104 protein-coding genes, 7 tRNA genes and 2 pseudogenes (1 of these 113 cut by a window edge) are annotated in these 114115 nt (G+C 63.9%); 37 read left to right on the top strand and 76 right to left on the bottom strand.

Features of this window, described 5'->3' with window-relative positions; genetic code table 11:
- From HNP71_RS03060 to HNP71_RS03050, 3 genes are all read left to right on the top strand, one after another.
- Positions 1–40, top strand: partial view of a metallophosphoesterase family protein gene (locus tag HNP71_RS03060; protein ID WP_246344045.1) — the final stretch only. The gene continues 605 nt to the left of window position 1, outside the view; 40 of the gene's 645 nt are visible here — the last part of the coding sequence; the start codon falls outside the window, past its left edge; its stop codon occupies positions 38–40.
- On the top strand, positions 37–1437 hold the full coding sequence (locus HNP71_RS03055; RefSeq protein WP_183265394.1) for a cryptochrome/photolyase family protein: 1401 nt from the start codon (positions 37–39) through the stop codon (positions 1435–1437). Before HNP71_RS03060 ends, HNP71_RS03055 begins: the two co-directional genes overlap by 4 nt.
- An 88-nt stretch (positions 1438–1525) precedes the next feature.
- Positions 1526–2197: a metallophosphoesterase gene (locus tag HNP71_RS03050; protein ID WP_183265392.1), complete on the top strand. Its 672-nt coding sequence runs from the start codon at positions 1526–1528 to the stop codon at positions 2195–2197.
- On the opposite strand, the gene HNP71_RS03045 is transcribed toward HNP71_RS03050, so the two are convergent.
- The 4 genes from HNP71_RS03045 to HNP71_RS03030 are packed head-to-tail and all read right to left on the bottom strand — an operon-like array spanning position 2194 to position 6810.
- Complete coding sequence (locus HNP71_RS03045) at positions 2194–2832, bottom strand: MBL fold metallo-hydrolase (RefSeq protein WP_183265391.1); 639 nt, start codon at positions 2830–2832, stop codon at positions 2194–2196. The two genes, HNP71_RS03050 and HNP71_RS03045, sit on opposite strands and share 4 nt — an antisense overlap.
- On the bottom strand, positions 2832–4763 hold the full coding sequence (gene thrS, locus HNP71_RS03040; protein ID WP_183265390.1) for a threonine--tRNA ligase: 1932 nt from the start codon (positions 4761–4763) through the stop codon (positions 2832–2834). Before thrS ends, HNP71_RS03045 begins: the two co-directional genes overlap by 1 nt.
- A 32-nt stretch (positions 4764–4795) precedes the next feature.
- Positions 4796–5677, bottom strand: coding sequence for a glycosyltransferase family 9 protein (locus HNP71_RS03035; RefSeq protein WP_183265388.1), 882 nt, complete (start codon positions 5675–5677; stop codon positions 4796–4798).
- A complete protein-coding gene (locus tag HNP71_RS03030; protein WP_183265387.1) occupies positions 5674–6810 on the bottom strand; it encodes a glycosyltransferase in 1137 nt (378 codons plus the stop codon). Before HNP71_RS03030 ends, HNP71_RS03035 begins: the two co-directional genes overlap by 4 nt.
- 36 nt (positions 6811–6846) lie before the next feature.
- On the opposite strand from HNP71_RS03030, the gene HNP71_RS03025 reads away from it, so the two are divergent.
- Positions 6847–7596 carry an alpha/beta hydrolase gene (locus tag HNP71_RS03025; RefSeq protein WP_183265386.1) on the top strand — a complete coding sequence of 250 codons (750 nt, stop codon included), beginning with the start codon at positions 6847–6849 and terminating at the stop codon, positions 7594–7596.
- Here HNP71_RS03025 and HNP71_RS03020 read toward each other — a convergent pair.
- The 5 genes from HNP71_RS03020 to HNP71_RS03000 all read right to left on the bottom strand — a co-directional run bounded on the left by HNP71_RS03020 (position 7543) and on the right by HNP71_RS03000 (position 16245).
- Positions 7543–8391 carry a Rossmann-fold NAD(P)-binding domain-containing protein gene (locus tag HNP71_RS03020; protein WP_183265384.1) on the bottom strand — a complete coding sequence of 283 codons (849 nt, stop codon included), beginning with the start codon at positions 8389–8391 and terminating at the stop codon, positions 7543–7545. The genes HNP71_RS03025 and HNP71_RS03020 overlap by 54 nt on opposite strands.
- Positions 8391–9059, bottom strand: coding sequence for a glutathione S-transferase family protein (locus tag HNP71_RS03015; RefSeq protein WP_183265383.1), 669 nt, complete (start codon positions 9057–9059; stop codon positions 8391–8393). Before HNP71_RS03015 ends, HNP71_RS03020 begins: the two co-directional genes overlap by 1 nt.
- Before the next feature lie 59 nt (positions 9060–9118).
- Positions 9119–13651 (bottom strand): glutamate synthase large subunit, encoded by a 4533-nt coding sequence (gltB, locus tag HNP71_RS03010; RefSeq protein WP_183265381.1) that lies wholly within the window; start codon positions 13649–13651, stop codon positions 9119–9121.
- A gap of 7 nt (positions 13652–13658) precedes the next feature.
- Positions 13659–15092: an NAD(P)-dependent oxidoreductase gene (locus HNP71_RS03005; protein ID WP_183265693.1), complete on the bottom strand. Its 1434-nt coding sequence runs from the start codon at positions 15090–15092 to the stop codon at positions 13659–13661.
- A gap of 202 nt (positions 15093–15294) precedes the next feature.
- Entirely contained in the window at positions 15295–16245 is a 951-nt protein-coding gene (locus HNP71_RS03000) for a complex I NDUFA9 subunit family protein (RefSeq protein ID WP_183265379.1), read from the bottom strand.
- A gap of 185 nt (positions 16246–16430) precedes the next feature.
- Here HNP71_RS03000 and HNP71_RS02995 point away from each other — a divergent pair.
- The 8 genes from HNP71_RS02995 (at position 16431) to hpf (ending at position 22751) form a co-directional block, all read left to right on the top strand.
- Positions 16431–16517: transfer RNA gene (locus tag HNP71_RS02995), tRNA-Leu, on the top strand.
- Positions 16518–16546: 29 nt separating this feature from the next.
- Positions 16547–17176: a ribonuclease D gene (locus HNP71_RS02990; RefSeq protein ID WP_183265378.1), complete on the top strand. Its 630-nt coding sequence runs from the start codon at positions 16547–16549 to the stop codon at positions 17174–17176.
- 37 nt (positions 17177–17213) lie between these two features.
- A complete protein-coding gene (locus HNP71_RS02985) occupies positions 17214–18194 on the top strand; it encodes a KpsF/GutQ family sugar-phosphate isomerase (RefSeq protein WP_246344044.1) in 981 nt (326 codons plus the stop codon).
- Positions 18191–18844, top strand: coding sequence for an LPS export ABC transporter periplasmic protein LptC (gene lptC / locus HNP71_RS02980; RefSeq protein ID WP_183265375.1), 654 nt, complete (start codon positions 18191–18193; stop codon positions 18842–18844). The genes HNP71_RS02985 and lptC overlap by 4 nt, the downstream gene beginning before the upstream one ends.
- A complete protein-coding gene (locus HNP71_RS02975) occupies positions 18841–19755 on the top strand; it encodes an LptA/OstA family protein (protein ID WP_183265373.1) in 915 nt (304 codons plus the stop codon). The genes lptC and HNP71_RS02975 overlap by 4 nt, the downstream gene beginning before the upstream one ends.
- Positions 19752–20501, top strand: coding sequence for an LPS export ABC transporter ATP-binding protein (lptB, locus tag HNP71_RS02970; protein WP_183265372.1), 750 nt, complete (start codon positions 19752–19754; stop codon positions 20499–20501). The genes HNP71_RS02975 and lptB overlap by 4 nt, the downstream gene beginning before the upstream one ends.
- Before the next feature lie 100 nt (positions 20502–20601).
- A complete protein-coding gene (rpoN, locus tag HNP71_RS02965) occupies positions 20602–22095 on the top strand; it encodes an RNA polymerase factor sigma-54 (protein WP_183265371.1) in 1494 nt (497 codons plus the stop codon).
- 53 nt (positions 22096–22148) lie between these two features.
- Entirely contained in the window at positions 22149–22751 is a 603-nt protein-coding gene (gene hpf / locus HNP71_RS02960; protein WP_183265370.1) for a ribosome hibernation-promoting factor, HPF/YfiA family, read from the top strand.
- 50 nt (positions 22752–22801) lie between these two features.
- Here the strand turns inward: hpf and map are convergent, their stop codons facing one another.
- The 5 genes from map to HNP71_RS14335 form a co-directional block, all read right to left on the bottom strand.
- The gene (gene map, locus HNP71_RS02955; RefSeq protein WP_183265692.1) at positions 22802–23602 is read right to left on the bottom strand and encodes a type I methionyl aminopeptidase; all 801 of its coding nucleotides are present in this window, start codon (positions 23600–23602) and stop codon (positions 22802–22804) included.
- Positions 23603–23672: 70 nt separating this feature from the next.
- Entirely contained in the window at positions 23673–25076 is a 1404-nt protein-coding gene (gene fumC / locus HNP71_RS02950; protein WP_183265369.1) for a class II fumarate hydratase, read from the bottom strand.
- Complete coding sequence (locus tag HNP71_RS02945) at positions 25076–25360, bottom strand: hypothetical protein (RefSeq protein WP_183265368.1); 285 nt, start codon at positions 25358–25360, stop codon at positions 25076–25078. The genes fumC and HNP71_RS02945 overlap by 1 nt, the downstream gene beginning before the upstream one ends.
- Before the next feature lie 48 nt (positions 25361–25408).
- The gene (locus HNP71_RS02940; protein ID WP_183265367.1) at positions 25409–26161 is read right to left on the bottom strand and encodes a WecB/TagA/CpsF family glycosyltransferase; all 753 of its coding nucleotides are present in this window, start codon (positions 26159–26161) and stop codon (positions 25409–25411) included.
- On the bottom strand, positions 26149–27351 hold the full coding sequence (locus HNP71_RS14335) for an outer membrane beta-barrel protein (protein ID WP_183265366.1): 1203 nt from the start codon (positions 27349–27351) through the stop codon (positions 26149–26151). The genes HNP71_RS02940 and HNP71_RS14335 overlap by 13 nt, the downstream gene beginning before the upstream one ends.
- Positions 27352–27415: 64 nt before the next feature.
- Between HNP71_RS14335 and HNP71_RS02930 the strand changes: the two genes are divergently transcribed.
- Together HNP71_RS02930 and HNP71_RS02925 are read left to right on the top strand one after the other, a co-directional pair.
- Positions 27416–28417 (top strand): acyltransferase family protein, encoded by a 1002-nt coding sequence (locus tag HNP71_RS02930; protein ID WP_183265365.1) that lies wholly within the window; start codon positions 27416–27418, stop codon positions 28415–28417.
- 9 nt (positions 28418–28426) lie between these two features.
- Complete coding sequence (locus tag HNP71_RS02925) at positions 28427–28639, top strand: hypothetical protein (protein WP_183265364.1); 213 nt, start codon at positions 28427–28429, stop codon at positions 28637–28639.
- On the opposite strand, the gene HNP71_RS02920 is transcribed toward HNP71_RS02925, so the two are convergent.
- Entirely contained in the window at positions 28636–30747 is a 2112-nt protein-coding gene (locus HNP71_RS02920; RefSeq protein WP_183265363.1) for a GumC family protein, read from the bottom strand. The two genes, HNP71_RS02925 and HNP71_RS02920, sit on opposite strands and share 4 nt — an antisense overlap.
- Positions 30748–30784: 37 nt before the next feature.
- On the bottom strand, positions 30785–32788 hold the full coding sequence (locus HNP71_RS02915; protein WP_183265362.1) for a ComEC/Rec2 family competence protein: 2004 nt from the start codon (positions 32786–32788) through the stop codon (positions 30785–30787).
- 79 nt (positions 32789–32867) lie between these two features.
- On the opposite strand from HNP71_RS02915, the gene gltX reads away from it, so the two are divergent.
- Positions 32868–34262 carry a glutamate--tRNA ligase gene (gene gltX, locus HNP71_RS02910; RefSeq protein ID WP_183265361.1) on the top strand — a complete coding sequence of 465 codons (1395 nt, stop codon included), beginning with the start codon at positions 32868–32870 and terminating at the stop codon, positions 34260–34262.
- 61 nt (positions 34263–34323) lie between these two features.
- Here gltX and HNP71_RS02905 read toward each other — a convergent pair whose 3' ends face one another.
- The 5 genes from HNP71_RS02905 to HNP71_RS02885 are packed head-to-tail and all read right to left on the bottom strand — an operon-like array spanning position 34324 to position 39669.
- Positions 34324–35694 (bottom strand): SPOR domain-containing protein, encoded by a 1371-nt coding sequence (locus HNP71_RS02905; RefSeq protein WP_183265360.1) that lies wholly within the window; start codon positions 35692–35694, stop codon positions 34324–34326.
- A gap of 9 nt (positions 35695–35703) precedes the next feature.
- Complete coding sequence (locus HNP71_RS02900) at positions 35704–36657, bottom strand: type II secretion system F family protein (RefSeq protein ID WP_183265359.1); 954 nt, start codon at positions 36655–36657, stop codon at positions 35704–35706.
- Complete coding sequence (locus HNP71_RS02895) at positions 36644–37633, bottom strand: type II secretion system F family protein (RefSeq protein WP_183265358.1); 990 nt, start codon at positions 37631–37633, stop codon at positions 36644–36646. The genes HNP71_RS02900 and HNP71_RS02895 overlap by 14 nt, the downstream gene beginning before the upstream one ends.
- Positions 37630–39036 (bottom strand): CpaF family protein, encoded by a 1407-nt coding sequence (locus HNP71_RS02890; protein ID WP_183265357.1) that lies wholly within the window; start codon positions 39034–39036, stop codon positions 37630–37632. The genes HNP71_RS02895 and HNP71_RS02890 overlap by 4 nt, the downstream gene beginning before the upstream one ends.
- A gap of 6 nt (positions 39037–39042) precedes the next feature.
- Positions 39043–39669, bottom strand: coding sequence for an AAA family ATPase (locus tag HNP71_RS02885; RefSeq protein WP_183265356.1), 627 nt, complete (start codon positions 39667–39669; stop codon positions 39043–39045).
- Positions 39670–39721: 52 nt separating this feature from the next.
- On the opposite strand from HNP71_RS02885, the gene HNP71_RS02880 reads away from it, so the two are divergent.
- The gene (locus HNP71_RS02880) at positions 39722–40363 is read left to right on the top strand and encodes a hypothetical protein (RefSeq protein ID WP_183265355.1); all 642 of its coding nucleotides are present in this window, start codon (positions 39722–39724) and stop codon (positions 40361–40363) included.
- On the opposite strand, the gene HNP71_RS02875 is transcribed toward HNP71_RS02880, so the two are convergent.
- The 6 genes from HNP71_RS02875 to HNP71_RS02850 form a co-directional block, all read right to left on the bottom strand.
- Complete coding sequence (locus tag HNP71_RS02875; protein WP_183265354.1) at positions 40347–40664, bottom strand: hypothetical protein; 318 nt, start codon at positions 40662–40664, stop codon at positions 40347–40349. The genes HNP71_RS02880 and HNP71_RS02875 overlap by 17 nt on opposite strands.
- Positions 40661–42115 carry a type II and III secretion system protein family protein gene (locus tag HNP71_RS02870; protein ID WP_183265353.1) on the bottom strand — a complete coding sequence of 485 codons (1455 nt, stop codon included), beginning with the start codon at positions 42113–42115 and terminating at the stop codon, positions 40661–40663. The genes HNP71_RS02875 and HNP71_RS02870 overlap by 4 nt, the downstream gene beginning before the upstream one ends.
- The gene (cpaB, locus tag HNP71_RS02865; protein WP_183265352.1) at positions 42115–42951 is read right to left on the bottom strand and encodes a Flp pilus assembly protein CpaB; all 837 of its coding nucleotides are present in this window, start codon (positions 42949–42951) and stop codon (positions 42115–42117) included. The genes HNP71_RS02870 and cpaB overlap by 1 nt, the downstream gene beginning before the upstream one ends.
- Before the next feature lie 7 nt (positions 42952–42958).
- Positions 42959–43465: a prepilin peptidase gene (locus HNP71_RS02860; protein WP_183265351.1), complete on the bottom strand. Its 507-nt coding sequence runs from the start codon at positions 43463–43465 to the stop codon at positions 42959–42961.
- Between the two features lie 753 nt (positions 43466–44218).
- A complete protein-coding gene (locus HNP71_RS02855; protein WP_183265350.1) occupies positions 44219–44416 on the bottom strand; it encodes a Flp family type IVb pilin in 198 nt (65 codons plus the stop codon).
- Positions 44417–44528: 112 nt separating this feature from the next.
- A tRNA-Leu gene (locus HNP71_RS02850) sits at positions 44529–44615 on the bottom strand.
- 97 nt (positions 44616–44712) lie between these two features.
- On the opposite strand from HNP71_RS02850, the gene HNP71_RS02845 reads away from it, so the two are divergent.
- A tRNA-Asn gene (locus HNP71_RS02845) sits at positions 44713–44788 on the top strand.
- 150 nt (positions 44789–44938) lie between these two features.
- On the opposite strand, the gene HNP71_RS02840 is transcribed toward HNP71_RS02845, so the two are convergent.
- The 26 genes from HNP71_RS02840 to HNP71_RS02715 all read right to left on the bottom strand — a co-directional run bounded on the left by HNP71_RS02840 (position 44939) and on the right by HNP71_RS02715 (position 68059).
- Entirely contained in the window at positions 44939–46147 is a 1209-nt protein-coding gene (locus HNP71_RS02840) for a sulfotransferase family protein (RefSeq protein ID WP_183265349.1), read from the bottom strand.
- A gap of 1 nt (position 46148) precedes the next feature.
- Complete coding sequence (gene gloA, locus HNP71_RS02835; protein ID WP_183265348.1) at positions 46149–46547, bottom strand: lactoylglutathione lyase; 399 nt, start codon at positions 46545–46547, stop codon at positions 46149–46151.
- A 27-nt stretch (positions 46548–46574) separates the two neighbouring features.
- Complete coding sequence (locus HNP71_RS02830; RefSeq protein ID WP_183265347.1) at positions 46575–47393, bottom strand: UDP-2,3-diacylglucosamine diphosphatase LpxI domain-containing protein; 819 nt, start codon at positions 47391–47393, stop codon at positions 46575–46577.
- Positions 47394–48209 (bottom strand): acyl-ACP--UDP-N-acetylglucosamine O-acyltransferase, encoded by an 816-nt coding sequence (lpxA, locus tag HNP71_RS02825; RefSeq protein ID WP_183265346.1) that lies wholly within the window; start codon positions 48207–48209, stop codon positions 47394–47396. It lies immediately after the preceding gene.
- A 121-nt stretch (positions 48210–48330) separates the two neighbouring features.
- Positions 48331–48822 carry a 3-hydroxyacyl-ACP dehydratase FabZ gene (gene fabZ / locus HNP71_RS02820; RefSeq protein ID WP_183265345.1) on the bottom strand — a complete coding sequence of 164 codons (492 nt, stop codon included), beginning with the start codon at positions 48820–48822 and terminating at the stop codon, positions 48331–48333.
- Positions 48822–49874: a UDP-3-O-(3-hydroxymyristoyl)glucosamine N-acyltransferase gene (gene lpxD / locus HNP71_RS02815; RefSeq protein WP_183265344.1), complete on the bottom strand. Its 1053-nt coding sequence runs from the start codon at positions 49872–49874 to the stop codon at positions 48822–48824. The genes fabZ and lpxD overlap by 1 nt, the downstream gene beginning before the upstream one ends.
- Positions 49875–49883: 9 nt before the next feature.
- Positions 49884–50654, bottom strand: a complete 771-nt coding sequence (locus HNP71_RS14170; RefSeq protein ID WP_183265343.1) for an OmpH family outer membrane protein — start codon at positions 50652–50654, stop codon at positions 49884–49886.
- A gap of 24 nt (positions 50655–50678) precedes the next feature.
- Positions 50679–53051: an outer membrane protein assembly factor BamA gene (gene bamA, locus HNP71_RS02805; protein ID WP_183265342.1), complete on the bottom strand. Its 2373-nt coding sequence runs from the start codon at positions 53049–53051 to the stop codon at positions 50679–50681.
- 115 nt (positions 53052–53166) lie between these two features.
- Positions 53167–54246 carry an RIP metalloprotease RseP gene (gene rseP, locus HNP71_RS02800; RefSeq protein ID WP_183265341.1) on the bottom strand — a complete coding sequence of 360 codons (1080 nt, stop codon included), beginning with the start codon at positions 54244–54246 and terminating at the stop codon, positions 53167–53169.
- A gap of 3 nt (positions 54247–54249) precedes the next feature.
- On the bottom strand, positions 54250–55413 hold the full coding sequence (locus tag HNP71_RS02795) for a 1-deoxy-D-xylulose-5-phosphate reductoisomerase (protein ID WP_183265340.1): 1164 nt from the start codon (positions 55411–55413) through the stop codon (positions 54250–54252).
- Complete coding sequence (locus HNP71_RS02790; RefSeq protein WP_343062193.1) at positions 55404–56219, bottom strand: phosphatidate cytidylyltransferase; 816 nt, start codon at positions 56217–56219, stop codon at positions 55404–55406. Before HNP71_RS02790 ends, HNP71_RS02795 begins: the two co-directional genes overlap by 10 nt.
- A complete protein-coding gene (uppS, locus tag HNP71_RS02785; protein ID WP_183265338.1) occupies positions 56203–56913 on the bottom strand; it encodes a polyprenyl diphosphate synthase in 711 nt (236 codons plus the stop codon). Before uppS ends, HNP71_RS02790 begins: the two co-directional genes overlap by 17 nt.
- Positions 56913–57476: a ribosome recycling factor gene (frr, locus tag HNP71_RS02780; protein ID WP_183265337.1), complete on the bottom strand. Its 564-nt coding sequence runs from the start codon at positions 57474–57476 to the stop codon at positions 56913–56915. The genes uppS and frr overlap by 1 nt, the downstream gene beginning before the upstream one ends.
- 12 nt (positions 57477–57488) lie before the next feature.
- Positions 57489–58217, bottom strand: a complete 729-nt coding sequence (gene pyrH, locus HNP71_RS02775) for a UMP kinase (protein ID WP_183265336.1) — start codon at positions 58215–58217, stop codon at positions 57489–57491.
- Positions 58218–58358: 141 nt separating this feature from the next.
- Entirely contained in the window at positions 58359–59246 is an 888-nt protein-coding gene (gene tsf / locus HNP71_RS02770) for a translation elongation factor Ts (protein ID WP_183265335.1), read from the bottom strand.
- A 96-nt stretch (positions 59247–59342) separates the two neighbouring features.
- Positions 59343–60110: a 30S ribosomal protein S2 gene (gene rpsB / locus HNP71_RS02765; protein ID WP_183265334.1), complete on the bottom strand. Its 768-nt coding sequence runs from the start codon at positions 60108–60110 to the stop codon at positions 59343–59345.
- A gap of 224 nt (positions 60111–60334) precedes the next feature.
- On the bottom strand, positions 60335–61039 hold the full coding sequence (locus HNP71_RS02760) for an OmpW/AlkL family protein (RefSeq protein WP_183265333.1): 705 nt from the start codon (positions 61037–61039) through the stop codon (positions 60335–60337).
- Between the two features lie 198 nt (positions 61040–61237).
- The gene (gene tolB / locus HNP71_RS02755; protein WP_183265332.1) at positions 61238–62638 is read right to left on the bottom strand and encodes a Tol-Pal system beta propeller repeat protein TolB; all 1401 of its coding nucleotides are present in this window, start codon (positions 62636–62638) and stop codon (positions 61238–61240) included.
- Positions 62639–62649: 11 nt separating this feature from the next.
- Positions 62650–63603, bottom strand: a complete 954-nt coding sequence (locus tag HNP71_RS14305; protein WP_183265331.1) for a hypothetical protein — start codon at positions 63601–63603, stop codon at positions 62650–62652.
- Between the two features lie 22 nt (positions 63604–63625).
- On the bottom strand, positions 63626–64060 hold the full coding sequence (tolR, locus tag HNP71_RS02745; RefSeq protein ID WP_183265330.1) for a protein TolR: 435 nt from the start codon (positions 64058–64060) through the stop codon (positions 63626–63628).
- Positions 64061–64753: a protein TolQ gene (gene tolQ, locus HNP71_RS02740; protein WP_183265329.1), complete on the bottom strand. Its 693-nt coding sequence runs from the start codon at positions 64751–64753 to the stop codon at positions 64061–64063.
- Positions 64754–64793: 40 nt separating this feature from the next.
- Positions 64794–65189: a YbgC/FadM family acyl-CoA thioesterase gene (locus HNP71_RS02735; protein ID WP_183265328.1), complete on the bottom strand. Its 396-nt coding sequence runs from the start codon at positions 65187–65189 to the stop codon at positions 64794–64796.
- Complete coding sequence (gene ruvB / locus HNP71_RS02730; protein WP_183265327.1) at positions 65186–66223, bottom strand: Holliday junction branch migration DNA helicase RuvB; 1038 nt, start codon at positions 66221–66223, stop codon at positions 65186–65188. The genes HNP71_RS02735 and ruvB overlap by 4 nt, the downstream gene beginning before the upstream one ends.
- On the bottom strand, positions 66220–66819 hold the full coding sequence (gene ruvA / locus HNP71_RS02725; RefSeq protein ID WP_183265326.1) for a Holliday junction branch migration protein RuvA: 600 nt from the start codon (positions 66817–66819) through the stop codon (positions 66220–66222). Before ruvA ends, ruvB begins: the two co-directional genes overlap by 4 nt.
- Positions 66816–67313, bottom strand: coding sequence for a crossover junction endodeoxyribonuclease RuvC (gene ruvC / locus HNP71_RS02720; RefSeq protein ID WP_183265691.1), 498 nt, complete (start codon positions 67311–67313; stop codon positions 66816–66818). Before ruvC ends, ruvA begins: the two co-directional genes overlap by 4 nt.
- Positions 67310–68059, bottom strand: coding sequence for a YebC/PmpR family DNA-binding transcriptional regulator (locus tag HNP71_RS02715; RefSeq protein ID WP_183265325.1), 750 nt, complete (start codon positions 68057–68059; stop codon positions 67310–67312). The genes ruvC and HNP71_RS02715 overlap by 4 nt, the downstream gene beginning before the upstream one ends.
- 93 nt (positions 68060–68152) lie before the next feature.
- Between HNP71_RS02715 and HNP71_RS02710 the strand changes: the two genes are divergently transcribed.
- Together HNP71_RS02710 and HNP71_RS02705 are read left to right on the top strand one after the other, a co-directional pair.
- A tRNA-Val gene (locus tag HNP71_RS02710) sits at positions 68153–68227 on the top strand.
- Positions 68228–68248: 21 nt separating this feature from the next.
- Positions 68249–68323, top strand: a tRNA-Val gene (locus HNP71_RS02705).
- Between the two features lie 28 nt (positions 68324–68351).
- Here HNP71_RS02705 and HNP71_RS02700 read toward each other — a convergent pair.
- The gene (locus HNP71_RS02700; protein ID WP_183265324.1) at positions 68352–68879 is read right to left on the bottom strand and encodes a CBS domain-containing protein; all 528 of its coding nucleotides are present in this window, start codon (positions 68877–68879) and stop codon (positions 68352–68354) included.
- A 212-nt stretch (positions 68880–69091) separates the two neighbouring features.
- Positions 69092–71782 carry an aconitate hydratase AcnA gene (gene acnA / locus HNP71_RS02695; protein WP_183265323.1) on the bottom strand — a complete coding sequence of 897 codons (2691 nt, stop codon included), beginning with the start codon at positions 71780–71782 and terminating at the stop codon, positions 69092–69094.
- A 140-nt stretch (positions 71783–71922) separates the two neighbouring features.
- Between acnA and ccmA the strand changes: the two genes are divergently transcribed.
- Positions 71923–72438, top strand: a complete 516-nt coding sequence (ccmA, locus tag HNP71_RS02690) for a heme ABC exporter ATP-binding protein CcmA (RefSeq protein WP_343062191.1) — start codon at positions 71923–71925, stop codon at positions 72436–72438.
- Positions 72435–73079 carry a heme exporter protein CcmB gene (gene ccmB, locus HNP71_RS02685; protein WP_183265322.1) on the top strand — a complete coding sequence of 215 codons (645 nt, stop codon included), beginning with the start codon at positions 72435–72437 and terminating at the stop codon, positions 73077–73079. The genes ccmA and ccmB overlap by 4 nt, the downstream gene beginning before the upstream one ends.
- A 304-nt stretch (positions 73080–73383) precedes the next feature.
- Here the strand turns inward: ccmB and HNP71_RS02680 are convergent, their stop codons facing one another.
- From HNP71_RS02680 to HNP71_RS02660, 5 genes are all read right to left on the bottom strand, one after another.
- On the bottom strand, positions 73384–74088 hold the full coding sequence (locus HNP71_RS02680) for a CBS domain-containing protein (protein ID WP_183265321.1): 705 nt from the start codon (positions 74086–74088) through the stop codon (positions 73384–73386).
- 65 nt (positions 74089–74153) lie between these two features.
- Complete coding sequence (locus HNP71_RS02675; RefSeq protein ID WP_183265320.1) at positions 74154–74927, bottom strand: Crp/Fnr family transcriptional regulator; 774 nt, start codon at positions 74925–74927, stop codon at positions 74154–74156.
- A 63-nt stretch (positions 74928–74990) separates the two neighbouring features.
- Entirely contained in the window at positions 74991–75890 is a 900-nt protein-coding gene (locus HNP71_RS02670) for a CPBP family intramembrane glutamic endopeptidase (protein ID WP_183265319.1), read from the bottom strand.
- A 4-nt stretch (positions 75891–75894) separates the two neighbouring features.
- Positions 75895–77118 carry an MFS transporter gene (locus HNP71_RS02665; RefSeq protein WP_183265318.1) on the bottom strand — a complete coding sequence of 408 codons (1224 nt, stop codon included), beginning with the start codon at positions 77116–77118 and terminating at the stop codon, positions 75895–75897.
- Positions 77119–77218: 100 nt separating this feature from the next.
- Positions 77219–77296, bottom strand: a tRNA-Pro gene (locus HNP71_RS02660).
- Between the two features lie 178 nt (positions 77297–77474).
- Here HNP71_RS02660 and HNP71_RS02655 point away from each other — a divergent pair.
- The 5 genes from HNP71_RS02655 (at position 77475) to HNP71_RS02635 (ending at position 84314) form a co-directional block, all read left to right on the top strand.
- Positions 77475–78239, top strand: a complete 765-nt coding sequence (locus HNP71_RS02655) for an N-acetylmuramoyl-L-alanine amidase family protein (protein ID WP_183265317.1) — start codon at positions 77475–77477, stop codon at positions 78237–78239.
- Between the two features lie 96 nt (positions 78240–78335).
- Positions 78336–80900, top strand: coding sequence for a penicillin-binding protein 1A (locus HNP71_RS02650; RefSeq protein ID WP_183265316.1), 2565 nt, complete (start codon positions 78336–78338; stop codon positions 80898–80900).
- Positions 80901–81036: 136 nt separating this feature from the next.
- A complete protein-coding gene (locus tag HNP71_RS02645; RefSeq protein ID WP_183265315.1) occupies positions 81037–81276 on the top strand; it encodes a hypothetical protein in 240 nt (79 codons plus the stop codon).
- 114 nt (positions 81277–81390) lie between these two features.
- Positions 81391–82522 (top strand): peptide chain release factor 2 gene (gene prfB / locus HNP71_RS02640; RefSeq protein ID WP_183265314.1). Its coding sequence is split into 2 segments (ribosomal slippage): positions 81391–81459 and positions 81461–82522, totalling 1131 coding nucleotides; the frame shifts between segments, so codons are not numbered across the junction.
- 334 nt (positions 82523–82856) lie between these two features.
- Positions 82857–84314, top strand: a complete 1458-nt coding sequence (locus HNP71_RS02635) for a glycosyltransferase family 39 protein (protein WP_246344043.1) — start codon at positions 82857–82859, stop codon at positions 84312–84314.
- 29 nt (positions 84315–84343) lie between these two features.
- On the opposite strand, the gene HNP71_RS02630 is transcribed toward HNP71_RS02635, so the two are convergent.
- The 3 genes from HNP71_RS02630 to cydD form a co-directional block, all read right to left on the bottom strand.
- A complete protein-coding gene (locus tag HNP71_RS02630) occupies positions 84344–84790 on the bottom strand; it encodes an Hsp20 family protein (RefSeq protein WP_183265312.1) in 447 nt (148 codons plus the stop codon).
- A gap of 166 nt (positions 84791–84956) precedes the next feature.
- Complete coding sequence (gene cydC, locus HNP71_RS02625; protein ID WP_183265311.1) at positions 84957–86585, bottom strand: thiol reductant ABC exporter subunit CydC; 1629 nt, start codon at positions 86583–86585, stop codon at positions 84957–84959.
- Complete coding sequence (gene cydD, locus HNP71_RS02620; RefSeq protein WP_183265310.1) at positions 86582–88270, bottom strand: thiol reductant ABC exporter subunit CydD; 1689 nt, start codon at positions 88268–88270, stop codon at positions 86582–86584. Before cydD ends, cydC begins: the two co-directional genes overlap by 4 nt.
- A gap of 57 nt (positions 88271–88327) precedes the next feature.
- On the opposite strand from cydD, the gene panC reads away from it, so the two are divergent.
- On the top strand, positions 88328–89173 hold the full coding sequence (gene panC, locus HNP71_RS02615; RefSeq protein WP_343062190.1) for a pantoate--beta-alanine ligase: 846 nt from the start codon (positions 88328–88330) through the stop codon (positions 89171–89173).
- On the opposite strand, the gene HNP71_RS02610 is transcribed toward panC, so the two are convergent.
- The 5 genes from HNP71_RS02610 to HNP71_RS02590 form a co-directional block, all read right to left on the bottom strand.
- Positions 89170–90612 (bottom strand): hypothetical protein, encoded by a 1443-nt coding sequence (locus HNP71_RS02610; protein WP_183265309.1) that lies wholly within the window; start codon positions 90610–90612, stop codon positions 89170–89172. The two genes, panC and HNP71_RS02610, sit on opposite strands and share 4 nt — an antisense overlap.
- A complete protein-coding gene (locus HNP71_RS02605; protein ID WP_246344042.1) occupies positions 90609–91355 on the bottom strand; it encodes an ABC transporter ATP-binding protein in 747 nt (248 codons plus the stop codon). The genes HNP71_RS02610 and HNP71_RS02605 overlap by 4 nt, the downstream gene beginning before the upstream one ends.
- Before the next feature lie 353 nt (positions 91356–91708).
- On the bottom strand, positions 91709–93205 hold the full coding sequence (guaB, locus tag HNP71_RS02600) for an IMP dehydrogenase (protein WP_183265308.1): 1497 nt from the start codon (positions 93203–93205) through the stop codon (positions 91709–91711).
- Positions 93206–93276: 71 nt separating this feature from the next.
- The gene (locus tag HNP71_RS02595; protein WP_183265307.1) at positions 93277–93948 is read right to left on the bottom strand and encodes an RlmE family RNA methyltransferase; all 672 of its coding nucleotides are present in this window, start codon (positions 93946–93948) and stop codon (positions 93277–93279) included.
- Complete coding sequence (locus tag HNP71_RS02590) at positions 93945–95006, bottom strand: Ppx/GppA phosphatase family protein (RefSeq protein WP_183265306.1); 1062 nt, start codon at positions 95004–95006, stop codon at positions 93945–93947. Before HNP71_RS02590 ends, HNP71_RS02595 begins: the two co-directional genes overlap by 4 nt.
- Before the next feature lie 165 nt (positions 95007–95171).
- Here HNP71_RS02590 and HNP71_RS02585 point away from each other — a divergent pair.
- The 3 genes and pseudogenes from HNP71_RS02585 (at position 95172) to HNP71_RS02580 (ending at position 97051) form a co-directional block, all read left to right on the top strand.
- A tRNA-Gln gene (locus tag HNP71_RS02585) sits at positions 95172–95245 on the top strand.
- Between the two features lie 66 nt (positions 95246–95311).
- Positions 95312–95488 (top strand): annotated as a pseudogene (locus HNP71_RS14405) (DUF6538 domain-containing protein); the annotation flags it as partial.
- 21 nt (positions 95489–95509) lie between these two features.
- Positions 95510–97051: a site-specific integrase gene (locus HNP71_RS02580; protein WP_183265305.1), complete on the top strand. Its 1542-nt coding sequence runs from the start codon at positions 95510–95512 to the stop codon at positions 97049–97051.
- Between the two features lie 12 nt (positions 97052–97063).
- Here the strand turns inward: HNP71_RS02580 and HNP71_RS02575 are convergent, their stop codons facing one another.
- Entirely contained in the window at positions 97064–97516 is a 453-nt protein-coding gene (locus tag HNP71_RS02575) for a DUF4145 domain-containing protein (RefSeq protein ID WP_183265304.1), read from the bottom strand.
- 274 nt (positions 97517–97790) lie between these two features.
- Between HNP71_RS02575 and HNP71_RS14330 the strand changes: the two genes are divergently transcribed.
- The gene (locus HNP71_RS14330) at positions 97791–98741 is read left to right on the top strand and encodes a BRO family protein (RefSeq protein ID WP_343062189.1); all 951 of its coding nucleotides are present in this window, start codon (positions 97791–97793) and stop codon (positions 98739–98741) included.
- Here HNP71_RS14330 and HNP71_RS02565 read toward each other — a convergent pair.
- The 3 genes and pseudogenes from HNP71_RS02565 to HNP71_RS02555 form a co-directional block, all read right to left on the bottom strand.
- Positions 98726–98914, bottom strand: a pseudogene (locus tag HNP71_RS02565) (BRO-N domain-containing protein); the annotation flags it as partial. The gene HNP71_RS14330 and the pseudogene HNP71_RS02565 overlap by 16 nt on opposite strands.
- Positions 98915–98948: 34 nt before the next feature.
- Positions 98949–99410, bottom strand: a complete 462-nt coding sequence (locus tag HNP71_RS02560; protein ID WP_183265302.1) for a hypothetical protein — start codon at positions 99408–99410, stop codon at positions 98949–98951.
- Positions 99411–99514: 104 nt separating this feature from the next.
- Positions 99515–99736 (bottom strand): hypothetical protein, encoded by a 222-nt coding sequence (locus HNP71_RS02555; protein ID WP_183265301.1) that lies wholly within the window; start codon positions 99734–99736, stop codon positions 99515–99517.
- A gap of 485 nt (positions 99737–100221) precedes the next feature.
- Between HNP71_RS02555 and HNP71_RS02550 the strand changes: the two genes are divergently transcribed.
- The 4 genes from HNP71_RS02550 to HNP71_RS02535 all read left to right on the top strand — a co-directional run bounded on the left by HNP71_RS02550 (position 100222) and on the right by HNP71_RS02535 (position 108394).
- Positions 100222–100992: a phage regulatory protein/antirepressor Ant gene (locus tag HNP71_RS02550; RefSeq protein ID WP_183265300.1), complete on the top strand. Its 771-nt coding sequence runs from the start codon at positions 100222–100224 to the stop codon at positions 100990–100992.
- A 145-nt stretch (positions 100993–101137) separates the two neighbouring features.
- Positions 101138–104215: a hypothetical protein gene (locus HNP71_RS02545; RefSeq protein WP_183265299.1), complete on the top strand. Its 3078-nt coding sequence runs from the start codon at positions 101138–101140 to the stop codon at positions 104213–104215.
- Between the two features lie 178 nt (positions 104216–104393).
- A complete protein-coding gene (locus HNP71_RS02540) occupies positions 104394–106289 on the top strand; it encodes a lysozyme family protein (RefSeq protein WP_183265298.1) in 1896 nt (631 codons plus the stop codon).
- A gap of 227 nt (positions 106290–106516) precedes the next feature.
- Positions 106517–108394 carry a hypothetical protein gene (locus tag HNP71_RS02535; RefSeq protein WP_183265297.1) on the top strand — a complete coding sequence of 626 codons (1878 nt, stop codon included), beginning with the start codon at positions 106517–106519 and terminating at the stop codon, positions 108392–108394.
- Positions 108395–109361: 967 nt separating this feature from the next.
- Here HNP71_RS02535 and HNP71_RS02530 read toward each other — a convergent pair.
- The 4 genes from HNP71_RS02530 to HNP71_RS02515 form a co-directional block, all read right to left on the bottom strand.
- Complete coding sequence (locus HNP71_RS02530) at positions 109362–109841, bottom strand: hypothetical protein (RefSeq protein WP_183265296.1); 480 nt, start codon at positions 109839–109841, stop codon at positions 109362–109364.
- A complete protein-coding gene (locus tag HNP71_RS02525) occupies positions 109834–110145 on the bottom strand; it encodes a hypothetical protein (protein WP_183265295.1) in 312 nt (103 codons plus the stop codon). The genes HNP71_RS02530 and HNP71_RS02525 overlap by 8 nt, the downstream gene beginning before the upstream one ends.
- A gap of 352 nt (positions 110146–110497) precedes the next feature.
- Positions 110498–111022 (bottom strand): hypothetical protein, encoded by a 525-nt coding sequence (locus HNP71_RS02520; protein ID WP_183265294.1) that lies wholly within the window; start codon positions 111020–111022, stop codon positions 110498–110500.
- Between the two features lie 649 nt (positions 111023–111671).
- Positions 111672–112361 (bottom strand): recombinase family protein, encoded by a 690-nt coding sequence (locus HNP71_RS02515; RefSeq protein WP_183265293.1) that lies wholly within the window; start codon positions 112359–112361, stop codon positions 111672–111674.
- 170 nt (positions 112362–112531) lie between these two features.
- On the opposite strand from HNP71_RS02515, the gene HNP71_RS02510 reads away from it, so the two are divergent.
- Both HNP71_RS02510 and HNP71_RS02505 read left to right on the top strand, forming a co-directional pair.
- Entirely contained in the window at positions 112532–112879 is a 348-nt protein-coding gene (locus HNP71_RS02510) for a hypothetical protein (protein WP_183265292.1), read from the top strand.
- A 334-nt stretch (positions 112880–113213) separates the two neighbouring features.
- On the top strand, positions 113214–113735 hold the full coding sequence (locus HNP71_RS02505) for an MltR family transcriptional regulator (RefSeq protein ID WP_221246598.1): 522 nt from the start codon (positions 113214–113216) through the stop codon (positions 113733–113735).
- The last annotated feature ends 380 nt before the right edge of the window (positions 113736–114115 follow it).

Genomic DNA, 114115 nt, shown 5'->3' with positions numbered 1-114115 from the left:
CGCCCTGGAGCAGCTTGGCCGCATGGCCGAGGTGGCATGAACGCCACCCTCGTCTGGTTCCGCAACGACCTGCGGCTTGCGGACAACCCCGCTTTGCATGCGGCTTGCGCGGCAGGCGGCAAGGTGGCCCTGCTCTATATCCTGGACGAGCGCGCCGGGGCCGCCAGCCGCTGGTGGCTGCACCACTCCCTGGCGGCGCTAGGGCGGGAGATCGCAGCCCGGGGCGGGCATCTTCTGCTACGCCGGGGCGATCCGGTCGAGATCATCCCGAAGCTTGCCGCCGAACTTGGCGTGAGCGAGGTGCATGCCGCCCGCGCCTATGAGCCCTTCTGGCGCTCCACCGACCGCGCCCTGGATACCGCGCTGAAAGCCCACGGTATTGCGCTGCACCGGCATCTTTCCGCCTCGCTCTTTCCCCCTGAGCGCATCACCACTAAAACCGGCGGGTTGTACGGAGTATTCACGCCTTTCTCCAAAGCCTGCTTCGCCGCCGGGGTGCCGGATATCTTCCTGCGCGCGCCTGAGCGGATCAACGGCCTTGCCGCCCCCTCCGACGCGCTGAAGGACTGGCGCCTGCTGCCCACCAAACCCGACTGGACAGGAGGGATGCGCGCGGCATGGACACCAGGCGAGGCTGGGGCGAACGCCCGGCTGAAAGAGTTCCTGGACGGCCCTATCCAGCGTTACGCCGAGGCACGGGACATTCCCGCTCATCCAGGTACGGCCAAGCTCTCCCCGCATGCCCACTTTGGCGAGATCTCGCCTCGTTACGTGTGGCACCGCGCCGCCGCCTGCGGCGAGGGAAAGGGTGTGCAAACCTTCCTCAAGGAGCTGCTTTGGCGGGAGTTTTCCATCAATCTACTCTGGCAGCACCCGGATATCCGCACCGCGCCCATCCGCCCCGAATTTGCCGCCTTCCCCTGGGCCGAGGCCCCGCAAGCCTTGCGCGTCTGGCAGCTTGGGCAGACGGGCATTCCCATCGTGGATGCCGGGATGCGCGAGCTGTGGCAGACGGGCTGGATGCATAACCGCGTGCGGATGATTTGCGCCTCCTTCCTGGTGAAGCACCTGCTCATCCCCTGGCAAGCGGGCGAGGCTTGGTTCTGGGACACGCTGGTGGACGCCGACGAAGCCGCCAATGGCGCCTCCTGGCAATGGGTGGCGGGCTGCGGGGCCGATGCAGCGCCCTATTTCCGCATCTTCAACCCCGTGCTCCAGGGCCAGAAATTCGATCCCGATGGCGCTTACGTCCGCCGCTACGTGCCGGAGCTGGCGAAGCTGCCAGCCGCCTGCATCCACGCACCGTGGGAGGCCGATCCGGCCATTCTCGCACATGCCGGGGTGCGGCTGGGGCAGAGTTATCCTCGCCCGGTTATCGGGCTGACTGAGGGGCGCGAGCGCGCCCTGGCTGCCTATGGCGCCATTAAAGCCGGATAATATTACGCAAACACCTTGTCATTCCCGCCAGGGGTGACAAAGTAACAGTTGTAATGCACTTATTTTCAACAACTTCCGGCAGTTTTCGATGATCCCGCCGGGCACCAGACTGCGCGTCGTGGGCGATGTCCACGGCGACTCAAAGGCCTTTGCCGCCGCCGCCGAGACGGATCGTTTCGTCATTCAGCTCGGAGATCTAGTGGATGACGGACCTGACACCCCCGGCGCCCTGCGCATCATGTTCCGGCTGCTGGAGGAAAACCGCGGCCTGTTCATCCTCGGCAATCACGACTTCAAGCTGGCCCGCGCCTTGCGTGGCGACAATGTGCGTGGTGCGCCTCTGTCCCGCACCCTGGCCGAGCTACCGCTGAACCTGCGCGAGCGCACGCGCGACACGATCATGGCCGCTCCCGCCTGGGCGATGCTCGGACCGAAGTTCTTTGTGCACGGCTCCTTCCACCCCGGCATGCTGGACGAGCCGCCCCCGGCCTTTCCGCCGGGGCGCGCCAACCCGCTGCTCGCCCGCGCACTATACGGCCAAACCAGCGGGCGGGTGACCGGCTCGGGCAAGCCCGAGCGCCTGCTGCACTGGGTGGAAGATATCCCGTGCGGCATGACTGTGTATGCCGGGCATGATCAGCGCAGCACCGATGGCCGCCCCTATATCCGCACCGCCCGCCATGGCGGCACGGCGGTGTTTCTGGATACCGGCGCGGGTAAAGGCGGGCATCTCTCCTGGGTGGATATCGACCCGGATTAACCCTGCAAAAACGGGTTACTCCGCCGCTCGGCCCCGATGGTCGAGCTGGGGCCATGGCCGCAGGTGAACTGGAAATCATCCGGTAGCGTAAGAAGCTTGTCGCGGATGCTAGCGATGAGCTGCTCATGGTTCCCGTAATCGCCCAGGTCGGTACGCCCAACCGAACCACGGAACAGCACATCGCCAAAAATGCCGAATTGCTGCGCGTGGTTGATGAACACCACATGCCCGGGCGTATGACCGGGACAGTGGCGCACCTCGAATTCCGCGCCGCCAAGGGTGACAACGTCTCCCTCCTTCACCCAGGCATCTGGCGTGCAGTTACGGCTGATGAGGCCAAAGCGCGCCCCGGCCTCCTGCATGTGTTCCAGCAAGAATTTATCGGCAATATCCGGCCCGGTAACCGGCACGCCGGTCTTTTCCGAAAGCTCCGCCGCCCCGCCCGCATGGTCCATATGGCCGTGGGTGATGAAGATGCCGGTCAGAGTCACCCCGGCCTTGGCCAGCAGGTCGAGCAGATCCGGCACATCCCCGCCCGGGTCCACGATGCTCCCCAGCATCGTCTCGTCATCCCACAGGATTGTGCAATTCTGCTCGAAGGCGGTGACGGAGACGACGCCGATCTTCAGTGCCATTACACGGCACCCCGCAGGTCCGGCGCGGTGGCCTCGTCCTTGAGTTGGGCGATGGCCTCATCAAGCGGCAGAATCTCCTGCGCGGCACCGCCCAGGCGGCGCAGGGCGACTTTCCGCTCCTCAGCCTCCTTGCGGCCCACCACCAGAATATTCGGCACATAGTGCAGCGAATGATCCCGGATCTTGGCCTGGATTTTCTGGTTGGAAACATCCAGCTCCACCGCCAGCCCGGCCTTGGTCAGCGCCGCCGCCACCTCGGCCGCGTAGTCATCGGCGTCGGAGACGATGGTCGCCACCACGGCCTGGGTGGGAGCAAGCCAGAGCGGGAAGCGCCCTGCATATTGCTCAATGAGGATACCGAGGAAACGCTCGAACGAACCGATGATCGCGCGGTGCAGCATCACCGGGCGGGCGCGGCCGCTCTCTGAGGTGACGTACTCGGCATCCAACCGCTCGGGCAGCACGAAATCCACCTGGATGGTGCCGCACTGCCAGTCGCGCCCGATGGCGTCGCGCAGCACGAATTCCAGCTTCGGCCCGTAAAATGCGCCTTCGCCAGGGTTGAGCGTGTACTGCACGCCAGCCTTTTCGCAAGCATCCTTCAGCGCGCCCTCGGCACGGTCCCACACCTCGTCCGAGCCGGCACGGGTCTCCGGACGGTCGGAGAACTTCACGCTGAAGCTCTCGAACCCGAAATCCTTGTAAACGCTCTCCAGCAACTCGACGAACTTCACCGTCTCATCTGCGATCTGGTCCTCGGTGCAGAAGATATGCGCATCATCCTGCGTGAAGGCGCGCACGCGCATGATGCCGTGCAGCGCGCCCGAGGGTTCGTAGCGGTGGCAGGCGCCGAACTCGGCCATGCGGATGGGCAACTGGCGGTAGGAGCGCAGGCCTTGCTTGAAAATCTGCACATGGCAGGGGCAGTTCATCGGCTTCAGGGCGAGGGTGGACTCTTCCTCCACCACCTCGGCAATGAACATGTTCTTGCGGTATTTGTCCCAGTGGCCGGAATTCTCCCACAGCTTGCGATCCACAAGCTGCGGGGTGCGCACTTCCTCGTAGCCGTTCTGCTCCAGGCGGCGGCGGATATAGGCTTCCACCGTGCGATAGAGCTTCCAGCCCTTCTGGTGCCAGAAGATGCTGCCCACGGCCTCCTCCTGGATGTGGAACAGGTCCATCTCGCGCCCGATCTTGCGGTGGTCGCGGCGCTCGGCTTCCTCAAGCTGATGCAGATAGGCGTCCAGCTCCTTCTGGTCGCGCCAGGCGGTGCCGTAGATGCGGCTCAGCATCGGGTTCTTGGAATCGCCGCGCCAATAGGCCCCCGCCGTCTTCATCAGCTTGAAGGCGGTACCGACATCCGAGGTGGAGCGCAGATGCGGGCCACGGCAGAGGTCCAGCCACTCGCCCTGGCGGTAGATGGTGATGGTCTGGTCGGCGGGCAGATCGCGGATCAGCTCGGCCTTGAAGCGCTCACCCTTGGCCTCGAAGAATTCGATGGCCTCGTCACGGCTCCACACCTCGCGCACGAATTTCTCGTTGCGCGCCACGATCTCGCGCATCTTCGCCTCGATGGCCGGGAGATCATCCGGCTTGAACGGCTCGTTGCGGTAGAAATCGTAATAGAACCCGTTCTCGATGGAGGGGCCGATGGTGACCTGCGTGCCGGGGAACAGCTCCTGCACCGCCTCGGCCAGCACATGCGCGGCGTCGTGGCGGATCAGCTCCAGGGCGGCTTCATCCTTGCGGGTGACGAACTTGACCGCCGAATCCTCGACGATCTCGCGGGACATATCCATCTCCACGCCGTTCACCACCATGACCAGGGCGGCGCGGGCGAGGCCGGGCCCGATCGCCTCGGCGATGGTAGTGCCCGTCACCGCGCCCTCGAACGAGCGAACGGAACCATCGGGCAGTGTGATTGCAGGCATGTCTCTCTCTTTGGTTCAAAAATACCGGGGCGTTATGGCAGGGCGGCAAGCACCTGTGCAACCGGGAGGTCTTGCAGATTTGCCGCACGCAAAATTGTCGGCCAGCCGCCATCCGGGGTTCGGGGTGCTGTGAGCGCCGGGTCGGAGGCCGCCGAGAACAGGGAAATGCAGTGCGCCCCGACGGCGGCGGCGAGATGCATCGGCCCCGTATCATTGCCGATGGCCAGTTTCGCGCCGCGCAGCACCGAGGCGAGCTGGAAGAAATCCGTGCGTCCGGTGAGGTCGATGCCACCGATGATGCGGGCCAAATCGCCCTCCCCCGCCGTGCCGACGACCACCACGGGCAAGCCTAGCCCCGCCGCCACCTCGCGGAATTTCTCCGCCGGAAAGCGCTTCTCGGGCCGGTGCGGCGCTGCACCCGGCACCAGCACCGCATAGTCGAGCGGCAGGTTGAAGCCGGAGGTATCGCCCGCCAGCCATGAAAGGTCCGGCACCGGCAATGTCTCAATCCCAGCATCGCGCAGCTGCCCGGCAAGGCGCTCGCGCGTGTGGATATGATCGCGGTTCGGGTCGCGGTGCGGCAGAGCGCAGCCTTTGGCGATGCCCGACCATTCCGGCCGCCCCGCCAGGGCGAAATAGCGCGAGGAGCGGCCGGAGGTTTGCAGGTCGTACACACGGTCGAGCCCGCGCAGCTGGCGGCGCAGGCGCAGCAGGCCCGGCAGGTTCCAGGCTTCCGGCTTGGTGTCGACCTCAATCCGGTCGAACCACGGGCTTTTGCCCAGCAATCCGGCATAGGGTTTGGTCGTCAGCAGCGTGATCCGCGCCTTGGGATGCGCCGCGCGGATGGCGGCGAAGGCGGGGAAGGCCAGCACGATATCGCCAAAGGCGCCGTGCTTGATGACCAGGATTTTCACCCCAGCAGCTCCGCATACACGTTCAGCAGCCTCGTCTGCATCACCGGCAGGGAGAAGTTACGGGCAATATGCGCCCGCGCCTGCCGCCCGAATTCGATCCGCGTTTCGGTGGGCATGTCGAGAATCGCATCCAGCACCGCCGCCAGCGCCGCCGCGTTGCCGGGCGGGATGAGGAAGCCGCTCTGGCCGTCCAGCACCGTCTCGCGCGCGCCGCCATGGTCGGCGGCGACGACAACGCGCCCCATGGCCTGCGCCTCGACGATGGTGCGCCCGAACGCCTCGGGCTTGGTCGAGCAGTTTACCACCACATCGGCCAGCATCATCGCCGCGGGCACATCGTCCACATGCCCGGCGATGCGCAGCCTTGCCCCCACGCCCAGCTTCTCGGCCAGTGTGACAAGGCTCTTGGTATAGGCCGCGCGCCCTTGGTCGGAGCCCACCAGAATGCCCAGCGCGTCCTTGTTCTGCATCCTGGCCAGCGCCTCGACGAACAGCTTCTGCCCTTTCCAGCTCGTCAGCCGGCCGGGGAGCATGATCGTGGGCTGCCCCGCATCGGCGCGCCAGGCGCGGGCGAGGCGCACCGAGCGGTCGCCCAGCACAGTGGCGGGGTCGAAGATGCCCACATCCACGCCGCCATGCACCGCGCGCACCCGCTCCGCCCCCACGCCGTAGCGCTGCTGAATTAGCTCCGCCACGTAATTGCTCACCGCGATCACTCGGTCGCCTTGCGCCATAACCCGGTTATAGCGGCGCTTGATCCCGTTCTCCTCGCCGTACACACCATGATAGGTCGTCACGAACGGGATTTTCCGCCTCTGGGCCGCGTAATAAGCCGACCATGCAGGCGCGCGGGAATGGGCGTGGATTAGATCGACCTCGTTCTCCTCGATCACCTCTTCCAACCGGCGGATGTTGCCCCAGATCCCCAGCGGGTTCTTGGTGTCGAGCGGCACGCGCACCAGCTCCGCCCCGGCGCGTGTGGCCAGCGCCGCCAGCGGCCCGGCCCCGGCGGCGATCAGCGCGCGGTGGCCGCTAAGATGCACGGCCTCAGCCCCTTCCACCGCCACGCGCTCCGCGCCGCCCATGCCAAGTTTTGGCAGCACCTGGAGAATCGTTAGGCGTCGATTATTCATGGGCGCCGCGCTAACATGGATCGGGGGTGATTGCTAATGCCGAATATCTGCCGCGAACCGGGTATCGAACTGGCCTATGAGTACCTACCCGGCGCCGGGCCGGTAGTGGTGTTCTGCCCTGGCTATGCCTCGGACATGAGCGGCACCAAGGCCACCGCGCTGCTGGAAATCTGCGAACATGAGCGCCTGGCCATGCTGCGCTTCGACTATTCCGGCCATGGGCGCTCGGGCGGTGAGTTCATCGACGGCACGATCGGCAGCTGGGCGGAGGATGCCGCCTTCATCATCAGCCAGATTGTGCCGCAGCAGGAGCTGCTGATCGTCGGTTCCTCGATGGGCGGGTGGATCGCCCTTCTGCTGGCCCTGCGCTTCAAGGCGCGGCTGAGCGGGTTGCTGCTTATCGCTCCCGCGCCGGACTTCACCGAGAGGCTGGTCCGCCCGGAGCTGACGCCGGAGCAGTTGGAGACACTGGAGAAGGAGGGCGTGCTGTACCAGCCCTCGGAATACGGCAATCCGCTGCCCTTGGCCAAAAAGCTGCTGGATGACGGGAAGGATCATCTGCTGCTGGACGCGCCGATCCCCCTCGACTGCCCGGTGCGTATTCTCCACGGCATGCGGGATGCTGACGTGCCCTGGAAGCTGAGCCTGACTCTCGCTGAACAGCTGGAAACCCCGGATGTGCGCCTCACCTTCGTAAAGGATGGCGACCACCGGCTCTCCCGCCCGCACGATTTAGGGCTGCTGGAGGGGGCGCTGCGCGCGCTCCTCGCGCAGAATGGCGGCTAACCCGGCCCGGTAATCCGGGTATTTCCAGGCAATGCCGAGCGTCGCCTTGGTCTTGGCTGCGCTCACCTTGCGGTTCTCGGCCCAGAAGCTGCGCGCCATGGGAGACATGGTTTTCACCGCTTCCTCGTACGCCACAGGCGGCGGCGGCTCCACACCCAGCAGGCGCCCGGCCTCCACCACCACATCGGCGCTGGCGGCGGGTTCGTCGTCGGCGAAGTTAAAGATGCCGGTGGCATTGCGCGCCATGGCGGCGAGCACGCCCTGGGCGATGTCGTCGCGATGGATGCGCCCGAACACATGGTCGGGCTTGACCACATGCCGCCCCTGCCCCGCGCGCAGATCGTCGAACATGGAGCGGCCAGGGCCGTAAATGCCCGCGAGGCGGAAAATGGCGAGCGGGAGGCCCAAAGCCACCCAGGCGCGCTCGGCCTCCACCCGGCGGCGGCTACGCTCGGAACCAGGGTTTACCGGCGTGTCCTCATCCACCCAGCCGCCCCCGGCATCGCCATACACGCCGGTGGTGGAGAGATAGCCGCTCCAGCGCAGATGCGGCGCGGCGAGGATGGTCTCGCGATAGCGAGCCAGCGCCGGGTCGCCATGCTCATCGGGTGCGGCTGTGGCGATGATATGCGTGGCGGCGGCAATGGCGGTTTCCGCCGCATCGAAGGGAATGAGCGAGACGCCCGGCTCGGGCGCCGCATTGCCACGCGTGGTGGCTGTCACGGTGTACCCCGCGGCAATGGCGGCCTTGGCGATGGCCCGGCCCGAATAGCCGAGACCGAAGATCAGCAGCATCAGAAATCGAGATCCGCGTAATGCGGCGGCGGGGCGATACCGTTTACCTTGTCCACCAGCACGGCGCGGAAGGCGGGGCGGCACTTGATGCGCGCGTACCAATCCTTGGCCGCGGCGGAGGCCGACCAGTCCACATCGCCCAGGTAATCCAGCGCCGAAAGCTGCGCGGCGGCGGCGAAATCGGCCAGCGACAGATTGGCCCCGGCCAGCCAGCGCCGGTGCTCGGCCAGCCAGCCGATATAGATGAGATGCTGCTTGAGGTTCGCATAGCCCGCGCGCAGGGCGTTGGCGTCCGGCGGGCCGAGCTTGAGCGCCTGCTTCATGGTCTTTTCCCACAGCAGATGGCGCGTGACCTCGGAGAAGAACTTCTCATCAAACCAGGCGACGAGGCGGCGGGTTTCCACCCGCTCCCCCATGGCATGGCTGAGGAGTTGCACGTCCGGGTAGGCTTCCTCGAGATATTCGCAGATGACCCGCGAATCGGCGATGACCAGACCGTTATCCTCGACCAGCGTGGGCACGGTGCAAGCCGGGTTGAGTTCCAGATAAGCGGGCTGGCGCTCCCACACCTTCTCCGCCCGCAACTCGAAGGGCAGGCGTTTTTCCGCCATCACCAGCCGCACTTTGCGCGAATAGGGGGAGAGCGGGAGATGATACAGGATTCGCATGACTGGTATTTATGCCACCGGTGCCGCCCGACTGAAAGGCGGCACCGGCGGATTCGTGTTTAAGCGCGCTCGGCCTGGGCCGTATCGTCCAGCGGTGCCGCCAGGTACTTAATGTACTCCTTGGGCACCACCTGCCAGAAATGCTCGAACTCGCGGTCCCAGTCATTCAGCAGGGTGGCGGCGTAGCGGCTTTCGGTCTCGGCCACATGGCGCTCGACCAGCCCCTTCAGCACCCCGGCCCAATGGGCGGAGGCAACGCGCTGCCAATGCAGGGTCTCCGGGTTCACGCGCAGCTCGAACTTCTTCTCGCGGTCGTAGATGAAGGCCATGCCGCCAGTGAAGCCGGCGCCGAAATTGTCGCCAACTTCGCCCAGCACCACCACGGTGCCGCCGGTCATGTACTCGCAGCCATTGCAGCCAATGCCCTCGACCACCGTGGTCGCCCCCGAGTTACGCACGGCGAAGCGCTCGCCCGCGCGCCCGGCGGCGAACAGCGCGCCGGAGGTCGCGCCGTAAAGCACGGTGTTGCCGATGATCGTGTTCTCGTTGGTCTTGAGCTTGGAGGACGGGCTGGTGCGCACCACGATAGTACCGCCCGAGAGGCCCTTGCCCACATAGTCATTGGCGTCGCCAAAGACTTCCAGCTTAAGCCCGTGCACCGCGAAAGCGCCGAGAGACTGCCCGGCCGAGCCGCGCAGGCGCACCGTCACATGGTCCGGCTGCAGCTTGGCCTTGCGGTACTTGGCCACGATCTGCGAGCTGAACTTGGTGCCGATGGCGCGATGCGTGTTGCGGATGCCGTATTGCAACTGCATCTTCTCGCCGCTCTGGAAGAACGGCTCGGCATCCGTGATCATCTGGGCGTCCAGGGTCTCCGGCACCTCGTTGCGGCCCTCGCGCGTGCAGTAGCGGGCATGGGGGCCCGGGTCGGCCTGTGCGAGGATCGGGTTGAGGTCGAGATCGTCCAGGTAATCCGCACCACGGGAGACCTGATGCAGCAGGTCTGCGCGGCCGATGATCTCCTTGAGCGACTTGAAGCCCAGCGAGGCCAGGATCTCGCGCACTTCCTCGGCCACGAAGGAGAACAGGTTGATGACCTTCTCCGGCGTACCCTCGAACTTCTTGCGCAGGGTCTCGTCCTGCACGCACACGCCCACCGGGCAGGTGTTGGAGTGGCACTGGCGGACCATGATGCAGCCCATGGCCACGAGCGAGGCCGTGCCGATGCCGAATTCCTCGGCGCCCAGCATGGCGGCGATCACCACGTCACGCCCGGTCTTGATGCCGCCATCGGTACGCAGCACCACCTGATGACGCAGGCGGTTGAGCATGAGCACCTGATGGGTCTCGGAAAGGCCCATCTCCCACGGCATGCCCGCATACTTCACCGAAGACTGCGGCGAAGCGCCAGTGCCGCCGACATGGCCGGAGACAAGAATGGCATCCGCCTTCGCCTTTGCCACACCAGCCGCGATGGTGCCGATGCCCGAACGCGAGACCAGCTTCACGCACACCGTGGCGCGCGGGTTGATCTGCTTGAGATCGTAGATCAGCTGCGCCAGATCCTCGATCGAGTAGATGTCGTGATGCGGCGGCGGGGAGATCAGCGTCACGCCGGGAGTGGAGTGGCGCAGGCGGGCGATCAACTCGGTCACCTTGAAGCCGGGCAACTGCCCGCCCTCGCCGGGCTTGGCGCCCTGGGCGACCTTGATCTCGATCTCCTTACAATCGTTCAGGTATTCGGCGGTAACGCCGAAACGGCCCGAGGCGATCTGCTTGATGGCCGAGGAGGCGTTGTCGCCATTCGGGCGCGGCTCGGCGCGGGACGGATCCTCGCCGCCCTCACCGGAGTCAGACCGCGCGCCAATGCGGTTCATGGCGATGGAGAGCGTCTCATGCGCCTCGGGGCTCAGCGCGCCGAGGGAGATGCCAGGCGCCAGCAGGCGCTTGCGGATCTCGGTGATGCTCTCGACCTCGTCCACCGAGATCGGGGTCAGCCCGTCGCGGCGGAAGTCCAGCAGGTCGCGCAGCGCGATCGGCTTCTGCCGGCGCACGCTGTCGCTGTACTTCTTGAACATCTTGTACGAGCCGGTGCCCACGGCCGTTTGCAACAGATGCACGGCGTTGTTGTCGAAGGCATGGGTCTCGCCGGTGCGGCGCAGGCGGTACTGGCCGCCCACGTCCAGCGGCACGACATTGCCGCTCCATGCCGCCTTGTGCAGTTCCAGCACCTCATGCGCGATACCGGGCAGGCCGATGCCGGAAATACGCGATGGCATGCCGGGGAAGAACTCGCCCACCAGCGCGCGGGAGAGACCAATGGCCTCGAAGTTGTAGCCGCCGCGATAGGAGGAGATGACCGAGATGCCGAGCTTGGACATCACCTTCAGCAGGCCCTTATCCACCGCCTTCTTGTAGCGGTACACGGCCTCCTTCAGCGAGATGTTGCCAAATAGGCCGCGGGCATGGCGGTCGGCGATGCATTCCTGCGCGAGGTACGCGTTCACCGTAGTGGCCCCCACGCCAACCAGCACCGCGAAGTAATGCACGTCCAGGCACTCAGCAGCGCGCACGTTGAGCGAGGTGAAGGTACGCAGCGACTGGCGGACCAGATGCGTATGCACCGCGCCCGTGGCCAAGATCATCGGGATCGGGGCGCGCTCGGGGCCCATGGCCTCATCGGTGAGGATGACATGGGTGCAACCGGCGCGCACGCCTTCCTCGGCCTCGCGGCGGATACGCTCGATGGCGCGGCGCAGGCCGCCCTCACCATTGGCGACCTTGAAGGTGCAATCCACCACGCAAGCGGAAGCGCCCATGGTCTTGCGCATGGCCTCGAACTCGACGGTGGAGAGCACCGGGCTGTCGAGCTGGAGCAGGTCGCACTGGGTCTCATCCTCTTCCAGCACGTTGCCCAAATTGCCCAGGCGCGTCTTCAGCGTCATCACGCGGGTTTCGCGCAAGCTGTCGATGGCCGGGTTGGTCACTTGGCTGAAGCTCTGGCGGAAATAGGCGTGCAGGCCACGATATTTCTCGGAGAGCACGGCGAGCGGGGCGTCGTCGCCCATTGAGCCGATAGCCTCCTGCGAATCCTCCACCATCGGGTGCAGGATCAATTCCATCTCCTCCAGGGTGAAGCCCACGGCGAGCTGGCGGCGGCGCAGCCCCTCGGCGTCGAGACGCACCGGCTCCGGCGCATCGGTCTTCACGATGTGGTCAATGACGGTGATGCGCTTGGTCCAGGCGCTGAAATCCTGGCGCGCGGCCAGCACATCCTTCAGCTCCAGATCGTGGTAGAAGCGTGCCTCGTTGAGATCGACGGCGATGGTCTGGCCAGGGCCAACCGCGCCCTTCTCGATGATGTCCTCCTCATCCAGCTTCACCATGCCGGTCTCGGAGCCCACGATCAGCATCTTGTGGCGGGTCTTGGAGTAGCGCAGCGGGCGCAGGCCGTTACGGTCCAGCCCGGCGATGACGAAGCGGCCATCGGTGGCGCACACGGCGGCCGGGCCGTCCCACGGTTCCATCACCGCGTTGCAGTAGGAGAACAGGTCGCGATGCGCCTGGGGCATGGTCGCGTCAGCGCCGGTCGCGGGCGGGATCATCAGGGCCTTGGCCATCGGCGCGTCGCGCCCGGCGCGCACCAGCAGCTCGAACACATTGTCCAGCGCCGCCGTGTCGGAGCCGCCGTCCTGCACCACGGGCTTCACGTAATCCAGGAACTCGTCCAGACCTTCGGCGCCCAGGCGGGTCTCGTGGCTCTTCATCCAGTTGATGTTGCCGGCGACGGTGTTGATCTCGCCGTTATGCGCCAACATGCGGAAGGGCTGGGCCAGCTTCCAGGTGGGGAAGGTATTGGTGGAATAGCGCTGATGGTAGATGGCGAAGCGCGAGACAAAGCGCTCGTCCAGCAGATCCGGGTAGAACACGGTCAGGCTCTCGGCCAGGAACATGCCCTTATAGACGATGCTGCGGCAGGACAGCGAACAGATGTAAAAATCCGCGATCTGCGCCTCGATCACCGCCTTTTCGATCTTGCGGCGGATGATGTAGAGCTCGCGCTCGAACTCGTCCTCGGAGATGCCGCGCGCGTTCCAGAGCATGATCTGTTCGATCTCGGGCCGGGTGGCATTGGCCTTCTCGCCGATGCAGCTCACATCGATGGGCACCTGGCGCCAGCCATAGATACGGTAGCCGAAGCTCAGGATCTCGGTTTCCACGATCTGACGGCAGCGCTCCTGCGCGCCGAGATCAGTCTTGGGCAGGAACACCATGCCGACCGCAATCGGGCCTTCGCGCAAGCGGTCGCCGCCGCGCTTCACCGCATCTGCAAAGAAATCCTGCGGGATTTCGATATGGATGCCAGCGCCGTCGCCGGTCTTGCCGTCGGCATCCACGGCGCCGCGGTGCCACACGGCCTTCAGCGCGTCGATGCCCGCCTGCACGATGTCGCGGCGCTTCTTGCCATCGAGTGCCGCCACGAGGCCGACGCCGCAGGCGTCATGCTCCATCGAGGGGGTATAGGTCTCGCGCAGGATCTGCTTGTTCTTCTCCCAGGCGGCGAGGAATTCAGGGGCGGTTTCGTGGTTCATCTTTATCTTACTCCGCGGCTTCCGCCTGGGTGGCGGCAGTGAAATGCTTGTGGATGGCGGCGGCGGCATCGCGCCCGTCACGGATGGCCCACACGACGAGCGAGGCACCGCGCACGATATCGCCAGCGGCGAACACGCCCGGCAGGCTGGTTTCGAAGGTGCGGGGGTTGGTTTTCAGCGTGCCCCAGTTGGTGAGGGCGAGCTGCGGCTCGTTGAACGCGTTGGGCAGGTCCTCGGGGTCGAAGCCGAGCGCCTTGATGACCAGATCTGCCTTCACCGTGAAGGCAGAGCCCTCGATCGGCTCCACCGACTGGCGGCCGGAGGCGTCGGGCAGACCCAGATGCATCTTCACGGCACGCACGCCGGTTACGTGGTCGTCACCCAGGAAGGCCTCGGGGGCCGCGAGCCAGGTGAAGGTCACGCCCTCTTCCTCGGCGTTCTTCACCTCACGCAGCGAGCCCGGCATATTCTGCTTGTCGCGGCGATAGAGGCAGGTCACGGATTTCGCTTCCTGGCGGATGGCGGTGCGCACGCAGTCCATCGCGGTGTCGCCACCGCCGATCACCACCACATCCTTGTCCTTGGCGTTGTACAGGCCGGAATCGAATTCCGGCACGGAATCGCCAAGGCTCTTGCGGTTGGAAGTGATCAGGAAGTCCAGCGCGCGGACAATGCCCGGAAGCCCGGCACCCGGCCCGCCAATCTCGCGCGCCTTGTATACGCCGGTGGCGATCAGCACGGCGTCATGCTTCTGGCGCAGTTCGGCGAAGGGCATGGCCCCGCCGATATCGGCCTTGAGCACGAACTTCACCCCGCCCTCTTCCAGCCACTTCCAGCGGCGGAGCACGATGTCCTTCTCCAGCTTAAAGCCGGGGATACCGTAGATCAGCAGCCCGCCGACGCGGTCATGGCGATCATACACCGTTACCTGATAGCCACGCGTGCGCAGCGCCTCGGCGGCGGCGAGGCCAGCGGGGCCAGCGCCGACGATGGCGACGTGCTCCGGCCGTTCGGTTGCCGGGCGGATCGGCTTGACCCAATTATTCTCGAAGGCGGTATCGGTAATATAACGCTCGACCGCGCCGATCGTGACCGATTCGAAGCCTTTTTCGATCACGCAATTACCTTCGCACAGACGGTCCTGCGGGCAGATGCGGCCACAAATCTCGGGAAATGTGTTGGTTGCGGAGGAAAGCTCATACGCCTCCTCAAGCCGCCCCTCGGCGGTGAGCTTCAACCAGTCGGGAATGTTGTTGCCGAGCGGGCAGTTCACCGAGCAGAACGGAATACCGCACTGGCTGCAACGGCTGGCCTGAGAGGCAGCGGCGGCGGGCGCGAACTCCTCGTAGATTTCATCGAAATCCGTCTTGCGGTCGGCAGCCGCGCGTTTCTCGGGCGTCTGCTGCGGCAGGTTGATGAATTTCAGCATGCGCTCGGCCATGGACTCCGCCTCGTCAAAAACGGGACGGCGCAAATCGGCGCCGCCCTCCGGGTTGAATGCAAGTTGCTATTACCCACGATGTTGGCGGATTACCAGCATTTTTTTCACATTAGGTCACGATACGATACCTATTTTCCAAAAGACACTGAAATATGCCGGGTTTTCTTATGCCGCCCTGTCGATAATAGGTCCGAATTTTGTACTATTCCTGAAAAGCGGCTTCCCGCCCCTTCCCGCCCTCGCGGTAGCGGGCAAGATAGCTGGGTAGAATCATGTCCATCCGCGTGGGGGCGATGCCCAGACTCTCCAGCCCCGGCGCGCCGGTTGCCACCACATTGTCACGTGCCAGCATACTGATCTGGTCATTGGTCAGCAGCTTGCCAGGCAGATGCTCCAGGATGCTCGCCTGCAGCCGAGCCAATCCCACCGGCATGTCCCATATCGCGCGGGAGCGCCCGATCATCTCCAACATCATCCTCAGCAGCTCGATGAAGCTTCTCACCTCCGGCCCGCCAAGCTCGAAAGTCTGCCCGGCATGGCCGTCGATGGTGGCGATTGCGGCATCCGCGACATCGCCCACATAGACCGGCTGGAATTTTGTCTCCCCGTGAACGATGGGCAACACCGGAAGGATGCCCGCCATCGCGGCGAAGCGGTTGAAGAAATTATCCTCGGGACCGAACATAATAGAGGGGCGCAGGATCACCGCCCTGGGAAAGGCGCCGCGCACCGCAGCCTCGCCCTGCGCCTTGCTCTGCCCGTACTGGCTGGCGCTCGCCGCATCCGCGCCGATGGCGGATATGTAAATAAGCTGCGCTGCCCCCGCCATGCGCGCGAGACGGGCGATTCGCCCCGCGCCATCCACATGGGTGCGGAAAAATTCGCCCTTACGGCGCTCCGCCAGAATGCCCGTGAGGTTGATGACAAGCTCCGCATCCTCGACCGCGCGGGTTACGGCAGCCTCATCCGTCACCGGGGCGCCGAGCGGCACGATCTGCCCGACATCACCCATCGGCTGAAGAATTTTCGCCGATTCCGGGTCCCGGACACCGATTCGAACACTGTACCCCCGTTCCGCGAGGCGCTGCACAACATAGCGGCCCAAAAATCCTGAGCCGCCGAAAACAGTTGCGATTTTACGGTTGGAAGCCATGCAAAACCTCGCTTTTTATGGTGTTTAGGTTCTCGTTTTTTCGCCTGTTCGTTGTAGGCCCGGACGCAATATGTCTCAAGCGTGGGTTGACGTCGTTCTCAAGGACATTTAAACGCCGGTCCCACGATGCTTCGGCATCGCCGCTCCGAACCGGTTAGCAGCCGGGCGGCGCGAAAAATGGTAAAGCCCAGGTGGCGGAATTGGTAGACGCACTAGCTTCAGGTGCTAGCGCTCGCAAGGGCGTGGAGGTTCGAGTCCTCTCCTGGGCACCATTTTTTCTCAGAAAATCCAAGGTGAAAATATGAACGGGATCCAGCTGCACAAGCACGATCTGCAGGCTGGTCTTGATCTTGGCCCGATTGTGGCCATCGATACCGAGACAATGGGCCTGGACCCGCGGCGAGACCGGCTTTGCCTCGTGCAGCTCTCCAGCGGCGACGGCACGGCGCATCTGGTGCAGATCATCCCTCCTTCCCTCGGCGGGCGCGGCGCTGATTGCCCGAACCTCAGAGCCCTGCTCACCAATCCCAACGTCACTAAGCTCTTCCATTTCGCGCGGTTCGATATCGCGGCGCTGGAAAACGGCCTCGGCGTGGTCACCGCCCCGGTGATCTGCACGAAAATCGCCTCCAAGCTGGTGCGTACCTATACCGACCGCCACGGGCTGAAAGAGCTGTGCCGGGACCTCGCGGGCGTGGATATTTCCAAGCAGCAGCAGAGCAGCGATTGGGGGGCCGCCGACCTCACACCCGAGCAGCTCGCCTATGCGGCGTCGGATGTGCTGTACCTGCATGCCATCTGGGCGCGATTGAAGGCGCTGCTGATCCGCGAGAATCGCCTCGCCATCGCCCAGGCGGCGTATGACTTCCTGCCCACCCGCGCCAAGCTCGACCTGCTCGGCTACCAGGACCCTGACCTGTTCGCTCATTAAAGGTGCCATGGTTGACCTTGGCGGTGGCGCTGTTCATATGCCGCTCATGAGTCACGGTGAGACCACCCTGCATATTGCCCGGGACGTGCTGGCCACCGAGGCCGCCGCCCTTACCGCGCTCGCGGACTCGCTGGGCGGGAAATTCCTCGCGGCTATCGACACGCTGCTCGCCGTCACTGGTCGCGTCGTCGTTACCGGCATGGGCAAATCCGGCCATGTGGCGCGCAAAATCGCCGCAACCATGGCCTCCACCGGCACCCCTGCTTTGTTCGTGCATCCGGCCGAGGCCGCGCATGGCGATCTCGGCATGATCGTGCCCGGGGACACGGTGATCGCCCTTTCCAATTCCGGCGAGGCGCAGGAGCTGGCGGCGATTGTCGGCCACGCCAAACGCATCGGCCTGCCGCTGATCGGCATTACCTCGGTGGCGGAAAGCACACTCGGCCAGGCCGCCGATATTCCGCTGCTGCTCCCCCCGGCGCCCGAGGCCGGGCCGATCGGCCTCGCCCCCACCACCAGCACCACCATGCAGATGGCCCTCGGCGATGCCATCGCCGTGGCGCTGCTTGACCGGCGCGGCTTCTCGGCCAAGGATTTCCGCGACTTCCACCCCGGCGGCAAGCTCGGCGCGCGGCTCAAGCGCGTGCGTGAGCTGATGCACCAGGACGAGGAACTGCCTCTGGTGCTTCCCGGCACCACCATGGACAGGGCGCTGATCACCATGACCGCCAAGCGCTTCGGCCTGCTCGGCGTGGTGGATGAGGCGCGGCGCCTGCTCGGCGTGGTGACGGATGGCGACCTCCGCCGCGCCATGAGCCCGACGCTCCTCTCCCGCCCGGTGGATGAAATCATGAACCGCAGCCCAAAGAGCATCGCCCCCGAGGCGCTGGCGGAGGACGCGCTGCACCAGATGAATGCGCCCGCCCGCCCTGTTACCGCCTTATTTGTGGTAGATGACGGCAACATGGTGCGCGGTATCCTGCATATTCACGACCTGCTGCGGGCGGGCTTCGTATGAGTCCGCCGAGCCGGCAGAACTTGATCGAGAATATCCGGCGGCGCGATGCCGAAAATCCGGCCAAGCTCACGCGCCACCATTCCCGTGTCTCACTGCTAAAAAAGCTACTCCCCGCCGCCGCCGCACTGCTGCTGGTGGCGCTCGCCCTGGCGCCCTATTGGCGCTCCGGCCCGGATGCCGACCGCGTCTCTTATCATGTGCAGGCCAATGGGGGATCCACCCCGGCCTCTCGCCTGCTGGGGGCCAAGTATCACGGCACCGACCAGAACGGGCAGCCCTTTACCGTGACCGCCGACACCGCCGTGGAGCAGGACGGCGATAACGTGGCGCTGACCAATCCAGCGGGCGATATCACACTGAAATCGGGCGCCTGGCTGATGCTGAAAGCCGATACCGGGCTGTACCAGCAACAGGCCGACACGCTGGCCCTTTCCGGCAATGTCACGCTCTACCGCAACGACGGCACGACCATGACTGCCCCGCACGCGGTGATCGATTTACGCGCGGGCAGTGCCAGCTCCTCCGACCCCGTACAGGTGCAGGGGCCATTCGGCACCCTCAATGCCGCCAATGGTTTTTCCCTCACCGGGAATGGCGCGCAGGTCACCTTTATCGGCCCCGCCACGCTGACCCTGATGCAGGCGCAATGAAATTTTTCCTCTTCCCCCTCGCGGTGCTTCTTGCCGCCCCCGCCGCCGCGCAAAATCTGGACCTCGGCGGCCCGCCCGGTGCCGCGCCGCAGCCGGTAAACATCTCGGCGGCCCAGGGCATCACCTGGTCGCAGGATAGCCAGACCATCACCGCCACCGGCGGCGCCAAGGCGGTGCGCGGCAACGTCACCGTGGTGGCGGATGAACTGGTGGCACACTACCGTAAGAAGCAGGGGACTGCGGCACCAGCCAGCACCACTCCGCCCGCCGGCGGCAACGCGGCGGCACCCGCCGCCTCCGAGCTGGAACAGGGCGGCGGCGAGCTGTACGAGCTGGAAGCCGTCGGCCATGTGCATATCTACACCGCCACCGACAACGCCTGGGGCGACCGCGCCGTTTACAGCATGGACAGCCAGGTGCTGGTGCTCACCGGCGGGGCGCTGAAGCTGACCACGCCGCAAGACACCATCACCGCCAAGGAATCGGTGGAATACTATTCCGGCAAGCACATGGCGGTGGCGCGTGGCGATGCGCTGATCGTCACGAATGACGGTCGCTCCATCGCCGCCGATGTCATTACCGGCTATCTCAGCGCCACCCCGCAAGCCCCGGCCACCGGCACCTCCCCCGATATGAGCAATACCGGCCAATTGCAAAAGGTTGAGGCCGTCGGCCATGTCGTCATCAAGACCCAGACCGACACCACCACCGGCGATTCCGGCGTATATCTGCCCCCCACCCAACAGGCTCGGCTTGGCGGCAATGTGCATATCATCCACGGGCCAAATGAGCTGGCCGGCGCCGACGCGCTAGTGAATATGAAGACCGGCGTGGCGACGCTGCTCGCCGCACCGGGTGGGCAGGTTTCCGGCGTTATTGTTCCCAATTCCGGCGGCGGAGCCAGCCAATGAGCGTTACATCCCCAGCGGCCAACCATGACGGGCTCGTCGCCACCGGGCTCGGCAAGCGCTATAAAAAGCGCCCCGTGGTGCGCAATGTCTCGCTCTCGGTAAAGCGCGGCGAGGCCGTGGGCCTGCTCGGCCCCAACGGTGCGGGCAAAACCACCACCTTTTATATGATCGTCGGGCTGATCGCCCCCGATAGCGGCACCATCTCACTCGACGGCGCGGAAATCTCCAGCCTGCCGATGTACCGTCGAGCGCGGCTTGGCATCGGCTATCTGCCGCAGGAGGCCAGCGTGTTCCGCGGCCTGAATGTCGAACAGAACATCATGGCCGTGCTGGAAGTGGTGGAGCCAGACCGCGACAAGCGCGAGGATATCCTCGGCGCGCTGCTGGCGGAGTTCAGCATCTCACATCTGCGCCGCACACCTGCGCTGGCTCTCTCGGGCGGTGAGCGCCGCCGCGTGGAAATCGCGCGTGCCTTGGCCACCGGGCCGAATTACATCCTGCTCGACGAGCCGCTGGCGGGCATCGACCCCATCGCCGTGGGCGAGATCCGCGACCTTGTCTCGCATCTCAAGCATCGCGGCCTTGGCGTGCTGATCACCGACCATAACGTACGCGAGACGCTGGAGATCATCGACCGCGCTTACATCCTGTATGACGGTCAAGTGCTGATGGAAGGCAACCCCGAGCAGGTGGTGGCGCACGAAGATGTGCGCCGCGTGTATCTGGGCGAGAAATTCAGCCTGTAGAGCCGGTTTGCGCGCGGGTTTTGTGCACCTGCGTTGCTACCTATGCAGTTTCCGGGCCAAGCCTCTTGGAAAGCGGCTGAAAACGCACTAGCCTTTTGGCATGGCTCTTGCTCCATCCTTCGGGCCGCGCCTCGACCTGCGGCAATCGCAATCGCTGGTGATGACCCCGCAATTGCGGCAGGCCATCCAGTTGCTGCAATTCTCGAACCTCGAGGCGAGCGCCTTTATCGAGGAGGAGTTACTTAAAAATCCGCTACTTGAGCGAGATAATGATAGTGCCAGCATAACCACGATGGAAACTCCGGCTCCTGTTCCGACGGAACCGGAAATGCCGGATGCCGCCAGCTTCGCCAGCAGCGGGATGATGCCCGATGCCGACAAGGCACCGCTCGATATCGATGTCAGCAATGTGTATGACGCAGGCACCGGCGCCGATGGCTACGGTGGCGGCATGGCTGGCGGGGATGACGACTGGAACCCCGTGGACGCGCTCGGCGCGGAAAAGCCTAATCTGCGCGAGCATCTGGAGCAGCAGGTACGGCTTACCTTTTCCACCCGCGCGGAGCTGGCCATCGCGGCGGCGCTGATCGCCTCGCTGGACGCCGCCGGTCGGCTGGCCGACGCCCCCGAGGCCATCGCGTCGGTTCTCGGTGTAAGCCTGGAGCAGTTGGAGGCCGTGCGGGCGAAGATGATGCGCCTCGATCCGGCCGGGCTGTTCGCGGTCAATCTCTCGGAATGTCTGGCGGCCCAGCTCGCCGAGAAAAACCGGCTCGACCCGGCGATGCAAGCCCTGCTGAACAATCTGGAAATGCTGGCGCGGCGTGAAATGCGGGCTTTGCTGGAGGTCTGCGGCGTGGATGCCGAGGATCTGGCCGACATGGTGGCAGAACTGAAGCGCCTCGACCCGAAGCCCGGCACCGGGTTCGACACCGAACCCCTGCGCCCGCTGATCCCCGACGTGCTGATGCGCCCTGCCCCCGTCACCGAGGAAGGTCAAAGCGACTGGCTGCTGGAGATCAACCCCGAGACCATGCCGCGTTTGCTCATCCGGCGCGGCTTCCATGCTCGGATGTTGGCCTCCGCCTCGCGTGATACCCGCGGCTTCCTCTCCGAGCAGATGCAGAATGCCACCTGGCTGGTGAAGGCGCTCGAATCCCGCGCGCAAACCATCTTACGAGTCTCTGCCGAGATCGTCCGCCGCCAGGATGGCTTCTTCCGCCACGGCATCTCGCACTTACGCCCGCTCACCCTGCGCGACATCGCCGCCGAGGTGGAACTGCACGAGAGCACGGTCAGCCGCGTGACCTCCAACAAATCCATCGCCACGCCGCGCGGGATTTTCGAGCTGAAATTTTTCTTCACCACCGCCCTTGCCGGGGCGAACGGCGAGATGCACTCCGCCGAGACGGTGCGCTACCGAGTGGGGCAGATCATCGCCGGAGAGGAACCAAAAAATATTTTGTCAGACGATGCCATCGCAGCACTATTGCAAAAAGAAGGCATAGACATAGCACGGAGGACCGTGGCCAAATACCGGGAAGCGTTGCGTATACCAGGCTCGGCGCAACGAAAGCGGGAGAAGCAGCCCGCGTAACGGGGGCTTAAGGAGGCCCTTATAAAACGAGCCACTCTAGTCGGGAGAAGACCATGCAATTAAAGGTCTCAGGCAAACAAGTCGAATTGTCGGATGCACTGCGCGTTCATGTGAACAAGGCGCTGGACACCATCACGAACAAGTATTTCGACCAGGCGCTGGAAGCGCAGGTTACGTTCAGCAAAGCCCGTAGCTTCTTCACGTGCGACATCAACCTCCATGCCGGGCGCGGGATTACCGTGCGCGGCGAGGGTGAGGCCGCCGACGCGCACGGCGCCTTCGACGATGCCGCCGAGCATATTGCCACCCGACTGCGCCGCTACCGCCGCCGCGTTTCCCAGCATGCTCGCGACAACGGCACCCGCGCCAAGCCCGAGTCCGGCACGCAATACGTGCTGAAGCACGAGGCCGAGCCCGAGCATGAACACGAGGCCGAGGCCGCACCGGTGGTCCATGACGAGGCGCTGCACGCCGCGGTCATCGCCGAGTCCGCTACCGCGATCGAGACGCTCTCGGTCCGCGACGCGGTGATGAAGATGGATCTGGCGTTCCAGCCGGTGCTGATGTTCCGCAACGCCAAGAACGGCCAGCTCAACGTGGTGTATCGCCGGGCCGATGGGCATGTCGGCTGGATCGACCCCGGCACCGGGGCCTGAAACGAAAAACCGGCGGGGCCAAACCCCGCCGGTTTTTTTGTGCGCCTTTTTTAAACGTAAGGCGGAACCGTGTAGCCCTTGGGCGAGAGGGTGAAGATTTCCACCCCGGTTTCCGTCACTCCCACCATGTGCTCGAACTGCGCCGAGAGCGTGCGGTCGCGGGTCACGGCTGTCCAGCCATCGTCCAGCACCTTCACCTCGGGACGGCCCACATTCACCATCGGCTCGATGGTGAAGAACATGCCGGGCTTGAGCACCGCCCCCTCGCCCTTGCGGCCGAAATGCAGCACGTTCGGCGGGGCGTGGAAGGTGCGGCCAATGCCGTGGCCGCAGAAATCCCGCACCACGGAGAAACGCTGCGCCTCGACATAACTCTGGATGGCATAGCCGATATCGCCAAAGGTATTGCCCGGCTTCACCTGGGCGATGCCGCGCATCATCGACTCATACGTCACCTCGATGAGCCGCTTCGCACGGGTATTCACCGTGCCCGCCACGTACATGCGGCTGGAATCACCGTACCAGCCGTCCAGGATCACCGTGACGTCGATATTCACGATGTCACCGTCCAGCAGTTTCTTCTCGCCGGGAATGCCGTGGCAGACCACATGATTGATCGAGGTGCAGATCGACTTCGGGAAGCCGCGATAGTTCAGCGGCGCCGGGATGGCGTTATGGGCAATGATGAAGTCGTGGCAGATCTGGTTCAGCTCCTCGGTGGTCACACCGGGGACGACATGCTCGCCGATCATGTCCAAGGTCTCGGCGGCCAAGCGGCCCGCCGCGCGCATCGGAGCGAAATCCTCCGGCTTATGAAGTACAATCCGCCTGGATTCGGCGCCGCCATCCATCATCAAAACATCCTAGTCTGTCGTATTGCTCCGCTCTACCACATGCGCGTGGCGCATGCCAAAACAAGGCTCAGCAGGGCAGAGGCTTCGTCATCGCCTCGGGGTTGACCCAGGTCTCGAACTGCTCCGGCGTGACCACGCCCAGCGCCAGCGCCGCCTGGCGCAATGTCAGGCCCTCGTGATGCGCCTTAAGCGCCACCTTCGCCGCTTTCTCATAACCAATATGCGGGTTCAGCGCCGTCACCAGCATCAGGTTATTCTCCAGATGCTCGGTGATTTTGGCCCGCGCGGGCTCGATGCCCTCGGCGCAATGGGTGATGAAGCTCTCCAGCGCCTCGGCCAGCAGGGTGGAGGCGTCGAGGAAATCGTGCAGCATCACGGGCTTGAACACGTTGAGCTGAAAATTGCCCTGGCTGCCGGCAAAGGCGATGGCATGGTCCAGCCCGAACACCTGCACCGCCACCTGGGTCAGCGCCTCGCACTGGGTGGGGTTGATCTTGCCGGGCATGATCGATGAGCCGGGCTCATTCTCCGGGATCAGCAGCTCGCCTATGCCGGTGCGCGGGCCGGAGGCGTACCAGCGAACATCGTTGGCGATCTTCATCGCCGCCCCGGCCAGCACGCGCACCGCGCCCGAGGCCGAAACCAGCGCGTCATGCGCCGAGAGGGCGGCGAATTTATTCGGCGCGGTGCGGAAGGGGTGCCCCGTTTCCCGTGCCACGAATTCCGCCACCTTGCTCCCGAAATCGGGGTGCGCGTTCAGCCCCGTACCCACAGCCGTGCCGCCGATGGCAAGTTCATACAAGCCGGGCAGCGTCGCCTCGATCCCCTCCAGCGCCGCCACCAGCTGCGCCTGCCAGCCGGAAATTACCTGCCCGAGCGTGATGGGGGTGGCATCCTGCAAATGCGTCCGCCCGGTCATCACCACCCCGGCATAATCCGCCGCCTTGGCCGCCAGCACACCGGCCAGACGCCGCACCGCCGGGAACAGCGCCCCATGCAGCGCCTCCACCGCCGCGATATGCATGACGGTGGGAAAAGTATCATTGGAGGACTGGCCGCGATTGACATCGTCATTCGGGTTGATGGGCGTCTTGCTGCCCAGCACGCCGCCAGCCATCTGGATGGCGCGGTTGGCGATCACCTCATTGGCATTCATGTTGCTCTGGGTGCCCGAGCCGGTCTGGAACACGACGAGCGGGAACTCACCATCCCATTTGCCGTCGATCACCTCCTGCGCGGCGGCGATGATGAGGCTGGTCGTGGCCTCAGGCAACTGGCCGAGGGCGAGATTGGCCTGTGCGGTGGCTTTCTTGAGGATGCCGAAAGCGCGGATGACCGCCCTGCCCCACACGTAATTGCGCCGCCCGATGACGAAATTCTCCAGGCTGCGCTGGGTTTGCGCGCCCCAGAGCCGCTCGGCGGAAACCGCCACCTCGCCCAGCGCGTCATGCTCGATGCGTGTATTGCCCATCACAAATTCCCATTCAGAAATCCAAGCGCTGGCAGCGGTTTCCAGCGCCGAGGCAGGTCCGCGCGGCGGATCGGCCTTACGGTGTAGCGCGGGATAAGCTGCCCGCTGCGCTCCAGAAACCCGGCATAGGCACGCACCTCTGCCTCACGCCACGCCTGATCGTGCAGCGCCGCGTTTCGGTTGGGAAAAACTTCGGCGATGCGGATGACGCGGCCGATAACCGCGACGACTGCCCAGAGCGAATCGTCGCTGTTCTTGCGTTTCTCCGGGGCGAATTCCACCATCCCACCTCCAAGTGCGCCTTGGCATGGTAGCCCCGCCCGCCGAAAAAATCAGCGCTTTTTTTCCCGGATCGCCGAGACCGCCATGGCCAGCAGCGCCTTGGGGTCGGAGATGAGGTAGCGCCCGGCCAAACGCAGCGGGTCCTGCGTCAGGCGGTGAAGCCATTCCAGCCCGCTATGGCGCATCCAGACCGGGGCGCGGCGAAGCGAGCCCGAGGCAAAGCGCAGGGCCGAGCCGATACACAATCCCACCCCCACGGAATCGGACCGGCTGGCTGTGGCATAGGCCAGCAACTCCTGCACCGGCGAGCCGACCGCGAAAAACGTGAACGGCGCGCCGGTGGCGCAGACGAAATCGACCGCGTCGTGAAATGCCTGGTTATTGTGGAGCAGACCCATCGGCGGCTGGTGATGCACGAACACGATGCCCGGAAATCGCGCCGCGAGCAGCGCAAAATCAGCCTCCTGCATGCCCACGACGGCGACCTTCAGCCCCTCAAGCCTGGGCAGCAACGCTTCCGTGAGGTCGGCCCCGGAAACGACCCTGGATGTCGGAAGCCCCAGGAGCTTCGCCGCGAACGCAATGACATGGGAGTCCAACAGGCACAGCATGGCGCGCTGATACACGCCGCGCAGCCGGGGAATACGCAGCAGCCGCTCGATATGGTCGGCGTTGGGGGTGACGACATAGGCAAAACGCGCCTGCTGCGGCCGGGCGAGCAGGCGGGTCAGGATAGCATCCAACGGGATATTGCTGAAATCAATATCCAGCAGGGAAACGACGGGAGGGTTCAGGGCATCCATTCCAACCCCATGGTCACAACGTGCTCACTGGCGGCCGAGACGTAATTGGCCTGCCGGTTGTTGAACTCGTAAGAGCCATTCAAGGCTAGGTTCGGCGTTAGATACCATCCCATCTCCAGACTCGCGGCGACCAGCGTCTCCCGAGAATTTCCTTTCATATACGCTACGTTTGAAACTTTCGCGACGCCGTTGACAATAACGTTTTCGAGAAGGCTGTGCTCCAGGCTGAGCTTTGCCTCGGTGAGCCGGTAGGGGGTGGCGCTGATCTCGTCGGGGTCGTCGATTTCCCGCAGCACGGCGAGTTGAACCTTGTCGCGCTGTGTGGGCAGCCAGTCGAGCCGCGCCTCCAACACCGGCGCCGCGACGCTGATATCGCGCGAGTGTCGCTGCGCCGCACCGGCAAGCAGAGAGAGCGTCCATAGCCCATCCGCCTTGTCCTCCACCCCGGCGAGGATCTCATTGGTGCGGGCAGTCAGATAATTCGCTTTGTAGTCGGATTGCGTTGCATGCAGACGCATCACGTATCGCAGCGGCCCATCCGGCGCGTAGGAGAGCGTCAGCGCCTCGTGCATGTCCCGCCGGTTGAGTTCCGGCATGTCGGGGAAACTGTAGAAGCCCGCATCGATTTCCGGCTTGAGGGTGAACATGCCGGAGGAGATCTCATCACTGGCGCGTAGGTCGGTCAGCGTGAACACCAGAGGATGCGTGAGGACTGGTGTATCGACATTGAAGCCCGTTTCCGCGCCGCGCAAATAGGCGGCGGCGATGGTGATGACCTCGCGCGGCAACTCTATCCGCTCGCCGCCCGCCAGCGCGGCGGTAACGGTGTTTTGCGACACATCCTGCGGGTAGCGGGAGGTGTTGACCTCGGCATAGGCGCCGAACCCGGCCACGGGGTCGGACACCAGCAGGCTGGGCGAGGCGTTGAACAGGGTCGAGCCCGCCGCACCGTTGGGGGCGGAGTCGTAGCCGGTGGCGATACCGAGTTGAGGGGCCAGGGTTACCCCGTTCCATTCCCAGCCCGTGGCGCCGGGGGCGAGGTTCCGGTGTTCGGCGATGACGGAGAATTTCCGCCCATAGCCGGGCACGCTGTCGTCCGGCAGAAGCAGGTCGAGCTGCTGCGCCTTGGCCGGGGCGGCCAGGGCCAGACAGGCCGTAAGCGCGGTCGCGAGGTGCTTCTCTGCGGTCACCCCCCGTCTTTTGCATTAACGTCTTGCAACGTATAGTCGCAAAAACAACCGCAGGTTAATTTCTTTGCAGGAACGGCGCTGGGATATCGACGCAGCGAAGGGGCTGGCGATCCTGTTCGTGGTGTTCGGGCATCTGGTGGCCAGGGCCGACCCGCGCAATGTGGGCTGGTACGAGCCGCTGCGCCAAGCCGTGTATGCGTTCCATATGCCGTTCTTCCTGTATTTGAGCGGGCTGGTGGCGGTGGAATCCGGCATGCTGCTCACGCCCCGCACCCGATGGGCATACGTGCTGGCGGCACGGGCCAGGCGGCTGCTGCTGCCGTTCTTTGGGCTGGGTTGGCTGATCGTCTGCGGCAAGCTGGCGCTGGAGCGGGTGATGAGCGTGGACAATCCCCCCGCCGGATTGCTGGCCGGGGTGGAGGACATGGTCTGGCACACAGCCGCCAGCCCGGCGTTGAGTATCTGGTATCTGTTCGTGCTGTTCGTGGTCAGCATCGCCAGCATGGCGGCACTTGATGGCCGCCATGCCCGCTTGCCCTGGCTGTTGGGCGTAGGACTTGCGCTGTATGTCGTGCCGCTGCCCGCTTATGCCTATGCCGACCGTGTGGGCGGCTATGCCATCTTCTTCCTGCTCGGGGCCTGGGCCGGATTTGCCGGGGAGCGCTGGCTCAGCTTCACGGCCCGCATCTGGCGCCCCGCCCTGGCAGTGCTTCTGGCGGCCCTCACCGCCATTGTTCTGTTCGGCAGGCATTGGCCGGAAACGCCCGTAATGCTCTTCGTCGGCGCGCTTTCCTTCCCAGCGCTTCATGGTTTCTTAAGGGCATTGCCCGACACTCCGCTCAAGGCAGTTTTCCTGTTTCTAGGGCGGTATAGTTTCATGATCTACCTGTTCAACACGCTGTTCATCGGATTGACCAAAGGCGCTTTGCTGCGCTGGTTCCCGTGGGACGGGGCGAATTTCTACGCCTTCGCCTTGGTGCTGATGGCTTCCGGCGTGCTCGGCCCGGTGGCGCTGAAACGCTGCGTGTTCGCGCGTATCCCTGCTCTGGACAGGCTGACGAACTAGCCCCGTGCCATGGAGCGCAACCCGGATATGCTGCGCTTCCTGGCCCAGCTGGAACCCTCGCTCGCCACGAGTTTCACCAGGGCTCAACTGGAGGCGATCGAACTGCACTTCGCCATGCGCAGCCGCGTCGGCCATGCCATCGACTGGCGGCGGCGGATCAGGCTACTTGGTCTGCGCGCTTATGTCGTGGTGCTGGCCGGGCGCGAGCGCGCAACGGATTAGTGCGGGAAATAGCCGCCATAGCGCGGCTGATACACCTCGGCATCGGCGAAGCCGGATTTCTCATGCTGCGCCACGTTCACGCGCGTCAACGCCGCACCCGCCAGCACCACCCCGGCCTCCTGCAGCAGCGTGATGGCCGCGCGCACCACGCGGCGCGGCGTATGGCCCCAGCGGATGCACAGCAGCGCGGAATCCGCGAGCCGCGCCAGCACCCGGCCTTCGGCCAAGGCAAAGGCAGGCGGCGCGTCGATCAGGATGACCTCGAACTGCTCGCGCAACATGAACAGGGATTGCCGCAATGCAGGAGACAGGAACAGCGAAAGCGCGGCCTTGGCCTGTGTTCCAGCGGGGAGAATCTGCAACGGCGTCAGACTGTCCTGCCGGATCACCTCATCCACCCCTGCCAGCCCAGCCAGATGGTCGGTAAGCCCCGGCGCCCCGGCGCAGTTGAACACCGGGTCGAAGCTCGGCTGACGGATATCGCCATCCACGGCCAGCACACGCAAGCCCGCCGCAGCCAGGGAACGCCCCAGCGCGATGGTCAGGGTTGTCTTGCCCTCGCCGGGCCGGGCGGCGGTAATGGCGATAATCCGGCACTGCCCCTCGTTCAGCCCTAGCCCGGTGCGCAGCGAACGCAGTTGCTCGGCATAGAGCGAGAACGGCGCCTGCAAGGCAGCTACCTTTGGCGCCGCGTTCTCGGGCAACAGCGCAAAGCAGGACAGGCCGAATTGGGCGCGAATGTCCACGCCGGAACGCAGCGACGTATCCAGTGCATCGCGCAAACCCGCCAGCAGCACACCCAGGCAGAACCCTAGCCCCAGCGCGGCCCCCAGGATTAGTCCCCGATGCGGCGCGCTGGGCTGGGTGGGCACGGCGGCGGTGGAGAGGATGCGGGCATCCGGCTTGGTCAACGAGGCATCCTGCGCCAACTGCCCGGCTTGCTGCGTCATGGCGCGCAGCATGTCCTGCCCGGCCTCGGCGCGCTGCTCCATGGCACGGATCGGCCCGGATTCCGCGTCCTCCGTCTGGCTTTGCGTGCGAGCCGCCGCCAGGGCGGATTGCAGCGTGGCGATTTGCGCCTTGTCGGCCGCCACCTGGGCGCGGGCGGCGTCCAGCTCGCGCCCGGTCTCGGCGCCGATCTCAGCGGTGATGGCCGCAAGCTGCGTGCGGGCGGAGACGAGATCCGGGTAATCCGGCCCGTATTGCGCCGAGAGGGATTGCACCTGCGCGGTGAGGTCCGCCTGCTCCTTGCGCAAGGGCAGCAGATTCGGCGCAATGGCCGCACTTGCCGCCGCGGCATCCCCCCCGCTGGCGGCGCTTAGCCGGGCCTGGGACATAGCAAGATCCGCCTGCGCTTCCACCAGAGATGCCGCGAGGCGGCTCGCCGTCTCGGTCGTGAGTGTGGATTGCGCCCCTTGCACCACCCCGGCGGAAGCCCGCGCCTGGGCGAGTTCGGCCTCAGTGGCGTCGAGTTGCGCCTGCACATCGGCGGCGTGCTTCTCCAGCCAGGCTTGCGCGTCGTTCAGCGCGGCGAAGGAGACATCCCGCTCATGGTCCAGATAGATCTGCATGGCGAGGTTGGCGGCATTGGCGGCCAGCTCCGGCGAGGTGCTGGTGAAGGAGACGCTCAGCACGCGGGAACCGGGCAGCACCTGCACATCCAGGGCGCGACGCGTGACCTCGGCCAACTCGTCCGGCGTGGGCGCCTTTGGAACAGGCAACAGCGAGAACGGAAAATGCCTGTGTGCGATGGCCGGGTTGAACTCGGGCGAGGATGCCAGATCCAGCCGGGACGCGATCTGCCCCGCCGCGGGCAGGCTGGCGATCACCTCGCCCTGGCTGGCTACCACGGCGTCCTCGTCGGCGGCGTCCTCAGGCACGTTATTGTTATCCCCCGGCACCGCGGCGCTCTCGGGGTCATAAAGCACGATGCCCGTGGCCGTGTAGGTAAGCGGCGTGCGGAGTACGCCCACCAGGGTAAGGCCAGGCACCAGCACTGTGCTGGCCAGGATGATTCGCCAGCGCCGGCGCAGGCTGAGCAACTGCTCGGCTAGGCCTGGCGTGACGTGCGGATGATGTGAGGCAACGCTGGGGAGGGTCAAACTCATGCCAGAGATGCTAACGGACCATTAACAATTTGACAATTTATAGTTGTTGATACTTCACAACCCAAGGGCGAAATCCTTGGATTTGCCGGTCCGTCCGCAGCGTGACCTTGCTGCCATTCACCCAGGCGGCTGTGGCACCGTTGCGGTACACGAAGCCCCTGTCGATGACCTGAACGCCGCCACAGCCGGTAAAGGGCACGGGCGAAACCACCAGCGCCGCGCTGGTACAGCCTGTTTGTGACACGGCGGCGAACAGCACCTGCCCCACTTGGCAGGCATTGGCACTGCAGTGTGCCGGGGTGAGCGGCGTCTGCCCCCAGACAGGCGCCCATTGCTCCAGGGTAAAGCGGTCGGGCTTATGCTGCATTGTCAGCAGCACCCTGGTGCCAGAGCGAATGGCGATGAGCTTGGCATCGGGCGAGACCAACACATCGGGCGGGCGAGCCAGCAGCGCCAGCAGCGCGCCCAGCGCCATCACTGGAATTCCGGCCAGACGCGGGGCGGAACGCCAGATGCACAGCCAGATCAGCCCCGCCGCGATAACCAGAATCGAGGCTGGCGGCATCGGCTGGATGCGCATCAGGGCATCGGGCCATTGCGCGATGTGCGCCGTGATCCAGACGATTACCCCGATCCCCCATCCCATCGGGACGAGCGCCACCGCCGCCGCGTGCAACGGCATCAGGGCCAGGGCGAGCAGCCCGAGCGGCATGATCCAGAACGCCGTGAGGGGCACGGCCAGGATGTTGGCGGGGATCCAGTAAGGCTGGATCTGCTGGAACTGATACGCCGCGAACGGCATGGAGGCCCCGCCCGCCAGCAGGCTGGTATAGGCAAGACCGATGACGTGCATGACCACATTGCCCAGCCGCGAAGAACTCGCATGGAACCGGCTAAATATATGCTGTACGGCGGCATAGCCCGAAATAAGCGCCAGCACGGCGGAAAAGCTCATCTGGAAGCTGGTGCCCATTACCGTCTCCGGCGTGGCCAGCATCAGCACCAATGCCGCCACCGCCAGCCCGCGCAGCGAGACCGCCCGACGCCCCACGAACACGCCCAACGTGGCGAGGCTGGCCATGGCGAGGCTGCGCAGGATAGGCAGATGCGAGCCGGTAAGCGCCGCGTACCCCGCCCCCGCCAGCAGCGCCAGTGTGGTGGCGATGGACTTGGTGGGCCAGCGCAGGGCCATGCGCTCATTCCGCGTGAGCAGATAGCGCGAAGCCGTGAAGGCTAGCCCCATGATGATGCCCACATGCAGCCCCGCCACGGCAAGGATATGCGCCAGCCCAGCCTCAATGAAATTCTGCCGTTCCTGTGGCGGGATAGCCTGCTCATCGCCGGTGAGCAGCGTGACCGCGATGGCCCCCGTCTCCACCGGCAGAACCGCCATGATGGTGGCGGCGATATCCGCGCGCAGGTTTTGCAACGCATCGGCGAGATGGTTGGGCGGCGCGGTGTTGAGCATTGCGAGATGGTTGAGTGCGAAGCCATAGGCGTTGAGACCGGAGAAGAAATCGTCCCGCCCCTGGTCCCACCCGCCCGGATAGGCCGGCCGGTCCGGACCGAACAGCATGGCGTAGCACTGCACGGTATCGCCGGCTTGCAGCGGGACGGGGTCGTCCGCGCGCAACTTGATCCGCACCGCACGGGGCAGCGGCGCGCCGCCATCCAGGCTGGGGGCGGATAGCGTGATCCGCTTGCCCGTGGGTAGCAATTCTATGCGCGCAATATTCCCCGAGAGCTTGATGACGCCCGTGGAGATAAAAGCGAGGGGTGGCTCGTGCGCGGTGCGCCATTCGGCGCGGGTAAAGCCAAGCGAGGCCGCCACGGCCAGCGCCATCAGAAAGCGCAGATAAAGGTGCCTCCAACTCGCCGCCAGCGCCGCCACACTCAGCCCGAGCGCAGCGAAACCCAGCCACAAGGGCGGCTCGGCGGGCAGCGCGAAATACAGCAGGATCGCCGCCCCCATGGCGATGGGTAGCAGGAGCATGAAGCGGCCATGCTCGGCCTCCACCCAGCGTGCAAAAGCGTCGAACACAAACAATCTCCGGTTGCATTCCGACGTTAACCATTTGCCCGCGCTGGCACAATGCGGTGCAAACGGGTAAGGCGGAGCCATGACGATCCGTACCCGTTTTGCCCCCTCCCCGACCGGGCTGCTGCATATCGGCGGCGCCCGCACCGCGCTTTTCAACTATCTCTTCGCCCGGCACCATGGCGGCGAGTTCGTGCTCCGCATCGAGGACACGGACCGCGCCCGCTCCACCCAGGAAGCCGTGCAGGTGATCCTGGACGGGCTGGACTGGCTCGGCCTGCATTCGGACGCCCCGCCCGTGTACCAGACCACCCGCGAGGCCCGGCATGTGGAAGTGGCGATGCAGCTGCTGGAGCAGGGCAAGGCCTATAAATGCTACTGCACGCCGGAGGAGCTGACCGCGATGCGCGAGCTGGCGCTCGCCGAGAAACGCGCCCCGCGCTACGATGGCCGCTGGCGCGACCGCGATCCCTCCGAGGCTCCGGCGGGCGTGCGCCCAGCCATCCGCCTGAAAGCCCCGCGCGAGGGCGAGGTGGTGCTGCAAGACCTCGTGCAGGGCGAAGTGCGCGTGAAGAACGCCGAGATGGATGACATGATCATCCTTCGCTCGGACGGCACGCCGACCTATCTCCACGCCGTGGTGGTGGACGACCATGACATGGCGATCACCCATGTCATCCGTGGCGACGACCACCTGACCAACACCTTCCGCCAGATCCAGATCTACGACGCCATGGGCTGGGAGAAGCCTGCCTTCGCGCATATCCCGCTGATCCACGGGGCCGACGGCGCCAAGCTCTCCAAGCGCCACGGCGCGGTGAGCATTCTTGAATTCCGCGAGCAGGGCTTCCTGCCCGAGGCGCTGTGCAACTATCTGCTGCGTCTGGGCTGGGGCCATGGCGATGCCGAGTTCCTCAGCCGCGACGAGCAGATCCAGCTCTTCACGCTGGAAGGTGTCGGCCGCGCCGCCAGCCGCATGGATTACGCCAAGCTGACGCACCTCAACGGCATGTGGCTGCGCCAGGCCGACGATTCCCGCCTGCGCGAGGAGGTGGTGGAGCGTCTGGTGAAATCCGGCCTGACCGTGGACGCTCCGGCGATGGAGCGCCTGCTCGCCCTGATGCCGGGGCTGAAGGAACGCGCCAAGACGCTGGAGGATCTGGCCGCCTCCGCCGCCTTCCTGGCGCGGGAAGTGCCCCTGCCCTTCGAGCCCAAGGCCGAGGCGCTGCTGACGCTGGAAACCCGCGAGATGCTGGCCCGCCTGCTGCTGGTGCTGCGCGACACGGCGTTTGAGACTGCGGCCATCGACGCCGCCCTGCGCGGCTTTGCCGAGGCCGAGGGCCGCAAGCTTGGCCAAGTGGCCCAACCGCTGCGCGCCGCGCTGACCGGTAGCACGATGAGCCCGGGCATCGACGCCACGCTGATCGCGCTGGGCAAGGAGGAAAGCCTCAAGCGGATCGGCGCCCTTACCGCCTGAGCCAATCTGCAGCCAACAAAAAACCGCCCGTTCTCACGGGCGGTTTTTTTATGCCCCAGTTTTAGAAGTTGGCGACGGTGCAGGCGCTACCGGCGGCGGAGAGTTCGGCACAGAACTTTGCCGCGGCCAGCTTGCTATCAAAACCGGTAACGCGCAGCCGGTAATAGGTCTTCCCATGCACGACGGCCTGGCTGATGTCCGGTGATTTGCCGTTGAACAGCACAGGTTCGGCGTTGGAGATCTTGTTCCACTGACGCTGTGCCGCCACCTGCGAGTTGAGCGAGGCAATCTGCACGGCCGCATTGCCGCCACCGGTGGCCGGTACGGAAACCGGCGCCGGAGCGGGCGTGGCAACCGGGGCAGCGGCCGCGGTTTCTGCCCCACCCGAGGAAGAGGACACCGCGCCAGGAATCGGCGACGGACCGACATAGGCGGCATTGGCATTCGCCGGTGCTGTGCTGACAGGCGCGGCGGTCGCGACAGGTGCCGGATCGGCGCTTGCTGCCGGGGTAAGCGGTGTCGGAGCCGTGCTGACTGGGGCTGCCGGGGTGATCGGCGCCGCGGCAACCGGGGCTGTCTGCACCTGGGAGACCGTCGGAGCGGGCGGCGGCGGGGGCGGAGGGTTTTGGATGGAAGCGGAAATCAGCGACGAAAACCCTTCCATCGCCTGGTTCACCTGATCCGGCGGCAGGTCCACGGAGAGCACCTGCCGCGCCTCGGCATCGCGCCCGGAGGCGACCAGCGCGGCTGCATAATCCTCGCGTATCTTGGCCGTGGCCCCCTGTCCCGTGGCCAGCGGACCGAGATATTGCAACGCCTCCGGCCCGTGGCCGGACAGCGCCAGCGACATGCCGAGATTGACCTCCGCCGCGGTGAGCGACGGGTTGTTCTGCAGCGCCTGCTGGTACGGATCGACCGCTCCAGCGAAATTGCCCTGCAGGTCACGCGCAATGCCCAGATCGTTATATGCGTTGGCATTGCCGGGATCGTCCTGCACCGCGGCCATGAAGGCCTGCTCGGCGGCATGCGGATCGGTCCTCAGCAGGCAGCGGCCAAGCCCAAGCTCTGCCAGGGAGGCATGCGCATCTCTCTTCAGCGCCCGCTGGAAGGACGCCATTGCCGCCGGACAGCGATCCAGCGCGTAATAAGCGTCACCCTCATGCACCAGGGCATCCACGTTATTGGGGTCATTAGCCAGGACGGACTGCGACACCGAGAGCGCCATGTTCGGATTACCGCCAGCAATCGCGGCATCGGCAACGTTCAGCGTACTCGTGCCGATCTGGCCATTCGGCACAGCGGTATTCGCCTGCTGGCCCCGGTTATGGGCGCAGGCGGAGAGCGACAAAACCGCGGCCAGCGACGCCATGGCCAAGCCAACTTTGTTGCGCGGGCGAAAAACGGCAGCTTCAGCCAGGTGCATTTTGCTCATGAAACCTTCTTAATGTCCGTGCATTGTTGCCATGACGTTGATGATGGCCGGCCCCGCGACGATAAGGAACACGCAGGGCAGGATGAACAAGATCATCGGCATGGTCATTAGCGTTGGCAGGCGGCCGGCACGTTCCTCGAACTTGACCAGAGCCTCGGCGCGCAGTTCGGCGGAAAGGGAGCGCAGCGCCTGGGTAAGCGGCGTACCGTATTGCAGCGATTGCGCCAGCGTGGTGGCCAGGCGTTTCAGCGTCTCCAGCCCGGTGCGTTCGCCCAAATTATCCATGGCATGGCGCATATCGGCGCCAATCTGCAACTCGTGCGAAGTTTGCTGCAACTCCGACGCCAGCGCGGGATTGAGCGTCGAAATCTCCTGCGCCACACGGGCGATGCCAGCTTCCAGCGCCAACCCGGCGTCGGCGCAGATCACCAGCATGTCGAGCGCGTCCGGCACTCCGGCGGCCACCTTCTCCAGATGCTTGGTGCGGATATTGGTGGCGATGGTCTCGGGCAACAGCATGCCGCCCACAGCCCCGCCGGCCGTGGCGATAATCAACCACATCCCCGAAAGATGCATGGCGTGCTGCGCCACGACGAAGGTGATAATCGGGCTGACCAGCACCAGCAGGATCTTGGAGCCAATGAACAGGCCAAGGCCCTTGCCGCCCTTGAAGCCCACGCCTTCCAGCGTCGCCGTCATTTCTGCGAGCGTCTTGCGCGAGAGCAAGCCACTGCGGGCCACTCCCATGCCGAAAGCGGAGATGACCCGCAACAGCATTGTGCCGGGCGGCCTGCCTTGTTCCGGCAGCTCTTCCTCGCCACCGTTGACGACAATGTTCAGCCGCCTCTCCAGCTTGACGTTACGGCCAAGCTCATGCGCCAGCATGAAACCGACCCCCGCCAGCAGCGCGAAAAACAGCACGACCAGAAGCAGCAGGGCGAAGATGGTGTTATTTGAGTACATTGCTGATCATGAACTGAATGATGCCCATGCCGATGCACATCAGCAGGATGGCGGCGCCAAGCACCGACTGACCGCCTGAGGTGGTAAACAGCAACATGATATACGAGCGCTGCATCACGAAGATCGCACCACCCGCCACGAAAGGCAGGACAGAGAGAATCATCGCGCTGGTGCGGGCCTCGGCGGTGAGCGCGTAGCCGCGGGCCTTCAGCCCCACACGCTTGCGGATCACCTCGGAGAGGGTTTCCAGCGTCTGCGTGATACCGCCGCCGGAGCGCGCCTGCAGCGTGATCGCCGTAGCAAAAAACTGGTATTCCGTGAGCTTCACGCGGTCCCCCAATTCGCGCAGCGCGATATCGAGCGGAATGCCGATTGATACCTTGTCGGCCAGAATGGAGAATTCGAGCTTGGTGGGCTCCATGGCGTCCTTCGCCACGGTGCGTAAGGCCTCCGCCATGGGAATACCCACACGCACGCAGCGTACGATGGTGTTCAGTGCGTCAGGGAACTGCTCAACCAGCTTCGCGTTACGCCGGTTGGTGAACCAGTTGAAGGCAAAGCCGGTAAGCATCCACCAGGTAACCGGTGTGCCGGCGTATTTCACAATAATCCACAAGGCAAGGTGATGCCCCAGCGGATGCGAGGCAATGAACATGATGAACCATGTCAGCCCCGCCGTGATAAACGGCACCAGCCACCATTTGATCGGGTAGGTTTCGGCCTGCTTAAGGTCTACACCGATTATGCCCGCGGCCTTCAACTTTAGCTGCTCGACGCGCGAGACGGTACGCACCAGGGAGAAATCCTCCTCCACCTGGCTCGTGGGCTTGGCTGAAGGCGCCACCGTTTCCTGCAGACGCGTCTTCAGTTTCTCGACGCGCTCGTTCTCTTTCACGATCATCAGCGCCGTCGCGCCGATCGCGACCAGAAGAACGACGCCGACTGTGAGGAGGAAAAGGAGATCCGAGGATGTCATGCTTCGTCCAGCGCGTTCATCCAGGCGCGGTCGAGACCGTAATATTGCAGCCGCTCCTGGAAGGTTGAGCGGATGCGGCTGACCTCGTAGCGCCCGGTCAGGCGACCGTTGGCTGTCTCGCCCGTGATCTCGAGCTTGAAGATATCGTTCATCAACGTCGTTTCGCCTTCCATGCCGGCAATCTCGGTCACCTGCGTGACACGGCGGCCACCGTCGCGTTGGCGCTCAACCTGGACGATGAGGTTCACGGCGGAGCAGAGCTGCATCTTGATGGCGCGCGAGGTCAGGCCCATCGACGACATCTGCACCATGTTCTCGATACGGGCGAGCGCGTCGCGCGTGTTATTGGCGTGAATCGTGGACATCGAGCCGTCATGGCCCGTGTTCATCGCCTGCAGCATGTCGAAAGCTTCGGCACCACGGGTTTCGCCGATGATCACACGGTCCGGACGCATACGCAGCGCGTTACGCACAAGGTCGCGCGCGGTCACCTCGCCCTTGCCTTCCAGGCTTGGCGGACGGGTTTCCAGGCGCACCACATGCGGCTGTTGCAATTGCAACTCCGCCGCGTCCTCGATGGTGACGATACGCTCGGCGGGGTCGATGAAACGCGAAAGCGCATTCATCATGGTGGTCTTGCCCGAACCGGTACCGCCCGAGACGATGATATTGAGGCGGGTGCGCGCCGCGATTTCCAGTACGCGGGCGATGGGCGGTGTCATGGCGCCAAACTGGATCAGTTTTTCGAAGTCGATCGGCTTCTTGGAGAATTTACGGATCGAGATGGCCGGGCCGTCGATGGAGAGCGGCGGGAGAATGATATTGACGCGCGAACCATCCTTGAGGCGTGCGTCGCACATCGGACTGGCTTCGTCCACGCGGCGGCCGACGGAGGCGGCGATGCGCTGGCAGATATTGGTCAGATGCGTCCAGTCGCGGAAGCGCACCGGCACCTGGACCAGCTTGCCGCCGCGTTCCACGAAGGTGTGGTCTGGACCGTTGACCATGATGTCGTTGATGCTTTCATCGAGCAGCAACGGCTCCAGCGGGCCGAGCCCGAGCATGTCGTCCACCAGCTCGGTGGCGAGGCTACGCTGCTCACGCCCGTTCAGCTGCATGCGCTTTTCTGTGGCGAGGTCGGCGATCAGCCGCTCGACCTCGATCAGCAGCCTGTCAGGATGCAGCGACGCTACCGCCGTCGCATCCATTCGCGCGAGGCACAGATTGCGCAGCTCGGTGATTTCAGCGCGGACAGCAATGGGACCGGCCGCGGGCGGAGCGCTTACCTGGGCCAGACCCGGAGCCGGACTAGGCGCCGGAGTCCTGACAACGCCTCCAGCGTTGGTCGGCTCTGGTGTCTCGGTACGCCGGCGGCCAAATACGGGTAGGCTGCCATCGGACATGCGGCGTTATCCCTTGCTAAAGCCGAGCATCTTGAAGATGCCGCCAACAGAAGTGAGCTGGGCGGAGCCCTCGATGACCGCGTCCTCGCGCGCGGCGACGAAGCCGATCTCGCGGGACAGGTCGATGATCGCCTGACGGAACGGGCCGCGAGTCGCGATCGCCGGCTCGCCGAAGCTGGCCGATTCATTCAGCTGCTTCGGAATATCCGGGATCACGATGTCGATCTTGACCTTCAACGCCTCCTCGATCTGCTTACGCGTTAGGCCGCCGGGGCGCCCCTGACGGTTGAGCACGATGGTGGGGCTTTGCGGCTGCCAGGGGCCATTCGGCAGGCTGAGCAGGCGCAGTGTGTCACGTACCGAGGCCAAAGACGGGTCCATGACGATGACGCGGTGATGCGCGAACTCGATCATCTCCCGGTTACAAGGCATCGGCAGGAACGGCACGTCCATGATGATGAAGTTGTAGCGCACACGCAGCGCCTCTATCAGGCGCCGTGCGGCCCCCGGAGCGTAATGCAGCGGGTCGGTGAGTTTCTCCTCCGAAGCCAGCACCTGCAGACGCTCCGCCACCGGCTGCGCCGCGCGCTCGACGAAGAGGGGGTCGATACGGTCCGGGGTTTCCAGCGCCATGCGCAAGCCAGGGCCGGTCTTGGCGCCGAGCAGCAGTGCTGCCGGAGCCCATATGGATATCCGATTCCACGAACACAGTATGGCGCTTGGCCATTACACCAAGCAGCCAGGCGAGGTTGCCGGCGATGGTGGTGCCCCCCACTCCTCCACGTGCGCCCATGACAGCGACGACACGCCCGCCGCGCGTGGCGTCCTGCCCCATGGTCTTGCGCGTAATGAGCGGCGCGAAATGCCGGGCCACGGCCTCGCGCGTGATGGGCTTGAACAGATACTCCATCACGCCCATGCCGCGCGTGATGTGCCGGTAGAAATCGACGTCGTCGTTATCGCCAATGACGAGCACGCGCACGCCGGGCTCCACCACATCGGAGAGTTCGCCGAGTGCGTGCAGAGGCTGCTCCTCGCCCGCAATATCGACGATCAGCACCTCGGGGGTTTGCATCTTGGCCATGGCGGCAACAGCCGTGCGAACAGTGCCGCGGCGGATGTCGATACCATTGGCGACAAGATCGCCCAGGCCGTCGCGCAGCACCTGCTCGGTGGCGGGATCCCCCAGGAAGGCAAGAACGGTCAGGCGATCCGGCCGACCGACCAGATCGCCATCCCCCTGCACGTTACGAGCACCTTGCTGGCTCATAAATCCTCCTATCCTCTACACCGAGAATGCGGGTTGCTGCTCATTGGCCGACATTAATGCTGGCCGCCGAGGATGTCGGGGCTAAAGTTGTTTGCAGGCCTGTCGCGGTGCCGTTGGTCATAGCCTTTTCCACTCCGGCAACCGCGGCAACGCCGTTACTGCCCGGCTCGGACTTGCCATAGAGCAGATCTGACTTATCGGCCACCTGCTGCGCGATTGTCTCGTTCGATGCGCCAGTCGCCGACCAATTGCCCGGACGTTGAAACGGATCGAATGCACCGGTGCAGCCGCTAAGCGTCAGCACCATGACACAGAAGGAAAAGAACAGGGCGGAGCGCATGCGCATCGTCTCCATCATTGGACCATGAAGCCGGCATCGCCAGGGATCTTGGCAGCCACCGTGTTTGTGCCGTTATCACGCAGTTCCAAGACACGCTGCAAATCATTCGGCGGCGTCCAGCCATCGTCGGGCGAAGCGATGGTCGAAGGCGTATTTACGGGGTTCACGAGATACGGCGTCACGGTAATTACCAGCTCCTGCTGCACGCGCTGGAATGCATCACCACGGAACAGAGCGCCGAGCAGCGGCATTTCGCTTAAGCCAGGCACGCCATTATCGACTTGGTTCGTGGTGTCCTCCAACAAACCGGCGATCGCCATGCCTTGACCACTACCCAGAATTACGGTGCTGGATGCAGAGGTCATGGTAAGAGACGGGACGTTGAAAGTTTCACTCTGGCCACTCGAGCTTGTTCCACCCGTACTGACGCTCGAAGAGTTGGCAGCGTTGATTTCGCTAAACTGCGGAGCAACCTGCAATGCAATGCGGCCATCGGACAAAACGGTCGGAATGAAGCTCAGCAACACACCGTAATTCTTGTAGCTCACCGTCACAGTGCCATTGCTCCCCGAGGCTGTTGGAATCGGGAACTGCCCACCAACCTGGAAATTAGCCTGCGTGCCGGACAATGTGGTTAGCGTTGGCTCCGCCAACACATGAGCGAGGTTATCCGTGGCCAGCGCATCGATCACACCTTCAAAGGTGCCGCCGGGCCAAGTGAGGCCAACCCCGCCCTGGGTGAGAGATGACAGGGACTGCGCCGCGGAAGCGGTTCCGCCCGTCAGAGAAAATTTGCCGATTTTAATGGCACTGCTACCGACACTACTCCAGTCGATGCCCAACTCACGTGTGACGTTGCGCTGCATCGAGGCGATACGGACCTTCAGTTCGACCTGGACAGGCTCGTTTACCGTCAGGTCGTTGGTGACATTGCCACCCGAAATCACCTTGGCCTGGTTGATGACATTGTCGGCCTCCTCCGGCGTGTTCACCGTGCCGCGAACCACCATGCCGCCTGGCTCGCTCTCGGCGGTCACGCCATTGCCAGGTGCGATTGCCTGGGATTGCGATTGCAGCCGCTGCCCCTGGTAATTCGACGGGTTCACCGTGACCGAATACTGGGCGATGCGGTTGCCATCTTGATCAGTCGCCACCACGTCGGTGGTCCCAGGCGCCTTGCCGAACACAAACATCACCCCCGGGCTAGCCGGCCGCACCGAGGCAATGGAATCATCGGCCACGAACAGATTAGCAACCGCGCGCGGCAGTTTCACCAACCTGCCCTTACCTTTATCGAGTGCGATTGCCCCGTAATAGGCCGGCGGAACTGGCACCTGAGTGCTGGCGGGAGCAACTGCCGCACCGCTCGTATCGGCAGGCTGGCTCTGGGCGAACGCGAAGGAAGCGGAACCACCAAGCCCCGCAGCGACAGCGAGCCACGCACCCGCGAAATGCTTCAAGCTGCGCATCAGAACTTAAACTCCCCTGTCGCGCCGGAGGAAATAACGTTAACAGTCGAGACCGCAGGCACTTGCGGCTGCGTGGCGGCCAAAGCCGGCGACACATCGCCCGCCCAGACCGGCTGCTGCGGCGCGGATTGCGCCTGCTCCGCTCCGGCTGGCGCCGTTTCTGCGGAATGTACGATCAGGGACAACTTGCCTAGATTGATCGCCACGAGGCAGCGCGAAGCCTGCTCCGGAGTAACTTCCAGCGTCACTGTTTGTACGGAATTATTGGCTGTGCTGGCATCTTTCACCACCTGCGCCCCCGAGGCAATGACACGGACATTACTCAACACCACTTCGGCGGCGATGCTCTTGGCATCCGACACACCAGAGACGGATTGGGTCAGCAGCACATCGACGTTGTCACCCGGCCAGATTAGACCGTTTGCCCCCGTGACATTATCCACAGCCACCGTGACAGCCCGCATTCCCGGAGCCAGCACCGCAGCAAGGAAGCCGTGATCGCCGGGATGGATGACCTGACTATTCAGAAGCGGCGCACCTTGGGATAGCGCGGTACGGACCATAGAGCCGGTGAGGCTCGCTCGGTTCTGTGGCGTGTCGATCAACACGTCAGACGGTGCACCGGTAACCGGTATCGTGGCAGAGGCAACCTGGGAAGGTTGCAGCAGACTCCCCGCCGGCAACGGCTGTGCAGCGACGAGGATCTGTTCCGTCTGCGGCACCGGTACGGCTTGCTCCACTTGATGTTTCGACTGATTGAGAAGCGAATAAGCGAATACCATTACCGCGATCAACGCGGCGATGAGAACACCAAAAATGCCAAGACGGAAAACCATTCTCTACCTAAGGCTGTAACTGGTGGGGCAGGATTGCAACAATGGCGCCACCGGCGATGGCGCAGGCATACGGTAAGGGTGCGCGGCGGCCTATCCGCCACATCTCGGCGCGGAGGAAACGCCGCAGCCGCCCGCCGGTACGCAAGCCTTTGGGTTTCGGCACCACGAACGACAAGGCGAGGTAAATCAGGGCCAGGGCGCCGCCAAAGAGGAGGATGTCGAGAAAAAACGAAAGTTCAGTGGCTACCGCTGGCGGGATAAGCAACACCGTGGCCGCCCAGAGTTTGACGTCCCCGCCTCCCATCACACCGGCAACCCAGATGACGAACAGAAATACGAAGGCAACAGCAGCCACACAAAAAGCCGCCAGAAGGGAATGGTCTAACAGGCGAGCGCAAACGCCTAATGCCAGCAGGGCAACAGGCAGCCAATTCGGCACCGTTCTCACCGCCAGGTCATGTAAAGCCGCATAAACCAACAACAAGAGCGCTGGAATGACCAACCCTGCGCTCACGCCAACCCCCGCCAAACAAGCCGACGCATGATTATTTTAAGTCTCCCTGCCGCCAGACGAAGTGACGGAAGTATTGCAATGTCAACACAATAGCGCACCGAAGCTTTAAAGTCTTGCAATCTTTTGCCTCAAACCGCGCCAAAACGCCCTTTTTAACAAAAAACCAACAACAAGGCACACAGTCCAAACGTTGCCGCCTAACACGGCACCGCTTTCAGCCAACAACAAGCCGCCGCCACTCCCCGATAGCCACCTTTCGGCAACCACGGATATGGCAGCGCCCTCCTTATAGTCCTGATGCTACGCTATTGAAGCTACTGGAGTCTTTGAAGCCGGGCAAGGCGACCCCGCTGCTGATCATCGCGGCAACCAGCGCCTCACCCAGGGCGCATGCAATCGCCGCGATAGCACGGCCGTCACTGGCGAACTCTTGAACCAGAACAGCGCGAACAAGGTTAGAAAACCACGGCAAGTTCCTAACAAAACACGCCAAAAGAATGCGACAGGGAATCTGCCCTCTACAAATTGATGAAATTAAATTAACATTTTTACTTATATTGTTCCGGAGAGCAACCCGCCAACCGCCCGGATATTTTCACCGAAAATTTCAGCAATCCATTGTTTTATCAAAAAATTATGCGCCCCGACACGCCCCGGGACAGCAACCGGATTTCCCTAAAAGTAATTAAATATAGCCGACTTGGCCGTCATTCAGCGTCGCCGAGCATACCTCTCCGGGCAACGGGGGCGGCCTTAAAGTTCCGACGAAACTTGGTTGAATGTGACCGCGAGGTTGCCGCCAATGATGGATAATCCTCCCAGCATCGCGACCACGATAATAACCGCAATTAGAGCATACTCTATCGCGGTCACTGCGCGCCGGTCCTTGCGAAATTTTCCAAGACTCCATCCCCCCGAGGCGAAGGTCCGGCAAACATTCGACACGAGCATAATCCCCCCTGACGTTTGCCCTTTGCACATGTGGACAACTCTAAATGTAACGCTCTACGGCAATCGTGCTACTGCCGAAAGACTGTTCACAGAAAGTTGTGCAGGAAGATCTTGGTGCGGGCGGTCGGAATCGAACCGACACTCTGTTGCCAGAACCGGATTTTGAGTCCGGCGCGTCTACCAGTTCCACCACGCCCGCTGACGGTTTCAGTGTGTAAGGGAGCTGCGCAGCGAAATCAACTGGGGTGGGGTTGACGCGGTTCATCATCATTATGTATAGCGCGTCCACCAACCGTTCCCGAATAGCTCAGTTGGTAGAGCAAGCGACTGTTAATCGCTCGGTCGTAGGTTCGAGTCCTACTTCGGGAGCCACTTTCCTTAAAAATTATGACTTTAACCAGAACACTCCACCTTGCGGGAGAGTAACTGTGTTAGTGCCATGCACGCACTCCACGCGGCCATATGCCGTGTTCGAGACAAGTCTGTTTTTGGAGTGACGCCGCCCTTGGGCGGCGCCGTTCACTACCGCGGCGCTTGGCAGTATTGCTGCACATAGGGCGCAAAAGCAGCCTGCAACGCCGGCCTATTGAGCTTGAAATTCTCCAGCCGGTACGGGGCATGCTTGCCATAGCCGCCGCGTGGGCGTGCCTCACATTGCCGAGACATGGCCGCCAAAGCCTCGCCGCCTAGGGGCATGTCGAAATGCGCGTAAATTCGCGTAATGGCCGCCAGCGGAGCCGCCACCAGTTCCTCATAGTGCAGATGGAACTTCCGCTCGGGCGGCACATCGGCACGCTGGTCGAAGGCCAGCAGCAGATTCGCCCCCTGGGTCCAGCGGGCCGCCACCTGCGCGCCGATCTCACCAGCGTCGATATTATTCAGGAAGGGCCGGCGCAGCACCTCGGTGAGATGCGCGACTGAGCCGAGCACGGCGATCGGGTCACGATGCACGATGACGAATCGGGCGTCCGGATAAATCTTCAGGATCGAATCGAGGGTGAAGGTATGATCCGGGCATTTCAGCACCCAGCGCCCCGGCATGCCATTCTGCAGGAATTGCAGGAATTGCTTGTGGAAGCGGAAGGCATCGTCATGTCCGTGCGCCTCCAGCCAATTAAAATAGGAAGGCACCCGGTGCGTCGAATCGAAGCGCAGGCTCTGGAACACATGCGAAGTGATCTCGCTGCACTCCTGCGGGCTGTCGGCGGTGATCGGGTGCATTTCCCGGAACCCCGGCGCCAGACCGGCAAAAAGCTGCAACTGCCGGTTCACTGCGCGCACGCGCTTATCCCTGGCAGGGTCGAACCCGGCCGGGCGCGGCGCCGGGAACATGGTCTGCCAGTTGCGCGGCACCAAGATCTGCCCGTCCTCGGCCATTAGGCTGTGCAGGAAGGTTGTGCCGGAGCGCGGCAGGCCCAGGATGAACAGCGGCGCCTTGACTGGTGCAGCACCCAGCGCCGGATTCGTGCGGTGGGCATCCTCGATCATCTGCGCGTTCTTGAGCAAGCGGATCATATCCCAGCGGAGCGAGAGTTTGCCGAACAGGCAGAGATCCGATTCCCCCCCGATCGAGGCCATCAACTGCTTCAGCCCTTCGCGGGAGGCCGGGGAAGGATTGGCACGCGCAGCGGCGATCAGCGTCTCAGGTTCGGTAGAGGGCAGGCAAGATGAGGGAACGACCTTATCGGCAAAGTGGATCGTCTTGGCCAGGAGCTGGGCGAATGAGAGCATTTTATGCGGGCCTACGTTCGATCAGCTCAATCTTGTAGCCATCCGGATCCTCGATGAAAGCAATGACAGTGGTCCCGAATTTCATCGGGCCGGGCTCGCGGGTGATCTTGGCGCCTGAGGCGCGCAGCTTCTCGCAGGTGGCGTAAATATCCGGCACGCCCAGAGCCAGATGCCCGAAGGCCGTGCCCTGCTCGTAATGCTCGACACCATAATTGTAGGTGAGTTCCAGCACGGTGTGGGTGTCCTCGCCGCCATAGCCAAGGAAAACAAGCGTGAACTTGCCGTCCGGGAAATCAGCGCGGCGCAGTTCCTTCATCCCAAGCAGCTTCGTGTAGAAGGCAATGCTCCGCTCCAGGTTTCCGACCCGAAGCATGGTATGCAGATAAGAAAAATCGCTCATATATCAGCCTCCTTGTCCTATCCCCATTTAAGGATGAACGCCGAGAAGAAAAAACCCCTCTTGCTCCGCCAACGCAATCGTTAACATTTTATCAGCCAGAATCGTACCGCCCGCTTCGAAGGCAATACCGCACAGCCCTGCTTGCCGTGCATGACGAATCGTGGCGGGACCAATGGTTGGCAGGTCTGCCCGGCGCTCTTGCCCTGGCTTGGCGAGCTTTACCAACACCCCGGCCGGACCCGGCCGTGTCACGGCTGGTATGCGGGAAAGCATGGCATCCGTGCCCTCCACGGTCTCCACCGCGAGCACAATGCCCTGCTGCACCACGCAGGCCTGACCGACATCGGCAGCGCCGATGAGCTTCAGCACCGATACGCCGCGGGCAATGTCCGCCATGGCGGACGCATCTGGCGCGGCTTTGGTCAGCTGCCCCTCAGGCGCCAAAACGTCGGTCATGATTTCGTGCGCGCCGAGCACGCGAAACCCCTCATCCGAGAGCACGCGGACAATGGCGGCGAGCAGCCCATCATCGCCCAAGAATGCCGCCTTGCCAACGCGCGCAAGCAGCCGCGCTCCCTCGGCATCCGGGCGTAGGGAGAGGAAGGAAGGACGTTTCACCGGCCCGATCATCACCAGATCGGTGCAGCCCTTCTCACGGAAGGCGCGAATCATGGCGCCGATGGCGCCCAAACGAAAGAATTTATGCGCGAAGGGCCGCAGCACATCCTGCTCGGCATAGCCTTCAATACCAGCAATGAACACAGATCGCCCGGCCGCCTGCGCCGCCTCGGCCACCTGCCCCGGCAGCGGCCCGCCGCCCGCGATGATCCCGAGCGGCGTGCTCACTCAGCCCTCATCATCGCCCGCACCGGCCACATTGGTAAGAATACCGTGCTTCGAGGGGGTGGCGATGAAGGCGAGAATCTCCTGCACATAAGGCTGGTCGGCAAAAGCCTCGCGGGCCTGGGCCACGCGCTCGGCGAACACACCGGGGCCGGTGAACAGGAATTTATAGGCGGCGTTGATGGCCTGCACCTGGGCCTTGTCCAGCCCCCGGCGGCGCAGTCCGATCAGGTTCAGCCCCAGCAGTTCGGCGCGGGTACCAAACACGCGGGCATAAGGGATGATATCGCGAGTGACCCCAGTCAGCCCGCCGATCATCGCCCCCGCGCCGATACGCACGAATTGCAGCGCCGCCGCATTGCCGCCGATCACGGCGCGGTCGCCGATCTCGACATGCCCGCCCAGCGCCACGTTGTTGGAGATGATAACACCATCGCCCAGCACGCAATCATGCGCCACATGGACAGTCGCCATCAGCAGGCAGTCCGCGCCAATCTTGGTAACGCCGGTGCCGGTGACGGTGCCACGATGGATGGAGGCGTGCTCGCGGATCTGCGTGCGCGGGCCGATCACCGTCTCGGTGTCCTCGCCCTTGTATTTCAGGTCCTGCGGCTCCAGTCCCACGGTGCAGAAGGGGAACAGCTTAACCCCCGCCCCCAGCCGCGTGCGACCATCGACGGCGACATGCGAGACCAGGGTAACGCCGTCCTCCAGCACCACATGGGGGCCGATGGTGCAGAATGGGCCGATCTTCACTCCCTGCCCCAACTCCGCCCCGGGCGAGATAACGGCGGTGGGGTGGATTTCAGTCTGCGCCATATTGTCCATTGTCTCTGCCGGCCCTGCTTATTCGTCTGCCTCCGCTCTACGCGGCGGGGGCAGCGCGGCCAAGTCAATCATTGTTACCGGATATTTCTCCGGAAGCCTTTGATTGTAAACCTTAAACTGGCTTCACCTGGTCCATGATCATGGCCGTTATGGAAGCTTCCGCCACCACCACGCCATCGACGCGGGCAACACCGCTGAAACGCCAAACCTGGCCACGGCGGCGGTCCTTGGTGAGGGTAAGGTGCAGCACATCGCCCGGCGTGACCGGTTTGCGGAACTTCGCGTTCTCGATGGACATGAAATACACCACCGGGATCCCGGCCTCGGGCCCAAGGGTGGAAATCACCAGCACGGCGGCGGTCTGCGCCATGCTCTCCACGATCAGCACGCCCGGCATCACCGGATGGCCGGGGAAATGGCCCTGAAAGAACGGCTCGTTCATCGACACGTTCTTCACACCGGTGGCGGAGTGATCCTTGCGCACGTCGATCACCCGGTCCACCAGCAGGAACGGGTAGCGGTGCGGGATCATCGTCAGGATCTGCTTGGTCTCGATCAGCGGCACATCCACCGCCGGAAGCTGGTCCTGGGTCTCGTTAGTCATCATTCAGTTCCTGTCTTGGGTCCTTTGCGCGCATTCTGCGCCAGTTTACGCAAGGTCAGCACCTCGCGGAAAAATGCCTTCGCGTTCTGGGCCGGTGCGCCGAGCACCTCCTCGCCCGCCGGCACGTCCTGCATCACGCCCGACTGCGCGCCGATGCGCGCCCCGGCACCAATGGTCAGATGCCCGGTCAGTCCCGCCTGAGCCGCGATCATCACCCCCGGGCCGATCTGCGTGGAGCCGGAGACGCCGGCCTGCGCCACGATCACCGAATTCGCGCCAACATTCACGTTATGGCCAAGCTGCACGAGGTTATCGACATGCACGCCCGGACCGATCACCGTATCCTGGGCGGAGCCGCGGTCGATGGTGGAATTGGCCCCGATTTCGGCTCCATCGCCAATAATCACGCGGCCCAGCTGCGGCACAGGCGTGAAGCCAGTCTTCGAAATGGCGAAACCGAACCCATCCTGCCCGATGCGCGCTCCCGGATACAGCACCACGCGGTCGCCCAGAATGGCGTGAGAAATGGTAACCTGCGGGTGGATACGGCAATTCCTGCCCACCACCACGCCCGGCCCGACATAAGCCAGCGCGCCAATGCTGCTCCCCGCGCCAACCTCCGCCCCGGCCGAAATCACAGCTCCAGGGCCGATCTCGGCAGTGGGGTCGATAATTGCTGAAGGATCGACGATCGCGGAGGGATGCTGCCCGGGCGTAGCCTCCGGGAACGGGAAAAACAGCGCCGAGACTTTGGCCCAGCCGACATAAGGCTCGGGCGTGATGAGCGCGACGCAGCCCTGGGGCACCTTATCCGCGAAATCGGGATGCAGGATCACCGCCCCCGCCTTGGTAGCGGCAAGCAGCCCGGCATAGCGGCGGTTATCGAGGAAGCTGACATCCTCGGGCCCCGCGCTTTGCAGCGGGGCCACGCCGTGGATCAACCGCTCCGGCTCGGCGGCTTGCACGCCGAGCAGTTCCGCGATCCTGCCAAGGCTGTGCGGCCCGGTGCGCCGGAAGAAGCGGGCGTCACCGGGTTTGGCGCTCTCCTGCATCTATCCGCCTTACTGGCCGAAGCCTTGCCCGTCGGGGCCCTGGTCCGGCGGGTTCACGGCCATGCCGGGGGTCACGACGGAGGGCGGCACCTTCACGCTGGGCAGCAGCTTGTTCAGCTCGGCGGCGGCCTCGCCGGTGATGTCGAAGGCGGCGACGTTCAGCGCCACCTGCTCACGATGCAAGATCAGGTTCATGCCATGAGCCTGAGCCTCCTGGCGAATGATGGCGATCAGCTCAGCCTCAACCTGCCCCAGCGCCTGCTGGCCGGAGTTCTGGATGGCTTGGTTCTTCTGCTGGAACTTGGTCTGCGTGGCAGCGATCTCATCACGCAGCGCCTGCTCCTTGGCTTCGAGCTGAGCGTCGGAAACCTTGCCGCGCTGCGCCAGAATGGCCTGCTGCTCGGCTTCGATCTTGGTGCGGGCCGCCTGGGCTTCCTTGCCGAGCTCGGCCTGACGCTTCTGGATTTCGGCCTGCACGCCCTGGGCGGCGGTGGATTTCTGCATCACTTCCGGCACGGAGAGCACGCCGATCACGGCCGTCGGCGGCGCGGGCTCGGGCGGCAGGGCCGGCAGGTTGGGCACTTGCGGCTGCTGCGGCTGGGGCTGCGCGGCCTGGACCTGCGGCGCAGGGGCGGGCTTCGGCGCGGGCGCAGCCGGAGCGCTCTGCTGCTGGGCGCTGGGCGGGATGAAATAGCCCGAGGACGACTGCGCATGCGCCGCCGGGGCGATGCCGAAGGTCAAGAACGGCAGAACGATGGAGTAGCGGGAAAAACGTGACACGGAGAAACCTCGTAGCAAAAAGAATTAGAACTGCGTTCCGAAGGAAATGCGGAATTGCTGGGTCTGGTCACCCGGCTTCTTGATAAACGGGTCCGCCAAAGAGAGGTTGATCAGGCCGAACGGGGTGTTCCAGGACACACCGACACCCGCGGAGACACGCGGTCCCGAATAATCGAGCAGCGGATAACCCTGGACCGCGCGCGCGCCCCAGAGCGAACCGGCATCGACAAACGCGAAGCCGGAGACGCCGAGATCGGGCGAAACGGGCAGCGGGAAATGCATTTCCGCCGACGCCGTCCACATATATCGGCCGCCGATCTGGCCGCCGTAGCTCTTCTGCACGCCGCCCACCGTGACTGGCTCGGCATAGGGGCCGACGCCGCCATCGGCGAAGCCGCGCAGATTGTCGCCACCAAGGAAGAAGTTGTCCTGGATTTTGGTCTTGTAGCCCTCTATCTCCGCGAGATAACCGGCCGTACCGGAGAGCTTCATCACCCAGGCCTTGTTGCCGAACACATGTTCGAGCGGGATGTAATAGGCGACATCCGGGCTGAAGCGGACGTACTTGGCCGACCCGCCCGCACCGGCGAAATCAGTGGTGAGACGCAGCAGCAGGCCGGAGGTGGGGTGCTGGTCGTCATCCACGTAATCGAAGCTTAGCGTCTGGCTGAGCTGCGACAAGGTGGTCACGCCCTGCTCGTTCTGCAGGTAGATGTTGGCGCTGCTCGTCGTCGGGATATTGTAAAGATCGCGGCGGCTGAACGTATAGGTAAAGTTCTGGCTCACGTAATCGTTGAAGCGGTAACCAAGGCGGACATCGGCGCCCATGCTGCTTTCGGCATAGGAGTAGGACTGCCCGGTACCAGTGTAGGAGTCCGTGACCGTACGGAAGATGTCCACGCCCGCGATCAAGTTGCGGTCGAGGAAATACGGGTCGGTGACACCAAGGTTAATCTGCGTGCCACGCTGGGCGATCATCGCGTTGACGGAGGCGTTGACGCCGGTGCCGATGAAGTTGTTCTGGCTGAGGCCGGTATTGAGCAGCGCCCCAAGGCTGGAGGAGTAACCGCCGCCCAGCGAGAACTGGCCGGTGGCCTGCTCGGTAACCTGGGTGTTGAGCACAACCTGCTGCTGCGTGGTGCCGGGGCTCGTGGAGAACTTTTCGTCCTTGAAGAACCCGAGATTCTTCAGGTGGCGGGTGGAGTCGTCGATCTTGCTCTGGTTGTAGGCATCGCCCTCGGCCACGGTCAGCTCGCGGCGGATGACCTTATCCTCGGTACGGGTGTTGCCGGTGATGTCGATGCGCTGGATGTAAACATGCGGCCCATTGACCACGTTGAGGGTGATATCGATCTTCTTGGTCGTGGGATCGGTATGCACCTGCGGGTTCACCTGGGCGAAGGCGTAGCCAAGGTCGAGGGCGCGTTTGTTCAGCGCGTCGACGCCTTCCTGCAGCGCGTCGCCGTCGAACCAATCCCCAGCCGAGAGCGGCACCAGCCCGCGCAGCTCCTTGCTGGTGAGCGTGCGGATGTTGGAGGTGACGGTAACGGAACCCACCTTGTAACGCGGCCCCTCGGAGACGATGTAGGTCAGATAGAACGACTTGCGGTCCGGGCTCAGATTTGCATTGGCGCTGAGGATCTGGAAGTCCGCGTACCCCTTGTGCAGGTAGAACTTGTGCAGCAGGTACTCGTCGTACTGGATACGTTCGGCACTGTACTCATCCGAGCTGGAGAAGAACCGCCACCAAGCGGATTCGCGCGTGGAGACGACATCCTTCAGGGTGCCCTGGCTGAAGCTGTTATTGCCGATGAAGGTGATTTGGCTGACGGTGGTCTCGCTGCCGTCGGTGCAGTTGAACACCACGTTCACGCGGTTATCCGGCAGCTCGATGATCTTCGGCGTGACGGTGGCGTTGTAATGCCCCTTCTTGGCATACAGGCCCAGGATCGCCTGCCGGTCCGCCTCCACCGCCTGAAGCGTGAACACCGAGCGCGGCTTCAGGCTGATCGCGGCCTTGGCGTCCTTGTCCTCCACGGTCTTGTTGCCGGCGAACAGCACTTGGTTGACCGTCGGGTTCTCAACCACGTTCACGTTCAGGGTGCTGCCGTCGCGCGTGATGTTCACCGTTTTGAACAGCCCGGTGGCGTACAGGGTCTTCAGCGACTCATTGATGCGCTGAGGGTCGAACCGATCGCCCACCTGCACCACCATGTAGGATGTGATGGTCGAGCTATCGATACGGTGGTTACCGGAGACATCGATGGCCTGGATCACCCCGCCAGCCGGCACTGCGGCGGGCGCCACCTGCGCCCTCGCGACACAGTTCGGGCTCGGCGCCAGCAAAGCCGGCAGCAGGCAGACGGATGCCAGAAGGACGGAGCGCGGCTTAAGCAATCGATATCTCCCAAACCAATCAAAGCCCGGCGCGCCGGGGGAATCTTCTGTCTCGGGCGTTTGGCATGCGAAACGCCTCCGGGCAAGGTGCGCAAGGCCCGCCCCTCGCGTTTCCCTAAAGTAAATGCGAGAACCAGGCGACCGTTCCCAGCCGCGTTAAATCGTTAAACGTCACGAACAGGATCAGCAGGAGCAGAATGGCGGCGCCAAAGCGCATCGCCCCTTCCCGCACTGCCGCCGAGAGCGGGCGGCGCAGCACGGCCTCCACCACGTAGGAGAGCAAATGCCCGCCATCGAGCACCGGAATCGGGATCAGGTTCACCAGACCGAGATTGATGGAAATGATGGCGACGAGATTAACGAAGGTAACGAAGCCCAGCGCCGCCGCCTCGCCGGTGATCTGGATGATGCCCAGCGGCCCGGCCAGATCCTTCAGCCCCTGGTGATGCACCGCCAGTTGCCCGAGCATGGAGAACCAGCCACGAATCTGCGAAACTGTCTCCTGCCCGCCCGCGACGATGGCGGCAGGCGGGCTATAGCGCTGCAACTGCGACTGCTTGCCGATGACGCCAAGCCGCCCGGCGGTTTCGCCCTCCGCCGAGACGGAGCCGAGTTGCACAGGTTCAGTGAACTGCGTGTCGCCACGCGCGATGGTGAAATCCAGCACCGTGTCTGGGTGTTCCGCCACGATCTGCTGGAGCTGGCTGAAATCGGAGATGGCGGTGCCGCCGATATCCAGCACCCTGTCGCCCGGCTGTAGATTCGCCGCCGCCGCGGGGGAGTTGGGCTGGATCTCGGAGAGCACCGGCTGGGTGACGACCCGCCCGACGGCCATATACAGCCCGGAGAACAACACGAAGGCCAGCAGCAAATTGGCCAGCGGCCCAGCCGCGACAATGAACGCGCGCGAGGCCAGCGAGGCACCGGCGAAGGAGCCGGGCGTCTTGAGTGCGGTATCCTCCGATTCGCCCCAGCCCTGCATCTTCACATAGCCGCCGAGCGGCAGGGCGCAGACCTGCCACACCGTGCCGGAGCGCGCCGTCCATTTGGCCATGGCCGGGCCGAAGCCGATGGAGAAGACCTCCACCGTCACCCCCTGGCTGCGGGCGGCGAGATAATGCCCCAGCTCATGTACGAAGATCAGCACGCCGATATCGACAGCGAAGGCCAGGCCGGTTCGCAGCGTGTCCCACATGGGCTAGGCGGCCCTTGCGCCGGCGAGCGCCGTGGCGGCGGCCCGGGCGGCTTCGTCCAGCAGCAGCACGGCGGCAAGGTCATCCGTCGGCGGTGCGCCGAACTTGGTCATCACCGTCTCGACGATTCGGGCGATGTCCAGGAACCCGATCCGGTTCTCCAGGAACGCCGCCACGGCGATCTCGTTGGCCGCGTTCAGCACCGTCGGCGCGCCGTGGCCCGCCGTCAACGCCTCGCGCGCCAGACGCAACGCCGGGAAACGCACCTCGTCCGGGGCCTGGAATTCCAGCTTCGCCGCCGCCACGAGGTCGAGCCTCGGCGACTGGGTGGCGATGCGCGAGGGCCAAGCCAGAGCATGGGCGATGGGCACGCGCATATCGGGCGAGCCGAGTTGCGCCAGGACCGAGCCATCGGCGTAATAAACCATACCGTGGACGATCGACTGCGGATGCACCAGCACCTCGATCTGCTCCGAGGGTAGTTCAAAAAGTCTTGCGGCCTCAATCACTTCGAGGCCTTTATTGAACATCGTCGCACTGTCGATGGAGATCTTCGCGCCCATCGACCACACTGGATGTCGCAACGCCGCCTCGCGGGTGATGCCGCGCATCTCCTCCAGCGTGTGGCTGCGGAACGGCCCGCCCGAGGCGGTGAGCACAATCTTGTCGATGGCCTTGGTATTGCCGTCGGCCATCGCCTGAAAAATGGCGTTATGCTCGGAATCAACCGGCAACAGCGTGGCGTCCGCCGCCTTCACGGCGCGGAGAAAAATATCTCCCGCCGAGACCAGCGCCTCTTTATTGGCAAACGCGATGGTGCCGCCATGCTTCACCGCCGCCAGCGTCGGCTCCAGACCCGCCACGCCGGTAATGGCCGCCATGGTCCAGTCCACGGGGCGGCCAGCGGCTTCCAGCACCGCCTCGCGCCCGGCGGCACAGGCCAGACCGGTGCCGGACAGGGCGTCGCGCAACTCGCCAAGTAGCGATTCGTCGGAGATGACGGTGACCTCAGGCCGGAACTGCTTCGCCTGCTCCGCCAGCAGCGTCACGTTACGCCCGCCAATCAGGGCACAGACGGCATAAGCCTCTGGATTTTCCGCCACCAGATCAAGCGTCTGTGTCCCGACGCTGCCAGTGGACCCGAGGATTGTTAGCCGCTTTACCCCCATAATGGCACGCCTCCATGTACGCAGAATGCCAGCAGTGCCGCCACCGGCCCCGCCGCAAGAAATCCATCCAGCCGGTCGAACAGCCCCCCGTGACCGGGGATCGTACGGCCGGAATCCTTAACGCCCAGTCTGCGCTTGATCGCGCTTTCCAGCAAATCCCCGGCCTGGGCACACAGGCTCAGCACCAACCCGGCGGCAAAGGCCTGCGCGGGTGCTTCCCGCAACCACAGGGCCAGCATCGCGCCAGCACCGGCACCGATCAGCAACCCGCCGGCCGAGCCGCTCCAAGTTTTGCCGGGCGAAATTTTTGGCGCCAGCTTCGGCCCGCCAAGCAGCCGCCCGACGGCATAGGCACCGATATCGGTGCCCCAGACCACCAGCACGAGAAACGCCGTATCCGCCAACCCAGCCTCGGGGCGCAGCCGCAGCCACAGCAGGCACAACCCGCCAATGGCCGCATAAGGCACGCCGAGGCCCGCGAACCGGCTTTTATACAAATACCAGATCAGCCCGGTAACCCAGATGACATTCAACAGCGCACCGCCGAGACCGAACAGCATGCCATAGGCCCAGAGCACGGCCATCAGCGCGGTGAGCGCCACCGGCTTGGCGACGCCCGCCAGCTGCCCCCACTCCCAGCCCAGCCCGGCCATGGCGACGAGGATCAGCCCCGCCCAGGCCACCCCGCCATGCCAGACGCAAAACAGTGCCACCGGCCCCAGCACCAGCGCCGAGGCGGCGCGGACTGAAAGGTCGGACCAACGGTTGTTTGCCGCCTTGCGCGGCACGTCAGACAGGGCGTGCACCAAAGCGCCGCTCCCTCTTGGCATATTCACTCAACGCCTCTGCAAAGTCCTTGGGGCCAAAATCGGGCCACAACACAGGAGTAAAAACCAGCTCGGCATAGGCAAGCTGCCAGAGCAGGAAGTTGGAGATACGCTCCTCGCCCGAGGTGCGGATCAGCAGATCGGGATCCGGGATACCGGCGGTAGAGAGGAAGCCGGCGAATACCTGCTCGGTTAGCTCCTCCGGCTGCACCCCGGCCTGCATTGCCCGGCGGGCAGCGGCCACGATATCCGCTCGTCCGCCATAGGAGAGCGCCATCACCAGCGTCAGCTTGGTATTGGCTGCGGTTTTCGTCTCGGCCGTCTCCAACTCACCGGCCAGATTGGGGCCGAAGCGCTCCCGCTCGCCGATCACCTTCAGCTGCACGCCCTGCTCATGCATCTCGTTCAGTTCGCCGCGCAGGTAATGCTTCAGCAGAAAGGTGAGATCGGTCACCTCCTCGGCCGGCCGCCGCCAGTTCTCCGAGGAGAAGGCGAAGAGCGTGAGATAGCTCACCCCAAGGTCGATCGCCGCCTCGATGATGCGGCGCACGGCCTTGGCACCTTCCCGGTGCCCGGCGACGCGCGGCAAGCCCCGGGCAGCCGCCCAGCGGCCATTGCCGTCCATAATAACGGCGACATGGCGCGGGATGGGATGAGATGCGGAGCCAGACATCAGACTTGGCGGATGTCCTTTTCCTTCTCGGCGAAGGCGTCGTCGATGCGCTTGATGTAGCCGTCGGTGAGCTTCTGCACCTCGTCGGCGTGGTTGCGCTCCTCGTCTTCCGAGATCTCGGACTTCTTCAGCAGCGCCTTAAGTTGCTCCATGCCGTCGCGGCGCACGCCGCGCACGGCGATGCGCGCACCCTCGGCGTATTTATTTGCGGCCTTCACCAGCTCGATACGGCGCTCCTCGGTGAGCACCGGCAGCGGCACGCGGATGAGCTGGCCATCGGGCTGCGGGTTCAGCCCCAGCCCGCAATCACGCACGGCGGCGACCACGGAATTGATCATGGAGCGGTCCCACACCTGGACGGTGATCATGCGGGCTTCCGGCACCGCGATGGTGGCAACCTGGTTGATCGGCATCAGCGAGCCGTAGCACTCGACCTTCACCGGCTCCAGCAGGGCCGGAGAAGCGCGGCCCGTGCGCAGGCCGCCGAACTCGCGCTTCAGCGCGTCCAGCGCGCCATCCATGCGGCGGGTGAGATCGGATTTGATGTCAGCGAAATCAGCCATTCTTGGTATTCCTTAAGCCTGCGGTTCCGTGATCCGGGTGAAGCGGCCCTCGCCGCGCATGACGGCGGCGAACGCCCCCGGCGCATGGATGTTGAAAACGATGATCGGCAGGTGGTTCTCGCGTGAGAGCGAGATGGCGGAGGCATCCATCACGTTCAGGTCGCGCGCCAGTACGTCTAGATAGGTCAGTTCCTCGTAGCGCTCGGCATTGCTCACCTTGCGCGGGTCGGCGGAGTACACGCCGTCCACCTGGGTGCCCTTGAGCATTGCGTCGCAGTTCATCTCGGCGGCGCGGAGGGCGGCAGCGGTGTCTGTGGTGAAGAACGGGTTGCCGGTGCCGGCGGCGAAGATCACCACCCTGCCCTTTTCCATGTGCCGCATGGCGCGGCGGCGAATATAGGGCTCGCAGACCGACTCCATGGGGATGGCGGACTGCACCCGAGTCGGCACATTCTTCTTCTCCAGCGCGCTCTGCATGCCCAGCGCGTTCATCACGGTGGCGAGCATGCCCATGTAGTCGGCCTGGGCACGATCCATGCCCGCCGCCGCTCCGGCCACGCCACGGAAGATATTGCCGCCGCCGATGACCAGGCAGACTTCCACGCCCATGGCCACCACATCGCGCACATCAGAGGCGATGGCATTCACGGTATCGGTATCTAACCCGTAATCGCGATTGCCCATCAGGGCCTCGCCGGAAACCTTCAGCAGCACACGCTTATAGATGGGAATCGGGTTCATGGCCTCGCTCATACAGTTCTTGGTGGGCGATTCACAGTCCAGGCCACCCCGAATCGGGTCTGGCGCGGAATGATCGCACACAAAGGGCGGTTCCAGCAAAATGCCCGAACCGCCCCTGGTTTAGTCTAGTTGAAGGACGGGTTAAACCCCGGCCGCAGCCGCCACTTCGGCCGCGAAGTCCGTGACTTCCTTCTCAATGCCCTCGCCCAAGGTGAAGCGCACGAAGCGGGTCAGCTCGGCGCCAGCCTTCTTCACAACGTCCTTCACCTTGCTCTCGCCGTCATGCACCCAGACCTGCTCGAGCAGCACCACGTCCTCGTAGTACTTCTTCACGCGGCCTTCGACCATCTTCTCGATGATGGCTTCCGGCTTGCCGGAGGCGCGGGCCTGATCCATCAGCACGTTCTTCTCGCGCTCCAGAGCGGCGGGGTCCACCTCGGCGACGGACAGCGCGTCCGGGCGGGTGGCGGCCACATGCATGCCAATTTGGCGGGCCAGCTGCTCGTCAGCGCCGGTCAGGCCGACAATCACGCCGATCTTGCCCAGGCCCGGCTTCAGCGCGCCGTGGATGTAGGTGCCAACAACCGGGGCGGAAATGACGGCGACGCGGCGCACATTCATGTTCTCGCCGATGGTGGCGACCAGGTTCACGGCCTCTTCGGCCACGGTGCGGCCGGTGCCGGGATAGGCGGCGGCCTTCAGGGCCTCCACGTCCTCGCCCACTTCGAGCGCGACCTTGGCGACGGTCTCGACATAGTTCTGGAAGGCCTCGTTACGAGCGACGAAGTCGGTCTCGGAGTTCACCTCGACCATGGCGACCTTGCCAGCGCCCAGGGCGACACCCACCAGCCCCTCGGCAGCCACGCGGCCGGACTTCTTTGCGGCGGCGGCCAGGCCCTTCTTGCGCAGCCAGTCGATGGCGGCTTCCTTGTCGCCATTGGTCTCGGTCAGCGCCTTCTTGCAATCCATCATGCCCGCGCCAGTCGTGTCGCGCAGTTCCTTCACCAGGGCGGCGGTAATCTCAGCCATGTGTCTGCTCCTTTGATGCGTTTACGCGCGAGGGCTCACCACCCCCGCGCGCGATATTCGGTTTTGGCCGGGCACCGCATGGGCGCCCGGATAAAATCAGGCCTGCGCCTCGGTTTCCGGCGCGGCGTCGAGGATCGGCTCAGCCGCCTCGCCCAGGTCGATCCCGGCGGAGCCCAGCTCGGCGGAGATGCCGTCCAGTACAGCGCCGGCGACCAGGTCGCAATACAGGGTGATGGCGCGGATCGCGTCGTCATTGCCCGGCACCGGATAGGTCACGCCAGCGGGGTCGGAGTTGGAGTCGAGGATGGCGATGACCGGGATGCCCAGCTTGTTGGCTTCCTCGACCGCCAGCTTCTCCTTGTTGGTGTCGATGATGAACAGGACGTCCGGCAGGCCGCCCATGTCCTTGATGCCACCCAGAGCGCGCTCCAGCTTCTCGCGGTCGCGCGTCATGTTCAGGACTTCCTTCTTGGAATAGCCCTGGGTCTCGCCGGCGAGCAGCTCGTCCATCTGGCGCAGGCGCTTGATGGAGCCGGTGATGGTCTTCCAGTTGGTCAGCATGCCGCCGAGCCAACGGTGGTTCACGTAGTACTGGCCGCAACGCTGCGCGGCTTCGGCCACGTAGTCAGCAGCGGCGCGCTTGGTGCCCACGAACAGCACGCGGCCACCGGCGGCGGTCACGTCACGCACCTGCTTCAGGGCGCGCTCCAGCAGGGGAACGGTCTGCTGCAGGTCGATGATGTGGACCTGGTTGCGCACGCCGAACAAATACGGCGCCATGCGCGGGTTCCAGCGGCGGGTGTTGTGGCCGAAATGCACGCCGGCTTCGAGCAGCTGGCGCAGGGAAACGTCGGGAAGTGCCATTGGCAGTTCTCTTTCCTATATATGATCCGGTTATATCCTCCGCGGGGGAAGTACCTTACGGCACCGGACCTTTTGGGCTTCCCCAGGAAAGGCCCCCGCGTGTGAATTTGCCCACACCATGCGAGCGGGGCGGCATATGGCGCAAAACGCGGCAAAAGACAAGGCGCAAACGAAAAAAGGCGGCCTCTGGGGCCGCCCTTTCCCATCGCTCAAGCCTGAAAGGCTTAGAACTTGTAACCAACACCGAAGCCGACGACGGTCGGGTCCAGGCCATCGTTCGCACGGACGGCACCATGGTTGATGCGCGCGGAAACCGGCAGGAACATCTGCTTCACGTCCACGTTCGCGGTCCAGTTGCCGGAGAGCGGAATGTCGAAGCCAATATCGGCAGCCGGGCCGACAGCGGTGCGCAGGCCGAGCGCGTCGCCGTTCTTCGGGCTGATGCCGTAGAAGAACGCCACGGTGATACCAGCGCCAATGTAGGGACGGATGATGCCGATCTGCGGGAAGTGCCACTGCGCGGTCAGCGTGGGCGGCAGCACCCAGGCGGAACCCAGGGTCTGAGCCACGCCACCATTGTTGATCGACAGGGTATGGCGGCTGGTGGCCGCGATCAGCTGCAGAGACAGGTTCTTGGTGATGAAGTAGGAGGCATCCAGCTCAGGGGAGATGCCGTCGCTGGCATGAACGTTGTAGCCCGAGAGCGTGGGGCCGTTATGCACATTGACATGGCTGCTAACGTCTTCCGGGAGCACGCCGATAACGCTCAGATGGACCAGGATATTGCCAGCCTCGTAGCCGGTGGGGCCATTGAGGATGTCGTAGTGGCTGGGGTCGACATAGCCCGGAGCGCTCTGAGCAAGGGCGGGGGTAAAAGCGGTGCCGGCCAGCAGGGCAGCGGCGGCAACCGTACGGAACGTGGTCTTCATAACATTAGGCTCCCGTAATTGGTGAACAAGCCCCGGATAGGCGCCCCCCCAGGCCTACTCTTTGATCTGGAACAAATTTCCTAGATGCCGCAAAGCCTGTTGCAATTATGCAACAAAAGTTGCATTTTCGATGAACCTTAAAAGGCATTAAAAAACCGGGCTCAAAGGCCCGGTTTTGCATCGTCTTAGTAGGCTTTCTCAGGCCAGCAGCGGGCCCCACGAAGGGTCAGAGGCATAGGTCGGGGTATCGACCACCTGCTCGTTGAACCCGTCGATGCCAATGGAGACCAAGCGGGAATCATGGCCGCTGCCGGTTGGATTCTGCCTGTCGAACATGATAACGCGGCCATTGGGGCAGAACGTCGAGTTCTCGACCAGGAAGCCTTGGGTGAGGATTCGCTCGCCCGTGCCATCCGGCGCCATCACACCGATGGAGAAGCCACCCGAACCCCAGAAGGTGTACGAGATAAGATCCCCCCGCGGCGACCAGGACGGCTCGGCATAACGGCCAGGGCCGTAGGAGATGCGCTTGGCGCCCGAACCATCGGCATTCATCACGAAGAGCTGCTGATTGCCGTCGCGGTCGGAGTTGAAGGCGATCTGCGAACCATCCGGCGAGAAGCAGGGCGTCACGTTGATCGACGAGTAATCGGTCAGCTCCTGCATTCCGCCACCGCCCAGGCCAACCTTGACAATGGCAGCCCCACCGTTACGCGAGACCGACATCAGCAGCGAGTTGCCGTCCGGCGAGAAGCGCGGGCCGATGGTCATGTCGCCATAAGCGCCGATCAGGCGGGTGGTGCCGCTCTGCAGGTCAAACAGATAAACGCGCGGATTGTTGTGCTGAAAGCTCACGAATGCGAGCTGCTGGCGCACCGGGTTGTATTGCGGCGAGATCGCCATGGAGGAACCGTCGGTGAGGAACTGGTTGTTCGCACCGTCGTAATCCATGATGGCGAGGCGGCGGATCGGGCTCGTGGTGGTGCCGCTCTCGGAGATGTAGGCGACGCGCGAGTCGAAATAACCCTTCTCGCCGATCATCTGCTGGTACACCGAGTCGGCGATGATATGCGCGATACGGCGCCAGTTGTCGCCGGTGGTGGTGTAGGCCGTGCCCTGGAGCTGCTGCTGCTGCTGCACATTCCACAGGCGGAACTCCACGCGCAGCTGGCCTCCCCCCGCATCGGTGACGGAGCCGGTGACCAGCCCCTGCGCGCCGAGAATGGACCAGTTCTGCCACACCGGGGTGCCGTTACTCACGGAGTTGGGCACGAAACTGGATGGGTCCAACGCCCGGAACAGCCCGGAATGGGTGAGGTCGCTGCCGATCACGTTGGTGATCTGCGCGCCCGTGCTGGAGCCTCCGTCGAACGGCGCAATGGCGATGGGAATCGGCTGGTTCTGCGCGCCGCTCACGTTAATGGCGGCACCACCGCCGGAGGAACCGCCGCCGCTGGACGCGGCGGGCGCCGACGCCGGGGCGGGGGTAGCGTCGCCGCCGAGCATGCTCTGCGCGAAGGCGGACGGACCGATCAATGTCGCGGCCCCGGTGCCGAGCATCCGGCGGCGGGAGAAGGGCGGCAGTATCAAACGTGTCATCACAAAACCTCTTACGGCGTGAAGTGGAACAGGAAGGTCTGGTTCTGACCCAGCATGTAGGACGGCAGCGGCAAGGTGGCGCACTGGTAGTTCATTACCGCGTTGATGGCGCGGTTTGCATAAGCGTTGAAATACGGATCGCTCATCTTGCCCTGATCCTGCGGCGCCACCTGCGCCTGGCGCACCGTTCCCGAGGGGTCGGTCGTCACCAGCAGCATGACGCTGAAGGTCGAGAGACCCGGCGCGCCGGCATCCACGCTCCAGCAGGGGCGCACATGGTTGCCGATGGCATCGCGGTCAGCGCCGGAAAGCCCGGAATTGGCCGTGCTGTTAGGGCTTCCACCGCCATTGGGCGCACCGCCCGCATCGGGGTTGTACACATGCGTCGGCGGTTGCGTCTGCTTCTGCAGGGCTTGCAGCTTCATCAGCGTGTTCAGCACATTCTGGCTCAGCGGCGCCGGGGTCTTCACCACGTGCTGCTGATGCGTCGGACTCTTGGCGGGCGCAGGCGGCTGCTTCTCGGGTGGCTGCTTCTGCGGCGGCTGCTGCACCGTGCTCGTCTGCTTCTGCGGCGGGCGGGGCGGCGGAGGCGGCATGGGAATGGACTGCTCGCTCGGCGTCGGCGGCGGAGGCGGCGGGGCTGGCGCCGGGGGCGTGGGGCTCGGCTTCTGCTCCGGCGCCGGGGGCGGTGGTGGTGGTGGTGGTGGCGGCGCCTCGATGGGCTGCGGCTTCGGCTGCGTCACCGCCAGTGGCCCCTGGTGCGGCACGGGCAGGTTCGAGGGGGCCGGCACCTTTCCGGTGTTCAGCGCCTCCTGCGGCGCGGTGGGGCCAACGAGGTCCACATCCACGTCCTGGTCGGCGCTTGTGTCCAGCGGCTGCAGCGGCAGCGTCACGATCGCCGCGATGATGATCGCGGCGTGGACAAACGAGGATATGATTGCGCTGCGGCGCAGATCCCGGTCCAAATTACTTACTCCCCTCGCCGGCTTACTTGCCGGCGCCGGACGGTTGGGCCAGCAGCGCCACTTTCGTGAAGCCGCCCTGGGTGATCGTCGCCATCACCTGCAACATGTCGCCGTAAGAGACATCCTTGTCACCGCGCACAAAGATGCGCTGATCCGGGTTGTTCTGCGCGGCCTGCTGCAACGTCGCGACCAGATTGCTCAACTCCACCTGCGTGTTCTGCAGGAAGATCTGGTCCTGGGCGTTGACGGTGATGGTGATGGGCTTGGCATCGGCCTGGGCCGGCTTGGCGTTGGCCTGGGGCAGGTTCACGTTCACCGAGGACGTGATCATCGGCGCCGTGACCATGAAGATGATCAGCAGCACCAGCATCACGTCCACCAGTGGGGTGACGTTGATCTCCGCCATCGGGCGGTAGCGTTTCTTGCCGTTACCCGGCCCCATCAGCCCGCCGGCCATTTACTTATGCTCCTCGGACTGGCGCGAGAGAATGGCCGAGAACTCGGCGCCGAAGCCTTCGAGCCGCGACGCGAAGCGGGCGAGATCGTTGGAGATCTTGTTATAGGCCAGCACCGAGGGGATGGCGGCGACAAGGCCGATGGCGGTGGCGAACAACGCTTCCGCAATGCCCGGAGCGACGACTGAGAGGTCGGTGTTGTGCATGGCGGCGATGGCCGAGAACGAGTGCATGATGCCCCACACCGTGCCGAACAGGCCGATGAACGGCGCCGTGGAGCCAACGGAGGCGAGGAAGATCATGAAGCGCTCCAGGCGGTCCATCTCACGCATGATGGTAACACCCATCGCGCGGTCCACCCGCTCCTTCACGCTGGTCTTGCCGATCTCGGAGCCGGCGATGCGCGCGGTGCGCTTCCACTCGCTCATCGCGGCGCCGAACACGGCGGCCATCGGGTTGCTGGGGTCGGCGCCCTCGCGCTCATACAGCGTATCCAGGCTGCCGCCGGACCAAAACTCGTCCTCGAACACGCTCGCCTCGCGGTTCACGCGGCGCAGGGTCATCACCTTCTCGATGATGATCGTCCACACCCACACGCTGGCGAAGAGCAGGATCAGCATCACAAGTTTCACAACGACGTCGGCCTGGAGGAACAGGCCGAGGAGCGACAGATTCGCCGCGGAGGGCGCGGCCATCGCCGCCTGAGTAACCGTTTGGTCCAATGTATTTCCCCAATTAAACTTTCAGCCGCCGCGCCCAGTCGCGCGGAATGCGCGTGGCCCGGCCATCAGAGACGCGCGCACAACCGAGGCCGAGGTCAAGCACAGCCAACGAGTCGCTGTCTCGGAAGAATTTTTGACGAAGCGTGACAGACGCCCCGCCAATCTCCACAAACTCGGTTTCCACGCGTACCACCTCATCGATCCTCGCGGGCCGCTGATAGTGCAAATTGACGCGATGCACCACAAACATCACGCCATATTCGGCTACCATTTCCGCATGCGGCGCGCCCATTTCGCGCAGGGCCTCGGTGCGGGCGCGCTCGGCGATGGCCAAATAATTGGCATGATACACAATCCCGCCCGCGTCGGTGTCCTGATAATAAATCCGGGTTTCGTAGCTGTAGATCATTCGGGCAGCAGTAAATCCAGCTGATCCGGGCGATTCTGTGGCGGGACGTAGCCAAGATGCTTCCAGCCAGCGTCGCCCAGCATGCGCCCGCGCGAGGTCCGCAGCAGCAGCCCCTCTTGGATCAGATACGGCTCCACCACATCCTCCAGCGTGTCGCGCGCCTCGGCCAGGGCGGCGGCGAGCGTCTCCACCCCCACCGGGCCACCGCCATGGTGCTCAGCCAAGCGCTTGAGATAGCGGATATCCATCGCATCCAGCCCGCGCTGGTCCACGTCCAGCCGCGTCAACGCGGCATCGGCCATCTCGCGGCTGATGGTGCCCCCCCCAGCCACAGCGGCGAAATCGCGCACACGGCGGGTCAGCCTTCCAGCCACGCGCGGGGTGCCACGCGAGCGCTTGGCGATCTCGTAGGCGCCCTCATAGGAGAGATCCATGCCCAGCTTCTGGGCAAGACGGATAACGATGCCCGCCAGTTCATCGGGCGTGTAAAACACCAAGCGCAGGGGAATGCCGAAACGGTCCCGCAGCGGCGTGGCAAGCAGCCCGGCGCGGGTGGTGGCCCCCACCAGGGTGAAGGGCGGCAGGTCGATGCGCACGGTGCGTGCCCCCGGCCCCTCGCCGATAATGAGGTCGAGCTGGAAATCCTCCATCGCCGGATAGAGGATTTCCTCGATGGCCGGTTGCAGGCGGTGGATTTCGTCGATGAACAGCACGTCGCGCGGCTGCAAATTCGTCAGGATCGCGGCGAGGTCACCGGACTTCTGGATCACCGGGCCGGAAGTGGCGCGGAACCCCACCCCCAGCTCGCGCGAGACGATCTGCGCCAGGGTGGTCTTACCCAGCCCTGGCGGGCCATGAAGAAGCACATGATCAAGGGCTTCCCCACGCGCCTTGGCGGCCTGGATGAAGATCTTCAGATTCTCGCGACTGGCCTGCTGGCCGGTGAAATCGTCCAGCGTTTGCGGACGCAGCGCGGCCTCGGCGGCGTCATCGGGCAGATGCTCGCCCGAGGTGATGCGGTCCTCGTTGCTCATTTCGCCAGCGCCTTCAGCCCGGCGCGGATCAGCGTCTCAAGTGGCGCGTCCTCGCCATGGGCCTCGATGCCCTTACGCAGCGCCGCCTCGGCCTCGGCACGGCGATAGCCGAGATTTTCCAGCGCCGAGAGCGCATCGGCCACATGGTGGCGCAGCCCCGTGGCGGGGGGCAACGCCGCCGCCCCACCGCCGGGCATGGCCCCAGCCTTCTCGCGCAGCTCGGTCACCAGACGCGTCGCCAGCCTCGGCCCCACGCCGGGCGCACGGCTGAGGGCGGCTTTGTCGGAACTGGAAATGGCGGCGATGAGCTGGTCCGGCGAAAGTGCGGAAAGCACCCCCAGCGCCACCTTTGCCCCCACGCCCTGCACGGTAGTAAGCAGGCGGAACCAGTCGCGCTCCGCGGCACTGCCGAAGCCGTAGAGGGTGATGGCGTCCTCGCGCACCTGCATCTCGGTGAGCATGCTCACCGCCGCCCCCAGATCCAGCGCCGCCAACGTGCGCGCGGAGCAGAACACCAGATACCCCACCCCGTTCACGTCGATCACGCAGCTCGAGTCGCCAACGCTTTCGAGAATTCCCCTGAGCCGCGCGATCATGCCGGACGCTTCCATACATTCAGCGAGGCGCGGTGATGCGCGTGGCAGATCGCCACCGCCAGCGCGTCCGCCGCGTCGGCGCGCTTTTGCGCGGCGCCGGGCAGCAGACGGCGCACCATCTGCCCCACCTGGTCCTTATCTGCCGCGCCCGTGCCCACAACCGCCATCTTCACCGTCTTGGCTCCGTATTCAAACACCGGGATCCCCGCCCGCGCCGGGGCCAGCAGCGCCACGCCGCGGGCATAGCCCAGCTTGAGCGTAGCGGTGGCGTTGCGGTTCACGTAGGTCTCTTCCACCGCCGCCTCGGCGGGGGCGTAGCGGGCGAGAATTTCCGCCAGGGCATCGTCCAGCATCTTCAGGCGGGAGGGTACGTCATCCGTCGATTCGGTCGCGATCACCCCATCCGCCACATGGCGCAGACGGTTGCCCTCGGCCTCCAGCACGCCCCAGCCGGTAAAGCGCAGGCCGGGGTCAATGCCTAGCAGCCGCATCAGGCGGAGAGCTTCGCCATAACCTCGTCGGGAACCTCGAAATTGGCGTAAACGTTCTGGACGTCGTCATCGTCTTCCAGCACGTCGAGCAATTTCAGCACCGAGGAGGCTTTTTCCTCGTCCAGCATCACGGTCATGTTGGGGCGCCATTCAATCTGCGCCTCGGTGGGCTCGCCGAATTTCTGCACCAGCGCGTCACGCACAGCGAAGAAGCCATCGATGCCCACCAGCACCTCATGGCCGTTCTCGTCGCTCACCACGTCATCCGCCCCGGCCTCGATGGCGGCTTCCAGCATGGTGTCGGCATCGGCGGTATCGGCGGGGTAGCGCACCACGCCCAAGCGGTTGAACATGAAGGCAACCGAGTTGATTTCGCCCATGGTGCCGCCATGCTTGTTGAAGGCGGAGCGAATCACCGAGGCGGTGCGGTTGCGGTTATCGGTCAGCGCCTCAACGATAACGGCCACACCAGCCGGGCCATAGCCCTCGTAGCGCACCGATTCGTAGTTCTCCGTCGCCCCTGCCCCGGTCGCCTTCTTGATCGCGCGGTCGATGGCGTCGCGCGTCATGTTGGCCTTCAGCGCCGCGCCGATGCCGGCACGCAGGCGCGGGTTGAAATTCGGGTCGGGCAGCCCCTCTTTCGCGGCCACGGTGATCTCGCGAATGAGCTTGGCGTAAATACGTGCCCGCTTGGCGTCCTGCGCGCCTTTGCGGTGCATGATGTTTTTTGCGTGTGAATGTCCAGCCATAGGCGGGCTGTAGCATTTTTGCCCTACGCGCGGGAAGGTGCCGGAAGGGAGATTGACATCCCCGCCGCCCCCCCTTAAGCAGCGCCCCACACCGGGCGCGTAGCTCAGCGGTAGAGCATTCGCTTCACACGCGAAGGGTCACAGGTTCAATCCCTGTCGCGCCCACCATTTTCTCTCCGGTGTCATATCGGGCGCGTAGCTCAGCGGTAGAGCATTCGCTTCACACGCGAAGGGTCACAGGTTCAATCCCTGTCGCGCCCACCACCTTTTCCAAAATCGCTCAAAGACTGCTTCAAGCGACCCGCCCGCCGAGAATGCCCTTGATGCGCTCGATGAGCACGCCCTTGGAGGACAACGCATCCTCCAGCAGGTTGGCTTGCGCGATCATCAGCGTATGCATCTCCAGCAGCCCGATCGACGTGCCCGTATGCACGAGAATCGGCTCGAATCGCAGTTCCTCGTCACGGCGCATGGACTGCTTGAGCGCATCGGCAATGAGCGTGCTGCCTTTCAGCGTCAGGGGGAGTGTGTCCATCTTGTGCGCCAGCTCCTGCAGCGGGCGCTTGATGAACACCTCGCGCCCGAAGGGCTGAGAGATGGCCGTGAGCAGCATGCGGCGCGAGAGTACGCCGAAGATCTGCCGTTCGGCATGCACGATGAAGCCCGGCAGCGCCGGGTCGTTCAGAAATTCCTGTTCGACATCGCCGGTGCGGACATCCAGCCCGACGATCTTGTCCCACAACCGCAGCTGGCCCACCGATGTGGGGCCGCTGATGCCGTCATTGGCTAGCAGGCTAACGATGGATGCAATCTGCGACATTTATACCCCCGCCTCGCAGGCACTCAGTTCAGTGGCATGGCTCTCGGAACATTCCCGCCATTGCTTTTGTCCGAGATGGGAGCGCTGACAAGCGTCGGTACCGTTAAGAAACGATGTTTAACGCAAACATAACATGCACTTGCGCAACAAAAAACGGCGCCCGTGGGCGCCGTTTTCCTTGGACGGGGGCGCATGGCCCCTGCCCTTTAGCCTTAGGCAGACTTGGCCATGCCACGCAGCACGTACTGCAGAATGCCACCATGCTTGTAGTATTCCACCTCGTCGGCGGTATCCACACGGCACAGCACCGGCACTTCCTGCTTGGAGCCGTCAGCGCGGGTGATGACCAGGGTCAGGTCCATGCGGGGGCTCAGCTTGTCCAGGCCCACGATGTCCAGGGTCTCCTCACCGGTCAGGCCCAGGCTCTTGCGGGTCACGCCGTCCTTGAACAGCAGGGGCAGCACGCCCATGCCGACGAGGTTGGAGCGGTGAATACGCTCGAAGCTCTCGGCCACCACGGCCTTCACGCCCAGGAGCATGGTGCCCTTGGCCGCCCAGTCGCGGCTGGAGCCGGTGCCGTATTCCTGGCCGGCGATGACGACCAGCGGCACGCCGTCCTTCTTGTACTTCACGGCGGCGTCGTAGATGGAGAGCTCCTCGCCACCCGGATAGTACTTGGTGTTGCCACCCTCGGCGCCACCCATCATCTCGTTCTTGATGCGGATGTTGGCGAAGGTACCACGCACCATCACGTCGTCGTTACCACGGCGGGAACCGTAGGAGTTGAAGTCCTTCTGCAGGACCTGGTGCTCCGTGAGGTACACACCGGCAGGGCTGGACTTCTTGATGTTACCGGCCGGAGAGATGTGGTCGGTGGTGATGGAGTCACCCAACAGAGCCAGCACGCGGGCACCCTTGATGTCGGCGGCGCCGCGCGGGGTGGGCGTGATCTCCTGGAAGTAGGGCGGGTTCTTCACGTAGGTGGAACCAGCCGGCCAAGCGTAGGTGTCGGTGCCACCGGCGACCTCGATCTCCTGCCACTGCTTCGGCCCCTTGAACACGTCCGAGTAGCGCTCGACGAACATCGCGCGGGTCACGTCGGCATGCACCGCGTCCTCGACTTCCTTGTTGGACGGCCAGATGTCCTTCAGGAACACCGGCTTGCCATCCTTGGAGGTGCCGATCTGCGCGGTGGTGATGTCCTCGCGGATGTTACCGAGCAGGGAGTAGGCAACCACCAGCGGCGGGGAGGCCAGGTAGTTGGCGCGGACATTGGCGTGCACGCGGCCTTCGAAGTTACGGTTGCCCGAGAGCACCGAAACGGCGACCAGCTTGTTGGTCTCGATGGCGTCCACAATGGCGTCCGGCAGCGGGCCGGAGTTGCCGATGCAGGTGGTGCAGCCGTAACCGGCGACCTGGAAGCCCAGGGCGTCGAGGTCGGCGGAAACACCGGCCTTGTTCAGGTAATCGGTCACAACCTGCGAGCCGGGGGCCAGCGAGGTCTTCACCCACGCCTTCGGCGTCAGGCCCAGGGCATGCGCCTTGCGGGCGACGAGGCCGGCGGCCATCAGCACGTAGGGGTTGGAGGTGTTGGTGCAGGAGGTGATGGCGGCGATCACGATGTCACCATTGGTGATCTCGTAATCGGTGCCGGCCACCTTGGCCTTGGTGTCCACGGCTTCCGGCGCCACGCCCAGGCTCTTGGTGAGCTCGGTGGTGAAGGCGGAGGCGGCGTCCTTGAGCAGCACGCGGTCCTGCGGGCGCTTCGGGCCAGCCAGGGACGGCTGAACGGTGGACAGGTCGAGTTCCAGCGTGTCGGTGAAGATCGGGTCTTCGCCGGTGACGCGCCACAGGCCCTGGGCCTTCGCGAAGGCTTCGATCAGCTTGATCTGGTGTTCGGTGCGGCCGGAGAGCTTCAGGTAGTCGACGGTCAGGTCGTCAACCGGGAAGAAGCCGCAGGTCGCGCCGTATTCCGGGGCCATGTTGGCGATGGTGGCGCGGTTGGGGAGCGTCAGCTCGTCCAGGCCCTCGCCGAAGAACTCGACGAACTTGCCGACGACCTTCTTCTTACGCAGCATCTCGGTGACGGTGAGCACCAGGTCGGTGGCGGTCACGCCCTCAGAGAGCTTGCCGGTCAGCTTGAAGCCGATCACGTCGGGGATCAGCATGGCGATCGGCTGGCCGAGCATCGCGGCTTCGGCCTCGATGCCGCCCACGCCCCAGCCCAGCACGCCCAGGCCGTTCACCATGGTGGTGTGGGAGTCGGTGCCGTACAGGGTGTCGGGGTAAACGTAGGTGGAGCCGTTATTCTCGGAGGTCCAGGCGACCTGCGCGAGGTATTCCAGGTTCACCTGGTGGCAGATGCCGGTGTTGGGCGGAACGACGCGGAAGTTGTCGAACGCTTCCTGGCCCCAGCGGAGGAAGCGGTAACGCTCGCCGTTACGCTCGAACTCCAGCTCGAGGTTCTTCTTCAGCGCGTCGGAGGACGCGGTGTAGTCCATCATCACGGAGTGGTCGATGACGAGGTCAACCGGGATCAGCGGGTTCACCTTCTCGGGCTTGCCGCCCAGCTTGATCACGCCGTCGCGCATGGCGGCGAGGTCAACCACGGCCGGCACGCCGGTGAAGTCCTGCATCAGGATGCGGGCGGGCTTGAAGGGCACTTCCTTGGCGGAAGACGCCTTCTCCTGCCACTCGATGATCGACTTGGCGTCCTCGGTGGTGTAGCTGGCGCCGTTCTCGAAGCGCAGCACGTTCTCCAGCAGGATCTTCAGGGTCTTGGGCAGCTTGGAGATGTCACCCAGCTTGGCCGCCGCTTCGGCGACGGAGAAGTACTTGTACTCCTTGCCATCGACGTTCAGGGTTTTCTGGGTTTTGAGGCTATCGTGACCGATGGCTGTCATGGGCAAGAACCTTTCTGCTGTTGCCGCTTGTAATTGCGCAGGGCTTAAACCATAGCCGCAGCGGTCCGTCCATTCCGCCATGAGGATTTTTACACCTGCTTACCGCTCGAAAAATCGCGGTTTTCCGCGGAGAAAGGCTAGTGTTACAGGGGATTGACTTCACCCTGAGCGAGGGAGGCATGCTCCTGCTGCGGGGCAGGAATGGTGCTGGCAAATCCACATTGCTGCGCGCCCTGGCCGGGCTGACCCCGCTCGCGGCCGGAGAGTTGCTCTGGGCGGAGGAACCGGCCGTGCGGGATTTACCCTCTCACGCCGCGCGCATCGCCTGGCTGGGGCATCTGGACGCGGTGAAACCCGCTTTGACAGTGGCCGAGCATGTGCCGGAAGCCGCGCTGAAACCCGTGGGTTTGGAGAAATTCGCCGCCCTGCCCGCGCGGTTTCTCTCCGCCGGGCAGAAGCGCCGCCTCGCCATCGCGCGCGTCGCGGCCTCCGGGCGCAAGCTCTGGCTGCTGGACGAACCCACCACCGGGCTGGACGCCGCCTCGGTGCAGCGATTCGCTGACCTCTGCACCGCGCATCGCGAGGCGGGCGGCATGATCATCGCCAGCACCCATACGCCGCTGGAACTAAAAGACATGCAGGTGCTGGAATTATGATCGCGCTCATCGCCCGGGAGCTGAAACTCTCGCTGCGCCACGGGGCCGATACCGTGGCCGCCCTGCTGTTCTTCATCATCGCGGGCACGTTGTTTGCCTTCGCCGTCGGCCCCTCGCCCGCCATACTGGCAGGCATCGCCGCCGGGGTGGTGTGGGTCTGCGCCCTGCTCGCGGCGCTCTTGCCGCTGGACCGGCTGTTTGGTGCCGATTTCGAGGATGGCACGCTGGACCTGCTGCTACTCTCCGGCTTGTCGGCCTATGAGGTCGCGTTTGCCAAGACGGTGGTGCATTGGCTCACCACCGGGCTGCCGCTGCTGCTCATCGCGGCTCCTCTGGCTGTGATGTTGCGGATGCCGGAGACGAAAATCCCGCTGCTGCTGCTCAGCCTCGTACCGGGAACGATGATTTTGTCACTGCTGGGCACGATGGCAGCAGCGGTAAGCCTGGGCGCGCGCCGGGCGGCGGTGCTTATGCCGCTCATCACCCTGCCGCTGATTATTCCGGCACTGATTTTTGGGGCATCGGCGGTAACCACGGCCCATCCGGCCGCGCCGCTCTACATGCTGGGCGCAATGCTCGCAGCCGCCCTGCCCCTGGCCCCGCTGGGGGCGGGAACAGCGCTCAGGGCGGCTGCCGAATAACGACAACCTATTGCGCTAAATTCTTATCCACGGCTTGCAGATAGATAAGATACACCACCAGCAGGGCGAGTGAGAGGAACACTACATGGAACAGTGCAACGCCCCGCCCCGCACCGCCGCCCCGATGAGCGGAAGCAGTGCCAGCCCTACCCGCCGCGTGGCGAACCAACGGGGCTGACGGTTAACTCCCCACCAAACGGGAACCTGGGGAAATCCACGAAATGCTCGTCCGCATACACTGCGGTCAGCGCCAACAGGAGAGACCCTCCTATAGCTCCCAGCGTGCCAGGCTGCCCCATCGCGCTCAGTTACCCGGCGGAAAGGCGAGGCCAGAACCGGGATCGACAAAGATCAGGTTGTCCTTCACTTCCTTCACGCCGGGGGCATTCTCGGCGATCACGATCACAGCCTGACGCTCCTCGTCGGAGAAGATCGTGCCATCCAGCGACACCACCTTGTTCTCCACACTGATGCGCAGGCCAGATTTCGGCGCCCAGCGGGCCTTCTCCAACTCGGCCTTGATATAGGCGCTGATCGACTCGTCGGAACACTCGACCGGGGTTTCGATGAGCTTGCGCGCCAGCACGCGCAGCAGGTCCGCACGGCTGATCACGCCCACGAGCTGGTTATCCTCCAGCACAGGCAGGCGCTTGATGTGCTTGCGCAGCATCAGCTGCGCCACCTCGTCGAGCGGCGTGCCCGGGGTGACGAACACAGGGCTGTGGGTCATCACGCCGCTGACATGGCGGGCATGGGTGGCCACGTAATCGGAGGCGACGGAGGCGGGCATGAGCAGGGATTTCAGCCAGCCGGCCTGCTTGCCGTCGGTGCCGATCTCGGCACGGCGCATCAAATCGCCCTCGGTGACGATGCCGACCAGCGCCCCCTTTTCATCCAACACCGGCAGACCGCTGACGCGGTTGGCCAGCATGATACGGGCGGCGTCCGCAACCGTGGTGCTGGGCAGCACGGAGACAGTGTTGCGGCTCATCAGCTCCGAGACTTTCATGGCATCCTCCTTGGAAACTATGAATGTTTCCTTGCGCTAAAACGCGAAGCGCACCTTGACGCAAGTCAAACGGCGGCTTCGGCGATATCGGAGAGCGCTTGCGGGCGGAGCAGGATAATCTCGTGTATATTGGGAATATCGATCAGCCCCTCGCGCTTAAGGTTGGAGAGCGAGCGGGATACGGTCTCGATGGTCAGGCCCAGATAATCGGCCAGATCCGTGCGCGAGAGCGGCAGCGGCATGGAGACATTGGGCTTCGGCAACGCGCCAGAAGCGCAGATCTCCAGCCGCTCGGCCCAGGAGAGCAGAAAGCTGGCAATGCGCTCGATGGCCGTCTTGCGCCCGAGCAGCAGCATCTGCTGCTGGGAGAGCACCAGCTCGTGCATCGCCACATCCAGCAATTTGCGCTCCAGCACGGGGAATTCCTCGAACACCGCCGCTATGGAACTGCGGGAGAAACGGCAGAGCTTCACCGGCTCCATCGTCTCGGCCGAGAACATGTTCTTGGTGGTGGCGGCGAGGCCCAGGAAATGCCCCGGCCCGGCAAAGCCGGTGATCTGGCGGCGGCCATCCGGCAGACTCTTGAACAACCGCACATTGCCGGAATTGATGTTGTAGAAATAGAGCGCCGCCTCGCCTTCCTCGATGAACACGGTATTGGGCTGCAACGAGACGTGCTGCGCCGCGCGGGCCAGGAAGCCGACCTCATCATCGGAGAGCGCATCGCACAGCCCGTGGCGGCGGGCTCCGCAATCATCGCAGCTCGAAGCAGTCGGGCGGTTGGCCAAGTTGATGGCCACCGGGCGCCGGAAATCCGTGATCTTGTTCAGAGACGTCATAGCCGCTTGTCTAACAACTATATGGCCGTTGATCCATATCAAAGGTCACGTTGCGGTTACGGATTAACCAGAGGCTTCCTTTCGCCAGAGCAATATGGCAAGTCCCGCCGCCATCAGTATTCCCGTGGCCAAAAGGCTGCCTTCCGGGCCGGTATCGCCGCCCGAAAGCCAAGGCACGCCCACAGGCGAGAGTTGTAAAAGAGTAAAAGCGCAGGCTTGCCCGCTGTCATGCGCGCCGAAGAGGAAGTTTTCACCGTAATCCCAGCCGCCGTGGAGGCCAATGCTCGCCCATAGCGAGCCGGTGCGCCGGATGAGTAACGCGAAGATGCCGCCTGCCAGCACGGCGTTGCCCACGCCGATCAGGCCTTCGCCGATATCGCTGTAATGCACGACGCCAAAGAGCAGGCTGGTAACGCCTATGGCAGGCCAGACGCCTCCCCGGCCGAGAGCCTGGAACAGATAGCCCCGGAAGGCGAATTCCTCGGCGGCGCCGATGAGCAGGCTGACCGCCGCCCAGATGATTGCGTAAGCCGCGATGTCTCGCCCCCCCAGCCCGCTCAAGGCCAAATGGGCGTGCCCGGAGAGCAGCAACGCCAATGCCAGCGCCCCCAGCAAGGCAACCCCGGCGGCTGCCCCGGCGGCGCAGCGCCTCGTGTGGCGCGCATCGGCCACCCCGCAGGTAACGGCAAAGGCGCGTCCTTCCAGCCGTACCATGACAAGACTCGCCAGCAACGCCGGAACCAGCAACAGCGCTTCGTTGAACACGACAAATCCCGGCATGAGCAGAACGCCAGCGGCGGGGTGCGGCAAAGACAACCGGGACACAGTCCCCGCTTCCGCAAAAACGAAGACCACGAGCAAAAGCAAAAACATTACCGCCCGCCAGCCCACGCGCACGCCATTCGGCCCGCGCCACCAGCCGGGCTTGCTTCCCGCCCGTTCCAACCAGCCCTGCACCGCCATGTTGCTAAAGCTTGCTGCGCTGGGTCATCGAAACGTCCCGGGCCTCGGGGCCAAAGAGCATCAGCAGCATCAGCACCACCGCCACGCCGCCCGCCACCATGGTCAAGGCGAAGCCGTAATCGCCGCCATGCCAGCCTGCGAGGGCGATTTGCAGCGGCGCGTTGGAGGAGGCGATGAAATTGCCCAGCTGGTAAACGACTCCCGGAAACGTGCCCCGGATTTCGGCCGGAGAGAGTTCGTTGAGATGCGCCGGCACCACGCCCCACGCCCCCTGCACCGCCAACTGCATGACGAATGCGGCGAGCCCGATTTCCACCGCCGTACCGGCATGGGCCCAGAAATACAGCACCACCAAAGAGAGCGCGCAGGCGGCGGTGATGGCGTAGCGTCGCCCGATTCTCTCGCTGAGCAGGCCGAACAGAATGCCGCCCAACGCCGCGCCAACGTTGTAAACAAGAACGATGTCGGTCACCTGGGCATGGGTGAAGCGCATCTGCTGGCCGAGGAACAGCTTGGGATAAATATCCTGCGTGCCGTGTGAGAAGAAATTGAACGCCGTCATCATCAGCACGCAGTAGATGGCAAGCTTATAATTCTTCGCCAACAGCCTCCAGGCCGGAACCCGCGGGCCTTGATGCAGCACCGTGAAGGCCGGGCTTTCCTCGACCTTGTTGTTGATGAAAAAGACCAGCAGCGCGGGGGCAGCCCCGGCGAAGAACATACCCTGCCAGCCGAGGTAATGATAAGCAAAGCCGAACAGCAGCGTGGCCAGGAAATAGCCCGAGGGATAGCCCGCCTGCAGCAGACCCGACACCCAGCCACGCCAGCGGATGGGAATCGATTCCATGGCCAGCGATGAACCAACGCCCCACTCCCCGCCCATGGCAATGCCGAACAGCGCGCGGATGATCAGGAAGGAGCTAAAAGACCAGGCGAGGCCGCTCGCCGCCTCGAACAAAGAATAAAGCAGGATGACCAGCATCAGCACCGGCTTGCGGCCGAATCTGTCAGCCAGACGGCCGAAGACGAAGGCGCCGACCGCCCGCGTAGCCAGGGTGAGCATGATGGCGAGCGAGCTGGAGCCGACCGAAACGCCGAACGTCTTCGCCACGTCGTCGAAGGTGAAGATCAGGATGAAGAAATCGAAGGCATCGAGCGTCCAACCGAGATAGGCGGCGATGACGGCATTGCGGGCGCGGGTGATTTCCCCAGCGGCTGTTCTGGTCATGCGGTTCTCCCCTAAGGCGCTCTAAGGGGATATGCCAGTGGACGGTCGGGCGCAACATTGCTGCCGCACCATCTTAAACCGTTGATTTCAAGAAAAAAGATGGTCGGAGTGAGAGGATTCGAACCTCCGGCCCCTGCGTTCCGAACACAGTACTCTAACCAGGCTGAGCTACACTCCGTGCGGCGAGCCTATAGCCGAAGCTGGATGGGTTAGGCAAGTGCCCTGGCAAATTAACTTTACCGTAAATGCCAAATGGTACATTTTTGAGGAGAATCAACAGCTCCTAGCCAATACCGAATGTCCTGTGGTAACTGTTGCGCATGTGCATGAAATGTGACTCGAATCGGCGTGCTTTCATGGCGCTGGCACTTGGCGGTGTAGCCGCCGGGCTGGCGGGACCACATCGCGCCAGCGCGAATGTGCCACAGAAACCGCTGATCATGATCGATCCCGGCCATGGTGGGCACGACCCTGGCGCCATCGCGCCGGATGGCGTGTTCGAGAAGCATATCACCCTTGCCACCGGCCTCGATCTTCGCCGCTCCCTGCTTAAAACCGGGCGCTATCAGGTGGCCATGACCCGCACGCGGGATGTGTTCGTCACACTGGAAGGCCGCGTGGCGGCGGCGGTTAAGGCCAAGGCCAGCCTGTTCCTGGCCCTGCATTGCGACCATCTGCCTGACCCGGACATGCGCGGCGCCTCGGTGTTCACACTGTCCGACAACGCCTCAGACGCGCTGGCCGCCAGCATCGCCACCGATGAGAACAGCAGCGACGGCACACCCGGCCAGATCACCGGCGTCTCCCCGCAGGTGGCGAACATCCTGGCCAGCCTGGAGACCCGCGCCACCAAGATCGGCTCGCAGAGCCTGGCGCAGGATATACAGGACAGCTTCGATGGCATCGTGCCGCTACTGCCCGACCCGCACCGCAGCGCCAATTTCGCCGTGCTGCGCGACCCCTCCACCCCGGCCGCGCTGCTGGAGATGGGCTGCCTGACCAACAAGCTGGACGAACAGCGCCTTCGTGACCCCAAGCAGCGCGCGGTGCTGACGGACCATCTGACCCAGGCGATCGACCGCTATTTCGCCGAATATGCCGGGCGGCGCCTCGCCGGTTGAGACAAAGCCATAAAGCTGCCGCGATCATAGGTGATTGCGGCATTTTTATTTCCAGTATCCTCGCCCCCCTGAAAACCCGGTGCTAATAGCCCAGCCATGTCCGACCCGAGAGACTCCTTTTCCGCCGGCGAACGCCTGGCTCCTCCCCGCCGCGACCCCGACCACCAGCCCCGCGCCCCGCGCCCGCCCCGCGGGCCACGCAAGCGCGGCCTGCTTGGCGCGGTATTCGGCTTTCTTGTCTCCGGGCTGTACCGGCTGGTGTTTCTTGGCATCGTCCTCGGGCTAATCGGCGGCGGCATCGCCTTCTTCTATTTCTCCGCCGGGCTGCCGAGCATCGACAGCCTGAAGACCTACAAGCCCCCCTTGGAAAGCCGCGTCTTCGCCAGCGATTTCCAGCTGGTCTCGGAGCTGGGCAGCCAGCACAGCGTGTATGTCACCTACGACCAGATCCCGCCGATGGTGGGGCAGGCCTTCATCTCGGCCGAGGACAAGCTGTTCTGGGTGGAGCCGGGCGTGAACCCGGCGGCCATGCTGCGCGCCGCCATTACCGACATCACGCTCATCGGCTCCGGCCGCCGCCCCATCGGCGCCTCCACCATCACCCAGCAGGTGGTGAAGAACATGCTGCTGGACAACCACATCACCTTCGGCACCAAGATCAAGGAGGCGCTGCTGGCCATGCGCGTCTCCCAGGCTATGACCAAGCAGCAGGTGCTGACCCTGTACCTCAACGAGGTCGATCTCGGGCACAACTCCTTCGGCATCGCCGCCGCGGCGATGACCTATTTCGACAAGCCGCTCTCCCAGATCGACATCGCCCAGGCCGCCACGCTGGCCGCCCTGCCCAAGGCGCCGACCAATTACGACCCCTTCCTGCACCCCGCCGACAGCCTGCAACGGCGCAATTTCATCATCAGCCGCATGCTGGCCGACGGCGCCATCACCCAGGCCCAGGCCGACGCCGCCACCGCCGAGCCGCTGCTGCCGCGCGCGGGGGTCACCACCCAGGGCGTCGTCAATGGCGGCTACTTCGCCGACGCGGTGAAGGCCCAGCTGGTCCAGAAATTCGGCGCGGACATGGTGAACACTGGCGGGCTGGTTGTGCATACCAGCCTGGACCCGAAGCTGCAGCAGGCCGCCACCGACGCGGTGCGCGACGGCCTGGAGCAGTATGACCACAACTATGCCGGCTGGCATGGCCGCGTGGCGCATGTGGACGATGCCGACCTTAGCGGTAATTGGCAGGCGGATCTCGCCAAGCAAGCCAAGCCGCCAGGCATGCGCCAGAGCTGGCGCCTGGGCATCGTGCTGCAGGCCGCGGGCCAGACGGCGCGGATCGGCTCCATCGACCCCGCCACCGGCAATCCGCAAACCGGCGATCTGCCGCTGGCCAATATGCGCTGGGCCCGTCCGCCGGTGAATGGCGGATTTGGCCCGCGCCCCTCCGCTGTTTCGGATGTGCTGCACCAGGGCGATATCGTCATGGTCTCGGGCGGGGCGAAGCTGGACCTTGAACAGATCCCCAGCATCCAGGGCGCACTCATCTCCATGGACCCGGTGACGGGCCGCGTGCTCGCCATGGTCGGCGGCTGGAGCCATGATATCAGCCCCTTCAACCGCGTGACCCAGGCGCAGCGCCAGCCGGGTTCCTCGGTGAAGCCTTTGGTCTATCTCACCGCCATGGAACAGGGCATCCAGCCCGACGCCCCGGTGCTGGATGGCCCCTTCGTGGTGCAACTGCCCGACGGCACCGTGTACCGCCCCGGAAATTATGAGCAGACCTTCCAGGGGCCGGTGCCGATCTTCCACGCGCTGGAGCAGTCGCTGAACCTCGCCACGCTGCATCTGACCCAGCAGATCGGTCTGAAGAACGTGGCCACCACCTTCCAGAATTTCGGCATCGTGGACCAGATGCCGCCTTATTATCCGTCGGCCATCGGCGCTATCGACACCACTTTGTGGAAGATGGCGGCCGCTTATGCCACGCTGGACCAATACGGGCGGCAGGTGACGCCGAGCCTGATCGACAGCGTGACCAACCCGGATGGCACGGTGCTGTACCAGGCTCCCGGGCAAGTCTGCGATAACTGCGTCAACAACGCCGATCCCGGCCAGATGCCGCAGCTCAACCTCTCCGGCCAACAGGTGGCGGACCCGGATTCGGTGTACCAGATCGTCACCATGATGAAGGGCGTGGTGCAGCGGGGCACCGGCAAACTCGCCGTCGCCGGCATCTCCCAGCCCGTCGCGGGCAAGACCGGCACCACCAACAACTTCAACGACGCCTGGTTCATCGGCTTCACTCCCGGCATCGTCACCGGCTGCTGGATCGGCTTCGACACCCCGGCCAGCCTTGGCAAAGACCAGACCGGCGGCAATGTCTGCGGCCCGATCTGGAACGAGTACATGAAGGTCGCGCTGGCGGATCAGCCCAATGTGGACTTCGCCGCGCCCCAGGGAATGACACTGCAGCAGGCGGCTGAACCCGATGGCACGATGGTGTCGGAAGCCTTCAAACCGGGCGAATCACCAGGTGCGCAAGCGCAAAACGGCTTGCTCGGTGGCACGGATAATGGTGCGCCGGGTGGCACGGCACCTGCCCAGCCGGGTACCCCAGCACAGCCCTCGACCATCGATAATTCCCTGGGTGGGCTGTACTGATTTGATTTAACACAAAGATTGAACAACGCGGCGTGGGCTATGCTTGCGCCGCGTTTTTTGTGTCCGGATTATATCTTTTGTTTTTCTATCGTTTTTATATTTTTAAAACCTACTTCGTTACAGCAAGGGTGCAACCATGGACGACAGCCTGATCAGTCATTTCCGGCGTGGCGCGGATGATCGTTGGGTGTGCAAATTCGCCCTGCAGCTCAACACTCATGACGGCCACATCCAGAGCTTCCGCGTGGGCCAGACCGTGCGCCCCGGCGACTACAACTACGATGGCGAGGATCTGGTGGCGGGGCTGGAGCGCATATCGCTCACCCGCAGCTGGCGCCCGCCCAACCCGCCGCGTATGCTGCCCTATCTGATCTGAGACGCCGCCCCACGGGCCAATTTTTCCATAAATCGTCCCCCAGCGCGCTTTAACCAGTGGCGCGCCCCGCGCAGCCCCTGTTCTTTCGGCGCGGTAAACCCTATATCGGGCCGCATGTCCGCTGAATCCGACCAACTGAATGAGCAGATCGGCCGCTCGGTCGCCCTGCTGAGGAGGCATCTTTGACTGGGATGCCGCTGTCATCAAGCTCGAAGAGCTGAACCACCGCTCCGAAGACCCGAATCTATGGAATGACGCCGAGGCCGCGCAGGCCGTGATGCGCGAGCGTACCCGGCTATCCTCGATGATCGACGGCGTGCGCGCCATCGAGACCGAGGCCAAAGATACGGTCGAGCTGATCGAGATGGCCGAGGCCGAGGGCGACGAGGCGATGGTGAAGGACGCCATTGCCACGCTGGAGCGCCTGGCCGAGACCGTGAAGGAGAAGGAGATCGAATCCCTGCTCTCCGGCGAGGCCGATAGCCGCGACGCCTTCATGGAAATCAACGCCGGGGCTGGCGGTACCGAGGCCCAGGACTGGGCGCAGATGCTGGCGCGCATGTATATGCGCTGGGCCGAGCGCAAGGGCTTCAAGGTCGAGGTACTCGACGAATCCGAGGGCGAGCAGGCGGGTATCAAGTCGATGTCGCTGCAAATCTCCGGCCCCAATGCCTATGGCTGGCTGAAGACCGAAGCCGGCGTGCATCGGCTCGTGCGCATCTCGCCATTCGACGCCAATGCCCGCCGCCAGACGAGCTTTGCCTCCGTCTGGGTGTATCCGGTGGTCGATGACAGCATCGAGATCGAGATCAACCCCGCCGATTTGAAGGTGGATACGTTCCGCGCCTCCGGTGCCGGCGGCCAGCACGTGAACAAGACCGAATCCGCCATCCGCATCACTCACGTGCCCACGGGCATCATCGTGGCCTGCCAGACGGACCGCTCCCAGCACCGCAACCGCGCCACGGCCATGAACATGCTGAAAGCGCGCATGTACGAGCAGGAGCTGCAGAAGCGCGAAGCCGCCTCCGCCGCGACAGAAGCAGCGAAAACCGAGATCGGCTGGGGTCACCAGATCCGCTCCTATGTGCTGGCCCCGTATCAGCTCGTGAAGGATCTGCGCACCGGTTACGAGAGCGGCAATCCGGCCGCGGTGCTGGATGGCGCTCTGGACCCGTTCATGGCGGCGTCCCTGGCCGGGCGTGTTGGCGCAACGCGCTCCGAAGCCTCGGCCATGGCGGAGTAACCAGGACCTACGAAAACGCCTGTACCCGGCAGAGTTTGAGGAAACTCGACTCTGCCGGGCACAGTGCCCCTCCCGCCACGGCAAGCCGCATATCGCCATGGCTCATGCTGCCCTGGGTGTTACTGCCCATGGACAAGTTGCTTTGCGCCAGAGCCAGACCGGTCCCTGCAAGATATAACCTCAGGCGGCTAGGAAAAATCGTTACATTTGCTGAAGTACCGGAATAGCCCAGCCCCACGGCTATGGCCGTGCCACCCGCCTTGCCGCCAATGCAGTTTGGGCATTAATCCAATGCCCTCTTGATGTTACCCGAATGGCAGGCCATGCACGGCGCATGAACGCGGCATTCTGGGTTGTTGTCATCGCGCTGGGGTTCCGGCTGGTCTTTGCCGGGTTAACCGGCTTGGGTATCGACGAAAGCTACATGGTCGCGGCGTCGCGCAGCTTCGACGCCTCGTATTTCGACCATCCCCTCGCCTCCTGGTGGCTGGAACTGGGGGCGCGGGCGCTAAGCGGCAGCGCCGCGCCTATCGTGGTGCGGCTGCCCTTCGTGGCACTCTCTGCTGTATCTTCCTGGCTAATATACGCCATCACCGCGCGGCTCTATGGCGCGCGGGCGGCGTTCTGGGCCGTGGTCGCCTATTCCATCTCACCCGTGTTCTCGCTGGCCTTCGGCTGCTGGGTGCTGCCCGACGGCCCGTTGGACGCGGCGCTGCTCGCGTTTCTCTACGCCGTCATCCGTGCGCTGGGGCTGCCAGACGGCAGGCCTTCGCCGCGCTGGTGGCTGCTAGCGGGTGCATTCGGGGGGCTGGCGCTGCTCTCCAAATACAGCGCCGCCTTGGTGCTGGCGGGCACGGCGCTGGCAGTGCTGAGCGACAAGACCTCCCGCCGCGAGTTGCGTAGGTTTGGCCCCTGGCTCTCCGTGCTGATTGCGGTGCTGCTGTTCACCCCTGTGCTGTACTGGAACGCCACGCATGGCTGGGCGAGCTTCCACTACCAAGGCGGACGCGCCACGGGGCTGCGCTTGCGCCCCGGCATGCCGCTCACCATCTGGGGCGGCGAGGCGCTGTTCCTGCTGCCCTGGCTCTGGCTGCCCATGGTCTGGCTGATGCTGCGGGGCCTTGCGCAAGGCCCCGCAGAGCGGCGTTCCTGGCTGCTGGCATGGGCGGCGGTGATCCCGGTTGTGCTGTTCTCCGTGGTGGGGCTTTGGTCTTCCACGCGCATCCTCTACCATTGGGCCACACCGGGCTACCTGATGCTGTTCCCGCTGCTCGGAAACTGGGCACAGGATTTCCGCTCCCGGCTACGCGACAGCGTGGCAGCCGTCTCCGCCGGTCTGCTGGGCATGGCGGCGTTGTTTATCGCGGCGGAGATTTCGCTGGGCTTCATCCCCGCGCTCGACCGCGTCTTCGCACCAGGAAAATCACCCCTTTTGCAGGCCGTGGATTGGGATTCCCTGGCCACGCAAATCCCGCCCGGAGTGGACGCCATCGCGGCGCAAAAATGGTTCGACGCCGGGAAGATTGGTTACGCCCTGCGCAACTCGCTTGTTACCGTCACGGTGTTTGGCGTCGAGCCGCATCAGTTTGCCTTCTCGGCACCGCCGTCATCGTTACTTGGCAAAAACGTGCTGGTCATCGCCATGCCCGGCAGCACCAGCGCCACGGCAGCGAAGTTCGCGGGCGATTTCCAGAGCTTCGAGCCCGGCCCCGCGCTAACGGTGATGCATCGCGGCACGGTGCTGCTGGTGATCCCCACCTTCATCGGCACGGACATGCTCAAAACACCATGAAGAGGGGGGCGTCACCGCCCCCTCTTGGCTTAAGCCGCCTGCGGCAATTGCTGCGAGGCTGTCTGCGTGTTGATGGCGATCCGGCGCGGCTTGGCGCTTTCCGGCACCACGCGGCGCAGAGCGATATGCAGCAGGCCGTTGGTCAACTCGGCGCCTTCCACCACCATGTGGTCGGCGAGGACAAAGCGGCGCGAGAAGGCCCGTGCGGCAATGCCGCGATGCAGGAATTCAGCCTTCCGCTCCGGCGCCTCGGCAACCTTGCCGGAGACCAGAAGAGCATTATCCTTCACCGTCAGTTCGATGTCGTCGGCCGAGAACCCGGCCACGGCGAGGGTAACACGGTAAGAATCCTCTCCGGTTTTCTCGATATTATAGGGCGGATAACCAGCTGCGTCCTGCGGCAAGGTATCCACGAGCCGGGCCAGACGGTCGAACCCAATGGCGGTACGAAACAGCGGCGCGAAATCATAGGTCACGATAAAACCCCCTTCAAAAGCAAGGTATTTTGGCAGTCTCGAAAATTACCCCTTTCGCCCCCTTTACTGGCGGACGGACGGAGTCCCGGAACCCTCCTAGAGGCATCCCGGTGACTGGATATTATGGGAGTTTTCTGTCCCGCTTCAAGAAAAATCCGACTGCACGTTATCCCGCAGCCGAAATCAGCGCCCCGCCCGTGAGGCGCCAGATGCGGTCGAGCTGCTCCACCCCGGTCAGGCGGTGTAGAATCAGCAACACGGTGCGGCCTTCCGTCACATTGTTCAGCACCTTGAAGAATTCCTGCTCGGTGGCGGCATCGAGGCCAGCGCAGGGCTCGTCCAGCACCAGGATCGGCGCGTCCATCAGCAACGTGCGCGCCAGCGCCAAACGCCGCCCCTGCCCACCGGAGAGCGTGGCCCCGCCCTCGCCCACCCAGGCATCCAGCCCTTCCGGCAGAGCCCGCACGACATCCGCCACCTGAGCGTCCTCCAGCGCCGCCCAGAGCCGCGCGTCATCCGCCGCCGGGTCGCCCAGCAACAGGTTGTTGCGGATGGTGTCGGCGAAGAGCTGCGATGTCTGTCCCAGATAGGCGATGCGGTGACGCAGTTCTTCCGAAGGCAGCAGCAAGACATCCGTGCCGCCGAGGCGGATCTGCCCGCTCACCGGAGCAACCAGCTTCAGCAGCAGCGCGGCGATGGTGGATTTGCCCGCCCCCGACGGCCCGAGGATGGCCACGCGCGCACCCTGTGGCACTTGCAGGGAGAGATTCTCGAACACCCAGGGCCGATCCAACCCGTAGCGGAAGCTGACATGCTCGAAGGCAATGGAATTGCGTGAAGGCATCGGTGAAGGCGTTGCCGGGTCCGGCACGGCGGGCGGAGCCTCGGCGGCCTGCACCACGCGCATGGCGGCGGCATTGGCCTGGCCGTAGAGCAGCCCGGCTCGGGGCAGACCGAGCACGGTCTCGAACGCCGTTGTCAGCACCATCACGGCGATGATCGCCGCCACCGGCGCGCCTAGGAACCCGAGCAGGATGGCCAGTAGAATTCCACCCTGAGCCAGGATAAAAGCACGGGCATTGAGAGCGCTGCCTTTGGCCACCAACTCGCGCTGCGCTGCCAGCAGCGCAGCCTCGCGCGACTGCACCGCCGCCAGCATCCGCCCCTCGGCCTCGAAAATCTTCACCTCGCGCAGCCCGTGCAGCGCATCCAACGCCGCCGAGCGCAGGCCGGACATCGCCTGCCCCGCCTTGCCTGCATTCTCCCGCGCCGCCCGCGCGGCCAGCACCGGCAAATAAAAGGCAACATAGAGGAACGGAAGCAGCACCAGCGCCGCGGCCGCATGCTCGCGCCACAGCACCCAGGCTAGCACCGGCACCAGCATAAGTGCGCTCATTCCCGGCACGAAGATGCGCAGGAACAGCCCGTCCAGTGCGTCCACGTCGTTGACCAAACGAGAGAGCGCGTCGCCCGCACGGCGGAAGCCAAGCCCGCCCGCGGCACTCGCCGCCAAGCCCCGAAACAGCCAGACGCGCAGATCCGCCAGGGCGCGGAAAATCGCCTCATGCGAGACCACGCGCTCCATATAACGCAGCACTACACGCACCGAGCCGATGAATTGCAGCCCCAACGGCACCAGCACCGCCGTACCCGCGAGGGAGAGCGCAAGATAGCGGCCGGAGAAGCCCATCAACGCCACACCGGCAGCCAGCGCCGCCAGGGAGAGGAGCACCGCCAGCGCCAGCCAACCAGCATCGCGGAGCCACAAGGAGAGGATACGGCGCATCGGGCTCATGCCGTCACACTCCGCCAGCTGGCGTATCGTAATGCGTCGAGATCCAGCCGCTTCGCGCCTATGGTTTTAGCGAAATCCATGGCCATGGTGGAATGCGTGGCCAGCACCACTGTGCGCCCGGCGGCGAGGTGCTTGAGGCTTTCGAGCACGTCGCGCTCCACGGCGGGGTCGAGATGCGCGGTGGGCTCATCGAGCAGCAGCAACGGCGCGTCCTTCAGGAAAGCGCGGGCGATGGCGATGCGCTGCGCCTGCCCGCCCGAGACGCCGAACCCGCCCTCGCCGATGGGCGTCTTCAGCCCCTGCGGCAGGCTGGCGATCAGCTCCGTAAGATGCGCGTGGCGAATGGCGTCGGCCAGCTCCGTCTCGCTGGCGGCGGGGCGGGCGAAGCGGATATTCTCCTCGATGGTGCCCGCAAAGATCACCGGGCGCTGGCCGATCCAGCCCAGCATCTTGGTGCGGGCCGCCGGGATCAGCGTGTCCATCTCCACGCCGTTGATGGTGACCTTGCCCGATTGCGGCGCGAGGAAGCCGAGGATGAGGTCCATGATGGTGGATTTGCCGGAGCCGGAGGCGCCGGTGAGCAGCAGCATCTCGCCGCGCCCAACCTTGAAGGAGAGATTCTCCACCACCGCCGGGCGGGACGCCTCCCAGGAATAGGTGACGTGCTCGAAAGCCAGCGTCACCCCATGCGCGGCAACGGAGCGGATATCCACCGCAGGCACGGCAGGCGGGGGTTCCGGCAAGGCGGCGAAATCGTCGGCCACCGCCTCCACCGCCATGCGATCGGCGTAGACAGCGGAAAAAGCGCGCAGCGGGGCGAAGAACTCCGGCACCAGCAGCAGCATGAACAGCGCCGTGGGAGCCAGCGCCGTGTGCCCGTGCAACACCGGGGCGAAGCGCAGCACGATAATCACCAGCGCCGCCGCTGCCGCCAGATCAAGCGCCGTGGAGGAGAGGAAGGCGACGCGCAGCACGCGCATGGTGCGCTGGCGCAGCTCCTTGGCGGCTTCGGCCAAAGCGCGGGCTTCATCAGCCGCGCGGCCCGCCAGCACGATGGTCGAGATGCCACGGATACGGTCGAGGAAGCGGATTTGCAGCCGGGTCATGGCCAGGAACTGCTTCTTGGCCGCAACCCCGGCACCTATGCCCGCCACCGCCATGGCGAACGGCACGAACAACCCGGCCAGCAGCAGCGTCAGCCCCGAGCGCCAATCCACCCAGAGCGCCGCCAGCCCCACCAGCGCGGGGCCGAGCACCGCCAGGGCCGTCGCGGGGATCCAGCGAGCGTGGAAGCCGTCCATCGCCTCCACCCGGTCCACCGCCGTGGCGGCGAGGTCCGCCGAGTGACGCCCGCGCAAACCTGCCGGGCCTTGTGCCAGCAGCGCCGCCAGCACCGCGCCGCGCAGCCGGCGCCGCGCGGATGCCCCCAGCTCGAAATTCTGCCGCTCCACCTGCATTTGCAGATACGCCCGCGCCCCCGCTGCGGCGATAAAGCCGAGTGCATAGAGCACGGACATCCAGGCCCCAGGCCCCAGATGCAGCACCCCCGCCAGCAATGCCGCCGCGCACCCCGCCTGGGTTATCCCGCACAGCACGGGCAGCAGGCTCAGAAGGATGGGAATTCTGGCGGCGCGGAACCCAAGTTTTTGCTCAGCCTTAACCCAGGGTTTGGTACGTGCGCTCATGCGTCTTTTCTAGCGGCGCCCGGCGCCCTTGCCCAGGGGCTGGACGGTTGGCGCAAAATGGTCAAAACCCCGTGCCAAATGATGATCGCCAGAACACTCGAGGAATTGCGCGCCGCACGAGAGGCGCTGGGTCCGGTCGGCTTCGTGCCGACCATGGGGGCGTTGCACGAGGGGCATCTCACCCTTGTCTCCGCCGCCAAGGCCGCTGGGCTGCCGGTCGCGGCCAGTATCTTCGTCAACCCGACGCAGTTCGGTCCGAACGAGGATTTCGCCCGCTATCCGCGTGACGAGAAAGGCGATTTGGACAAGCTTGAGGCGGCTGGCTGCGCGCTGATCTGGCTGCCGACGCCCGAGATCATGTACCCGCCCCATAGCGCCACGACGATCACCGTAGGCGGCCCGGCGCTGAAATGGGAGGGCGCCTCCCGCCCCGGACATTTCTCCGGCGTGGCCACGGTGGTGGCCAAGCTGTTCGGGCAGGTCCGGCCGGAAGCCGCCTATTTCGGCGAGAAGGACTGGCAGCAGGTGCAGGTGGTGAGCCGCATGGTGGAGGATCTGGCACTGCCGGTGCGCGTGGTGCCGGTGCCGATCGTGCGTGAGACGGGCGGCCTCGCCCTCTCCTCTCGCAACCGCTACCTCTCCGAGCCCGAGCGCAAGGCCGCTCCGGCACTCTATGCGGCGCTGAGCCATGCCGCGCAGGAAATCGTTGCCGGGAAGGAAGTGGCGGCGACATTGCACGATGCCCGGCACTCCCTGTCCAAGGCCGGGATGGTGCCGGATTACGTGGCCCTAGTGCATGCCCATACGCTGGAGCCGCTGGAGGGGTTTGCCCGCCCGGCACGGTTGATTGCCGCCGCCAAGCTCGGCGCGGTGCGTCTGCTGGACAACGTGCCCGTCGGCTAGGCCGGATGCGTCACCAGCCAAGCAAACGGGTGGGGCGCCACGAGCAGCCATACCGCCAATGACCACAGGCTGCTGACGCCAACCCCCAGGATCAACCCCAGCGCCGTGCCAGTTTGGGACTTACCAAACTCGGCGCGCACCAGCGGAATGGGCAAACGCAGCCCAAGCGTGAGGTTGCACAGCAGCACCCCGGCCAGCCCCGCGAGCAAGGGGGCCAGCAGATTGGGCGCGCTGGCCATGGTGACTAGCACCGGCAGGGCCAGGATGAGCAGCGCGGCATAACCGGCGGCGGCGATACTGACCCTCGGTGGCAGTGCAACCGGCACGGGAGCCGTGGCGGTCAGTTCCGGCGCGTCCTCGGTTCCGCGCAGCACCGAGATGAAGAACAGCCCCAACTGCCCGGCCAGGAATACCAGCAGCGGCGGCACCACAGCCATGCCGCCATAAGCCTCGCCCTTGCCCGCCAAGATGAACACCACTGGCACCAGCGTAAGCGAGCGGTACACCACCTGCGAGATCAGCCCCGGAAAGCGGCCGAGCAACCGCAGATCCTTGGCGAACAGGGCGGAAAAGGCGGTGTTAGCGAAGCGCCCGCCCTGCGCCCCGGTGCGTCCGGGTGGGCGATAGGCCGCGGCGGTGATGGCACCCTCGGCGAAGGGTCTGGCCAGCACCCGCCAGGCCAGCGCGAACACCGCGAGACTGACCGCGATGCTGGCGAGAAGATCCACCCCATGCCCCAGCAGCCCGCGCGCGAAGAGAAAGGCGCTCCCGCCGCCGCCCGGCCCTGGCAGCATGGCCTGCCAGAACCGCACCAGCGTTTGCGGCGGCACGAAGCGCGAGAGCTGACCCAGGATGAAGATGCCGATCCCCACCCCGAGCGCCAGCGTATGCCCCGCCCGCCTTGCCGCCGCCGGGCCGATGCGCCCGAGCAGCGCCGTGACCGTGGCAAAGGCCAAAGCCGCGACCATCAACCCCTCGGCCAGCAGCATGGGATACACCGCCAGCGCCCAGAACTGGCCGTACACCGCCAACGCATTGGCCAGCACCCCGCCCAACAGCGCCCAGGGAGCGGCGATGCTCACGGCCACGCCGAGCATCCGCACCGCCAGCACGCGCCCCGGCGGGATTGGCGAGGCGAGCAGGAAATCGGCGTCACCCCGGCCGTAAATCACGTCGATACTCGCGGTCATGGCGCGGGAGAACATCAGCGCGAACAGGAAGACAATGTTGATATTGGCGGCCAGCAGCATCTGGTTGGCGGGGAGCGGGTGGCGCACGATCTGCCCCGCCAGCAGCAGCGCGATGCCTTGGAAGATCACCCCCACCGCGATGACCGGGATAAGCACATGCTTATGCGTGCGCACCAATATCGAGCCGCGCCAGAGCACGCGCAGTTCGTGGCGCAGCAACCAGAGGAAGCCCGGAGCCGCGAGCATCACGCGGCGGTGGCGGTGAGATGGAGGAACACATCCTCCAACGAACCAGAAACCCCGGCCCGATCCCGCAAGGCCGGTAAATCGCCATCGGCCAGCAGCCGCCCGCCGGAGAGAATGCCGATGCGGGTGGCTAGGCGCTCCGCCACCTCAAGGATGTGCGTCGTGAGGATGATCGCCGCCCCGCCCTCCACATGCTGGCGCAGCAGGTCTTTCACCAGCCGGGCGGAGGCGGCGTCCAGCCCGGTGAGAGGTTCGTCGAGCAGCAGGAATTTTGGGTCATGGATCAGCGCGCCCGCCAGCACGGTCTTCTGCTTCATACCGCGCGAGAAGCCCTCGCAGCGTTCGTTGCGGTGCGGCCAGAGGCCAAGCGTGTCCAGCAACTCCTCGGCGCGGGTTTGCGCACGCTCCGCCTCCACGCCCCACAGACCGGCGACGAAGGCGAGATATTCAAGCGGGCTTAGCCGACCGTAGAGCAGCGGCTCGTCGGGGATCCAGGCCATGATCGCCTTGGCGCCGAGCGGGTCGGCCAGCACATCGCGGCCATAAACCGAGATGCACCCATCATCCGGGCGCATCAGCCCGGCGATCATGCGTAGCGTGGTGGTTTTGCCCGCACCATTGGGGCCAAGCAGGGCGTAGAACTCGCCCGGATAAATGGTAAGGTCCAGCCCCTCGACCACCTTGCGACCAAAGGATTTCGCCAAGCCACGGACCGTGAGGGCCGCCTGCATCTCCGTCGCGTCCATTAAGCCCCCGCGTCATTCCGGCCGATGCTAACAAGGCCGCGGCGCAGTTGGCTAGGGTGTGCCTTTAATGCGGCCTCTCGTCCCGCTCGGGCTCCTGCCGCCATGGGGAAGGCCGCCGGTAGTCCGGCGCGCTCTGCCAGCTTTCCTCATTTGCGCTGTGACGAGGCGCCTCCTCATCGTCACGCAACATACCGTGGCCCGCGAGCATCAACGATGCCAAACCAACGTTAAAGATGTTCATTCGCATGGCCTTTTCCTCCCAGACCAGCACATTGTTGCGAGACGGGCGTTATTCGGCCCGTCTCTGCGACTTTATCTGGTAACGGCGTGGGAGGCTTTAAAGGCCTGAGGCTTCAGCCTTCCTGGCGGTAGTTCGGCGCTTCGCGTGTGATGGCGACATCGTGCACATGGCTCTCGCGCAGGCCCGCCCCGGTGATGCGGCGGAACTTCGTGCCCGTCTGCAGAGCGGAGATTGTGGCAGCGCCGGTATAGCCCATGCCCGCGCGCAAGCCGCCCACGAGCTGGTGGACCACGGCGGCCATCGGCCCCTTATAGCCCACGCGGCCCTCGATGCCTTCCGGCACCAGCTTCAGAGAATCCTTGATCTCCTGCTGGAAATAGCGGTCGGCCGAGCCACGCGCCATGGCGCCCAGGCTGCCCATGCCGCGATAGGACTTGTAGGACCGCCCCTGGTAGAGGAACACCTCGCCCGGCGCTTCGTCGGTCCCGGCCAGCATGGAACCGACCATCACCGCGTCCGCGCCAGCGGCCAGGGCCTTCACCATGTCGCCCGAGGCGCGGATGCCGCCATCGGCGATGGCCGGCACGCCATGGGCGCGGCAGAGGGCCGCGGTTTCCATCACGGCCGTGAACTGCGGCACGCCGACACCGGCCACCACGCGTGTGGTGCAGATGGAGCCAGGGCCGATGCCGACCTTGATGCCGTCCGCCCCCGCGTCGATCAGCGCCAGCGCGCCGTCCGGCGTAGCGACGTTGCCAGCGATGATCTGCACGTTGTTGGAGGCCTTCTTGATCCGGGCAACGGCCTGAAGCACGCCATCGGAATGGCCATGGGCGGTGTCCACCACCACCACGTCCACCCCGGCGTCGATCAGCGCGGCGGCGCGCTCGCTGCCGTCATTGCCAACGCCAGTGGCGGCGGCCACGCGCAGGCGTCCCAGCTCGTCCTTGTTGGCCAGCGGATGCGCCTCTGCCTTGTCCATGTCCTTCACGGTGAGCAGGCCGATGCAGTGGTAATTTTCGTCCACCACCAGCAGGCGCTCCAACCGGCGCTTGTGCAGGATGGCGCGAGCTTCCTCGGGCGAGACGCCCGGCCTCACCACGGCGAGGTTCTCACGCGTCATCAGCTCGTAGATCTTGGCGTTCGGGTCGCTGGCGAAGCGCACGTCGCGGTGCGTGAGGATGCCAACGAGCTTGCCATCGCGCTCCACCACGGGAAAGCCCGAAATGTTGTGCTGCTGCATCAGGGCGCGGGCATCGGCCAGGGTCTGGTCCGGGTAGATGGTGAGCGGGTTCACCACCATGCCGCTCTCGAACTTCTTCACCCGGCGGACCTCGGCGGCCTGCTGCTCGATGGTGAAGTTCTTGTGAATTACGCCGATGCCCCCCTGCTGCGCCATGGCGATGGCCATGGCGGCTTCCGTCACCGTGTCCATGGCGGCGGAGACGAGCGGGATGTTCAGCGAGATCTCACGGGTCAGCCGCGTGGTGGTGCTCACCGCGTTGGGCAGAACCTGGGAATAGGCGGGAACCAGCAAAACGTCGTCGAAGGCGAGTGCCTCCGCGATACGATCGGAGAAATCCAGCTGGAAAGAAGTGTCGGATGCCATGGCCGCGCTTTCAAAATAAGACCTTGGCGGTTCCCAATAACCGGAGCCAGCGCGCGGAGCAAGGGGGGCAGCTAACCGGGACGGAATCCGGTCGCCACCACGTACATCTCCTTCGAATCCTTGCGGCTGGCGGGAGGCTTGGCATGGCGCACGGTGCGGAAGCGCAGCTTCAGCGTGTCCAGCATGCTTTTCTCCGCACCGCCCTGGAACAGCTTGCACACAAAGGCGCCCTCAGGGGCCAGAATGTCGCAGGCGAAGGCCAGCGCCGTTTCGGCCAGGGCCATGATGCGCAGATGGTCGGTGGCGACATGCCCGGAGGTGTTGGGCGCCATGTCGGACATCACGAGATCGGCCTTGCCGCCGAGCAGCGCCTCGAGCCGCTGCTCCATGCCTTCCTCCAGGAAGTCGCCCTGGATGAACTCAGCCCCGGCCACCGGGTCGATGGGCAGCAGGTCCACGCCCACCACGCTGACCGCCCCACGGGCGAGCGCCACCTGCGACCAACCGCCAGGGGCGGCGCCGAGGTCCAGCACCCGCGCGCCCTTGGTGATGAGGTGATATTTATCGTCCAGCTCGATGAGCTTGAACGCCGCGCGCGAGCGCCAGCCCTGCGCCTTGGCGGCGGTCACGTAGGGGTCGTTGAGCTGGCGTTGCAGCCAGCGCTGGGACGATGGCGAGAGCTTGCGCGCGTTTTTGAGCCGCACCGCATCGCGGCGTGGCGGCAGGGGAGAACCGGATGTCATGCGTGAAGAAAATTCCGTTTAGGCGGGGTTACAGTGCGCATCAGCCGCATAAGCATGCCTTCGCGCAAGCCCCTATCGGCAACAACAAGCTCCGGCACCTGCCAAAGCTCATGAATTGCGGCAAAAATGGCGCAGCCGGGTAGAACGAAATCCACCCGCTCCTGGCCTATGCACGGGTGGCGACTCAATCCCTCACGGCCCAAGGCGCGGGCTTCGGTCAGGGCGGCGTCCACAGCGTCACGGGTCAGGGAGATGCCATCCACCAGCCCGCGCCGGTAGCGCTCCAGCTTCAGCGATACCCCGGCCAGCGTGGTCACAGTACCGGAGGTGCCGATCATGAGCACGCCACCCCGGCGGATTTCCTCGCCAATGCGGTGCACAGCCTCGAACGGGTGGAGCATGGCGGCGATGTCGTCCACTAGCCGGGAAAAGCCGGCCGGGCTGTAGCAGCAGCTGACAGAACGCTCGGACAGCGTGACGACTCCAACCGGCAGCGAGACATAGCCGATCAGCTCAGGCGGGGCGCAGCCGTTGATCCGCACCCAGGCGATCTCCGTCGAACCGCCGCCAATGTCGAACAGCAGCGCCCGGCGACCATCGCGCGAGAGTAATGAGGCGCAGCTCTCCATCGCCAGTTCGGCTTCCTCGCGCGGGTTGATGATTTCCAGCGGCAAGCCGGTGGCCTCACGCGCGCGGGTGATGAACTCGGCGCCGTTCTCTGCTTGGCGGCAGGCCTCGGTGGCGATGGCCCGCAGCTTCAGCGGCCCGTGATTGCCCCCAGCCGCGAAGCGGCGGACACGGTCGGCGCAGATGTTGAGCGAGGCGATGGCACGGTCCATGGCCAAAGGCGAGAGCCTGCCAGTCTCATACAACCCCTCGCCCAGGCGGACGACGCGGGAAAAACTATCCAGCACATGGAAACCCTGCGCGGCTGGCGTGCCAACCAGCATCCGGCAGTTATTGGTGCCCAGATCGATGCTGCCAAACACCGGGCGACGCCAAGCGCGGCGCGAATCGGCCGTCCCGGCATGGCTTGAGGTGGAAAATTGGCTGCCCATCGTCCCTAATACTACCCGTTCATCTTAAGTATAATCGCGTTTTCAGGGGTATGGGCAAGCCAGAATTGGCCCCTCCCTCTCCCATGAGTAAAATTTATGACGCGAATATGAAGCGACAAGACTTGCCGAACGCTCCAGGCAATGCTAACAGCCCGGCACCGCCGCTGGGGGATAGTTTAGCGGTAGAACTTCCGACTCTGACTCGGACAGCCTTGGTTCGAATCCAGGTCCCCCAGCCAATGCGGCTTTATTTCCAAGACAATTCAGACACTTAGCAGACCGGCCCAACCGCTGGACCTGCCGTCTTGCCTCGACGTTCCCACAAGTGTTCCCACATCACCCGCAAGCGGTCCCTCTACCACTACCGCCGCCGGCTTCCCGGCTCGGCTGGTAATGAGATATGCCTCAGCCTCGGAACCCAGAACTACCGAGAGGCCGAACACCGGGCGGGGCTATTGGATGCAGTGTTTGATGACGCGCTACGGCAAGCGCGAGGGGCGTGCATGAGCGCCGATGCCGACCTACAGGCCATCCTGAGGGCCAATCTAAAGCAATTCCTGGACGAGGACCTGGACCGCCGGATACAGCGGGAGCCGTTCACGGCCGTTTATGACCCCACATGGGAACCTGGAGCCACGGAAACGGCCGACGAGGCGGACCTAAGGGCCATCCGCAATGCCCAGGATAGCCTGCGCCGGGACCTCAAGATGAACACGCTGGATGATCTGGTGTTGATCGCCGCCCGTCGCCTTCTCAAGAGCCACAACCTCCCTGAGGACCTGCTGGGCCGCCTTAGCTACGGCCTGCTGGAAACGGCCATCAAGGGCTGGGAGGCCGTCGAGCGCCGCACCCTGGGCACTGAACCGCTGGTGTTGTCGAACGATACCGCCACCGCCTCCACGCCCCTGCCCGCTCCCGCCATGGCCCAGCAGGCCGCCCCGTCCCCGCCAGTGCCTGCTCTGCCCCTGGCGTCCAGCTTTGCCGAGGCGTTCAGTGACTGGTGCCGGGACTCGTCCGGCTTACGCGCAGGCCCCCATAGGCAAGCCCAGGTGTCCGTGGCCATGTTCCTGGAGATCGTGGGCGACAAGCCCATTGACCAGTTCACGCCAGCAGACGGGGAACTGCTGCGGACCACCCTCCGCAAGCTGCCGGCCGTGTACCGCAAGTCCCCCAAGGACAAGGGCAAGTCTATTCAGACCATCATAGACGAGGCGCCACCTGATGCCCCAAAGCTGGCGGAAAAGACCATCAAGCGCCATTTCTGGGCCGCCTCGCGGTTCTTTGAGTTCCTGACCGAGACCGGCAGGCTCCCGCGCACCCACCAGAACCCCGTCCGTGGCTTCACGTTCAAGGCCAAGGGGCCAGCGCGGACCCAGAACGACATGTGGTCAGGTGATGAACTGGTGAAGCTGTTCGCCGCGCCCATCTGGACGGGCTGCAAGCGGACCCGCCGGGCCGAACAAGGGGATGAGATAATCCGGGACGCCCTGTTCTGGCTCCCGCTGCTGGGCCTGTACCACGGCAACCGCCTGGAAGAGTTCGCCCAGCTTCGCCGCTCGGACGTGGGCCAGGAGGACGGCGTTTGGTTCCTCAACATCACCGACGAGGACGGCCGGTCCATCAAGAACGAGCAGTCCCGCCGCAAGGTGCCCCTGCACTCCGAACTCATGCGGATGGGCTTCCTCCAGTACGTGGAGGCCACCGCCCCGGCCCCCAAGGACTCACTGTTCCCCGAACTTAAGCCTGAGGGGGTGGATAGTAAGCTAGGCTACAAAATCACCAAGCAGTTCACCCGTTACCGGCAGATTATTGGCGTGTACCGGAAGGGCCTGAACTACCACTCATTCCGCCATGGGGTGACCACCAAGCTATATGCGGCGGACGTGAACGAGGGCTGGATTGACCTTCTGACGGGTCATGAAGGCGGCGGGGAGAGCCGGAAAAGGTACCTTAAGGGCGTGCCCATGCCCAAGCTGAAAGAAGCCATAGAAAAGGTGACGTGGCCCGAATTGGACCTGTCGGGGCTGTATGTTGACGGCATGTGACGGATGGAGAGGTTATCCTCCCCTTGGAGCGTCACGCCGGCTTATCGCATTGCGTGCCCCTTCAGGTAGGCTATCATAAATCGCTTGGGCTTGCTTTGGGGCCGTAATCAACTGCTCAGCAATCAAGTTAATCAGCAAAAACAAGGTTGCAGCACTTTGCGGATCGTCAGTTAAGTCAAGTTGTCCCGGGTGAACCGCGTTATTACCGATGACCCGTACAGCATCCAGGGCTTGCTGTACCGCAGGTAACAGCCCTCGCTGAACCAGCGCTCCAATGTCTGTATCCAAGTGCCTTCCAGGCAAACCTAGGTGTTGACAAATTTTTTGAATGGCGAGTCTCAATAACGCAGCAGCGCCCCTAGGAGATCGTGAAAGTATCGCCGCTGCCTCTTGGTAATCCGCACGAATGCCGTCTGGAATGTCAGAGTTAGGTGGTGGGGCACTACCGGACGAAGGGTACGACATAATTCCGTCATGCCAAAACACCACCCCCTCACAGTGGTCGCAAAGCGAAACTTCCCACCGCCCCGCACTGATAGGCAAGGTGTTCACCCCCCCATGTGCCCCGTGGTATAATTGCCCTGTATATTGCTTCGCGTATGCGTGACAGTGGGGGCAATTATATGCGCTGCCCCCGTACACAGGAGCGGTAAATGGTATTGCCATCAAAATAGTGCCTTTTAAGCTTAGCTCTAGATAGAGAGCTGAAACTGTACCGTTAATCAAGGCCCAGGTCTGTGTGGTGGCGGCACGTACCCACCCCTCCCCCGTAACCCTCTTCAACTTCCAGGACCGCGCCCAGGTCCGCGTGGTGACCATTGACGACGCGCCTTGGTTTGTCGCGGCTGACGTGTGCCGGGCGCTGGGCCGTGGCAATCCCGCGAACGCCCTCGCCGCTTTAGACCCGGACCAGAAGGGCATTACAAGTTGTAATACCCTTGGTGGCCTCCAGCGCCTAAGCGTCGTTTCCGAAAGCGGCGTGTACGTCCTCGTAATGCGTGCCCAGCGCATGGGTCTGGCCCGCGAGTTCCAGGACTGGGTGACCCGTGAGGTCCTTCCCAGCCTCCGCAAGTCCGGCGGGTACATCGCTGGCCAGGAAAAGGTGGCGAGCGGGGAAATGTCGGACCTGGAGTTCCTGGCCCGGGCCGCGCAGGTCAGCCAGCGGGTCCTGGAGGACATGAAGGACAAGCTGGCCAACGCCAAAAGTGCCAATTTTCCTCACTATTGCTGGAACACTCTCACCTCCACCGCCCCCACCGTCACCACCCAGTCCGGTAAGGCCGTGACCACCAGCCGCGCCGTGGCCGAGTATTTCGGCAAGCAGCACAAGCACGTCCTGCGGGACATTGACGCCCTCCAGTTCCAGGCCGGTGGACCCCTGCCCAATTTTGGACCGGGGTACTTCACCACCCCCAGCACCGGAACGCAGCAGCACCGCGAGTACACCATGGACCGCGATGGTTTCGCGCTGCTGGCCATGGGCTTCACGGGCGCCCGCTGCGTGGTCTCCGCAAGCACCTCGTTAGCCGCCAGCAGGGCCTGGGCCATTAACGCCTCGCGGCTTACCGGCACCGGCTGGACGGCCTGCCCGTACCCGCCCGTTTTACGGATGGACGGGATGACCTCGGCGGTGATCCACCGCTTGAAGGTGCGGGCCTCAGGTTTCCGGCTGGTCAGGATCAGGGAGTAAAGGCCGGACTCGTTGATGATGGTGAGTTTCTGCGCCCCGCCAAGGGTATCAACAATGCTGACACCCTTTTCCTCGTCATCCAGGCGGCGAATGGCCATCGGCCCGTTGCCGATCTCCAGCACGCGGCACACGTCAGCAGCCACAAACCACGGCTCGGTGCCGCGCAGGACCATGCGTACCTGGAGGCCCTGGAAGGAATAGGGGCCTTTATAAGTGAGTTTTACTTAATACAAGCTGCCCAAGCCAATAGCACAGCACCAGCAAGATGCGGCCTTCAAGCGTGACGCACGCAATCCAAAAAGCTCGCCTACTACGACTTGAAATGCCCAAAAGCGGTGGAAGTAAGGGCGTCTTGGTGTGGTGCGTTAAGTAGTGCTCATTAAGACGGCGATCTTCTTCACCCAAAAAGATGGTAAGAACAAGCATCACCACGACTGCGGCAATTATCCATAGCCCCGCAACCCTAATTTCTAATATGCCCTGCTGTCCGCTCCAGTTTAAAACTAATGGGGCAAGAGAACTAAGACCTCCTGATAAACCAAGCATGGCAATAGCCTGTCTTAGGCAAGCATCCATACGTTCCCAATAGTAGCGATGGATTTCAATCTGCTCTATCAGTTCGGGCCTGAGTTTGCCGCGTTGGGGCATCATATTTTTCCTGATCAACATTCAGCATCATGCGGTGCCCCCCCCCCTTACGAGGGCGTCCTTTCCGCTTAGAAAAGGATGATAAGGGCGTAACAAGTAGTGACGCTAAGGACACCACTAAGCGATTAAGGCGCCGTGCCCTTCCATTCGTTGAAGGTCATGATCTTGTCAGGTTGCAGCCCATCCTTCTCGCGTTCCGTGTTAATCTGCTCAGTCTTAACGACATAATCAGAATAATGCTGATGGTCTTCTGAGTTCAGCACCATTTGCGGGATGCACCCGGGCAGCGTGGCCAGGAGCGGCAGGACAACCAAGGACCGGGCGGCGATACGGGAAAACTTAAGCATCAATCATCCATCAAATTACAAAATGAGCGGCCAGAGGCCATGATCCCGCCCCGTCGCGCTCAACAATAAGCTGTTCATACAGGCCAACCTTACCACTTAAAAGTGTCCACGGCCCTGCTGACTGGAAAACGCCCCAAATTCAGCGACGTTGCGCCGCCGCGCGTGAATCCCGGATTATTCATCCAGATCAAAGCCTTCTGCGCGTTAAGTGCCAATTTTCCTCCCTATTGCTGGAACACACCTCCAGCCCCTTCCACATTTCCACTCCGATCCTGCCGTCCCAGCCCTGAGCCAGCGTCTAACCGGCACCGCTTTTCGGCCTCCGCTTGGGCCTGCCGGTTTTGGGATCGTATCGTCATCAATCCGGCAGAGTGTTCCTAGGGCTTTCCCGAAAACATGCCCAACTTCCCCCCCCCCCCCCTTAGAGAAAAGCCCGCCCACGTGGCCCGCTTCTCGGCCTCCCATCCATCCAGGAAACCCCAACCATGTCTCTGACAATCCTGCCCGCTTCTCCCATCGTCACCATCAAGTCCGGCAAGGCCGTCACCACCAGCCGCGCCGTGGCCGCGTATTTCTTGAAGGACCACAATCATGTCCTGCGGGATATTGACGTTTTGATTGCATCCGCCCCGGCATGTGCGTCCAATTTTGGACTGACATGGGAACACGTCCCAATGCCTCGCGGCGGCGTGCGCCAAGCCCGCTTGTTCGAGATGGACCGCGACGGTTTCACGCTCCTGGCCATGGGCTTCACCGGGGCTGAGGCGTTAAAGTTCAAGCTGGCCTACATCGCAGAGTTCAACCGCATGGAGGCGGCCCTGAATGATGCCCGCCAGCAGAACACCCCGGCGGCGGCGGTGGACCTGAACAACCCGCACGTCCTACGCGGCCTGCTGCTGGACTACACCGCCCAGGTGGCAGAGCGGGACGCCAAGATTGCGGAAGATGCCCCGAAGGTTCGAGTTTATGATGACCTTGTAGAGGCCAGGAACACCCTGACCTTACGGTCCGCCGCCAAGCACCTGCACATGAAAGAGAATAAGTTCATTGCGTGGCTGATGGCCAATCACTGGGTTTTCCGCACCAGAACCGGCAAACTCCAGGGGTACGCCAACCGAGAACACGCTGGGCACCTTAAGCACCTCCTGAACCATTACGAGGGGCCAGCCGGACCGAAGATGGGCCAGCAGGTCCACATTACCATGCAAGGGATCGCGGCCCTATCCCGCCGTATTCCCCCGGGACTTCGCCAGTAAGCCCTGCTTGGGCAACGACGCGGGCACACAGGTACGCGAGCAGGCGGACGCCTCCTGTCCTTCGGCCATGCTGAACAAGCCAACAAGCCACCACCAGCCCGACACCTCGGGCCATCCTCAATCCATCCATCACCAAGGAACCTAATTGCCCACATTCGACGTTCAAGGCGCCCTTGGGGCCGGGTACAGCCCGTCTCAGGTTGTCGATTACCTATCCGCCCAGCCTCAGGCCGGGTTTGACTTCTCGGGTGCCCGTAAGGCCGGCTATTCGGACCAGCAGATTCTGGACGAGTACGCCAAGGGCAACCCCAACGCATCCTCCACGTCCCCTCTCGCTGCCGCCAGGAACTCGGCTGGGTCCATTGTGTCCGGTCTGGGCAACCTCGCCACCAGTGAGGGCGAATGGAGCAACGCGCACCTGTCCGGCAACGGCCTGGGTGCGACCATTGGCCGTGACCTTCTCGCTCCCGGCTCTGACCCGAACGCGCCCGGCGCCATGGCCCTCTCGGCCGGGCAGGCTCTGCGCGGTGCTGGGCAGTCCATTGCCGGGTCCCAGCAGTATGATGGGCAGTCCATCCACCGCCTGGGCGCGGACCTTGCCCGGGGCAACCTGGGCGGGGCGGCTTATGACGCGGCCGGTGGCTTGGCCTCGGCGGCGCCCTACGCTGCTGCCGCTCTGGTGCCCTACGCTGGCCCGGCGGCCCTCGGCGCCTCTGGGGCCGGTAACACCATCCAGGACCGTGTGGTGGCCAATGGCGAGAACGCGCCGTCCGCTGGTGACCTGCTGGCGGGCGGGGCCTCCGCTGCCCTTAACGCTGGCCTTGGCCCCCTGTCCCGGGGCGTTATGGGACCGGCGGGCGCTCCGGTTATGTCGTCCATCTCCAACCCCATCGCCCGTGCAGGTGCCCGACTCGGCCTTTCGGGCCTGTCCGGTGCCGCTGTAGGCGCGGGCAATACCGCTCTGTCCGGCAACGCGGACCCCAGCACGCTCCTGAACGCGGCCGTGGAAGGGGCCGGCACTGGTGCCCTGGCGGCTGGTGCCACGGGAGCCATCGGGTCCGGTAAGGACGCGCTGGGCAACTGGCGCTTGGCCTCTCAGGCCGGCCCGGACGTGCAGGCTTACGCTAAGGCCAGCAGTGACTGGACGGCGGCCATGGACCAGCAGCGTCAGGCCGTCATGCGGGATAATCCGAACCTTGCCCCCGAGCAGGTTGACGCGGTGGCCCAGCAGCGTGCCCAGCAGGCCGGTGCGACCCCACCCACCTATGACCAGCTTACGCCGTCCGCCCAGCGCGGTCTGGCCCAGATGGGTGTCCTGCAACTGTATCAGCAGCGCCTACAGGCCGGGTCCACGAACATGGGCAAGGACCCCAGCGACCTGAACCCCTCCACGGTGTTCAAGGACGTGCTTGGGGACCTGACCAGCAACCTGAACCAGACCGGGGACCTGCTGGTCCGCTCAGGCCAGATCACGGCCGACCAGGGCAAGCTGTTCCAGCAGGCCGTGGCCGAGGCCCAGAAGGGCAACCGGAACCCGGGCGCTGGCGGTGCTGACCTCGGGTACTTCGACACGCTCAGGGACAAGGTGGCGGGCCTTCCGGTGGATCAAGCCACCCGGAACACGCTGCTGCTAAACCTCCAGATGGCTGACATTGCCGAGGACAACTCTTGGAAACAGGCGTCCATGGGGCCGCTGGAGAAGAACGCCAAGATGGCCAGCGGGGCCTTAGGCAGCGGTCTCGGCTTCCTGCTTGGCACTGCTGCGGGCGCCCATACGGGTATGCCTGGGCTGGAGGAATTTGGTATTCAGATGGGCGGCCTAGGCGGTTACGCGAAGGACGCCATGGTCCGTTCTGGCCTCCGTAGTCTCGACCAGCTCATGGGCAACCAGCTTCCGCCCATCCTCCGCAATCAGGCCCAGGTGGAGCAATACGCGGCCCAGAACGGCCTCCAGGCGGGTGGTGCCCCCGGTGACCTCATGGCCCTTCAAGGCAACCTCCAGTCCCAGGTAGCGGGCCAGCAGGCGGCGCAACAGGCCGCTAAGGCCGCGCAGGCTCCCGTCCCGCTCTCCCCGGTCCAGAAGGGCCAGCAGCAGGCCGCCACGTCCCTAGCCGCCACCATCGGGCGCTTTGGTCCTGACCATCCGCTTGGGATGCAGGCCATGCAGGACTTGAACGGCATGGGTCAGCAACAGCTCATCGCTCAGGCTCTGGCCCGCTACAACGGCCTAGGCGGCCTTCGGGGCGTGCAGGACCAGATGACGGCCCAGCAGGCCACGATGGATGCAGCCCAGGCCATGGCGGCCCTCAAGGCCAAGCAGGCCGCGCAGGGTAACGCGCAGGCGGTGAAGGATGACGCTACCGTGGCCCGGCTGAACGGGGCGGCGGCCAAGTCCCAGCTTCGGCAAGCCTACGGGGAAAATCCAGGCAATATGCCTAACGTCCCCGGTACGGTCCCGATGGCCCAGGCAAGCGTACCTCAAGGCCCGTCCTCGGCCCCATCGGCTGCCATGAGCCTCCTGAACGCAGCCCTGAACAAGCAGGCGGCCCAGAAGCAGGCGGCGGCCACCGCTCAGACCGACAACATCAAGTCCGCGTTCCCGGTCCTGGGCACGGCATGGCAGAACGCCATATCCAAGAACACCGGCTTGCCCGTCTCGTTCATCCAGGACCATCTCCAGGGCCTCGTGGACAACGGCCAGCTTCCGGCGGACCTACACCAGACCATCACGAACGCGGACACGCTCCCGGGGCCGGACTACCACCGCCTGGGCGACTACTTCCAGGGTCTGGCTGGCTCCCCGGACGCTCCCGACGCTTCGGCGCCTGCTGCAAGCTCTGGTCCCGATACCAGCGGGGTCAGGAACAAGCAGTCCTACGCGGCGAACCTTCGGGCCGCTGATCGTATCCACCAGGACGTTCTGACCCGTAACCCGGACTTGGCCGACAAGGCTAACGCTCTGGCCGCGATTAAGACCGTGGAAGGACGCCAGCAGGCCCTGGCTGGGTGGCTGGCAGCGGAAACAGACCCGGCCGAGCAGGCCCGCCTGGAGGAAGTCCTGGGGCCTATGACGCAATTTGGGTGGAAACCCAGCAGCGGGACGCCTGACCCGCGCATTATCGCATCTTCGGGCGCCAAAGCAGCCCTGAACGGCACCGCCGGGGCACCGCCGGCAAGCAGCGTGGTCTTGCGGGCTGGGCTGGGCTTGCGCCCTGGGCACTGATCTCCAGCCCCGCACCACGCCCCGGCGTACCGAGCACGGCCTGACCTCCTGAATATCCGGCTACCCTTATCAATTCATCCATCATCAACACACTGAAAGGCACCATTATGGTCCAAACCGTATCCCCGCCCGGCCATCCTCGGCCTCTGCATCTCCTGGTCACAGGGCCGGCTGAATAGTGTCTGACGCCTTCACGGCACCGGGTGGGGACCAGTTCCTCCTGCCCGGTACTGACCCCTCTATCGGCATGTGGCTGGCCGCTGGCCCCATGGCCGAGAGCGGCGGGCAGGCAAACGCCCAGAACCCGTCCAGTTCCGCCTCGGGCCTGTTCCAGTTCACTGACCCCACATGGTCCGGCCTCGTCAACCAGTACGGGTCCAAGTACGGCCTCACCGCGTCCGGCAAGGACGATCCGGGCCAGCAGTACAAAGCTGCCCAGCTTATTGCCCAGAACGAGTACCTTCCGGCCCTCCAGTCCATAGGCGTGAACAGCCCCAGCCCTGACGATTACGAGCAGGTCCATTTCTGGGGTGTTCCTAACTTCAAGAAACTGGCGGGCGCGGCGAGTCCTGACACGCCCCTTAAGGCCGTGCTGGGTGACCAGTTCCAGTCCGTTTATGGTCCGAACGCTTCCCTGTTCGGCAACAACCCCAACGTCACCGTGGCCCAGGCGGGCGCAGCGGTGGACCGACACTTACCTGGAGGATCAACCAACATGCTCCCACCGTTCATGGGCGGGTCCTATCAGGGCCAGCAGATGCCCCCTGGGGCGGCCGGCGGCGGCGCCGTTCCCGTTCCCGCTCAAAACCAACACCAACAGCAACCCCCGGGCCAGCAGGCTACCGACCCGTCCCAGATGGCCCCGGTTCAGGCCCAGCAGGCCCCGCTGGCCCAGGCCGATGGGTGGATTAACTCCCCGTCCATGATCCAGCGGCTGTTCGGGATGAAGAACAACCCGTCCAGCATGTTCTCACGCGCCAACCTCTTGCGTATGGCGTCCGGGTTCGGTGCTGGGAACCCGAACGGCGAAGGCTTCGCCAACGCGGCCAGTGCGCTCCTGGGCGGTGTCCAGCAGGATTTCCAGAACCAGCAGTCCGGGCAGCAGATGCAGCAGACGGGGCAAATGGACCAAGCCGAGATTGGCATGGACCGCCAGCGTACCCAGTCTGGGATAATCGCCTCCGCCGCGCCCTTGATCGAGATGGGATATTCCCCGGACCTTGTGTTCAAGATTGCGTCCGGCGGCATGTCCGCGCAGCAGGCCGCGCAGGTCCTGGCGAACGCGCCTCAGCCCCTGGGCCGGGTGGCCTATGGTGACGTGTGGCGGTCCTCGGATGGCACCTCATACCAGCAGCTTAACCGGCCCTACGGTGCCCCCATGTTCGAGAACATGAACACGGGGAAGATGGTCAACACCCTGCCGCCCGATGCCAACCGCGCCCAGGACCCGGCCATTAAGACCAATCAGGTGGACGACGCGAACGCCGAGAACGCGGCCTATAACTCCTACACGTCCGCGAACAACGAAATGGGCACCTTGGGGCAGCTTCGGGGCGTGCTGGGTCAGGTTAAGCCCGGCTCATCCCTTGGCGACGTGGTGACCCGCAACATTTCCCAGCTTACGGGCATGACCGTGAACGGGAACGACCCGGCCGCCCAGCAGTACGCTAACGGCCTGTTCCAGCAGCTTGCCGGCGCCCGTATTCAGATGCTGCGGGGCCTCGGCCGCCTGGACCTGCCCGAGGTCAAGAACGCGATGGCATCCGGCGCGAACTGGATGGACAACCCTCAGGCCCTCAATACGATCCTTTCGTACCGAGAGGCCCAGCTACAGTACGCGCAGGACCAGTACGACGCTTGGCAGCAGTCCAGTCCGCAAGATCAAGCGAACGGGTACCGGGCGTTCTCCTACAACTGGGCCAAGAGCAACCCCTTCAACGACTACGCCACCAACTACATCAAGGCCCACGCGGGCGACGACATGCAGCAGCAAGGGCCGGCCTCTGCACCTGTCCAGGCTGCGGGCACCGGCCAGCCCAATGCTGGGACCGGCCTAGGGCAGTTCTGGAAGTAAGGGCGGCGCAGTCCTCCCCGCTTTCCACCAACATCATCATTTCACAGGAACCCTATGTTTAATCCCCTGAAAGCTATCGGGGAGGTGGCGGCGCGTCTCATGCAAGAGGCGGCCGCTTGCTCCCAAAATGACCTTGCCGTCCGCCTGCGGGAGGGGGCCGCAACACTGCGCGGTGCCGTGGCGGCGCTGAAACGGGCCGAGGAAGCAGCGGCTCGGGCCATGCAAGCGTGAGCATCGAGAACAACACCATCCCCGGCCCGTCAGAGGGACCTCTCCAACAGGCCGCCTATGCGTCCATCCTCGCCTATTTCCATGAGCGGGGGCAGTCACCCGGCCCTAACCACCGGAACGCCATTGCTCAGGTTCTGGATACGCTGGAGCGTATGGCCAACGGCCAAGCCCGCCCCGTGGTCTATGTCTCAGCAATGGACCCGGGATGCGGCAAAACCACCTGTCTGGTTCATTTCGCCAAGGCCCTGGTGGCGTCCCCAGATCACCGCGCGGCGGGGATGATCGTTTTTGTGGGGCGTGTAGCGGAAGCCGAAGCGATGGCCCGCGAGATGACCCGCCAAGGCATCGGGCACGCGGTAGCGGTATGGACGGCCGATGATGCCGCGAACGCCCTGAGCGGTGCCCAGTCCCATGACAAGGCCCAAATCCTCATCGTTACCCAGCAGCGGGTGGACCGGATGCTCTCCCGCTCCCGGCTCTTCGCGGACGTGGCGCAACTGCACTACCTAGGCCGGCCGCGCATGGTTCGCGCATGGGACGAGGCGTACCTGCCCGGGCTTCACGTCGCCATCGGGGACGAGGCAATCCTGGGCGTCCTGCAACACCTGCCCAGGCGCATGACCGACCTAAAGGCTGCGTTACGGCGCTTTGCGGATGACCTGACGGCGGCGGGCCATAATGAACCCATCGCCATCCCTGACTTCCAGAAGCACGTTGACCAGCCACTACAGGACCTTGCGGACAGCATCCCCCGCGCCACCCGGGCGGCGGACGTGCTGCGGGGGCTTGCACTTGTCGGGGGTACGCTTGGGCGCGTGTCCAAGCAGGACGGCAAGATGGGAACGCTGGTAAGCTATGGCGACACCCGGCCCGATGACTTCGCGCCCGTCATCGTCCTGGACGCCTCGGCCCGTGTCCGTCACACGTACAGGGACATGGAAGCGCACCGGGGCAATATCGTCATGCTGGAAAGCGCCACCAAGGACTACGGCCCCCTGACGGTCCATATCCGGCACACGTCAGCCACGCGGGATGCCCTTGAGGACCGCGACACACGGCAGGCGCTGGCCCAGGACATGGCGGCGCTCATCCGCTCCCGCCCCGATGAACAATGGCTAATCGTGACCCATCTACCCAGGAAGCCCTCGGCAAACTTGGCCGATGCGTTGCGCCCCTTGCTTCCCGGCATCACCGTGAAGGACGGCACGGCCAAGAGCGGGCCAGCGGAAGGTGAAGGCGGGGCAACGGTTCACATCATCACCTACGGCAACCACATGGCCACAAACCTCTACCGGGATTTCCCCAACGTCATCCTGGCTGGGGTCATGTGCGCTCCCGCCCCAGCCCACCGGGCGCTTACCCACCTAGCCCAGGACCGAAATGTGGCTGACGGGTTTTGTAGTGACCATGATCTAAGCCAGACCCACCGGGGCGAGTACGCCCACAACATACTCCAGGCGCTGTGCCGGGGGCGTGTGCGGAAGCTGGACGGCGACAACTGCCAGCCGATGAACGCCTACATCATCGCGGCACAACAGACCGGCATTGCCAAGCTGCTCCCGGTCACGTTCCCGGGCTGCGCCATCAAGGACTGGGGCGAGCGTAAGCGCCCGGTCTCGCCCAGCGTGGGTAAGGCCATCGCTTACCTGGAGGCCCAGCACGACCTGGGGGCCGTGGTGATGACCTATTCGGACCTGCAAGCCGTCACGGGTGTTAAGTCCTCAACCTTCGCCGCGCAGATTACCAGCAAGCCCGCATGGCTGGAGGCGCTGGAACGTCTCGGATGGGAACGCGCACCCGGCCAACGGGCCAGAGCGTTCATCCGTAACGTAAGCCTGAACGGGAGCCTGGAGGGCCGAAAGGTGGCCGCGTAGGCCCTGAACTTCTAGAATAACCATATACCTTTCCCAGTATCTATAGGGATGCCTTATGGTTAACCTGCTGGGCCTGGACGAGAGCGTTAACGGTTCCTACTGGGCCAGCCGACAACCATCCGTTCCCATATAGGGGACTTATCCAGAATGAAGGTTATATTGACCTTTCGGGCCTTAAAGGGACCTTTTCGGGGAGCAAGACACCAAATAACCATACACCTTTCCCAGTATCTATAGGGATGCCTTATGGTTAACCTGCTGGGCCTGAACGGAAGCGTTAAGGGAACCTTGAGGGCCTAGTCGAGTTTTTGTTGTTCAAGACCTCCTGGCTCACATAACCAGAGATTATGACGAGATATGCACGCCACGCATGACCATGTGTGTCTTGTTCAAGCTGATCCTGAACGCCCTACCCGAGCCGAGCAGGTCCTAGCCCAGGGCTGGCAAACACCTGCCCATAAGCAAGCGGCACGGCCACCGCCTGGAAACGCTAAGGGCCTGCTGGGTATCGCTCCCGGCAGGCCCGTCACGTTGGCGCATCGTCATGCCCTACCGAGGCGCCCCCACGGCAAGCAGGCCTAACGATAAGATACACCTATGCGGTGAACCCACCCAGTATATCGGCAGGGCCGAATGGCTCGGATGGCGGCGCAGGGTGATGATTCCGGAGCAAGTCGCCCATTGATTCCGAGATGATGGCGCCCCCCTATTCCGGGATATTGTCGCCCGGGTCGTTTGGGTTGAGGGCCACCTCGCTGGCTGTGTTTAAGATCGTCTCTTTGGCTGTTGCCGAGGAGGGGATTGATGCCAGCGGGGAGAGTTTGCATGCGCCATGTGCGCGAGATTTTGCGTCTGAGCCATGAGGGTGTGTCGAAGCACCAGACGGCGTGGCGTTAAAACATGGGCGAGTAAATCTCGGAATCAATGGGCGCCATCAAATCGGAATCGCTAGGCGACTTCGTCGGAATCAGCACGCAGGGGGCACGTATTCCACGTATTTGATGACCTGGATGGAATCCATATAGAACGCCAAGCCCGGGTCATCGCTCGGGAACGCCCCGATGGTGCCCTTCACGCGGATGATGGAGCCGGAACCGATGTTCAGTTCCCGTTTCACCGGATTGCCCTTGGAGTCATAGATCATGACCTTGCGGGCCTTGCCGTCCTTGTCCACGGCCTTGGTGGACCAGCGGATGAAGGACTTCTCCCCGTCCTTGGTGACCTTGATGGGCGGCTTGTCCTTCCAGACCTGCGCGGCCTTCTTGGGGCCGTAAGTGTCCACCAGGAACTCGTTCAGGTCCTGCTTGAGCTTTTCCAGGGCCTCACCTTCAAAGACCAGCGTGCAGGTGTAACTGCCGGTATCCTTGCCCTTGAACCGTGCCGTCTCGGTTAGATGACACTCGAATACCTCGCCCCACGGGGACGTGTACGCTACCCGCTCACCCATGTACCGGCTCCCCCGCGCACATGTTGGCGTCCTCTTCACCGTTTCGGGGCGCCGGTCGCGTCGGGCTACCAAAGCCCCAGGCAACGGCCACGCGCCCCAGCAGGGCCTCCCCGCCCGTGGCCATGTTCTTGATCCACCACCCAGACCGCTCATCATCCAGGTACACATGCAGCCCCAGGTTCGTGAACGGCACCGTGAAGGAAGCCTGACGGGGCAAGCCGAGGCGCGGCATGGGCGGCAGACGGAACCGGAACCGCGTGTCCGCATAGTGAAGGGCGGATGCAGGGCAAACGAGGATGGTCATTAAGCTAAACTCCTATCAGGTAACCGGGCCGCCACCGCTTTGGAACTGTGCAGCAACCCAACGGGCCATTAGGGAGCATTTCAGGAATCCCGTGTAAATACCTTCGATATTACACATAACGGGACATTCCCGCGATGGATGCCGGGCAGCAGATGCCGGCCACAAGGCACTACCGGCCAGGAGTCACGCAGAGAGTCATACAGGCACATGGGCGGGTTTCTGGTGGGGATGGTGCTGGGCACCCGGCCGACGACTCCAGCGATTCGCTACGGGGCGTGTAGGGCGTGGTGGGGTGTGAGGGGACCGGGGCGGATACCTGCACGGCTCCAGTCATGCAATTTCGGAATCGTGGTTATGCGGCCGATTCGCTCATGATTTCCCGCCACATTGCAAGCGAGGCATGGACCAGTTGAGACAACATAAAGGGGCCGCCTGAGCCGGTGTCTACAAGGATCGCTTCGGACGCGAATGGCCAACTGAACTTGGACACGCCAAACCCCAGGCGTGTGTTTCTTACATCATCAAACCCCACCTTATCCCCCGAAGGTGTGACATGCTTGGTAGCATTGGCAACGTCTCTCACAACGCCGTAATCCCAACACCGGGCCGCCAATGCTTTCCAGAAGGCCGTCCGCTCATAGTCTCCAAGTTTGTCAGGGAAACGCGGCGGTACCTGTTCAGGCAGATGCTGCTGGATGATGCTCTGGGCCATCTGGCGCCGTGCATGGATGAAGTGCTCACCCATAGCCGACAGGGCTAAACAGGCGAGGCATCCCCGCCTCATGTCATTTAGCGCCGTGATGGCCTCATGGGCAGTAGGCTCCACCACAGCGTCAAAGAACCATTGGGCAGGGTCATCTATTCGGCCCGCGTCCATCTTTCCCTCATCGAATTGTTAGAGGCGCCATGATAGCCCGCCTTTCCGTGCGGTGGAGAGAGCAGAGCAAAGCCATCCTGCGTTCTTCTAACATGCTGATTAGGAAGCAGGGACGCTGCCACCCTGGAACCGCGCATTGCGCGTATGGGGACGTTATTCGTTGTACGTGGCTTGGATTTTTACGTGAAAATGAACATCACACGACCCGGTGCGCCTCCGCCCCTTCGGTGACCCCTCGTGGCCGCAACAAGATATCATATCTTCAAAAGCGGTCTTTCGCCCTTCGATTACGGACCAACGTAGAAGCCGATCAATATCTACCCCACCGCCAGCACACCGGGGATTCGGGCAATCAATAATTGATCGAAAATAACGCTCCGTGAGGATGAAGGTTGAAGCTGCTTTCCCCCACGTGTCAGAAACCCGTACGTCAATCCGCAAAGATTTTACTTCTGGGTAGGCTTTCTGAAAGGCCATTTCTACACGCGGAAGTGCATAATTCTTTCCCGCCTCAACGTCTGACAGTTTTATATGCGGTTTGCCTGACATACTGTGATTGCCCCCACGGGAGATGACGCGCAACAATCTCGCAACACGGGGAAGAGTACCACGCCCTCCCGATTCGCGGGCGCTCTCCAGCACAGGGTTTCTAGGATCGTGCACCACGCAACATAACCCGCCGGACCGCATCAGCCGTCCAGGCCCCGCCCCTGGCCGTCTCCACGCCTTCCTCGGTCAGCCGGGCCGCAATCTGGCGCAGGGAAAGCCCTTGGCTCTGGAGATCATCCACCAGTGGCCGAACACGGGCCGCGAAGGCATCGGCTTGCTGGATACGAACCTCAGCCGCCCGTGCGGGGTCAGCCTTGGGACCTCCACGGTAACCGCCCAGGACACGCCCTCGGGCCTTTGCGGCCGCTAGGGCTGCTTTGGTCCTGGCGCTGATAAGTCCAGCCTCCAGTTCGCCCACGGCCGCCATCTGGGTTACCAGGAACTTGCCCACGGGGCCGGCGGGTATCTGGGGCATATCGCAGAACACCACACCGCCCTCCCCAGTGCCCTCCACCACGGATAACAGGAAGCGGGCATTACGGGCCAGCCGGTCCAGCTTGGCGACAATCAGCGTTGCCCCTTTCAGCTTGCAAGCCGCCAGCGCCTTGGCCAGTTCCGGGCGGTCACTACGCTTGCCGCTCTCCACCTCCACGAACGAGGCCAGGACCTTGCCGGGGTGGGCGTCCAGATAGGCGGAAACGGCCTGCTGCTGCGCCTCCAGGCCCAGACCGCTACGGCCCTGCTTCTCGGTGCTGACGCGGAAATAGGAAATGAATGTCTGCTGGGCCATGCTGTATGCTCACCGTGAATGGTCGTTGTCGGTGTTCATACGGGACACTTGAGGGAACCAGCCGAGTCTTTTTGGAATCCCTTCGATTCGCGGACTGCATACCTCCACCGCCTGACGTGCTGATACGGTCCCCCGCTGGATCATCATTCACCAGCAACGAGGAACACGCCATGTCAGACACCACCGGCCCAGCCCCGCGCCAGCGCAGGCCCCATGAGATCACCCTGAGCGAGTACAGCACGTCCATGACAATCGCGCAGGGCATCGCCTGGGGCGTGGCGGAACTGAAACGCCAGGAAGCGGGCACCATGCGGGAGGTGCAAGGTATGCTCACGGACGCCATTGCCCGGGGCATCCTGGACGGGGTGACCATGCTACGGAAAGACGAACTGGACATGCAGACGGCCATACGGGACGGGATCATGGCGGCCGTGACCATGCTGGCTCTGTATGTTGGCGTCATCGCTCTTGCTTGGTACGGCTTGTGCTGGCTGGGCACGTTCTTCCGAGCGCATTGACGCCAGACGACGACACCACCAGCACGACGCGCCGACACAACAAAACGGCCGCAACGGTCCCTAAACCGGCCAGGGTGGGGCTTTCAAAAGGATTTCAAAAAGTTCCCTAAAGCCCCCGTTGTTGTTGTTCGGCCCTGACGAGCAGTGAACGCGCCCCAGATTTTCAACGCCATGGGTCCCATCCTACCCCCACCCCGGGGGTCTAAACGTTCCTGGAAATGCCCGGGGTGACTTTTTCTGGTTCCCCCACGACCAAGAGCGGCGGATATGCTTATGTACGACTATACGACACCCGCCAGAAGAATCTGCGGACCTTGCTTTGGAGGATTAATAAGTGGGCGCCCCACCAGATCACCATTTTAGTTCTGAGATACCTGATGAATTTGACCGATGGCAAACGGTACTAGCCGAAATGAATGGAGAAAGCCCACGTGGCCAAGTATTGGTTGGGGCCGCTCTCCTAGATTCTCTGCTTGAACAATCGATATTAACCTATCTCGTTGACGTACCTAAAGCCGCTAAACTGTTAGAGGGTTTTAACGCACCACTCGGGACCTTTTCAGCCCGCGCCATTGCTGCACTTGGTCTCGGATTGGTCTCACAGGACGAATTTGAGGACCTTGATACCATCCGAAAAATCCGCAACGAGTTCGCGCATAAGACAAACATCTCCTTCGCCGACGATTGCATCCAAAAACATACGCAGAAGCTGAAACACACAATTTCAAGCCTCGGCCCCCAGCAGAGTGCAAACGGACGCTTCAAGGTAACCATTGCAAAATTAACTCTTCGCTTAACGGCTAGGCTTCGGCACATTCCACCAAGGCGTCTCAAATATACTGCTTGGCCCGATTGATCCATCTGGGCGACCCGCACGCCCTACACTGGGCCTTGACGCGTTCCCACAAATGTTTCCACATATGCCTCAGAAGCAACCTAACTGGCCTTCTAAGCATCTGATTTTATTGGAATGACGGCTGCAAAACTGGACATCCAGGTCCCCCAGCCATTTTATCTTTCAGTTTCACGGAGATAGACAGGTAGCGGCCACGGCCTCTTCTCCTGCTTGTCAAAGCCCGGCACCCTGGTATTGCTCCGCCGCGCCTGGGATGAGGGGATGACATGCTCAACGTGACGTGCTCCCCTTTTTGTTCGCGCTCAGGCGCAGTGTCTTTCCCCTTCATGCTTGATGGTTGAGGTGGTTTCAATGTGCCCTGGGGCATGCCCCAGGGCACA

Source organism: Acidocella aromatica, assembly GCF_014201825.1.
Taxonomy (GTDB): Bacteria; Pseudomonadota; Alphaproteobacteria; order Acetobacterales; family Acetobacteraceae; genus Acidocella; species Acidocella aromatica.
The sequence above is the reverse complement of the archived record's forward strand: the minus strand, read 5'-3'. Positions and strand labels throughout refer to the sequence as shown.

Excerpts from the sequence above, each read along its gene's own strand:
- HNP71_RS02760 (WP_183265333.1), bottom strand. The coding sequence starts at position 61,039 with ATGAAGACCACGTTCCGTACGGTTGCCGCCGCTGCCCTGCTGGCCGGC.
- lptC (WP_183265375.1), top strand. The coding sequence starts at position 18,191 with ATGAGTCCGCCGAGCCGGCAGAACTTGATCGAGAATATCCGGCGGCGC.
- tsf (WP_183265335.1), bottom strand. The coding sequence starts at position 59,246 with ATGGCTGAGATTACCGCCGCCCTGGTGAAGGAACTGCGCGACACGACT.
- HNP71_RS02945 (WP_183265368.1), bottom strand. The coding sequence starts at position 25,360 with ATGGTGGAATTCGCCCCGGAGAAACGCAAGAACAGCGACGATTCGCTC.
- HNP71_RS02990 (WP_183265378.1), top strand. The coding sequence starts at position 16,547 with ATGAACGGGATCCAGCTGCACAAGCACGATCTGCAGGCTGGTCTTGAT.
- HNP71_RS02895 (WP_183265358.1), bottom strand. The coding sequence starts at position 37,633 with ATGACATCCTCGGATCTCCTTTTCCTCCTCACAGTCGGCGTCGTTCTT.
- HNP71_RS02715 (WP_183265325.1), bottom strand. The coding sequence starts at position 68,059 with ATGGCTGGACATTCACACGCAAAAAACATCATGCACCGCAAAGGCGCG.
- HNP71_RS02885 (WP_183265356.1), bottom strand. The coding sequence starts at position 39,669 with ATGGCGCTGGAAACCCCGGACCGTATCGACCCCCTCTTCGTCGAGCGC.
- HNP71_RS03055 (WP_183265394.1), top strand. The coding sequence starts at position 37 with ATGAACGCCACCCTCGTCTGGTTCCGCAACGACCTGCGGCTTGCGGAC.
- HNP71_RS02605 (WP_246344042.1), bottom strand. The coding sequence starts at position 91,355 with ATGGACGCGACGGAGATGCAGGCGGCCCTCACGGTCCGTGGCTTGGCG.
- cydC (WP_183265311.1), bottom strand. The coding sequence starts at position 86,585 with ATGAGCCCGATGCGCCGTATCCTCTCCTTGTGGCTCCGCGATGCTGGT.
- rpsB (WP_183265334.1), bottom strand. The coding sequence starts at position 60,110 with ATGGCACTTCCCGACGTTTCCCTGCGCCAGCTGCTCGAAGCCGGCGTG.
- HNP71_RS03050 (WP_183265392.1), top strand. The coding sequence starts at position 1,526 with ATGATCCCGCCGGGCACCAGACTGCGCGTCGTGGGCGATGTCCACGGC.
- HNP71_RS02560 (WP_183265302.1), bottom strand. The coding sequence starts at position 99,410 with ATGTTGATCAGGAAAAATATGATGCCCCAACGCGGCAAACTCAGGCCC.
- HNP71_RS02900 (WP_183265359.1), bottom strand. The coding sequence starts at position 36,657 with ATGTACTCAAATAACACCATCTTCGCCCTGCTGCTTCTGGTCGTGCTG.
- tolB (WP_183265332.1), bottom strand. The coding sequence starts at position 62,638 with ATGACACGTTTGATACTGCCGCCCTTCTCCCGCCGCCGGATGCTCGGC.
- ruvB (WP_183265327.1), bottom strand. The coding sequence starts at position 66,223 with ATGAGCAACGAGGACCGCATCACCTCGGGCGAGCATCTGCCCGATGAC.
- HNP71_RS03020 (WP_183265384.1), bottom strand. The coding sequence starts at position 8,391 with ATGCTGCTGATCTTCGGTCTCGGCTATTCGGGCCGGGCCATCGCCAAG.
- HNP71_RS02670 (WP_183265319.1), bottom strand. The coding sequence starts at position 75,890 with ATGGCGGTGCAGGGCTGGTTGGAACGGGCGGGAAGCAAGCCCGGCTGG.
- gltB (WP_183265381.1), bottom strand. The coding sequence starts at position 13,651 with ATGAACCACGAAACCGCCCCTGAATTCCTCGCCGCCTGGGAGAAGAAC.
- HNP71_RS02925 (WP_183265364.1), top strand. The coding sequence starts at position 28,427 with ATGGAGCGCAACCCGGATATGCTGCGCTTCCTGGCCCAGCTGGAACCC.
- acnA (WP_183265323.1), bottom strand. The coding sequence starts at position 71,782 with ATGACAGCCATCGGTCACGATAGCCTCAAAACCCAGAAAACCCTGAAC.
- HNP71_RS02735 (WP_183265328.1), bottom strand. The coding sequence starts at position 65,189 with ATGATCTACAGCTACGAAACCCGGATTTATTATCAGGACACCGACGCG.
- pyrH (WP_183265336.1), bottom strand. The coding sequence starts at position 58,217 with ATGAACCCGATTCCCATCTATAAGCGTGTGCTGCTGAAGGTTTCCGGC.
- HNP71_RS02520 (WP_183265294.1), bottom strand. The coding sequence starts at position 111,022 with ATGGACGCGGGCCGAATAGATGACCCTGCCCAATGGTTCTTTGACGCT.
- HNP71_RS03025 (WP_183265386.1), top strand. The coding sequence starts at position 6,847 with ATGCCGAATATCTGCCGCGAACCGGGTATCGAACTGGCCTATGAGTAC.
- map (WP_183265692.1), bottom strand. The coding sequence starts at position 23,602 with ATGGATGGCGGCGCCGAATCCAGGCGGATTGTACTTCATAAGCCGGAG.
- frr (WP_183265337.1), bottom strand. The coding sequence starts at position 57,476 with ATGGCTGATTTCGCTGACATCAAATCCGATCTCACCCGCCGCATGGAT.
- HNP71_RS02665 (WP_183265318.1), bottom strand. The coding sequence starts at position 77,118 with ATGACCAGAACAGCCGCTGGGGAAATCACCCGCGCCCGCAATGCCGTC.
- HNP71_RS02700 (WP_183265324.1), bottom strand. The coding sequence starts at position 68,879 with ATGTCGCAGATTGCATCCATCGTTAGCCTGCTAGCCAATGACGGCATC.
- HNP71_RS02890 (WP_183265357.1), bottom strand. The coding sequence starts at position 39,036 with ATGTCCGATGGCAGCCTACCCGTATTTGGCCGCCGGCGTACCGAGACA.
- HNP71_RS02580 (WP_183265305.1), top strand. The coding sequence starts at position 95,510 with ATGAGCGCCGATGCCGACCTACAGGCCATCCTGAGGGCCAATCTAAAG.
- HNP71_RS03000 (WP_183265379.1), bottom strand. The coding sequence starts at position 16,245 with ATGGCTTCCAACCGTAAAATCGCAACTGTTTTCGGCGGCTCAGGATTT.
- ccmB (WP_183265322.1), top strand. The coding sequence starts at position 72,435 with ATGATCGCGCTCATCGCCCGGGAGCTGAAACTCTCGCTGCGCCACGGG.
- gltX (WP_183265361.1), top strand. The coding sequence starts at position 32,868 with ATGACGATCCGTACCCGTTTTGCCCCCTCCCCGACCGGGCTGCTGCAT.
- HNP71_RS02575 (WP_183265304.1), bottom strand. The coding sequence starts at position 97,516 with ATGTCGTACCCTTCGTCCGGTAGTGCCCCACCACCTAACTCTGACATT.
- HNP71_RS02645 (WP_183265315.1), top strand. The coding sequence starts at position 81,037 with ATGGACGACAGCCTGATCAGTCATTTCCGGCGTGGCGCGGATGATCGT.
- HNP71_RS02940 (WP_183265367.1), bottom strand. The coding sequence starts at position 26,161 with ATGGATGCCCTGAACCCTCCCGTCGTTTCCCTGCTGGATATTGATTTC.
- HNP71_RS02680 (WP_183265321.1), bottom strand. The coding sequence starts at position 74,088 with ATGAAAGTCTCGGAGCTGATGAGCCGCAACACTGTCTCCGTGCTGCCC.
- HNP71_RS02880 (WP_183265355.1), top strand. The coding sequence starts at position 39,722 with ATGGATATCCGATTCCACGAACACAGTATGGCGCTTGGCCATTACACC.
- HNP71_RS02855 (WP_183265350.1), bottom strand. The coding sequence starts at position 44,416 with ATGCTCGTGTCGAATGTTTGCCGGACCTTCGCCTCGGGGGGATGGAGT.
- tolQ (WP_183265329.1), bottom strand. The coding sequence starts at position 64,753 with ATGGCCGCGCCCTCCGCGGCGAATCTGTCGCTCCTCGGCCTGTTCCTC.
- HNP71_RS03045 (WP_183265391.1), bottom strand. The coding sequence starts at position 2,832 with ATGGCACTGAAGATCGGCGTCGTCTCCGTCACCGCCTTCGAGCAGAAT.
- fabZ (WP_183265345.1), bottom strand. The coding sequence starts at position 48,822 with ATGACTAACGAGACCCAGGACCAGCTTCCGGCGGTGGATGTGCCGCTG.
- HNP71_RS02515 (WP_183265293.1), bottom strand. The coding sequence starts at position 112,361 with ATGGCCCAGCAGACATTCATTTCCTATTTCCGCGTCAGCACCGAGAAG.
- HNP71_RS02555 (WP_183265301.1), bottom strand. The coding sequence starts at position 99,736 with ATGCTTAAGTTTTCCCGTATCGCCGCCCGGTCCTTGGTTGTCCTGCCG.
- HNP71_RS02920 (WP_183265363.1), bottom strand. The coding sequence starts at position 30,747 with ATGAGTTTGACCCTCCCCAGCGTTGCCTCACATCATCCGCACGTCACG.
- HNP71_RS02675 (WP_183265320.1), bottom strand. The coding sequence starts at position 74,927 with ATGACGTCTCTGAACAAGATCACGGATTTCCGGCGCCCGGTGGCCATC.
- panC (WP_343062190.1), top strand. The coding sequence starts at position 88,328 with ATGGTCAAAACCCCGTGCCAAATGATGATCGCCAGAACACTCGAGGAA.
- HNP71_RS02870 (WP_183265353.1), bottom strand. The coding sequence starts at position 42,115 with ATGCGCAGCTTGAAGCATTTCGCGGGTGCGTGGCTCGCTGTCGCTGCG.
- HNP71_RS02655 (WP_183265317.1), top strand. The coding sequence starts at position 77,475 with ATGGCGCTGGCACTTGGCGGTGTAGCCGCCGGGCTGGCGGGACCACAT.
- rseP (WP_183265341.1), bottom strand. The coding sequence starts at position 54,246 with ATGTGGGACACGCTGCGAACCGGCCTGGCCTTCGCTGTCGATATCGGC.
- rpoN (WP_183265371.1), top strand. The coding sequence starts at position 20,602 with ATGGCTCTTGCTCCATCCTTCGGGCCGCGCCTCGACCTGCGGCAATCG.
- HNP71_RS02590 (WP_183265306.1), bottom strand. The coding sequence starts at position 95,006 with ATGGGCAGCCAATTTTCCACCTCAAGCCATGCCGGGACGGCCGATTCG.
- HNP71_RS02510 (WP_183265292.1), top strand. The coding sequence starts at position 112,532 with ATGTCAGACACCACCGGCCCAGCCCCGCGCCAGCGCAGGCCCCATGAG.
- hpf (WP_183265370.1), top strand. The coding sequence starts at position 22,149 with ATGCAATTAAAGGTCTCAGGCAAACAAGTCGAATTGTCGGATGCACTG.
- HNP71_RS02975 (WP_183265373.1), top strand. The coding sequence starts at position 18,841 with ATGAAATTTTTCCTCTTCCCCCTCGCGGTGCTTCTTGCCGCCCCCGCC.
- HNP71_RS02525 (WP_183265295.1), bottom strand. The coding sequence starts at position 110,145 with ATGACCATCCTCGTTTGCCCTGCATCCGCCCTTCACTATGCGGACACG.
- HNP71_RS03030 (WP_183265387.1), bottom strand. The coding sequence starts at position 6,810 with ATGAATAATCGACGCCTAACGATTCTCCAGGTGCTGCCAAAACTTGGC.
- HNP71_RS02595 (WP_183265307.1), bottom strand. The coding sequence starts at position 93,948 with ATGACATCCGGTTCTCCCCTGCCGCCACGCCGCGATGCGGTGCGGCTC.
- guaB (WP_183265308.1), bottom strand. The coding sequence starts at position 93,205 with ATGGCATCCGACACTTCTTTCCAGCTGGATTTCTCCGATCGTATCGCG.
- lpxA (WP_183265346.1), bottom strand. The coding sequence starts at position 48,209 with ATGGCGCAGACTGAAATCCACCCCACCGCCGTTATCTCGCCCGGGGCG.
- ruvA (WP_183265326.1), bottom strand. The coding sequence starts at position 66,819 with ATGATCGCGCGGCTCAGGGGAATTCTCGAAAGCGTTGGCGACTCGAGC.
- HNP71_RS02530 (WP_183265296.1), bottom strand. The coding sequence starts at position 109,841 with ATGGGTGAGCGGGTAGCGTACACGTCCCCGTGGGGCGAGGTATTCGAG.
- cpaB (WP_183265352.1), bottom strand. The coding sequence starts at position 42,951 with ATGGTTTTCCGTCTTGGCATTTTTGGTGTTCTCATCGCCGCGTTGATC.
- HNP71_RS02840 (WP_183265349.1), bottom strand. The coding sequence starts at position 46,147 with ATGCTCTCATTCGCCCAGCTCCTGGCCAAGACGATCCACTTTGCCGAT.
- tolR (WP_183265330.1), bottom strand. The coding sequence starts at position 64,060 with ATGGCCGGCGGGCTGATGGGGCCGGGTAACGGCAAGAAACGCTACCGC.
- HNP71_RS02635 (WP_246344043.1), top strand. The coding sequence starts at position 82,857 with ATGAACGCGGCATTCTGGGTTGTTGTCATCGCGCTGGGGTTCCGGCTG.
- lpxD (WP_183265344.1), bottom strand. The coding sequence starts at position 49,874 with ATGCAGGAGAGCGCCAAACCCGGTGACGCCCGCTTCTTCCGGCGCACC.
- lptB (WP_183265372.1), top strand. The coding sequence starts at position 19,752 with ATGAGCGTTACATCCCCAGCGGCCAACCATGACGGGCTCGTCGCCACC.
- cydD (WP_183265310.1), bottom strand. The coding sequence starts at position 88,270 with ATGAGCGCACGTACCAAACCCTGGGTTAAGGCTGAGCAAAAACTTGGG.
- HNP71_RS02905 (WP_183265360.1), bottom strand. The coding sequence starts at position 35,694 with ATGAGCAAAATGCACCTGGCTGAAGCTGCCGTTTTTCGCCCGCGCAAC.
- HNP71_RS02550 (WP_183265300.1), top strand. The coding sequence starts at position 100,222 with ATGTCTCTGACAATCCTGCCCGCTTCTCCCATCGTCACCATCAAGTCC.
- HNP71_RS03015 (WP_183265383.1), bottom strand. The coding sequence starts at position 9,059 with ATGCGAATCCTGTATCATCTCCCGCTCTCCCCCTATTCGCGCAAAGTG.
- HNP71_RS02650 (WP_183265316.1), top strand. The coding sequence starts at position 78,336 with ATGTCCGACCCGAGAGACTCCTTTTCCGCCGGCGAACGCCTGGCTCCT.
- HNP71_RS03005 (WP_183265693.1), bottom strand. The coding sequence starts at position 15,092 with ATGGCCGAGCGCATGCTGAAATTCATCAACCTGCCGCAGCAGACGCCC.
- fumC (WP_183265369.1), bottom strand. The coding sequence starts at position 25,076 with ATGGGCAATACACGCATCGAGCATGACGCGCTGGGCGAGGTGGCGGTT.
- uppS (WP_183265338.1), bottom strand. The coding sequence starts at position 56,913 with ATGTCTGGCTCCGCATCTCATCCCATCCCGCGCCATGTCGCCGTTATT.
- HNP71_RS02985 (WP_246344044.1), top strand. The coding sequence starts at position 17,214 with ATGCCGCTCATGAGTCACGGTGAGACCACCCTGCATATTGCCCGGGAC.
- thrS (WP_183265390.1), bottom strand. The coding sequence starts at position 4,763 with ATGCCTGCAATCACACTGCCCGATGGTTCCGTTCGCTCGTTCGAGGGC.
- HNP71_RS02795 (WP_183265340.1), bottom strand. The coding sequence starts at position 55,413 with ATGGGGGTAAAGCGGCTAACAATCCTCGGGTCCACTGGCAGCGTCGGG.
- HNP71_RS02875 (WP_183265354.1), bottom strand. The coding sequence starts at position 40,664 with ATGATGGAGACGATGCGCATGCGCTCCGCCCTGTTCTTTTCCTTCTGT.
- gloA (WP_183265348.1), bottom strand. The coding sequence starts at position 46,547 with ATGAGCGATTTTTCTTATCTGCATACCATGCTTCGGGTCGGAAACCTG.